The sequence below is a fragment of the Mesorhizobium huakuii genome, assembly GCF_030160235.1.
GTDB lineage: Bacteria > Pseudomonadota > Alphaproteobacteria > Rhizobiales > Rhizobiaceae > Mesorhizobium > Mesorhizobium huakuii.
Window position 1 is genome coordinate 54,603 of the sequence record NZ_BSNY01000021.1, and the last position, 113,372, is coordinate 167,974.

Sequence of the window (113,372 nt, forward strand, 5' to 3'; positions counted from 1 at the left end):
GCGCTTGCGCGGCCATGGGCAACCCGGTGCACCGCTCCTGCCCTGCGCACAGCTTTCTCCTGCCTGCCCCGCCTGTCAAGCTGCCCACACGCCAAGGTGGCAATCCATCTTGCCTGCATCAGGGTTTTCCCGCAGTCTCCACGGATCATCTTTTCCGTGGAGCAAGCAAAATGCCGTCACTCGTTCCGCCACTGACGCGTATGGCGCTTGTGCTCTGCTGCCTCGTCCCGCTCATTGCTGGCACCGTGGCCGCGCCGGCGCAGACAATCAGCGAGATCAACAAGGCGAACGGCTTTCATGAGATGCTGATGGGCATTGGCCCGGGGTTCACCGCCGCGGTGAAATCGGCGCCGGGAACGCCGCCGCAAAAGGTCAAGGACGCCCTTGCCTCCGCCATGGAGGGTGCTTTTGACCCGGAGAAGATGGAAACGGCCATCGAAGCCCGGATGGCGGACAAGCTCAGCGCCAAGGACCTGGCCGACCTGGCCTCGTTTTATGCTTCGCCCCTGGGCAAACAGGTCACCGCGCTGGAGATCCAGGCTTCGTCGCCGCAAGCAAGGGAGGCCAAGAAGATCGGGGGCGCCAAAATCCTCGGCGAGCTTCCATCCAGGGATCCGGCGAGGCTCGCTCTGTACAGGAAGATGATGGACGATATCAGCGCCGTCGACACCGGAGAAGCCGTCGGCTTGAACATGGGCTATGCGATGCTTTCCGAAATGCTGGGCGCGGCCGGAAAGCCCCTGCCCGACGACCAGGTAATGGCTCTGCTGCGCAAGCAAACCGAAGGGCTTCGCCGTGACATCGACAACGATGCCATGGAATCTGCAGCCTATATCTACCGGGATATGTCCATGGCCGACCTGAAGCTCTATGAGGCCTTCCTGGCCTCGCCCGCCGGCAGCCGCTATTACGACCAGTTGCAGGTCGCCCTGGGCGCGGTGATGACGGACGAGGCGCGCTCGTTCGGCAATCGATTTTTCGTGGCGCTCGGCGACCGCAAGGCTTGAACGACGGTATCTCAGGCGAGCGAGAGCTAAATGGCGGGCGAAAATCGATACTCTCCCATCCTAGTGGGCATCTTCCTGTTACAGATGCTCATCGGCACGCTGGTCGTGGCCGTTTTCCTTTGGATGGGCAAAGCCATCATCCCGAGACATGGCGGCGGTCTGTATGTGCTTGATCGAGTGCAAGACCCTTATCTCTATTGGGGTCTGCTGGCCGGAATTTTGTTCAGCCTCGTGTTCTTGCCCATCAGGTATCTCTACCAAGGTCCACCAAAGCGTTAAGCCCTGCCGCATCGCGGAGCCGCATCCGAAGCGCATTCTTGCCGCGCCAGCACTTTTACCCAGAACAAAACGTAGACAGTTCTGGTCTTTCCCTGCCGAATCACTACATTCGGGGGGAAGATGTCCGGCTTTTCCGAAGACATGCCCTTTTTCGACGAACCCAATGCGCGGCCGACGGCCCCGTCGGGCATTGCCGCGCGCGCCATGGCCGCCCGCAGCGGCCAGAACAGCGCGCCCGACTATCTCAAGGGGCTGAATCCGGAACAAAGGCTGGCGGTGGAGACCACCGAAGGCCCGGTTCTGGTGCTGGCCGGCGCCGGCACCGGCAAGACGCGGGTGCTCACCACCCGCATCGCCCACATCCTTGCCACCGGCAAGGCCTTCCCCTCGCAGATCCTCGCCGTCACCTTCACCAACAAGGCCGCGCGCGAGATGAAGCAGCGCATCGGCATCCTGATCGGCGAAGGCAATGTCGAAGGCATGCCCTGGCTCGGCACCTTCCATTCGATCGGCGTGAAGCTGCTGCGCCGTCATGCAGAGCTTGCCGGCTTGCGTTCCGACTTCACCATCCTCGACACCGACGACGTCGTGCGGCTGATCAAACAGCTGATCCAGGCCGAGGGCCTCGACGACAAGCGCTGGCCGGCCAAGCAGTTCGCCCAGATGATCGACGGCTGGAAGAACAAGGGCCAAGGTCCGGCCGATATCGCCGAGGGCGACGCGCGCAGCTTCGCCAACGGCAAGGGCCGCGAACTCTACAAGGCCTATCAGGAGCGGCTGCAGACACTGAACGCCTGCGACTTCGGCGACCTGCTCTGCCACCCCATCCGCATCTTCCGCGCCAATCCTGATGTGCTGAAGGACTATCACCGGCGCTTCAAATACATCCTCGTCGACGAATACCAGGACACCAACACCGCCCAATACATGTGGCTGCGGCTCCTGGCGCAGCGGCCGGACGCCGGGCGTGCGGCAACGTCGACGGATCTGCGATCGGCCGAAGGCCGCAAGCCCGACCGGGTGTCCGAGCCGTTGCGAGGCCCGCGCGGAGGGCCCGCGCCAGCAGGCGCGGAACAGCCCGTAAGCGACAACAAAGTAAACATTTGCTGCGTCGGCGACGACGACCAGTCGATCTATGGCTGGCGCGGCGCCGAGGTCGACAACATCCTGCGCTTCGACAAGGATTTTCCCGGCGCCACCATCATCAGGCTGGAGCGCAACTACCGCTCGACCGCGCACATCCTTGGCGCGGCCTCCCACCTCATCGCCCACAATGAGGGCCGTTTCGGCAAGACGCTGTTCACCGACCGCAACGACCCCGAGGACGGCAAGGTCAATGTCCACGCCGCCTGGGATTCCGAGGAGGAAGCCCGCGCCATCGGCGAGACCATCGAGGCCTATCAGCGCCAGAAGCATAATCTCAACGACATGGCGATCTTGGTGCGCGCGTCCTTCCAGATGCGCGCCTTCGAGGACCGCTTCATCACGCTCGGCCTCAACTACCGCGTCATCGGCGGCCCACGCTTCTACGAGCGCATGGAAATCCGCGACGCGCTGGCCTTCTTCCGCGTCGTTGCCAACAGCGGCGACGACCTTGCCTTCGAGCGCATCGTCAATGTGCCGAAGCGCGGCCTTGGCGAAGCCACCATCCGCCAGATCCACGACACGGCGCGCGCGCTGCGCATCCCGATGCTGGAGGCCGCCGGCAATCTCGCGGAAAGCGACGAGCTGAAGCCGAAACCGCGCGCCGCGTTGCGCGAAGTCGCCGCCAATTTCGAGCGCTGGCAGAAGGCGCTGGAAACCAAGCCGCACACCGAGCTCGCCGAGACCATTCTCGAGGAGAGCGGCTACACCGACATGTGGAAGAACGACCGCTCGGCCGAAGCGCCGGGCCGGCTGGAGAACCTCAAGGAACTGATCCGCTCGATGGAGGAGTACGAGTCGCTGCGCTCCTTCCTCGAACATGTGGCGCTGGTCATGGATGCCGAGCAGAATGCCGGGCAGGATGCCGTCTCCATCATGACGCTGCATTCGGCCAAGGGCCTCGAATTCGAGACGGTTTTTCTCCCCGGCTGGGAGGAAGGCCTCTTTCCCCACCAGCGCGCCCTCGATGAAGGCGGCCGCTCCGGTCTGGAGGAAGAGCGCCGGCTGGCCTATGTCGGCCTCACCCGGGCCAAGAAGAACCTGCATCTGTGGTTCGTCTCCAACCGCCTCATCCATGGGCTCTGGCAATCGACCATCCCGTCGCGCTTCCTCGAGGAACTGCCGGAATCCCATGTCGAGATCGCCGAAAGCGGCAATTCCTATGGCGGCTACGGCAATCCCTATGGCGGCGGCTCCTTCGCCTCCGGCCGTGGCGGCCGGCAGAACCCGTATGGCGCGTCGCGCTTCGACAATGTCGGCGCCAACGCGGAAAAATCCGGCGCCTTCTCCAACACCTATTCGACGCCCGGCTGGCAGCGCGCGCAGGCCAACCGCACGGAAGCGACCGACCGGAACTGGGGCACGCGCTCCGGCCATCAGGTCGAGCGCATCGGCTATGGCGAGACCGACTCGGGCTACGGCGCCGGCCGCACGAGCGTGAAGGGCCGCACCATCGACGGCGAACTGGTCGCCAAATCCGTTGCCGACAAGCCCTCACCCTTCAGCGTCGGCGACCGCGTCTTCCACCAGAAATTCGGCAACGGCAACATCTCGGCCATCGAAGGCAACAAGCTGACCATCGACTTCGACAAGGCCGGCCAAAAACGCGTGCTGGACGGGTTCGTCGCGGCGGTGTGAGCTGCCCGGTGCCGAGCAGCTCTCAGCGCAGTTCCGGTAGTGCCTTCCTCACCGATACCTTGCCTGGTTCCACTTGTGGCCCAGCAGCGACAGGATGATGATCAGGCCGTTGAAGAACTGCACGTAGAAGCCACTCAGGCCAGCCGCCACCACGCCGGTCTGGATGAACGATACGGTGACCGCGCCGATGGCGCCGCCAACGACCGTGCCGATGCCGCCCCAGGTTGGCGTGCCGCCGACGAATACCGAGGCCAGCACCGGCAGGAGATAGCCGTCGCCGGCCGTCGGCCACCAGGTGAAGTTGATCATCACCGAAAACGTGCCGGCGATCGCCGCCCCGATGCCGACGAAGACGAACACCTTCACCCGCACGCGCTTGACGTCGATGCCCATCTGCTGGGCGCTGTCAGGATTGTCGCCGACCACCCTCACCTGCGCGCCGAAGCGGTGCCTGTTGTAGAGCATCGCCGACAGCACGACGAAGGCGACGGCCCAGAATATCTGCACCGGAATGCCGTAGATCTGGCTGGACAAGATCTTGTAGGCCCAGCTGCCGCTGAGGCTGGTCAGTGCCATCGACTTGCCTTCGTTGACGATCTGGATGAGCCCGCGCAGCAGGAAATTCATGCCGAGCGTGGCGATCAGCGACGACAGCCCGCCATAGACGACCAGCGATCCGACGAGGAAGCCGAGCAGCATGCCGGTGACGAGTGCGGCGGCAATGCCGATGAACGGATCATAGCCGGCCTGCACCACCAGCGCGAAGACCCAGGAGGCAAACCCCATCGTCGCCGGAAACGACAGGTCGATCTCGCCGCAGGTGACGACGAAGACCAGGGGCACCACCACGAACAGCGCCACGGGGAGCGTCGTCAGCACGGAGCTGTAGAGATACCAGGTGGTGAACACGGTCGGGTTGGCGACCATGAACACCGCCATCATGACGATGAACACGGCGAGCGTGCCGAGCGAGGCGCGGTTGTCCAGGACGAAGCCGCGCAGCCAGTGGTCGGATGGATGTTTCCACTCCTGGCGGGCGGACCCGGCATGAGCGCGCAGAGGGCTTTCTAGATCGGGTTCCATGGTCTTGCTCATCGCGCTTGATGCTCCGCTTCGCCGGCCTCGCGCAGTCCAGGCAATCCGCCGGGATGCGCGACGTCCTCCATGAAATTGATCAACTCTTCCGCCGACTTCACCGTGCTGCGGTCGGCGGTCAGCGCCACCTTGCCGCGATCGAGCACCACGAAGCGGTCGGCGATGTCGAAGACGTGATGGATGTTGTGACCGATGAACAGGATCGAGCGTCCGCTCGCCCGCACCTGGCGCACGAAATGGAACACCTTGGCGGTCTCGGTCAACGACAGCGCCGTCGTCGGCTCGTCGAGGATGATCAGCTCGGCCTGCTTGTAGATGGCGCGCGCAATCGCCACGCCTTGGCGTTCGCCGCCCGACAGCTGGCCGACGATCGAGTGCGGCGTGAACACCTTTGAGGTGAAGCCGATCTCGCGCATCAACCGGCTCGCCTCCTCGATCTCCTTGTTGACCTTCAGCCAGCCCATGAAGCCGGTCAGTTCGCGGCCCATGAAGATGTTGCGCACGATGGTTTGCTGCACGGCCAGCGCCCGGTCCTGGAACACCGTCTCGATGCCTGCGTCACGCGAGCGCGCCGCGCTCCAGCCGCTCACCGGCTTGTCGCGCACGAGGATGTCGCCGCTGGTCGGCCTAACGACGCCGGACAGGATCTTGATCAGCGTCGACTTACCGGCGCCATTGTCGCCGATGAGGCCGACAACCTCGCCGCGGTCGACGCTGAGATTGACGCCGCCCAGCGCATAGACCTGACCGTAGGATTTCGTGATATCGCGCAGTTCGATGATGCGTTCGGCCATCGGATCCTCGCTTTCATTGTCGCATGCCGGCCCTTTGCCGGCGGGTCCTGCCGGCCGGGTCCAACCCGGCCGGCAGCCTTGGGAGGTCAGCGCAGCGCCTGCTTGGCGAGCTCTGAGACGATCTCATAGTTCTGCGGCGTGACGAAGCCGGCACCGGTGTCGACATTCATCGGCGCCAGACCCAGCACCACTTGCTGGCAGAGGCTGAGGATCGGCAGATAGCCCTGCATGAATGGCTGCTGGTCGGCTGTCAGTTGCACCCAGCCACCCTTGAAGCCCTCGACGATCTGCGGGCTGGTGTCGAAGCCGAAATTGAAGATATCGCCGGGCTTCCTGCCCGCGGCCTGCATGTAGGTCGGCACATTGCCGAGCAGCTGGCCACCGGGATAGCCGACCGCCTTGACGTTGGGATTGTTGAGCAACGCCGCGGTGATCACCGGGATGGCGAGATTCGGATCGGCTGCCCACTCGGGCACGGAATTGATCTGAACGACATCGACGCCGGCCTCTTTCAATGCGGCGACCGTCCCACGCTCGCGTGCGCCCCGGCTCTCATTGTCGAAGGGGCCGATCATGATCGCCTTGTCACCGGATTTCAGCCCGCCAAGCTTGAACGCCTCGGCGCCGAGCGCACGGCCCTGCTGCTCCTGCTGCGCACCGACATAACCGCCGCCGAACGCCGCCGTCACCTTCGGCACCGGCACGTTCTGGTACATCATCTTGATGCCGTCCTTATGCGCCTGCTCGGCCAGCGGCATGATCGCGTCTTCGCCTGGATGGCCCATCATGGCGATGCCGTTGGGCTTGACCGCGACCGCCTCGCGCAATTGCTGCACCATCTTTTCGACGTCCCAGCCGGAGAAGATGTAGTCGACCTTGGGGCCGAGATCGGCCGCCGCCTGCTTGGCGCCATTATAGACGATGGTGCCGAAGGCGTCGCCCTCGGCGCCGCCGACGAAGAAGCGGATATGGACATCCTTGCACCATTGGGCGTCGAGCGCCCGTGCCGGCAAGGTCGAGATGGCGGCGCAAAGCGCCGTGGCGGCGGCCACGACGGTCGTGCGCAGAAGTGTCGTTCTGATCGCGATGCTCATGCACTTGTCCTCCCATTGTTTCCCTCGTCAGCCGAGGGGGCTGTTGACGATTGCTTCGCCACTTACGAACCGGCTCCTCCCGCCGGCCGGGTCCTCACGTCGGATTTTGCAGGTAGCTGGCGCCTCCCCGGCATTGCTTGAGATACTCCAGCGCCCGGACCTGGCCGGTGATCTCGAGATCGCCGCGATAGACCGGGTCGTGCCAGCCCTCGATGTCGATGGCGCCCTTGTAGCCAGCCAGCCGCAATTCGCTGATCACCCGCGTCCAGTCGCTGTCGCCGAAGCCGGGCGTGCGCATCTGTACGAAGGGCAGCCGGCCGAACACGCCATGCTCGCGGATGACGTCCCAGCGCACGGTGGCGTCCTTGCCATGGACATGGAAGATGCGCGGCGCCCATTTGCGGATCTGCGGGATCGGGTCGATCAGATAGACGAGCTGATGGCAGGGCTCCCATTCGAGACCCAGATTATCGTCAGGCAGTTCGTTGAACATCAGCTCCCAGGCGTCCGGATTGTGGGCGATGTTCCAGTCGCCGGCCGCCCAATTGCCGTCCATGGCGCAGTTCTCGAAGGCGATGCGCACGCCCTTGTCGGCGGCGCGCTTGGCCAGCGGTCCCCACACCTCGCGAAAGCGCGGCAGACTGTCGGTCAGCTTCTTGCCGCGCAGGCGCCCGGTGAAGCCACTGACCATCGAAGTGCCGAACAGATGCGCATTGTCGATGACCGTTTCCCAGGCCGCGAGCACGCCGCGATCGACCTCGCCGCTCTCCAGGGGATTACCGAACACGCCGAGGGAAGACACGACGACATCGGCATCGCCGATCGCCTCGCGGATCTCGCCGGCGAGCCGTGGAAGGTCCTTGCCGCCCAGCGTCTGCCAGAAGAACGGCTGGATGCTTTCGAACCCGAGCGGCAGGATCTGCTTGATGTACGCCGCCGGATCTTCGAGGTTGGCCCGCACCATGGTGCCGATCCGGATGTCGAGAAGCGGGTTTGGCATCATAGTGTTTCCTGTGTAATCGCCACGCGGCGTCCGGTTTCGGCGCTCTCGATGGCGCCGAAAACCATGGCCAGGCTTTTGATGTTGTCGGCGCCATGCGTCTCCGGCTCGGTGCCGGTCTCGATGGCGTGCATGAAATCCCTGATGATGCCGAGATGGCCGCCCACACGGTCGGCTGGATCGAGCGGCGGCACGTCGATCGGCTGGGTCTTGGCGAACAGCCCGTCGCGGCCCGTCGCCACCACCTCCGCCTTCAGGAGGTCATGGCCGTCCCAGATGAGGCTGCCGCGCTCGGCGACGATGCGCCAGCTGCCTTCCCAGCTGGTGCGGAAGCCGTCGGCGCACCAGGAGCCGGCATAGGTGAAGACCTTGCCGCCGCCGAGATCGAAGACCGCACTTGCCGACGAACCCTGCCGGTACCAGGAACTGGCCGGCTCCCATTCCTGGCAGTAGACGCCGGCCGGCTCGCCACCGGCCATATAGCGGGCGGCGTCGAAGGTGTGGATCGCCATGTCGAGCAGCAGCACATGCGCCATCTCCTCGCGAAAGCCGCCGAAATGCGGCGCGACGAAGAAATCGGCATGGATGCTGGTCGCCGCGCCAATGGCGCCGGAGTCCAGGAAGCGGCGGATGCGCCTGACATTGGCGACGTAGCGGCGGTTCTGCACGACGGCGTGGATGCGCCGGGCCTGGCGGGCCGCCTCGACGATGGCGCGGGCATTCTCCGGGCTGTCGGCCAGCGGCTTTTCGGTCAGGAGATGGCAATTGTGGGCAAAGGCCGAAAGCGCGACTTCGCGCCGGGCGGCGGGAACCACGACATCGAACACCGCGTCGGGCCTTGTCTGGTCGAGCACCGCGTCAAGGCTGGTGCCGATGACAATGCCGGTGAGGTCGTATTCGTGCGCCCTCGCCTTCGCCCGCTCGGCGTCGAGATCGACAAGGCCGGCAATGGCAAGCCCGTCGATCTGCCTCGCGGCATCGAGCCATTGCCTGCTCATCGCGCCACAGCCGACGAGGACGACATTCATCATCCGGCGATCCTCCTCCGCTCGGTCCCTCCAGACCGATCGTCACGGCATTCACGGCATCACCGTAAACGTTTTTCCGTAAACGTTTACGAGAACACACCCGATAGCGTAGAATGTCAATTGGCCGCTCGCGAAAATCGTCTTTCGCCTTGGCGTCGGCACCGGCCAATGCTAGCGAAGCACGCGGGAGAAAGTCTTTGGCGTCCAGCATCCACGACCTAGCGCGTCACCTGAACATTTCGATCGGCACCGTGTCGCGGGCGCTGAACGGCCGTGCCGACGTCAATGCCGACACGCGCCAGCGCGTGCTCGACGCCGCCAAGAAGCTGAACTATTCACCCAACCAGTCCGGCCGCAGTCTCAGGCAAGGTGCGACCCATTCGATCGCCTTCATGCTGCAGCCGCATCCCGGCGACCAGCAATATGGCGAACCGTTCTTCATTCCCTTCCTGATCGGGCTGCAGGGCCGCCTTGCCGAAAGCGGGCTCGACCTGACCGTGGTGATGGGCGCGCCGGGCGACTATCAGCAGGAGCGCCTGCGCCGCGTCGTCGAGACCCGACGCGCCGATGCCGTTCTGCTGGCCTGGACGCGGCGCGAGGACGAGCGCATCGATTATCTCACACAGGTCGGCTTCCCCTTCGCCACGCTCGGCCGCAGCCGCAGCGGCGGCAAGGCCTATCCCTCGCTCGATCTCGATTTCGAGAAGGCGGGCGGCGACGCCGTCGACCGCCTGGTGGCGCGCGGCCACCGCCGCATCGCCGCCATCCGACCTTCCCTCAATCTCAATTTCAGCTATCTGTTCCTGGACGGCTACCGCAAAGCCCTGAAGCGGCACGGCATCGAAGTCGACCCCGCGCTGATCGCCGACGGCTTCATCAACGAGGCCGGCGGCTACCAGGTGACGCCGCGCGTGATGCAGGCAAAGGACCGGCCGACAGCCATCATCTTCAACAACGACGCGATGGCGCTAGGCGGCTGCAAGGCGCTGGCCGAGATGGGCATCCGGCCGGGCCACGACATCGCGGTGACCGTCATCGTCGACACGCCGCTCTGCCGCTATTTCTCGCCGGCGCTGACCGCCTTCCGCCCGCCGTTGGAGCCGATGGGAAGGCGGCTGGCCGAAATGCTGCTGGCCTCGCTTCCCGCTTTCGCCGGTCCAGGGGGCCCGCGCATCATCCACGAAGTCTGGCCGCTGGAGCTGATCGCGCGCGACAGCGATTGATGGCGCAGGCTATCAATCCACCTTCTTCTCGCCCCGCTCGCCGGCCTTCACGATATCGCCCGTCGTGAACAGGATTTCCTTCAATTCCGCGCGCCAGTCCTTCTTCTGGCGCAGCAGGAATTCCAAATCCATGCCGAAATGCTTGAACTCCTCGCCTTGCGCGTTCTGCATGATGGCCCGCGCCTGCGGATCCTTCTCCACCGAGATGCGCTGTTCGTACCAGCCGATCGCTTCCGCCTCCTCGATCAGCGAGGTGATCATCCGGGCAAAGGTCCGCACCTTCTGCGACAGTTCTTCAGGCGGTTCGTGATACTGGTCGAAACCCATGTCGTCCTCCGTGGTTCATTCCCATGAATGCCCGGGAATGCCGCCGGTTCCGCATCACCTCTGCAATTCCGCCAATGCCCGCTCCAGCGGCGCCGGCGAAATCTGGATAGGTCCGGAGAACGGCACATCCATGTCGAGGATCAGGTAGATCGCCCCGGCGATCAGCGCGGCCGACACGACGTAGGTCGCGAGCGTGATCGCATTCCTCGGCGCCCTGAAGCCGAAACTGGCGAAGATCAGCGCCAGCCACGCAACCAGCATGGCGATCAGCGGCCAGGGGATGGCGCCTTCCGACTGTTCGATCAGCACCCAGCGCATTTCAAGCACTTTCTGCAGGCGCTGACGCGCGTCCTGCAAAAGCGGGCCATGCGTCGCATCGGACAGCGTCAGCGCGTTCAGCCGCGTGCCGATCTCCGTCAAGAGATGTTCGGACAGCTGGTTGGCGACGAGAGTGGTTTCATTGTCTTGTGACGAGGTGGCCATCACCCGCTGCACATAGGCGACCAGCGGCTGGCGCACCGCGTCGGCTTCGGGGCCGTACTGGCGCAATGTCCTGTCGAGCAGGATCAGTTCCGTCGCATAGGCGTGCACATTGTGATCGATCGATTCGAAGGTGTTCTTGGCCGAATTGATCATCAGGCCGAGCACCAGCGAGGTCATGACGCCGAACAGGTTGGCGGCGAGCCGCACCACATTGTTCGTATCGTCGTCGCGATGTCTGGCCGGTAGCCTCGGCCAGATCACCATGCTGGCCAGCGGCGCCCCCGCCAGGCACAGGAAAATCACCAATGCGATCAGGGCTTCGCGCATGAAGCGCATTTCTGCACGGCGTGCACCGCTTGCCAATGGCAAGGCGGCCTGCAGAGAGCGAAAGTTCGGGCGCATTTGCGGCCGCGATGCGATATGGCAGCGCCTTGCCGGGCTGAAAGGCCACGCGGTAATGTCCCCATGGGGCAGTGTGATCGTCAGGAGGCCGGCATGTCTGGAAGATCGTCCTTGCCGCTCCTTGGGCCGCTGCTCGGGCGCCGGCCGCTGCTGCCGATCCTGCTTGCGCTGCTGGCCGCGGCGATCTTCCTGGCGGACACGGTCACTAATCTCGAGATCGCGGTCGCGGTCTTCTATGTCGTCATTGTCCTGATCGCGGTCCGCTACCTCGACCGCCGCGGCGTGGCGATGGTGGCGGCGGCCTGCATGACGCTCACCGTGTTGAGTTTTTTCCTGACGCGGGCAGGTGCCGTGCCGGCGGGCGTGGTCAACTGCGCCATCAGCCTGGTGGCGATCGCCGTCACCGCCTATCTAGCGCTGCGCGCCGCCGCCGCCGAGGCCCAGGCGCGCGAGGCGCAGGCGCAGCTCGCGCACATCACGCGCGTGACGATGCTCGGCGAACTGACGGCCTCGATCGCCCATGAGCTCAACCAGCCGCTGGCGGCGATCATGCTGAATGGCAACGCCGCCCAGCGCTGGCTGGCGGGCGGCAATCCGGATGAAGCCGGCAAGGCGGCCGAGCGTATCGTCAGGGATGCAGAACGCGCGAGCGAATTGATCAAACGGCTGCGCGGCCTCACCCGCAAGGCCGCCGGCAAGGCCATCTGGCTGGACGTCAATCAGCTGATATCGGATACGTTGACCCTGGTGGAAACCGAAGCCGGCAGAGCGCATGTCGCCTTGCGAGCCGAGCTGGCCGGCCAACTGCCTCGAGCCCAGGCCGACCCGGTGCAGATCCAGCAGGTCATCCTCAACCTCATCCTCAACGCGCTTGAGGCGGTGAGCGGCGAAGAAGAGCGTGACGTCACGATCGTGACCAGCCCCGGCAGGTCAGGCGAGATCGTCATTGAGGTTCGCGATTCCGGCTGTGGGCTGAACGGCGTCGAACTCGACCATGTCTTCGACGCCTTCTACACCACCAAGCCCGAAGGCCTGGGCATGGGGCTTGCCATCAGCCGCTCCATCGTCGAAAGCCATGGCGGCCGCATCTGGGCGCAGCCTGCGGTGCCGCGCGGCGCCGCCTTCTTCTTTTCGCTCCAGGCCGGCAGAACGGGATCGCGCGGATCAGACCAATGAAGCCAGCAAGCGGATCGGAAACGAGCGAACCGGAACAGGTCGTTTTCGTCATCGACGACGACCCCGCCATGCGCGAAGCGCTCGACAGCCTGTTGCGCTCGGTTGGTCTGGACGTGCGCTGCTTTGGTTCGGTTGCCGAATTCCTGGGCGCGCCGAGGCCTGATATCCCCTCCTGCCTGGTGCTGGACGTGCGCCTGCCCGGCAAGAGCGGCATGGACTTCCAGAAAGAGCTCGCTCATTCCGGGACGCCGCTCCCGGTCATCATCATGACCGGCCACGGCGACATCGCCATGTCGGTGCAGGCGATGAAGACCGGCGCCGTCGACTTCCTGCCGAAACCGTTCCGCGAACAGGATTTGCTCGATGCCATCGCCGCTGCCCTGGACATGGACCGGCTGAACAGGACGCAGTCGGCCGAGATCGACACCTTGCGCGAACGCCTGGCGACGCTGAGTGAAGGCGAACGCAGCGTCGTGGCGCTGGTTGTGCAGGGACGGCTCAACAAGCAGGTCGCCGGCGACCTCGGCGTCAGCGAGATCACCGTCAAGGTCCGCCGCGCGCGAGCCATGCGCAAGATGCAGGCCGGCTCGTTGGCCGAGCTCATCAAAATGGCCGGCAAGCTCGGGATCTGACCGTTCCAAGGCGGCAGATAAACCGTTATTTTTCAATGTATTGACAGCACGTTACGTGACCGTCGTCCGGTCGCCATATGCCTTGGTATCGGGCCATATACTTAAGATTCCAGCGCCCGCGTTGACACCTTGTGAGCGGCGGGCGTAAGGCGGCGTGGCTTCGGCCGACCGAAGCATCAACTCGAGATCGAACAGGTTATGGACAGCTATACCAGTCGCTGTCCGGATCAAGCCCCAGGCACGGTCCGGACACCGGCCCCGTCAACAGATTTGATTTCCGGCATGTGGCGCCTGTCGGGCCTGGGCAGGGCATAACCCGCCCTCGGCTCGCCTTGCCGTCCCGCTGGGCCGCAAGAGGTGAGCCATGAACACCAACATCATCCCCTTCCGCACACGCTCTGTCTCGCGCTCCGCTTCAACCGCGCGGCCGTCCGTTGCAACAACGCGCGGCCTGGCGGGCAAGGCCGGCTTCACCATGCCGCTGACCCGGCTCGTCTGCGTCTGGTGCCGCGGCTCGACGAGCGGCCGGCTGGAATGCGGCTGGACGCGGGAACGGCAGCCCGTCTCCGAAGAGGCCGTCAGTCGTAGAACGGCCCTCTTGCAACGCGCTGCCTAGGCCCCTCTTCGACGCAGCCCAAACGCCCGCACTGACGGCGGGGGCCTGGCACCCAGCGCGACCACCTCCCGGTCGCAGCCTTCCGCATGCCTGCAATCACCCTCCCCCCAAGCCACACTGCAATCGGCCCATCATCCGGATGGCCCGCCATGATCTTCCTGTCGCACAACCGCAATTCGCTGGGCGAGGCCGCGGCGCTCGCGCGCGGACGCATCGCTCCCAACATCTACGACACCATCGCCTTTGCCATGCTGGTGGCATTGCTGGTGCTCCTGGCGCATGGTGCCGCAGGCATGCGCGCGCCGAGCACGCTGCTCACCACCTCGCCGGTCACGCTCGGTCTCGCCAATTTGCCGGACTATGCGCTGCGCACGACGCTGCGCATGTTCGCGGCCATCATCGTGTCGCTGATCTTCACCTTCACGGTGGCGACGCTGGCCGCCAAGAGCCGGCGCGCCGAAATGGTGATCATTCCGGTGCTCGACATCCTGCAATCCGTGCCGGTGCTGGGCTTCCTGACCTTTACCGTGACCTTCTTCATGGGCCTGTTTCCCGGCAGCCAGCTCGGCGCCGAATGCGCCGCGATCTTCGCCATCTTCACCAGCCAAGCCTGGAACATGGCGTTCTCGTTCTACCAGTCGCTGCGCACCGTGCCGGGCGATCTCGACGAGGTCAGCCGCGGCTTCGGCCTCTCGGCGTGGCAAAGGTTCTGGCGGCTCGAGGCGCCGTTCGCGGCGCCCGGCCTGGTGTGGAACACCATGATGTCGATGTCCGGCGGCTGGTTCTTCGTCGTCGCCTCCGAGGCCATCACCGTCGGCAACACCACCGTGCAACTGCCCGGCATCGGCTCTTGGCTGGCGCTGGCCATCGACAAGCAGGATTTCAAGGCCGTCGCCTGGGCGGTGCTGGCGATGGGCGTGCTCATCCTGCTCTACGACCAGCTGCTGTTCCGGCCCGTCGTCGCCTGGGCCGACAAGTTTCGTTTCGAGCAGACGGCCGGGCAGGAAAAGCCCCGCTCCTGGGTCTACGACATACTGCGCCGGGCCCGGCTGCTACGGACCGTGGGGCTGCCGATCGCCTGGCTGTGGCAGCGCGCCATGCTGCTTCGCCTGGGCCGGCGGACCCCGCCGGCAACCACCGTCGCATCACGCCGGTTTTCTCGATTGCTCGACTTCGCCTGGCTCGGCCTGGTGTTGCTTGTCGCGCTGTGGGGCGGCATCGAAACGGTGTTGTATCTCGGGCAGACCCTTGGCTGGAATGATGTCATTGAAGCCTTCAGCGGCGGCCTTCTCACCTTGCTGCGCGTGATCGTGCTGATCGCGGTCGCCAGCGTCATCTGGGTGCCGATCGGCGTCTGGATCGGACTGCGGCCGGCGGTCGCCGAGCGGGTGCAGCCGCTGGCGCAGTTCCTCGCCGCCTTCCCCGCCAATGTGCTGTTTCCGTTCGCGGTGATCGCCATCGTCGCCACCGGCGCCAGCCCCGGCATCTGGCTGTCGCCGCTGATGGTGCTTGGCACGCAATGGTACATCCTGTTCAACGTCATCGCCGGCGCCAGCGCCTTCCCTTCCGATCTCAAGGAGGCGGCCAGGGTCTTCAAGATACGGTCCTGGTCGTGGTGGAAGAATGTCATGCTGCCGGGGATCTTCCCCTACTACATCACCGGCGCGCTGACCGCCTCGGGCGGCTCGTGGAACGCCTCGATCGTCGCCGAACTGGCAAGCTGGGGCAACACCAGGCTCGAGGCCTTCGGGCTCGGCTCCTACATCGCCAAGGCCACCGAAGCCGGCGATTTCCCGCGTGTCATCCTCGGCATCGCCGTGATGTCGCTCTTCGTCACCCTCTTCAACCGCACGCTCTGGCGCCCGCTCTACGTCTTTGCCGAACGCCGCATGCGGCTCGACTGACCCCTTCTTTCAGGAGACTGATTATGAACCAAGCAGTCATCACCAAGGCCCTTCCGCTCGTCGAAGTCCACGGCGTCTGCCAGACCTATGACAAGGGCAGCGCGGGCAAGCTCGTCGTCCTCGACCAGGTCGGGCTAACTCTCGTCTCCGGCGAGATCGTCGGCCTGCTCGGCCGCTCCGGATCCGGCAAGTCCACCTTGCTGCGCTCGATCGCCGGCCTGATCCGGCCGAGCGAGGGCGCCATCGCTTTCGAAGGCAAGGCTGTTTCCGGCACGCCGGACGGCATCGCCATGGTCTTCCAGAGTTTTGCGCTGTTTCCCTGGCTGACCGTGCTGCAGAATGTCGAACTCGGACTCGAGGCGCAGGGCGTCTCGCCGGCCGAGCGCCGCAAGCGCGCCCTTTCGGCCATCGACCTGATCGGCCTCGACGGCTTCGAGAACGCCTATCCGAAGGAACTGTCGGGCGGCATGCGCCAGCGCGTCGGGCTCGCCCGCGCCCTAGTGGTGCATCCAAAAGTGCTTCTGATGGATGAGCCGTTCTCGGCGCTCGACGTGCTGACGGCCGAGACCCTGCGAACCGACCTGCTCGACCTCTGGTCGGAAGGCCGCATGCCGATCGAGTCGATCCTGATGGTGACGCACAACATCGAGGAGGCGGTGCTGATGTGCGACCGCGTGCTGATCTTCTCGTCCAATCCCGGCCGTGTCGTCGCAGAACTGCGGATCGACCTGCCGCAGCCCCGCAACCGGCTGGACCCGGCCTTCCGCGCCCTGGTCGAGGACATCTACGCCCGCATGACCGCCAGGAAGGAGCCGGGCAGCCCTCCCCGCGACGGCGTTTTCCCGGGTACGGGCATCGCCATGGTGCTGCCGCGCGTCTCGACCAACCTGCTTGCCGGCCTGATCGAGGCGGTCGCTGCGCCGCCTTACAACGGCCATGCCGACCTGCCGCCGTTGGCCGCCAGCCTGCAGCTCGAAATCGACGATCTGTTCCCGATCGCCGAAACGCTGCAGCTGCTGCGCTTTGCCGAATTCGCCGAGGGCGATATCCGGCTCACTCCGGCCGGCAAACGCTTCGCCGAAAGCGAGGTCGACGCGCGCAAGCAATTGTTCGCGCAACAGCTCGCGACCTATGTGCCGCTGGCCGGCCACATCCGCCGCGTGCTCGACGAGCGCGCCAACCACAAGGCCCCGGCCCGGCGCTTCCGCGACGAGCTGGAGGACCACATGTCGGAAGGCTATGCCGACCAGACGGTGCGGGCAGTCATCAGTTGGGCCCGTTACGCCGAGTATTTCGCCTATGACGAGGAGAGCGACCTGTTCACGCTCGACAACCCGACATAAGCGATCCGCGCGCCGCGCCTGGTCACGACACCGGCGCCGCGCCGCCCTCTTCCGTTCGCCGCGCGATGAATTCGTCGAGCACGCCGGCTGTGACGGCGGCCGAAGCGGGCGGCTCGAAATCGGCAAGGATGCGTTTCCAGATACCGGTGGCGCGCTCGCTGGCGGTCTTTGATCCGCTTTGCGTCCAGTTGCCGAAATTCGACCAGTCGGCCACCAGTGGCTCATAGAATGCGGTGCGGTAGCGGCTCATCGTGTGGCCGGCCGAGAAGAAATGCCCGCCCGGCTGCACTTCGGCGATGGCCTCGAAACCGATCGCGTCGTCGTCGCCAGGAGTTGCCGCGCAAAGCTCGGCAATCGACTGCACCGCCTCGATGTCGGTGATCAGCTTCTCGAAAGAGACACTCAGGCCACCCTCCAGCCAGCCCGCGGCGTGGATGCAGACGGTGGCGCCGGCAAGCACCGATCCCCAAAGGGCGAACTGCGACTCATGGGCTGCCTGCGCATCGGAAATGTTGGCGGCACTGCCGGCGCCCGAACGCCAGGGAAGGCCGATGAAGCGCGCCAATTGGCCGGCCCCCAGCGTCGCCTTGACGTGCTCGGGCGTGCCGAACGCCGGAGCGCCCGACTTCATGTCGACATTGGAGGAGAAGGAACCGTAAAGCACGGGTGCGCCCGGGCGCACGATCTGCGCCAATGCCAGACCGGCCAGCGCCTCGGCATGCTGAAGCGTCAGCGCGCCGGCGACCGTGATCGGCGCCATGGCCCCGGCCAGGCAGAACGGCGTGATGACCAGCACCTGCCCGGCGCGGGCGAAATCGATGATGCCTTGCGCCATCGGAATGTCGAGCTGGCGCGGTGAATTGGTGTTGATGATGGTGTAGCAATAGGCGCCGGCGCGGAATTCATCCTCCGACAGCCCGCGCGCCAGCCGGATCATCTCAAACCCATCCTCGACCTGCGGCGTTCCACGAGCGAAGACAAAGGGGAACTTGTCGGACAGCGTCAGCTGCGCGCGGTTGACCGCATAATGGCGAAAGCGGTTGTCGACATCCTGCGGCTCGATGCAGGGGCAAAGCATGTGCAGTACGTCGAAGTGCTGGATGAGCTTGGTCAATTCCTCGAAGGCGCCGAGCGTTCCCGGCCGGCGGCCGCGTTCAAGATCGGTGACGTTGGGCGCGCCGGCGCCGGCGAGGAACGTCATCGAGCCGAGTTCGAGCAAAAGATCGCGGCTGCGGTCGCCCGCCAGCGCCGGAATTGATTTTGGCGCCGAGGCCAGTGCCGCCGCCACTATGTCGCGGCCGATGCGCACCATATCGGTGTCCGGGTCCACGAGCGCACCGGCGCGGGCGAAAATCTCCCGTGCCTGCGGCAAGAGCACCTTGATGCCGAGCTCCTCCAGCACGCGCAGCGCTGTGTCGTGGATGGAAGCCACCTGGTCATCCGAAAAGATCGGCTGCGGCAGAAACGGGTTCTTCAGCGATCGGTAGTTGGGCCGGCGGCTGCTTTCGCTGCCGGCTTCGCCGGTGCGTCCACGCCGGCGCTCGCGCCTGCTGTCTCGTGCCGCGTCGTCGATCATTGAAAAATCCTCCTCATTGCCGCATCGCCTTGCCCGGGGGATCGTAGGGCGACGCCGCGATGACACGAGCCGGCCGTTCGACGCCGACAATGTGCACCGAAAGCGCCGTACCCTCCTCGGCAAAATCGCCGTCCACCAACGCCAGCGCGACGCTCTTGCCGATCGTGTAGCCAAAACCGCCAGAGGTAACGAAGCCGACGCGTCGGCCCTCATGCCAGACCGGTTCGAAGCCGCTGGCGTCGGCATCGAGCGCGTCGACCTCCAGCGTCACGATCCGTTGCGAGATGCCTGCCTTGCGTTCCCTCAGCGCCGCCTCGCGGCCGACGAAATCGCCCTTGTCGAAGGCGATGAAACGGTCGAGCCCGGTCTGGCCCGGCGTGTAGCCCTGCGTGAATTCGCGCGACCAGATGCCGAAGCTTTTTTCCAATCGCAGCGCATTCAGCGCGTAGTAGCCGATCTCGGCCAGGCCGAGATCCTCGCCGGCGGCAAGCAGCGTCCCGCGCAGCGTGGCATGCATGGTCCCCGGGCAGTTGATCTCGAAGCCCAGCTCGCCCGCTATGGACAGGCGGGCAACCCGCGCCGGCACCATGCCGATGTCGAACGCGCCGCAGGCCATGAACGGCAGTGCCGCGCCGGAGACATCCTGATGCGTCGTGCGTTCCAGGATTTTGCGCGCATTCGGCCCAGTCAGCAGGAAGCCGCTTGTCGCGTCGGAAATGTCGGTGACCGTGACGCCCTCTCCTGCCTGGCTCTCGAACCAGCGCATGTGGAATTCCCTGAGGTAGTAGGAGCCCATCAGCCAGTAGTCGCCGCCCCAATTGATCACGGTGAGGTCGCCCTTCAGCCGCCCGTCCGGTCCGAGCATCGGCGCCAGCCGCGCCTGCCCGGCCTTCGGCAGCCGGCAGGCCAGCAACCGGTCGAGCCATGCCTCCGCACCCGCGCCGGACACGCAATACCGCGCATAGGCCGAGATATCGACGAGCCCGGCGGCACGCCGGACCTGCAGAGCTTCGTCGCCGACGATGTCGAAGGCGTTGGAGCGCTTGAGCGTGGTGTTCTCGCGAAAGCCCATCGGCGCGAAATAGGCCGGGATTTCCAGCCCCCACGACGCCGTCCATTCGCAGCCGGCGGCGCTCATGCCGTCATAGGCGCCGGGGCGTTTCAACGGCCGGCCCGCCGGCAGCCGCTCATTGGGGAAAGTCATGACGAAACGGCGCGCATAGAATTGCCGCGTCGTCTGTCTCAGATATTCACGGTTGGCGGCAAAGGCGCCGTAGCGGGCAATGTCCATGCCGAAAATGTCGGCCTGCGGCTCGCCATGGATCATCCATTCGGCCAGCGATTTGCCGACGCCGCCGCCCTGGCTGAAACCGGCCATGACGCCGCAGGCGACCCAGTAGTTTTTCAGGCCGCGCACCGGTCCGACGATCGGATTGCCGTCGGGGGTAAAGGTGAAAGCGCCGTTGACCCATTTGCGGATGCCGGCGCTCGCCAGGCAGGGAAAGCGCTCATGCGCCTTGGCGAGTTCCGGGCTGATGCGGTCTATGTCTTCCGGGATCAGCTCGATGCCGTAGTCCCATGGCGCGCCGTCCATGTTCCAATGCTTCGGGTTCTGCTCGTAGACGCCGAGCAGCACGCCCTTGCGCTCCTGGCGCAGGTAGGAAAAGCCGTCGAGATCGACGGCGATGCCGATCTCCCGGTCGAGCGCGGCGATCTCGGGAATGTCCTCGGTGATGAAATAATGGTGTTCCATCGGCGTCACCGGCAGGTTGACGCCGGCCATGCGGCCGAGCTGCTTTGCCCACAGACCGCCGGCGTTGACGACATGCTCGGCGATGACGGTGCCCTGCTCGGTGACGACGTCCCAGTGGCCGTCCGCGCGAGACTTCAACTCGACGACACGGTTGCGCAGGATCACGTCGGCGCCACGCTTTTTCGCGGCGCCGGCATAGGCGTGCGTCGTTCCATAGGGGTCGAGATGGCCTTCGTTGGAATCATGCAGACCACCGAGCACGCCAGTGACGTCGACGATCGGACAGATTTCCTTGATCTCGTCGGGAGTCACCAGCCGGGCGGTTTCGATGCCGACCGACTGGAACACCGCCCAGGCCGATTTCAGCCATTCCCAGCGCTGGGGATCGCTGGCCATGTTGACACCGCCGGTCATGTGCAGGCCGATATCCCAGCCGGACTCGGCCTCGATCTCGCGGTACAGCTTGATGGTGTAGTCCTGCAGCGCCGCGACGTTGGGATCGGCATTGAGCGCATGAAACCCGGCTGCCGCGTGCCAGGTCGAACCGGCGGTCAGTTCCGCGCGCTCGATCAGCGCCACGTCAGACCAGCCGAACCGCGTCAGATGGTAAAGCACCGAGGCGCCGACCACCCCGCCCCCGATCACGACTGCACGGTAGTGCGACTTCAAGGCTTCCCTCCCGGTCTGTCAGAAGCGCAACATACAGCACTAGACATAAGTGTCCAGTACTGCGCTTGCATGCCCGGACGGGCGTGTGGGGATGGTCCATTCTTCCCCGCGAGCGCGTGTTTTTCCCGGCCAGTGCACATGCCGGCGGACAGGCATGCCGCACTGTCACGCAAGCATCATGTTCGCGCCTTAGACCGCTTTTCGGGGGGCGGCGCGCGGCATCATCGATGTACCGCCTCGTTCAGCTTTTTCGCTCTTCGACCGCTCCGGCACATCTGTCACAACGAGGATCATCCATGAAACACCCGCACCGAACCGCCTCGCTCGGCGTCGCGCTGGCCTTGTTCACCGCCTTGACGCCGGCGCTCGCCAACAGCACCGCGACCGCCGGCGGCCTCGTCAACAAGGGTCTGGTCGGCGTCGGCCGCATCCCGGCCGCACAGCGCGACAAATTCGGCGAGACGTTCGGCTCGGGTTCCGGCATGGCGATCGACACATCGAGCTGGAAGCATGATGTGGGCACTTACAAGGGTTCGCTCTGGCTGCTGCCGGACCGCGGCTACAATGTCGCCGGCACCACCGACTACCGGCCGCGCCTCAACACGATCGGCATCGAGTTCACGCCGGCGGCAGCAGGCGCCGCTGGCCAGGAGCAGACCGAAGTCAAGGCGACGCTCACCGACACCATGCTTCTGACCGACGACAAGGGCGCTGATGCCACCGGCCTCGATCCGCTGTCGGATGTGCGCGCCGCTGTCGGCGACATGCCGATGCTGCCCGCCGCCACCAACGGCAAGCTCGCCCTCGACAACGAGGCGATCGTGCGGCTGCCCGACGGCTCGATGTTCATCTCCGACGAATACGGCCCCAACATCTACCGCTTCTCGGCGCAAGGCCGCCTGCTGTCGGCGACGCAGCCGCCGGCCGCCCTGGTGCCGATGCGCAAGGGCGCGCCGAACTTCTCCTCGGACAATCCCGGCCCGGGTGCCGCCGAGCCCGATCCGAAGGATCCCGAGACCGGCCGCCAGAACAACCAGGGCTTGGAAGGCATGGCGATGACGCCGGACGGCAAGTTCCTGATCGCCGTGCTGCAGTCGGCGACCAGGCAGGATGGCGGCGATTCAGGCTCGACCCGGCAGAACACCAGGGCTCTGGTCTATGACGCCTCCGACCTCGCCCATCTCAAGCTGGCGCATGAATATGTCGTGCCGCTGCCGGTGTTCAAGGACGCCAAGGGCAAGACCAAGGTCGCCGCGCAAAGCGAGATCGTGGCGCTGTCGGACACGTCCTTCCTGATGCTGGCGCGTGACAGCGGCAACGGCCAGGGCGTCAAGGGCGACACCTCGCTTCTGCGTCAGATTTTCGTCGTCGACGTTTCGGCCGCGACCGACATCGCCGGCGGCCCTTTCGACGCCGCTGACAAGCCCGTCGCGCCCAAGGGCGTGCTCGATCCGTCGGTGACGCCGGCCAAGCTGACGCCGTTCATCGACATCAACGACAATGCGCAGCTCAATCGCTTCGGCCTGCACAATGGCGCGCCGAACGACCACAACAATCTCTCGGAAAAGTGGGAAGCAATGTCGCTGGCCAGCGTGCTCGATCCGAAGCTGCCCGACGACTATTTCCTGTTCGTCGCCAATGACAACGACTTCCTCGCCCAGGACGGCTTCCAGGTCGGCGCGCCCTACAAGGCCGATGACGGCGCCAATGTCGACACCATGTTCCTGGTCTATCAGGTCACGCTTCCCGGCCTGGCCAAGAAGTAATCACCACCATCCAGGCGGACGCGCTCGACGCGTCCGCCTGAGTGTGAAGGCTTATTTCAAGAACTCCGCGTCCTTCGGCACGCCCGCATCGATCGGCTCGGCCGTCCTGCTCGACACCGCCATGATCTTGCCGGCAGCCGACAGGTTCGGCCGCACGAAGACCGGCGCGGGACCGTTGACGCGGCTGTAGAGGTCGATGATGTCCTGGTTCATGAAGCGCACGCAGCCCGACGAAGCGTTCTTGCCGATGGAATCCCACTCCGGCGTGCCGTGCAGCCGGTACATCGTGTCCTTGCCGTCGCGGAAGAGGTAGAGCGCACGGGCGCCGAGCGGGCTCTGCGGCCCCGGCGGCATGCCGTCCTTGAATTTCGCCAGTTCCGGCCGGCGCTGGATCATTTCCGGCGGCGGCGTCCACACCGGCCATTTCTTCCGTGCCTGGACCACGGCGCTGCCGGTCCAGCCGAAACCGGCCTTCCCTAGGCTGACGCCATAGCGGATGGCCTTGCCGCCGTCGCGCACCAGATAGAGGAAGTGCTCGGAGACATCGACGACGATGGTGCCGGGCTTTTCTCCGGTCGGGTCGGCCACGATCTGGCGCACGAACTTCGGATCGAGCTTGGCCACCGGGATTGCCGGCAGTTGATAGCCTTCGTCGGTACGCGCCGCGTACATGGTTGCGGTATCGCCGAACGCCGTGTCGGGTGGCGGCGCGGCCACCGGCGGCGGCGTCACCACTTCCGTCGTGGTACACGCCGAAAGAGCCATCGAGGCTGCGCCCAGAGCGGACGCACCAAGAAACGCGCGCCGGTTCAGGCGCTCGGAAAACAGCGGATTATCGGACATGACCCCCCCGGCTATTCGCAAGATCTGATAGGAATGCGGGCCCCACGCCCCAGGGGATCAATAGCCCATTCCGGGACCTTTGAGAACATGATTAGATCAAGGTGCGCCGGCAGACCTCCGGCGAACCTTTTCCGACACCGCATCGACCTGCCCCGTTGAATCGGCAATGATGGTGGAACGGATCCAGATCACTTTGCCGAGTTGCCTGCCATGGACGAAAAAATGCCCGCGCGCCGGCGCACCGGCGACCTCACCAGCGGCCCGATCCCACGCACGCTGTTGCTGTTTGCCTTGCCGGTTCTGGGCTCCAACGTGCTGCAGTCGCTCAACGGGTCGATCAATGCAGTCTGGGTCGGCCGCTTTCTCGGTGAATCGGCGCTGACCGCCACCTCCAACGCCAACCTCGTCCTGTTCCTGATCCTGGGCACCGTGTTCGGCATCGGCATGGCGGCGACCATCCTGGTGGCGCAGTCGGTCGGCGCCCGCGACCTACCCGAGGCGCGCCGCATCGTCGGCACCAGCGCCACCTTCTTCTTCTTCGTTTCGGTGGTCTTCGCCGTCTACGGCTGGATCTGGGTCGATGCCATCCTCAACACGCTCGGCACACCGGCGGACGCCTTGCCGCTGGCGCGTTCCTATCTGCGCATCATCTTCGTCGCCGTGCCGATGATGAACCTTCTATCCTTCGTCATGACCGTGCTGCGCGGTGCGGGCGATTCACGCACCCCCTTCATCTTCATGGCGCTGGCGGTCGTCCTCGATATCGTGCTCAACCCGCTGCTGATCCGCGGCATCGGCCCCTTCCCCGAACTTGGCATCGCCGGTTCCGCCACTGCGACGCTGATCGGCCAGACGGTGAGCGTCATCGCCATCCTTGTCGTGCTCTATGCGCGCAAGCACCCGCTGCGGCTCGCCGGCGCCAATCTCGCGCTGTTGCGGCCCGACCCTGCCTTGCTGCGCATCGTCGTCTTCAAGGGCGTGCCGATGGGCCTGCAGATGATCGTCATTTCGGCGGCGGCCCTAACGGTGATGGGCATCGTCAATTCCTACGGTTCGCAGGTCGCCGCCGCCTACGGCATCGCCGCGCAGCTGTGGACCTATATCCAGATGCCGGCGCTGGCCATCGGTGCCGCGGTCTCCTCGATGGCAGCGCAGAATGTCGGCGCCGGCCGCTGGGACCGGATCGGCCGCGTCGCCGCCTCCGGCGTCGGCTTCAACCTCGTCCTGACCGGCGCCCTGGTCGCGCTGCTGTGGCTCTTCGACCGACCGATCCTCGGCCTGTTCCTGAGCAGCGACAGCGCGGCGATCGACATCGCCGCGCACATCAACACAGCCGCGTCATGGTCGTTCATCCTGTTCGGCATCACCATCGTGCTGTTCGCCACCGTGCGCGCCACGGGCGCGGTGATGCCGCCGCTGATCATCCTGGTGATTTCGGTGCTCATCGTGCGCACCGGCTTTGCCTATTTCATGCGCGGCGTGATCGGTGAAGAAGCTCTGTGGTGGAGTTTCCCGGCCGGCTCGATCACCTCGCTGGTGCTGGCGGCCGCCTATTACCGTTTCGGCGGCTGGCGCAGCTTGCACATGATCGAGAACAGGCCGGCCGCCGGGGAGCCGCCGGACACCGGGCTTGGCGTGCCACGCGGCCGCGCCAACATGGCGCCTGAAACGCCAAACGGTTGAGATCGGCCCGCTTTCTCTCAATGCCTGTGTTTTAGCCCAAAGCCCAGCGCCACCAGCGCAAAGACGATGATCATGCCGGCAAATGCCAGGCTTGCGGCGACAGCGTTGACGTAGGTCGAGATGATGCCGACGCCGATGACGGGCAAGGCATTGCCGGTAAAGCAGCAGACGAAGAAGCTGGACACGAGTTCCGCGCGGCGGTCTTCTGGCGCTATCTCGTTCACCACCTGCAGGCCGCCTCGGTAGCCAAGCGCCGCCACAACACCGCAGCAAGCGGTTGCGGCGACCATCAGCGCCATGGAAGCCAGCATCTGCGCCATCACCACCAGCAGGACGCTTGGGATCATCAAGGCCAGCGCGGCCAGCATTGCCTTGCTGCTCTGCATGCGCATCAACATCACGATGCTGACCGCCGTAACGATCGCCAGTTCGAAGAACAGCGCGCCGGCGACAGTGTGGTTGGCTTCATGGAGTTGCTGTGCCAGGATGCTCGGTGACACGGCCGCGTAGAAGCCGACCAACGCCATCGCCCCAAAACCGGTCACCGCCGGCGCAACGAAGCTCGCACGGATCTCCTCCGGCACGGAAAGTTGCGGCCGCATGGAAACGCGCCTGAGGCTGCCCGGCTTCGCCACCGTTTCGCGGGTGCGCCAGACCAGGATCGTCACCACCACAAGGGCTGCCAGATAGGCAATGAAGATCAGGCGCAACGGCCAGGGCTCATATTGCGCCAGCAGTCCCGAGGCAAGCGCGCCGAAGCCGAGGCCGAGGAAATTGGTGCTGGTGGTGATGACGCTGGCGCGCGACCTCTCGGCGTCGGGGAGAAGCTCGGCGATCCACGCGGTTCCTGTTCCCGCGCCGATGCCGATGCCAAGCCCGCTCAGGATCCGGGCCACGTCGAGTGAGAGCACATTTTCAGCGAACAGGAAAACAAGCGCACTGAGGATCGCGATGATCATGGCCGCGACGGCCGCGGGCCGGCGTCCGATAACATCCGACACGCCGCCGAACATCAGCAAGGCGCCGAGATTGCCCACGACATAGACCGCGTAGACCAGCGTCAGCGTGATCTGCGAAAAGCCGAATTGCTGTTTGTAGATGATATAGAGGGGCGTCAGGACCGTGCTGCCGGCAAACAGCACGGCGATCATCGCCGCGACGGTGCCGATTGCAACAGCGTTGCCGTCAGCCCCTTCTTGCGTATGCGCCAAATCGCGATAGGCCATGGCCATCCTCGTCACTGGCTTTAGGGGATCACGATCTCAACGCGCTTTCATCGGCGACGTTCCCAGCGTCCGGCAGCCTCCTGACATCGCCGGACTCTGCCCGCTGACCGAACAGAAATGGGCCGGGGCTGGCAGCCCCGACCCATCGCGGCATCCCTTGCGGTTCAGCCGACCCTATTTGCAGGGAAATCCGGGCGCGATTTTGCACTTGCCGGGACGCGGCTTGTGCGGCGGGCGATGGTGAGGAGGACGATGGTGCGGCCTGTGGTGCCAATGCGGCGGCCGATGCGGCGGGCGCACGATGATAACAGGCGGGCGAACGATATGGGCCCGCGCGAGATAGCCGGAACTGGCCCAGCCGCTGATGCCGCCGCCATGGATCCTGCACCAGCCCGGCTCGCAGCCGCTGACATTGACCCTGAGGCCGGCCGGCAGCGTTCCGACCTTGGCGTATCCGGCACCGGGGCCGCTGCGCACGTTGAGGTTGGTCGTGGTGTGGGCGCTGTAGGCGAAGGCCGTGCCGGATGTCCCGAAGACGGCGGCCAGCAAGGTCGCGATCACAAGCAGAAATCGAAATCTCATCGCTCCCTCCATTCGATCCCCTGCCGTTTGACAGCTTCGACCAGGGGTTGCATCGAAAAGGGAGAGAAGACAGCAGGAAAAGTCAACAAGTGGCCAACGCCAATCATCATGTTCAATGGCTCCGGTGCGCCGGTTTTCCCAGACATAGTTGAGGAATTTCCCGAGTGCCGTTTATCGGCCCGGGAAGTTGCGCTAACAGTTTACTGTCTTTCGACAATTCGTTGCGGGCACGGGCGGGGATCATGGGCAAAGGCAGGGTCGAGGCATTCACCGACGGCGTGGTGGCCATCATCATCACCATCATGGTGCTGGAGTTGAAAGTGCCGGAGGGTGAGGATTTCTCGGCCCTGGTGCCGCAACTGCCGATCTTCCTGTGCTACGTGCTGTCATTCATCAATGTCGGCATCTACTGGAACAATCTGCACAACATGTTCCACACAGTGCAGCGCGTCGACGGCGGGGTCTTGTGGGCGAACCTGTATCTGTTGTTCTGGCTGTCCCTGATGCCGGTAACGACCGCCTTCATGGGCGAGAACCATTTCGCCACGGTTCCCGTCGCGGTCTACGGCTTCGACCTCGCAATGTGCGCGACCGGCTACGCCATCCTGGTCCTGGCACTGCACCGGCTGCATGGTCAGGGCACCGCCTTCGCCAAGGCAATCGGCACTGACCGCAAGGGAAGGATTTCGCTTGCCGTCTATATCGCGGCCGTTGCGCTTGCCTTCCTCAACCGGTGGATCGGTGTGGGCCTCTATGTTGTCGTCGCCCTGGTGTGGCTTATACCGGACACGCGTTTTTCGCGCGTTCTCGAAAAATAGCTCGAAGAAGCAGCTCTATTTACGCATCGCCTTCAGCTTTTCGGCGACCGACGCCGCGAGATCGGCGTAGCGCTCCTCCAGCCGTTCGGCTGCCTTGATGATCGAGAAATCATGGCCGAATTTCTCCAGCGCCATGCGTAGTTTCTCGACGAACTCGGCCTGTTTTTCCAGCGCGGAAAACAGTGTCTTCACCTGGGCTTCGCTGATATCGGGGTTGGCAAGCATCTGCGGCACCTCCCGCCCCATCTGGTCACCGGTGGCGGTCTGCTCTTTCAGAATTGCGATCCAGTCCGTCAAATAAAAATCTCCATGCTCCCCCGGCAAAAGTCTCCTTTTGCCCCGGCAGCATGCGCAGCCGCGGCCCTGCTGGTCAACCCGAACACGTGCTGACGAAGGCTTGCGCAAGCCCGTTCCGGCGCTAAGTTCGGCGCCATCGAGAAAAGGATGCTGTTGCTCATGATCACCGACGCCGAAATCCAGAACGCCCTGCCCGCGCTTGGCCCGGGCAACACCGCCGTCATCACCGGCGCCGCCAGCGGCATCGGTCTGGCGGCCGCCAGGCGGCTTGCGCTGATGGGCATGAAGATCGTACTCGCCGACATTGGGGGCGCGCGCCTTGACGATGCCTCCCGCGCCGTCTCGGCCATTGCCGGCGACGATGCCGTGCTTGCCGTCGCCGCCGATGTTTCGAAGGCCGATGAGGTCGATCGTCTCGCTGACCGGGCATTCGGCGCCTTCGGCGAGGTCTCGCTGCTGATGAACAATGCTGGCGTCGGCGACAATCCTGGGAAACCCTGGGAAAACCGCGATGGCTGGAAACGGCTGCTCGACATTAATTTCTGGGGTGTCGTGCATGGCGTCGAAGCCTTCGCGCCGCGCATGCTGGCGTCGGCCAAGCCGGGCCTGATCATCAACACCGGTTCCAAGCAAGGCATCACCACGCCGCCCGGCAACCTCGCCTACAATGTCTCCAAGGCCGGCGTGAAGACATTCACCGAAGGCCTGGCGCATGCGCTGCGCAACGAACCGGGCGACCGCCTGTCTGCGCATCTGCTCATCCCCGGCTTCACCTATACCGGCCTCACCGAGGGGGCGACGGAAAAGCCCGCCGGCGCCTGGAGCGGCGAGCAGGTCATTGATTTCATGCTGGAATCCCTGGTCAAAGGCGACTTCTACATCCTGTGCCCGGACAATGAAGTGGCACGGCCGCTGGATGAAAAGCGCATGGCCTGGGCGATCGGCGACATCATCGAGAACCGCCCGGCCTTGTCGCGTTGGCACCCCGATCACAAGGATGCTTTCGCGGCCTTCATGAAAGGCTGATCCGCAAGCCCTCACGCCACGTGCTTTTTCGGAGCTCGCTTTTGCGCCACGGCCTTCCTTGCGGCCATGGCGGCGATCTTTTCGTCATGCCGCCGCGCCGCCCGCTCGCACTTGTCGCGGATTTCCTCGACCTCGGATTCCGTCAGGTGCTCGATGCCGATGAAATTGTTATGGCCCTCACTGACCCGGATCAGCTCATCGAGCTTGGCCTGGATCGCCGCGCCATCGCGGTTCTGCGTGTTCTGGATCAGGAACACCATCAGGAAAGTGATGATGGTCGTGCCGGTGTTGATCACCAATTGCCAGGTGTCCGAGAAGCCGAAGAATGGTCCGCTCACCGCCCAGACGACGACGATCAGACAGCAAACGGCAAAGGTCAGCGGCAGGCCGGTTACATGGGCGACCCAGTTGGCGATCTTGGTAAAAACCTTTTCCATCTGTCGAAATCCCTGAACAACTGCCGCGATGAGAAACAACCGGCGACCGTCTCGGGTTCCCGCCGGCAACAAATACATCAGGTGCAATTGGGCACACGCAAAGCGCGAATGCAGCGGAAAACACACCTTATCGGTTCGGTGTCATCGTAACTGTGCAGGCAAAAGTGCCTGTTCGCTCCGCTTCACAGCGGTTTACCTCCAGCCCCTTCCGCTGCGCCACCCCCGCATGGCGGAAGGGGTTTCAGTCCAGAAAGCGCGGATGATGGCCTGCGCGGCGGTGACGGCCAGGGCCAAACCGTTGTCAGCGAAAGCCTAGACGGCGTCGTTTTCCCAACGATCAAGGAAGGCCTCGATCGACATGGACTGGATGTCGGGAACCGCCCTGGCGAATTTCTCGACCGGCCAGTCCCACCAGGCGAGCGCTTCGATCCGCGCCGCTATGTCGGGAGCAAAGCGCGGCCGCAGCGGCTTTGCCGGCACGCCGGCGACGATCATGTAGGACGGCACGTCCTGCGTCACCACCGCATTGGCGCCGATGACCGCGCCATTGCCGATCGTGATGCCGGGCATGATCACCGCGCCATGGCCGATCCAGACGTCATGGCCGATGGTCACGGCCTTCGCCCGCCGTCGCTCGCGGAACGCCGCATCGACGCCCAGCCAGCGAAAATATTCGTTCGGCCGATAGCTGACCTTGTGCTGGGTCAGCCGCTCGATCGGATGTTCGAGCGCGTTGATGCGGCTGTTGGCGGCGATCGAGCAGAATTTGCCAATGGCTGTGTAGATGGCTTCCGAATGACGCTCGAAATAGGAGAAGTCGCCGACGCTCACCTCGCGCAGCACCACCCGCTCGCCGATCGAAGCATAGCGGCCGAGCTTGCACGCCTTCAGCTCCGCGGTCGGGTGGATGCGCGGCTCGGGATCTTTCAGGACGAGGTTTTCGGTGCGGTCCATGCGCGCGGCTTTACGCCCGAGCAATTACTCCCGCAAGGCAGGAGCAATTGTCCGTGGGTCAATCCGCACAAAAAGCTCATCCGCCTATTTAGGCTTGCCCTTGCTCCACACCACGTTCTGGCCGTAGAGCGGCACCGTGGTGACCGACATCTTGGCCGAGCCGTTCTGCACCTGGCGCGAATGCGAGAGATAGATCAGCGTCTCGTTGGTCTTGTCGTAAATGCGGTTCACCACCTGCTTCTTCCAGATCAGGCTGATGCCTTGCTTGAAAACCTCCTCGCCGCCCTCGCTCATGTCGATGTCGCCGATGGTGATCGGGCCGGTCTGACGACAGGAGATCGAGGAATCGGAGGGATCCTCGAACCAGTTGCCCTTGTGCAGGCGGTCGATGAGGCTGCGGTCGAAATAGGAGACATGGCAGGTCACGCCATCCACCTTCGGGTCCTTGATCGCTTCGACGATGATGTCATTGCCGACCCAGTCGACGCCGACCTTGCCGACTTCCTCGGCGACGGCGCTGCCGGCGCCAAGCACGACGCACGCGGCCAAGGCGCCGCCGATCAGTTTTCGCCCAATCCGTTCGCGCCCAACCAGTTCGAGCAAAGGAGCCTCCTGCGGTTCGAGTTGCCGGTATCAGGTGGGACGCGTCGTGCGGCTTTGCAAGCACAAGCGTCAATACCACCGCGGTTGCGGCATCGCGGCACTTTGCCTGCGCAAGGCCAAACCGCTAAGACTGTCGCACCGGCGCGGCATTGAGCCGGCGCGATGATTTCTGCGGACGGACTTTTGTGATGATGCGTTCTATCCTGGTCGGCATTCTCGTCCTGATGGCAGCCGGCATCGGCTGGCTGACCTTCGACTGGTATCGCGGCCATTATGGCGGCGAACCATTCGGCGCGCCCTTCACTCTCGTCGACCAGAAAGGCGCACCGATCACCGAAGCCGCCTTCCGGGGGCAGCCCAGCGTCGTCTTCTTCGGCTTCACCCACTGCCCCGAAGTCTGCCCGACCACGCTGTTCGAGCTCTCCGGCTGGCTGAAGACGCTCGGCGACGACGGCAAGAGCCTGCATGCCTATTTCGTCTCGGTCGACCCGGAGCGTGACACGCCGGCGGTGATGAACGCCTATGTCAGCAATTTCTCCGACCGCATCACCGGCATCACCGGCGACCCGGACAAGGTCCACGCGATGGCCAAGTCCTTCGGCATCTACTGGAAGAAGGTCGACACCGGCGACGGCGACTACACGATGGACCACACCGCCTCGGTGCTGCTGCTCAACGCCAAGGGTGACTTTGCCGGCACGATCGCCTATGGCGAAAGCGCCAGCACCGCCGTGGAGAAGCTGAAGCGCCTCGCGGCCAAGGGTTGATAAGAATCCCTATGACCCAGACGCGGCTTCATTTCACCACCGGCAAGATCGAGGCCGAGCGCATCTTCGCGGCGCTTGAGCTGGCCTTCGAGGATGAGGGCCTGCCGATCGCCGTGCTCGAGCTCGACGAGGACCATGACATCCACGAGGTCTCGCTCTACGCCGATGGCGATGTCGACGCGGTCGAGGCGCGGGTGAAGGACATTCTTGCCGGCCTTGCCCTGTCGAAGCCGGTCGAGCGCGAAGTGCTGCCCGACATCGACTGGGTGGCGCGTTCGCTGGAAGGCCTGAAACCGGTACGCGCCGGCCGTTTCTTCGTCCACGGCGCGCATGACCGCAGGAAGCGCCACAGCGGCGAACTCGCCATCGAGATCGAGGCCGGCCTTGCCTTCGGCACCGGCCATCACGGCACCACATCAGGCTGCCTGGAAATGCTGGAGAAAGTGGTGCGGCGCGAGCACCCGCGCAATGCGCTCGACCTCGGCACCGGCAGTGCCGTGCTGGCCATCGCCGTCGCCAAGCTCGCGCATATTCCGGTGCTCGCCACCGACATCGACCCGGTGGCGGTGAAGGTCGCCGCCGCCAATGCGAGGCTCAATCACGTCAAGGCGCTTATCGAAACGGTCACCGCACCGGGCTTCCACCATCCGATCTTCGGCAAGCGTGCGCCCTTCGATCTGATCGTCGCCAACATATTGGCGCGGCCGCTGATGCGGCTGGCGCCGCAAATGGCCGGCCACATCGCTCTTGGCGGCTCGATCGTCCTGTCAGGCATCCTCGAGCGCCAGCGCGACGCCGTCATCTCGGCCTATGTCGGCCAGAATTTCCGGCACGTGCGCACCTTGCACCGCGAAGGCTGGGTGACGATCCACCTCAAGCACTAAGAACGGCAAGGCGATTGCCGATCCTCGACGGTCCCAACGCTTAGAATTTGATGCCCAGATTGGCCTTGAGGCCATTGTCGAAGGCATCCGGCCCGAACTGTCCGGCATAGGACAGGCCAAGGGTGGCGTTGCGCGCCAGTTGCACGTCGAAGCCGGCTTCGACCAGCATCGCATCCCTGGCGATCGGCACGCCGGCGATGGTGAAGTCGTTACCGCCGGCAAAGGCGACGGTCGACAGCGGCGTCACGTCGCCGAAGGCATGACGCCAGCCGAACATGCCGCGCGCGGTGGCCGCCACGCCACCAATGGCGATGTCGGTGGAGGCCCTGACACCGAGCGTGGTGAAGGTCGCATCCGACGTCGAGCTGCTGCTGGTCAGCGCCGCGGCGCCGCCGTTCTCCGCGAAGCCGTCCGTGTGCAGGTTCACATAAGCGAGATTGGCGAAGGGCTCGAAGGCAAAGGGTCCCGCATCGGTCTTGTAGGCCAGTTCACCGAAGGCCTGCGCGGTCGCGGCGTCATAGTCGGCCGAAAGACTGTCGGCAAAACCCTGGAAAGTGACGGATCGCGATGTCGAGATCCGGTGCCAGGTGTAGGCGGCGCCGGTGCGGAAGGCGATGGCGCCCCAATTGGTCCCGCCATAAAGGCCCAGATGGTAGTTGTCGCTGTCGCCGGAAGAATGCCTGTCGTCGGCATCGAAGCTGGTGCGGCTGTAGCCGCCGACCACGCCGACGCGCCAGTCGCCGGCCAGGCCGTCGGCGCCGACCAGCAGGCCGCCCGTCGAACGGTCGAAGGCGGCCGCATTGCCGTCGCTGTCGGCACCGCCCCAGGAGCCAAAACCCTGCGACCAGACGGCGAAGCGATCCGTGTCGGCGGCAACGGGCTGAACGCCCTCCTCGCCATAGGCCATGACCGGCAGCGCGGCGGTCTTGCCGCTGTCGCCGAAGGCGGCACTCAGGCGCGCCGTCACCGCGTCCTGCAGCAAGTGGCTGTCCTGGAGAAGCATGCCCTTGGCCGAGGCATGGATTTCGCCCGAAAGCTGGTCGAAAGCGGCCTGCGCCGCCGCATCGCTCGGCAAGGCAAGCACCGCGCTGACCAAGGCACCGCCGGCTGCGCTGCCCAGCCCGTTACCGGTGGCGATCTGGTTCGGTGTCACACCCGCGGAGCTGAAGGTCTTCGTCTGGGTGACGTCGACATAGGCACGCGTCGCATCCGACGTGGTGCTCAGCCTGACGAAGGCCGAGACCTGCGGATCGCCCACCAGGGTAAAGGTACCGCCGACGCTGGCGGCTTCGAGCACCGTGTAGCGGGCTCCCGCCACAAGGTCACTCGGCCCTATGTTGGTCACGGTCAAGCCGGCGCCGCTGACGATAGTGGCCGCGCCGGACACGTGGATCAGATCCGAAAGACCAGCTGAATTGAGTTCCACCGCGTAGGTCGAGCCGGCCTCGAACTTGGCGGTGTTATTGACGGTCAGCGTGCCGATCGCGTTTTTGCCGGGCGCGACCGTGCCGGCAGCATCGAGCGCGCCAACCGTGCCGCCGCCGCCGAGTGTGGCGCCGCTGTCGACTGTAACCCCCGCATTACCAACCGAGCCGGAGACCAGCAAGGCGCCTGCTTTCACCTCAACCCCACCCGACAACGGGCTCGAACCTGACAGCTCGAAAGTTCCCGTCCCGTCCTTGATCAGTCCGTTGCTGCCGGTGATGACGCCCGAAAACACCGTCGAGCCGTTGTTGCCTCCGGTCGTCAGCTTGCCCGTCCCGGCAATGACCGTTCCCGCGCCGGCAAGCGAGCCGATCGCCTGGTCGAAATTGTTGAGATCGAGCGTGGCGCCGCTTTCGATCGTATAGGCGCTGTTTGCGCTGAAAACGTTGGCGCTCAGGCCCGCCTTCAGCGTGCCCTGGGCGACGTCGGTGGCCGTGGCATAGGTGTTATTGCCGGCAAAGCCGTCCACCGTCAGCGTTCCGGCTCCTGTCTTGGTGAACGTCCCGCTCGGCGTGCTGTCGTCTCCCATGCTGGCGGAGGTGCTGACGTCGAAGCCGTTTGTGTCGATGGTGCCGCCAGCGGCGCCGAACAGGATCGAACCATTGGCGAGGGTGAGGTTCGCACCGGCCTGCAGCGTGCCGCCGTCGAGCGTGATCGGACCCAGGCCCAGAGCATGATCGGCGGTGACCTGGACCGTTCCCTGCTCGATCCGGGCGCCCAAACCGAAACTGTTGCCGTTGTTGGTCAGCACAAGCGTGCCGACGCCGGTCTTTACGATTGCCGAGGCCTCGTCATAGTCCGAAATCAGGCCGGTATAGGTGGCCGTTCCCGAACCGACGTGAATGGTCGGGCTGGCGTTGACGAGCAGATCGTTGGCGATCGAAATACCGGACTGGATATCGATCACCGTTCCACCGAAGGCGGAGAGCCGACCTGTTCCCAGCGCGATATTGTTGCCGAGGCTGAGCGTGCCGCCATAGAGGTTGGTGCCGCCGGTGTAGGTGTTTGCCCCATTCAAGGTCAGCAAGCCATCACCGCTCTTGGTGAGGCCCGCGCCCGAGATCACTCCATCCGCCGTGAAATGAGCACCGGCGTCGACCTTGAAAACGGTGTCGGAGGCCAGATTGAAACTGGCGCTGGCGTCCAGATCGGGAAGGACATTGTTCGTCTGCACATTGATCGCGGCCTGCCCGGAGGCCGCGAAATTCAGGCCACCGTTTGTAAACCGGTAGCCGCCGGAGCTGCTCGTGGCATTCAAGTTCAGCGTGCCGACCGTGTAGGGCCCGCCTGACAGGTCGACGCTGTAGCCGAGCCCCTGGTCCGGCGCATCGTGGTTGAAGTTCGCGACCGCATCGACGCCGTTGGGAACCGTTGCGGGAGTCCAGTTCGCGGCGGTACCCCAATTGCCGCTGCCGTGAACGAAATCCTCGGCCGAGGCTGCGCCAGACATGATCGGCGTCATGGCGGCCGCAACAAGCCCGGCTAGCAGCAAGGCCGGAAGGGACGTGGACGACAGAAGCGGGCCCGCAAGCCGCGCGTCGCTTTCGCCTTTGGCACGCGCTGCGGAACCAGAATGTCTCATGTAAATCCCCTCGACCGACCATCCATTGGCTGAATCGACCCTAGAAGCCCGTGGCGACGCTACGAAAACCGTCGCCGAGAGACAAGTGAATGCAAGCCGTAAAGATTACCTGAACCAAGCAATACAGGGCCTGGACAAGCAAACAGAGCAAATCCGTTGCGAATTTGCATCAATCAACAATTGGCCACGCCAGATGCCGGACTGCAAGCAAGCCCGGCTTTTGCCGACTGACTGGTTCAGGACATAGCCTCACCGAATGGTCCGCATCATGGCTTTCAACAGCGTGCCGAAACTTCCCCGACACCAATCTTGACCAGAAGACCAACCCTTGCGGCCAAGACAAGAAAACCCGAAACAGACAGCTTGCCGTGCGAATTGGCGCACGTTCAAAAAGCGGCCGTTGCCGACTTCTTCTGATCGCAATCCCGGGTGTCGACGAACAGGGCAGCAGTGCCGGGTCGTGTCCGGGAGGCAATGACAACCCAACCTTCGTGCCGCGGCTGGACCAGCCCCATTTGGTTGTCAGCCAGCCAGCGCTGTAGCAGGTTGCGCCAACCGGAAATCGATTCCGATTTCCGGACCCATAGGCTACGGTCGCACAGACATCAGGAGGCCCATCATGTTCCAGACCTTCGATTCCGCCGGCGACCCCTCGGTTGGCAAGCCGCGCGTGGCGCTGCTGCGCCAGTGGCTGGCCGCCAATGGCCTCGACGGTTTCATCGTCCCGCGCGCGGACGAGCATCAGGGCGAATATGTCGCCGATCGTTCTGCGCGGCTGAAATGGCTGACCGGCTTCAGCGGCTCGGCCGGCGTCGCCATCGTGCTGCGCGACCGCGCCTTCATCTTCGTCGACGGGCGCTATACGTTGCAGGTGCGCAGCGAGGTCGATCTCGACATCTTTTCGGTCGAAAGCCTGGTCGACAACCCGCCCGCCGTCTGGCTCAAGGACAATATCGGCAAGGGCGCGCGGCTGGGCTTCGATCCATGGCTGCACACGATCGGTGAGGTCAAGGCGCTGCAGGCCTCGGCCGAAAAGACCGGCGCCGTGCTGGTGCCGCTCGAGAAAAACCCGGTCGACATCATCTGGAAGGACCAGCCCGCGGCGCCGGTGACGCCGGTCGAGCTGCACCCGATCGGCTTTGCCGGCGAACTCGCCAAGGACAAGCTGGCGCGGCTGGCGACGGCGATCGGCAAGGATAGCGCCACCCATGTGGTGCTGACCGACCCCTCCTCCATCGCCTGGGCCTTCAACATCCGGGGCGGCGACGTGCCGCACACGCCGCTGGCGCTCGGCTTCGCCATCCTCGCCGCCGACGGATCGCATCAGTTGTTCATGGACAAGCGCAAATTCTCGCGTCAGGTCGCGGCCTATCTCACGCAGCTTGCCGATCCGCACGAGCCCGGCGAATTCGAGGCGGCGATCGCAGCGCTTGCCAAGGACGGCGCCAAGATCGCGCTCGACCCGGTGCTGGCCGCCGACCGGCTGCGCATGCTGGTCGAGGACAATGGCGGCACGGTGGTTGCCGCACCCGATCCTGCCCGCATCCCGCGTGCCACCAAGAACCAGGCCGAGATCAACGGCTCGCGCGCCGCGCATCGCCGAGACGGTGCGGCGGTGGCCAAGCTTCTGTGCTGGCTGGAGCGGCAGAAACCCGGCTCGCTTGACGAGATTGCGGTCGTCACCAGGCTGGAGGAGAGCCGCCGGCAGACCGGCGAGGAAACGCAAATGCCGCTGCGCGACGTGTCCTTCGACACCATTTCCGGCGCCGGCCCGAACGGCGCCATCATGCATTACCGCGTGTCGCGCGCCACCAGCCGCAAGCTGCAGGCGGGCGAGTTGTTCCTGCTCGATTCCGGCGCGCAGTATCAGGACGGCACCACCGATATCACCCGCACAGTGCCGATCGGCCAGCCGACCGAGGAGATGCGCGAACGCTTCACGCTGGTGTTGAAAGGCATGATCGGCATTTCAACGCTGCGCTTCCCAGCCGGCACGCGCGGCTCGGAGATCGACGCCATCGCCCGCATGGCGCTGTGGAAGCATGGTTGCGATTTCGCCCATGGCACCGGCCATGGCGTCGGCTCATATCTCGCGGTGCATGAAGGTCCGCAGCGCATTGCCCGCACCGGCACCGAAAAGCTGCTCGAAGGCATGATGCTGTCCAACGAGCCCGGCTACTACAAGGAAGGCGCCTACGGCATCCGCATCGAGAACCTCATCCTGGTGACGCCGGCCGAGCAGATCGAGGGCGGCGACATCGCCATGCACGGCTTCGAGACGCTGACGCTCGCCCCGATCGACATCAGGCTGGTGCGATCAGACCTTTTGACGCGCGAGGAGCTGCATTGGCTCGACACCTATCACGCCCGGGTTCTGGCCGAGATCGGACCGATGCTCGACGGCGAAACCCTGGCCTGGCTGGAAAAGGCGACGGCACCGCTGCCGCACGACGCGAAGATTTGATGCCGTAGATATTCAGCTTGGAAGGCTGACGCTGCCCTTATCCGACGAACTGCCGCGCCAGGATCAGCACCGCAGCCCCGGCCAAGAACATCGACATCAGCCCGCCGCGCAGCGACACCGCTGCGGTGACGACCAATGCCGCCCATTCCGCCGGTCCGGCATTCAGCAGCTCCGGCGCCACCAGCGTCGTCAGCACCGCCGCAGGCACGGCGTTGAGGCCGGCCTCCACGCGCGGGTGGATGTTCTCGAAGCGGGAGATGACCAGATGCCCGCCGATGCGCGTGAGATAGGTGGCGACCGCGCCGGCGATGATGATCCAGAAAGTCGTGCTCATGGCCTCGTCTCCACGCCGCTATGGTGCGGTGGCAGGATGACGGCGAGCAGCACGCCGGCAATGGCGCCGATCGAGACATGCCAGGGCGAGCCGACCGTCTTGTAGGCGACGATCGAGGCGCACGCACTGGCGATAACCACCGGCAGCCACAGAGGCCGCTTGCGGAAGCCCATGACGAGGCCGAGGAAATAGATCGGCAACAGGAAATCGATGCCCAGCGCATGCGTGTCGGGGATGAGCTTGCCGAACACCGCACCCAGCCCGCTTTCGATCACCCAGAACACATAGACCGGCAGGCCAAGCCCCAGATACCAGGCGAAGCCGACCGTCCGGCCGGACGCCGCCCTCGCCTCCGCCACTGCGAACTGCGGATCGGTGAGGATGAAATAGCCGAGCGCCTGTTGGATGACAGGCCAGTGCGCGATGCGCCGGCCGATGCCGGCGGAGTAGAGCACGTGGCGGAAGTTGACGGCGAAGATCGACAGCACGATCAGCCACGGCGCGACATGCTGGCCGAACAGCTGGATACCGACCATCTGGCTGGCGCCGCCATAGACCAGCGCACTCATCAGGAAGGCTTCGAGGACCGAGAACCCGTTGTCGACGGCGAGCGCCCCGAACAGCACGGCGAACGGCGCCGACGCCACCACGACAGGCATGGAGAGCCGCACGCCTTGCCAGAAGTCGCTTCTGCCGCCGCTCTCGGAAATTACGTCCGTCGCCATCGATCGCTCCAGGGTCGAAACCGTCGATGTAGGTAGTGCAGCCCGCCTTGTCACACGAATTCGCTTGAGCCAAACGATCAGCGGAAATGATCGTTGCGGGGCTCGAGATGGAACTTAGTCCTTCGCGATTTTGCCCTCGATCGCCCTGCCCCAGTCGAGCAGCGGCTTGGCGCGCATGGTGAAATCGACGAGTTCCTCGACCAGCTCCGGCCCGTGGATGCCGGCCGGATCGATGGAGTGGCGGACGGCAAAATGCCGGTTGCGGATGGCGGCCACGAGGTCCTTGTCCGTGACATGCTCGAAGCCGCGCGGCGTGCGTTTCATGGCGTCTTCGGCGCTCAGCTCGAGGCCGTTCTTCTTCAACGCCTTCACCATGGCGCGAAACCTGTCTGGCCATGTCTCGATGGCGCGCCGCATCGCCAGCAACAGCGCGGCCTCCGGCTGCCACCAGGCGACGCCTGCAAAGCAGCCCTCAAGCCCGATATGGATGTAGAACACGCCCTGCACCGCCTTGCTGCCATCGGGCGACAGGATCGCCGAGACATGCCGGTTGTAGGGCCGTTTGTCCTTGGCGAAGCGCACGTCGCGATTGATGCGAAACAGTGACTTCTTGCGGTCGCCGCGCAAACCGAGCCCCGCTTCTGAAAAGCGCTGTGTCAGCGTGTCGACGAGATCGCCAAGGGGATCGCGCAGTTCCTGTTCGAACAGCTCGCGGTTCTCCAGAAACCACTCCCGGCTCTGGTGGAAATCCAGCGCCTTGAGGAATGGAATGGCCTTTGGACCGAAGCCTTTGAACGCGGTCACGCCTTGCCGACCCGTTGCAGCCAGGTGTCCTCGTCGATGACTTCGACGCCGAGTTCGCCGGCAAGCTTGAGCTTGGAGCCGGCGCCGGGTCCGGCCACCAGCAGATCGGTCTTGGCTGAAACCGACCCGGCCACCTTGGCGCCGAGCCGTTCGGCCATCGCCTTGGCTTCCGAGCGCGTCATCTTCTCCAGCGTGCCGGTGAAGACGATGGTCTTGCCGGCGACCTCGCTGTCGGCCGAGACGGTGACGACATAGGGCTTCGGCTTGACCTGTTCGAGCAGTTTGTCGAGCACATCGTCATTGCGCTCATTGCCGAAGAAATCGCGCAGCGCATCGATCACCGTGTCACCGATGCCGTTGACCGAGGGGAAGACGGTGTGCGGATCCTCCGCCGCCGCCGTTTCCTTGCCGACGCGGATCAGCTCCTCGATGGTGGAGAATGTCTTGGCGAGCACAGCCGCCGTCGTCTCGCCGATATGGCGGATGCCGAGCGCGAAGATGAAGCGGTCGAGTTCCGGCTCGCGGCGCGAATCGATGGCCGCGAACAGCTTGTCGAGGCCCTCATAGTTGCGATCCTCGACACTGCGCACATTCTTGCGCGTCTTGCCGGACGCCGCCTCGCGCTGCCTGGCCTGCTCCTCGCGCCGCTCGGCCAGCGCCTTTGTGACGGCGGGGCGGCGGTCCCTCAGCGTAAAAATATCGGCGGCCGTCTTGATCAGCCCGGCATTGAAGAAGGTGTCGATATTTTCGGCGCCCAGCCCCTCGATATCGAGGGCGCCGCGCGACACGAAATGGCGAAGCCCCTCCACAGCTTGGGCTGGGCAGATCAGTTCGCCGGTGCAGCGCCGGCGGGAATCTTCCTTGCCGGTCTTCTCGTTGATCTCGCGCGTCGCCGGCGAGCCGCAGACCGGACAGGTATGCGGGAATTCGTAAGGCACGGCATCGGCCGGACGCTTGTCGATGACGACACTGACGATCTGCGGAATGACGTCGCCTGCCCGCTGGATCACCACCGTGTCGCCGATGCGCACGTCGATGCCGTCACGGATCGGCAGGCCGTTGCTATCGAACCCCTTGATGTAATCCTCATTGTGCAGCGTGACGTTCTCGACCACGACGCCGCCGACAGTTACGGGCGCAAGCCTTGCAACCGGCGCCAGCGTGCCGGTGCGGCCGACCTGGATGTCGATCTTCTGCACGGTCGTCATTGCCTGCTCGGCCGGGAATTTGTGGGCAATCGCCCAGCGCGGCTCACCGGTGACGAAACCCCAGCGGCGCTGCAGTTCCAGCTGGTCGACCTTGTAGACCACCCCATCGATGTCATAGCCGAGCGAGGAGCGCTGCTCCTCGATCAGATGGTAGTGCGCGACCAGTTCCTCGACCGACTTCGCACGCACCATCAAAGGGCTGATCTTGAATCCCCAGGCGGCGAATTTTTGCACCGATTCGTACTGGGTCGGCGCCGGATCCGCAGTCGTGAAGCCCCAGGCATAGGCGAAGAATTTGAGATTGCGGCTGGCGGTGACGGAGGCGTCCTTCTGGCGCAGCGAGCCTGCCGCCGTGTTGCGCGGATTGACGTAATCCTGGCCGCCGGCCGCCGCCGAGCGCGCCTTCAGCGCCTCGAACTCCGCATAGGTCATGTAGACCTCGCCGCGTATCTCGATGACATCCGGCCAGCCCGAGCCTTTCAGCTTCGCGGGAATATCGGCGATGGTCCTGAGATTGGCGGTGATGTCCTCGCCGACGGCGCCGTCGCCGCGCGTCGCACCCTGCACGAACACGCCCTTCTCATAGCGCAGCGAGGCCGACAGCCCGTCGATCTTCGGTTCGGCGGTGAAGGCGATATCGAGGTCCTTGTCGCGATCGAAGAAGCGGCGGCCGCGCTCGATGAAATCAGCAACGTCCTCGTCCGTATAGGCCTTGGCGAGGCTGAGCATCGGCACGGCATGGCGCACTTTGGCGAAACCTTCCGCCGGCGGCGCGCCGACCCTGCGCGACGGCGAATCCTCGCGCACCAGGCCGGGAAAACGCTCCTCGATGGCAAGGTTGCGCCGCGTCAGCGCATCATAGGCGGCGTCCGAGATTGTCGGCGCGTCCTCGGTATGGTAGCGCCGATCGTGCTCGGCGATCTCCTGCGCCAAGCGTTTCAGCTCGGCTTCAGCCTCGCTTTCGCTGAGCGAATCGACAGGTTTTTCAGCCATGCTTTTCTCCCCCGAACGGTGGCGCGCCACAATAGAGCATGATCCCGAAATGTGGGAACCGGTTTTCGGAAAAGATCATTCCTGAACAGCAGGATGGAGCCATATCCTGACTCGCTGCCATATCCTGCCCACTGGATAGTCTTATGCCGCGTTTGTATTCTCGCGCAGCAGCCTTTCGGCGGCGGCGCGTGCCTCGTCGGTGATCGTGGCGCCGGCCAGCATGCGGGCGATCTCTTCCTGCCGAGCGGTCCTGTCCATCTCGGCAATGCCGGTCGCAACACGGTCGGTGCTGCCCGATTTTGAGATCAGGAAATGCGTTGCCGCGCGCGCCGCGACCTGCGGCGCATGGGTGACCGACAGCACCTGCACGCGCTTCGACAGCCGCGCCAGCCTTTGGCCGATGGCGTCCGCCACGGCGCCGCCCACGCCGGTGTCGATTTCGTCGAAGACCAGCGTCGGCGCCGAGCCACGGTCGGCCAGCGCCACCTTCAGCGCCAAAAGGAAGCGTGACAGCTCGCCGCCGGAGGCCACCTTCATCATCGGGCCGGGCCGCGTTCCGGGATTGGTGCGCACCCAGAACTCGATCTGGTCGATGCCCTCTTCCATGCGGGTCTCGGCCTCGCTCTTCATCTCGACGATGAAGGCGGCGCGTTCGAGCTTCAGCGCCGGCAATTCGGCCATCACGGCCTTGGTCAGGCCAACGGCCGCCGCGTGGCGAAGCGAGGAAAGCTGCGCGGCGGCGATGTCATAGGCCTCGCGTGCCGCCGCGGCCTGCTTTTCCAGCCCGTGCAGGCGTTCCTCGCCGGCGTCGAGATCGGCGAGATCGGCAACCATCGTGTCGCGCAGCTGCGCCAGATCGTCGACGGCGACGCTATGCTTGCGCGAGGCGGCGCGCAGCGAAAACAGCCGCTCCTCTGCTTTCTCCAGCCGCTGCGGGTCATACTCCGTGGCACGAAGTGCCGCCTCGACACCGGATTGCGCCGCGTCGAGCGACAGCATGGCTTCGTCCAGCGACTTGACCACGTCCTCGAGCAGGCCGGGCGCCTCCGTCGCCTTGCGCTGCAGCCGCCTCAGCAGGCTGGCGAGCTGCGGCAAGGGCGAGGACGGGCCGGACAGCACGTCCTGGGAATCATGGATTTCGGAAGCGATCTTCTCCGCGCGCATCATATGGGCGCGCAATTCGGCAAGTTCCGTTTCCTCGCCGGGCTGCGGATCGAGCTTGGTCAGTTCCGCCACCGCGGCACGCAGATAGTCGGCCTCGCGCGCCGCCGCCGCCACCTTGGCGCGGTGGCGCGTAAGCTCCTGCTCGCAGGCGCGCCAGTGGCGCCACGCCTCGCCGGTCGAGCGAACCGCGCCGAGATGGCCGCCGAAAGCGTCGAGCACGTCGCGGTGGGCGCCCGGGTCGACCAAGGCGCGCTCGTCATGCTGGCCGTGGATCTCGACCAAAGCGCGCCCGACATCGCGCATCAGGGTCACGCTGGATGGCTGGTCGTTGACGAACACGCGGGTACGACCGTCCGCCGTCTGCACGCGGCGCAGGATGATGTCGCCGTCATCCTCGATGGCGTTTTCGACGAGCAGCGCGCGCACCGGGTGGTTGCGCGGCACATCGAACACGGCAATGACCTGGCCCTGTGCCGCGCCATGGCGCACCAGAGAGGCGTCGCCGCGCGCGCCGAGCGCCAGCGACAAGGCATCGAGCAGGATGGATTTGCCGGCACCGGTTTCACCCGTCAGCACGGAAAGGCCCGGCTGGAAGTCGATATCCAGCTTCTCGATCAGGACGATATCGCGGATCGACAGTCTGGAAAGCATCAGAACCCGGACCTCAGGCAATTCCAGGAAAAGTGCGTAGCGTTTTTCCCATCGGAATTGCGTAGAACAAAAAGTTGGGACGGCTCAGCGCTTCAATCAAACCACTGAACCGCCGTGGAGCGGTGCGCGACCGATTGGAGTCGCAGCGCCGCACTATCTTTTTGTTTCAGCATCGGATCAATCCGAAAAGCGGCCACGCACGCTTGCGCCTGACAAGATCAGGCGCCGGTGATCAGCTTCCCGGCCTTGGAAATCCACGATCCGGCATTCTCGCGCGGCGAAAGCCCGTTGCTCTGCAGGAGCTTGTAGGAATCCTTGTACCACGGGCTGTCGGGATAGTTGGTGCCGAGCACCGCGGCGGCCGTCTGGGCTTCCGAGGTCAGCCCCATGGCGTAATAAGTTTCGGTGAGGCGTGCCAACGCTTCCTCGACATGACGCGTGTTGGAATAGTTCTCCACCACGGTGCGGAAGCGCTTGACGGCGGCGATGTACTCGCGGCGCTCCAGATAGTAGCGGCCGATCTGCATTTCCTTGCCGGCGAGCTGGTCGTTGGCGAAGCGGATCTTCTCCTTGGCGTCGTCGACATATTCCGACGTCGGCCAGCGCGTGACCAGATCCTGCATCGTCTGCAGCGTCTGGCGTGCTTCCTTCTGATCCTGCGTCACGTCCTTGATCTGGCGATAGTAGCTCAGGCCGATAATGTACTGCGCGTAAGGCGCGTCGTCGGTGGACGGATAAAGCGCCAGATAGCGCTTGGCCGACGAGATCGCCTCGTCGTAGCTGCCCTTTCGATAGTCGGCGAAAGCGCCCATCACCATCGATTTGCGGGCCCATTCCGAATAGGGATGCTGGCGGTCGACGGCGTCGAACTTCTTGCTCGCCTCATCGAGGCGGCCGGCATTCATATTGGCGAGACCCTGGTTGTAGAGGACGTCGGCCGGCTCGGTCTGGTCGACATATTTCGACAGGTCGATATCTTTCTCCGACGACATGCAGGCCGACAGAAAGAGCGATGGAACAACCAGCGACAGCGCCAGGAGAACAGACCGCTTGGGCGCTTTCGATTGACCGACTCGCATGAACAACATGATTGGATTGCGCCCTTTCGGCGTTATTTTAGTGCCTCTTGCATGCTGTTGTCCCAAAACTGGTCCCCACTTTTGAGCGACATGCACTAATCGACGGCAGAAGCCATAAACCATAACCGCCTTGCCCGGCAACGCTATCTCCGGGCAATGGCGCATTTTTGTGGCGGCAAGGCGGCGCTAGGGTATCCCCATGATTTCGCCGACCGATGATGCATTCCTGCAACAGTTAGCACCCCGCCACAGGGCGCCAAAACGTTGCGGAGTTCAGATCATCCAGGGTGCGTAGAGCGGCGCATTGACGGCGCTCATCTCTGCCGCGCGGCCGCGCTCGCGGCGTGTCGTCTCGACGATCTCGAAGGCCGTGCGGTCCGACAGCAGGCGCCGCAGCGCCGCTGCGTTCAGCCTGTGGCCGCCGCGATAGGAGCGGAAACAGCCGATGAAGCGAGCTCCGGCCAGAGCCAGATCGCCCATGGCGTCGAGCGTCTTGTGGCGCACGAATTCGTTGGGGTAACGCAGGCCGCCCATGTTGATGACGCGGTTGTCGTCACCGATCACCAGCGAATTTTCCAGCGAGGATCCCAGCGCATAGCCGGCCGCCCACAGCCGCTCGACATCCTTCATGAAGCCGAAGGTGCGGGCACGCGCAATGTCGCGGCGGAAGATGTCGGCATTGATGTCCGACGCAAAGAGCTGGCGGCCGATGGCCGGGCTTTCGAAATCGATCTCGACCTCGAAGCGGGTGCCGTCATAGGGCCTGAACTCCGCCCAGGAAGCGCCGTTCTCGATGCGAACCGGCTTGACGACCCTGATATAGCGCCGCTTGACCGGCAGCGTCTCGATGCCCGCCTGGTCGATGGCCTCCACGAAGGCCATGGCGCTGCCATCGAGGATGGGAACCTCGTGGCCGTCGATCTCGATGAGAACATTGTCGATGCCGAGTCCGAACAGCGCGGCCATGATGTGCTCGACCGTGGCGATATGCTCGCCCGAGGGATCGCCAAGCATGGTGCACAGATCGGTGGCGCCGATCTCCGAAAACAGCGCGCGGAACTCGCGGCCCTGCCCTTCGCCATTGATGAGCTGGAACACGATGCCGGTGTCGGCATCCGCCGGCAGGAAACTGACAGAAACTTCTTTGCCGCTGTGAACGCCGGTGCCTGTAAGCGACGCGCGCGTCTTCACTGTCGTCTGGTAGTCGTGCAAGACAATCCCCATAAGCCCGATATGCCTAAGTCCGCTTCTCCAGCCCGAGGGCGCGGCTCTTGTTAAATCGGCAGGCAGGGCCACTTCCCCGAAATCCCGGCAGACCGACTATGGTAGGCAGCGAAGATAATGTCCCGCCAGGGAGACTCCAAATCACGGTTTCTTACCCTCTGTAACCGCGGACCGGAGCAAGCTTCACATCGTAACTAGTTGATTCCAAAGCACTTAAAACGTTAACAGGCAAGCAATTCCTTGCTTGCCTGTTAACAATTGTTACAGTCCGTTAACCGCTCAGTTGGCCTGGCGGCGCAGGAACGCCGGAATCTCCAGCTGATCGTCGTCCTGAGTCGCCCGGGTCTGCGGCGTCAGGCGGCCCTGGTCGTCCAGCTGGCCGCGGCGCGGCGCGTAGAGCTGGGCGTCCTGGCTGGCGAGACGGCGCACTTCGGGGGCGGCCTGGCGCAGCTTGGGCTCGCGCGGTTGCGCCGGCTGCAGCCTTGCAGGCTCCTCCTCGCGGCGGGTCAGGCCATTGGTCAGGCGCTTCAACAGGCCCATCGGGCCGCTGTTGTTCTCGTGGTCCACCGGACGGCTCTTGGCATCGACCTCGGCCTTCACCACCGGCGGAAAGTCCTCGACGCGCGGCATGCGCTGCGGCGCCATCGCCACCGGCTGCTGGACCTCACGCAGCATTTCGCGCGGCTGCGGGGCCGGCTGCATCTGCTGGACGACCGGCTGCGGCATCGGCTGCTGCGGCGGCGCCTGGAAGATCTTGCTCTGCGGGCGGAAATCGTCCGCATGGGCGACAGGAGCCGGACGGGCCTGCGCCATGGCGGCGGCGTTCGCCTCGGCGAGCTGGATGGCCTCGGCGACCGGGTCCGCGGCGCGCGGTTCATAGACGGGCTGCTGGACCGGTGCCGGGCGGCTCTCCACGGCGGCCACGGCCGGACGGGCGGCCGGCTTCGGCGGTGCCGTACGGATGGAGATCGGCGCCGCGGCGATTTCAGCGGCCGATTTGTCGATGCCGGTAGCGACCACCGAGACGCGGATGACGCCTTCGAGTTCCTCGTCGAAGGTGGCGCCGAGGATGATGTTGGCGTCCTGATCGACTTCCTCGCGGATACGGGTCGCCGCTTCGTCGACCTCGAACAGGGTCAGGTCGCGGCCGCCGGTGATCGAGATCAGCAGGCCCTTGGCCCCCTTCATCGAGGTCTCGTCGAGCAGCGGGTTGGCGATCGCCGCTTCGGCGGCGGCCATTGCGCGGCCCTCGCCCGAAGCCTCGCCTGTGCCCATCATCGCCTTGCCCATCTCGCGCATGACCGAACGCACGTCAGCGAAGTCGAGGTTGATCAGGCCTTCCTTGACCATCAGGTCGGTGATGCAGGCGACACCGGAATAGAGCACCTGGTCGGCCATGGCGAAGGCGTCGGCGAAGGTGGTCTTGTCATTGGCCAGCCGGAACAGGTTCTGGTTGGGGATGACGATGAGGGTGTCGACGCACTTCTGCAGTTCCTCGATGCCCAAATCGGCCGTCTTCATGCGGCGCTGGCCTTCGAAGTGGAACGGCTTGGTGACGACGCCGACGGTGAGGATGCCCTTCTCGCGCGCGGCGCGGGCAACGACCGGAGCAGCACCCGTGCCGGTGCCGCCGCCCATGCCGGCGGTGACGAAGCACATATGGGTGTTGGACAGGTGATCGATGATCTCGTCGATGCACTCTTCCGCCGCCGCGCGGCCGACTTCAGGCTGCGAGCCGGCGCCGAGGCCCTCGGTGACATGCGCGCCGAGCTGGATCAGCCGGTCGGCCTTCGACATGGTCAGCGCCTGCGCGTCGGTGTTGGCCACGACGAACTCGACACCGCGCAGACCCGCGGTGATCATGTTGTTCACGGCATTGCCGCCGCCGCCGCCGACACCGAACACGGTGATGCGCGGCTTAAGCTCGGTGATGTCCGGCTTTTGCAGATTGATGGTCATTGTCTCCGTCCTTTGCCTTTCACGCCGCTTCGCCGCCGCGGCCGCCTATGGGGCTGTCCCCGTCAATTAGAAACTGTCTCTCAACCACTGACTCATGCGATGCAGTTTTCCACCCGTTCCGGTCATCCTGAGACCGGAAATGCCTTTTGCAGGATGGCTCTCGAAACTCGCCATCTGCGGATAGATCAGAAGCCCGACGGCGGCCGAGAAGGCCGGCCCCTTTGCCGCTTCGGGCAGGCCCGCCACGCCGAGCGGGCGGCCGATGCGCACGTTGCGCCCCAGGATGCGGCGCGCCGCCTCCGGCAGGCCGGCCAGCTGGCTGGCGCCGCCGGTGAGCACGACGCGCTTGCCGACCGCGTTGCCGTAGCCGGACTTGTTCAGCCGGTCGCGCAGCAATTCGAGTGTCTCGTCGATGCGGGCGCGCACGATGCGCGTCATCACCGAACGCGGGATCTGCAGCGGCACGTCGCCATCGTCGCCGATCGGCTGGATCGAGACCAGGTCGCGGTCGTCCGCGCTGCCCGGCAGCGCCGAACCATGCATCACCTTCAGCCGCTCGGCGGCGTCGAGCGAGGTCGAGAGCCCCTTGGCCATGTCGAGCGTGACGTGGTTGCCGCCGATCGCGATCGCATCGCCATGGACGAACTTGCCTTCCGAAAACACCGAGATCGTCGTCGTGCCACCGCCCATGTCGATGCAGGCGGCGCCCAGCTCCAGCTCGTCGTCGACCAGAGCCGCCAGTCCGCTGGCATAGGGCGTCGCCACCATGCGCTCGACCGACAAATGCGAACGGTTGATGGAGAGTTCGAGGTTGCGCATGGGTGCTGCGTCACCCGTCAGCACATGCATGTCGACGCCAAGCGCATCGCCGACCATGCCGCGCGGATCGCGCACGCCGCGCTCGGCATCGAGCGAGAAGCCGACCGGCAGCGAATGGATCACCTCGCGCTCGGCCTTGAGCGCCTGCTTGGCGCCGGCGCCGAGCACGCGCTTGATGTCGGCCTCGTCTGCCTCGTGGCCGCCAAGGTTGATGGTCGCCGAGAAGCTCTCGCTCTTTAGCCGGCCGGCGGTCATGTTGACGATGAGCGAATCGACCGTCAGCCCCGCCATGCGCTCGGCGGCGTCGACGGACAGGCGGATGGCATGCTCGGCCCGGTCGAGATCGACGACCACGCCCGACTTCACGCCCTGCGACTTCTGATGGCCGATGCCGATCACCTGGATCCGGTGCGAGCGGCCGCGCAACAGCTTGCCGTCATCATTCGGCTTGAGCTTGGCCACCATGCAGCAGACCTTGTTCGAGCCGACATCCAGCACTGTCAGAGTGCCGGACCGGCGCGACGAGGCATCGCCTGAACCGCCAAGCCAGCTCATATTTTCTTCTCCGAGGTGCGCTTGAGGGTCTTCGGCTTCTCGTTGAGCGCGGCCTCGCGCTGCGTCGCCGCTTCGGGCGCCAGTTCCACGACCAGCCGGTCGGTCAGGCGCATGTCGACAGCAGCGATGTCGCGCGACAAAAGCCCCTTGTCCTTATCCATCTTGACCAGTTCGGCGAGCGCCTGGTCTTCCTCGTCCTCGGGCAGCTTGACGGTGATGCCGTTGTCCAGCTTCAGGTCCCAGCGCCGGTCGCCAACGCGGATATAGCCTTTCACGCGGGTCGCCAGGTCGGGGTATTTTTCGACCTTGGCCAGGAAGTCAGGCGCCTTGGCCGGCGCGCCCTCGCCGATCAGCAGCGGCAGCAGCACCTGCTTGCCGCCGGAGAACGGCGCTATGACCGCGCCATCCTTCTCGATGACCGAGAGATCATTGCCCTGCTGCCAGAGCGCGAAAGCCTCGCGCTCCTCGACGCGCACTTCCAGCGTATGCGGATAGACCTTGCGCACCGCCGCCATTTCGATCCACGGCAGGCCGGAGATGCGCTCGCGCGCGGCCTCGGCGTCGAAGCCGATCAGCGAGGTCCAGCCGTCGAGTTCGAGCCTGTCGAGAATGTCGATCTCGGAGGTCTGGCGGTTGCCGACCACCTTGACCTGATCGACGGCAAAGCCGGTGCGGGCGGTGATGCTCTGGATGATGCCGTCGGCATGGCCACCGAGATAGGCACCATAGGCGCCGCTTGAAGCGAGCAGCACCGCCGACATCATCGCGGCGGAGAAGCGCGGCGCCTCGAATTCACCATCGCCCAGGCGCGCCAGGATGCGCACCGGGCGGCGAAGCACGCGCGGCAGCACGAAATGGCCTGATGACAACGACAAGCCGAACAGCGACGGCCCGGCCGCGCCCTTCCCCTTGCCTTGCCCCCATTTCAACGCAGACACGAAGCGTCCTCCACCATCCAACTCAACAACTCACCAAACGAATGCCCGGCATGGGCCGCGATTTCAGGCACCAGAGACGTCGGCGTCATGCCCGGCTGAGTGTTGACCTCGAGCCATACAACTTCGCCATTTTCGGAGTGACGATCGTCATAACGGAAGTCCGACCGGGAAACGCCCCGACAGCCGACAGCTTGGTGAGCCTTGAGCGCCAGTGTCTGTATTTTTTGGTAAATATTCGGTGAAACTTTTGCGGGGCATTCGTGTTTTGATCCGCCCGCGACATATTTTGAATCGTAATCGTAGAAGGAATGGCCGGTCGGGATGATCTCGCAGACGCCGAGCGCCACATCGCCCATGACGGCGCAGGTCAGCTCGCGCCCGTGGATGTAGCGCTCGACCATGACGGTATCGCCATATTTCCATTCGGACGACCCGACGACCTGTGGCGGATGCGACTGTCCTTCCGACACAATGACGACGCCGAAGCTCGACCCCTCGTTGACCGGCTTGATCACATAGGGCGGCTTCATCGGGTGCTTGTTCTGGATGGCGAAGCGATTGGCGACCTTCGATTCGGCGACGGGAACGCCGACCGTTTTGACGATCTTCTTCGCCTGCTCCTTGTTCATGGCGAGCGCCGAGGCGAGCACGCCGGAATGGGTATAGGGAATGCCGAGATATTCGAGGATGCCCTGAATGGTGCCATCCTCGCCGAACGGGCCGTGCAGCGCATTGAAGGCGACGTCAGGCTTGAGCTCGGCAAGCACCGAACCGACATCGCGCCCGACATCGACGCGGGTGACCTGATAACCCTCACTCTCCAGCGCATCGGCACAGGCCTTTCCGGAGGACAGGGACACGGGCCGCTCGGACGAAAAACCTCCCAGCAGGACGGCCACATGCTTGCTTTTCATTCCCCGTCATCCCCTCTCACGGCGGACCAAAAACCAAGATTTCCGCAACATTGAGTCCGAGTCTCCCGGCAGGTTGCCCCCCAGACGGAAAACGCGGGTAACGCGTCGAACGACTCAAATCAGGAAACGCTTTTGAGCAGAGAATCAGAGAGTTGATTCACTGGCAAGTGCTTATGATTCCGAGAGATTCACTTTCTGAGAAAATGGCTGCGAAAACCGTGCCGGTGAGTCCCTGGAGCAACGGTTTTGCGCGTTCCGGGATCGCGTGGAAGTTCATGCATCACATGAACTTCATGAACAGCGAAGGTGCGTTGAGATTCAGGTCAGGCCGAGTCGAAAACGATGGCCTTCGAGAACCGGAGCGGACATTCGGGTCCGTGAGCACCGGAAGCGGAGAAGGCCGTCGTTTACAGGCCGGCATCACCTGAATATCAGCGTAGCTAGAGGAGCTGGCCGAGAAACTCCTGCACGGCGTGGCCGGGTCGGAAATTGCCGATGCGCTTGATCTCCCACTGCAGCCGGATGCCCGAATGCTCGAGCACCCGCGCGCGCACCGTCTCGCCGAGATATTCGAGGTCGTAGCCGGTCGCGGTGCCGGTGTTGATCATGAAATTGCAGTGCATCGGCGACATCTGCGCGCCGCCGATCATCAGGCCGCGGCAACCCGCCTTGTCGATCTCTTTCCAGGCTGACGTGCCTTCGGGATTCTTGAAGGTCGAGCCGCCGGTCTTCTCGCGGATCGGCTGCACGGTCTCGCGGTGATTCTGCACCGCGTCCATCGCCGCCTTGATCGTGGCCTTGTCCTCGGCAAAGCCTTCGAACACAGCCGAGGTGAAGATCAGCCCGGCAGGGGCGGACGAATGGCGATAGGCATAGCCCATCTCGGCATTGCTCAATGTCTGGACATTGCCCTTGCGGTCGAGCGCGCGTACCTCGACGACGCGCTCGCGCGTCTCGACGCCATTGGCGCCGGCATTCATCCTCAGCGCCCCACCGATGGCGCCCGGAATGCCGTGGTAGAAATGGAAGCCGCCAATGCCGCCTTCCAGAGCCAGGGCCGCGATGCGCTTGTCGGGCGTGGCGGCGCCCGCCTTGATCCTGATCGGCGAAACGATTTCGGCCTCGCCAAAGCCCTTGGCCGAAAGCCGGATGACGAAGCCTGGAATGCCGCCGTCCCTGACCAGAAGGTTCGAGCCGACGCCGACAATGGTCAGGGGTATTTCTTCGGGGACCGCGCGCAGGAACGCGGCAAGGTCTTCTTCGTCGGCCGGCTGGAACAGCACCTCGGCCAGGCCGCCGGCGCGGAACCAGGTGATCTTGTCCATCTCGGCGTTCGGCGTGAGACGGCCGCGCAGGCCGGCGAGCCGGTCGCCGAGTTTGTCGATCAGGGCCTGGCCGTGCATCATGAGGCGGCAAGCTCCTTTGGCAGAGCATAGGCCCATTGGGTGATGTTGCCGGCGCCGAGAAAGACGACGAAGTCGCCGGGCTTGGCCAGGTCGCGAATGATCGGCGCGATCGCTGTTGGCCCTTCTATGTAGCGCGCGTCGCGATGCCCGCCGGCGCGGATGCGCGACACCAGCTCATCGGAGGTGACGCCGTCGATCGGGTCTTCGCCGGCAGCATAGACCGGCGCCACCATCACCGTGTCGGCGTCGTTGAAGCAGGCGGAGAACTCGTTGAACAGATCGTGCAGCCGGGTGAAGCGGTGCGGCTGGGCAATGGCGATGACGCGCCCCTTGGTGGCGCTGCGCGCCGCCTTCAGCACCGCCGAGATCTCGACCGGATGGTGACCGTAATCGTCGAACACATCGACGCCGTTCCAGGACCCGGTATGGGTGAAGCGGCGCTTGACGCCGGCGAAGGACGACAGGCCCTTCTTGATCGCCTCGGCGGACAGGCCGAGCTCATGCGCGACGGCGATGGCCGCGGTCGCGTTCGAGACATTGTGGCGGCCGGGCATCGGCAGGCGCAGGCCTGAAATCGTGCTCTGGCTGCCGGTCTTGCGGTCGCGGATCACCACGTCGAACTCGGATGTGGCGCCCGCCATGCGGTGGTTGGTGAAGCGCACATCGGCCTGCGCGTTCTCGCCATAGGTGATGACGCGGCGGTCCTCGATGCGGCCGACCAGCGCCTGCACTTCCGGATGGTCGGTGCACATCACGCCGAATCCGTAGAACGGCACATTCTCGACGAACTGGCGGAAGGCCTCGCGCACCTTGTCGAAGCTGCCATAGTGGTCGAGATGCTCGGGATCGATGTTGGTGACGACAGCGATTTCCGCCGGCAGCTTGAGGAACGTGCCGTCGCTCTCGTCGGCCTCGACCACCATCCACTCGCCGTCCCCCATGCGGGCATTGGTGCCATAGGCGTTGATGATGCCACCATTGATGACGGTCGGATCGAGCCCGCCGGCCTCCAGCAAGGTCGCCACCATCGAGGTCGTCGTCGTCTTGCCATGCGTGCCGCCGATCGCCACCGCCTGGCGAAAGCGCATCAGCTCGGCCAGCATCTCGGCGCGGCGCACGATCGGCAGCAGCTTTTCGCGCGCGGCCTTCAGCTCCGGATTGGTCTTCTTGATCGCCGTCGAGACGACCACCACCTCGGCATCGCCGAGATTCTCGGCCTTGTGGCCGACGAAGCATTCGATGCCCTTGTCGCGCAGCCGCTGCACATTGGCGCTTTCGGCCTGGTCGGACCCTTGCACCTTGTAGCCGAGATTGTGCAGCACCTCGGCGATGCCGCTCATGCCGATGCCGCCAATACCGATGAAATGCACGAGGCCGATGGTCTGCGGCATCTTCATGCTTGCGTCCCCTTCCTGAAATCCGAAACGGCTTTTTGGGACGCAATAGCCTCTGTGAGATCGGCGAGCAACCGTGCCGCGTCCGGCCTGCCGGCCGATTTCGCGCCCGCGGCCATCGCCGCCAGCCGCTCAGGCATGTCCATCAGTCCGCCAATGAGGGCCGCGATGCGCTCGGGCGACAGCGTCGATTGCGGGTGCACCTCGCCGCCGCCGGCAGCGGCGAGGGCTGCCGCGTTCGCCGCCTGGTCGTGGTCAAGCGCATAGGGATAGGGCACCAGCAGCGCCGGCCGGCCGATGACGGCAATCTCCGAGACGGTCGAGGCGCCGGAGCGCGAGATCACCAGATGCGCCGCCGCCATGCGCGCCGCCATGTCGGTGAAGAAGGGCGAGACCTCGACGGCGACGCCAAGCGCGGCATAGGCCGCCTTAACCCGCGCCACGTCATCCGCGCGTGCCTGCTGCGTGATCACCAGCCGCTTGCGCTGTGCATGCGAAAGCAGCGCGATGGCCCCCGGCATGGCATCGGAAAAGAACTGCGCACCCTGGCTGCCGCCGAACACCAGCAGGCGGAACGGCTCCTCCCCGGCCGACGCCACGTAAGGCGTCCTGGCCGCTTCCAGCACCGCCGGCCTGACCGGATTGCCTGTCGTCACCGTCTTTTCACCGATGGCGCTCGTATCCTGCGGCAGGAAGCCGCCGGCGATGGCATCGACGCGGCCGGCCAGCGCCCGGTTGGCGCGCCCCATCACCGCGTTCTGCTCATGGATCAGCGTCGGCACCTTGCGCCGCGTCGCCGCATAAAGCGGCGGCAGGGTCGGATAGCCGCCAAAACCGACCACCGCATCCGGCTTGATCCGGCCGATAATGGCCGAGGCCTGACGCACGCCGCGCCAGATCTTCCAGAAGGCGCCAAGCACGGCAATCGGATTTTTCGAGCCCATCGTCGCCGACTGGATCGGATGGATGGCGGCAGCCGGGAAATGGCCGGCAAATCGCTCGGCGCGATCGTCGGTCGCCAGATGCACCGTCCAGCCGCGCTCGATGAGTTCATGCGCCAGCGCCTCGGCCGGAAACAGATGTCCGCCGGTTCCGCCCGCCGCGAGAAGGATGACACCCCTCGCCATGTCACTCCGCCGGCAAAGCGCGCTGCGGCAGCGCAAAACCCATCTGCTTGCGCTTCTCCGGCCGCTTGCGTGTCAGCGCCAGCACCATGCCCATCGAAATGGCGATGGCGATCTGCGAGGAGCCGCCATAAGAGATGAAGGGCAGCGTCATGCCCTTGGCGGGCACCAGCTGCAGGTTGACGCACATGTTGATGACGGCCTGCAGCCCGAACACGGTGACGAGGCCGCCGACCGCATAACGGGTGAAGTCGTCATGCTCCTTGAGTGCCGTGTTGAGGCCGCGCAGCACGATGAAGGCGAAGATCGACATGATGAAGAAACACATGATCAGCCCGAATTCCTCGCCCGCGACCGAGAAGACGAAGTCGGCATGGCTGTCGGGGATGACCCGCTTGACCGTGCCCTCGCCCGGCCCGACGCCGAACCAGCCACCATTGATCAGCGCGTCCCGCCCCATATCGACCTGGAACGTGTCGCCCTCGCCGGTGAGGAACTTGTCGATGCGCAAGGCAACGTGCGGAAACACCGTATAGGCGGCGAAGACGCCGCCGACGCCGGCCGCGCCCAACACGATGATCCACAGCCAGGGCAGCCCCGCCATGAAGAACATGATGCCCCAGGTGCCCGTCGTCAGCATGGTCTGGCCGAGGTCCGGCTGCGCCACCAGCAGCGACACGACCAGCACCAGGAGCAGCATGGCGAACAAATTGCCCGGAATATCGGGCTGGCGCTTGTGCTCGGCGAACAGCCAGGCGCACATGATGACGAAGGCCGGCTTCAGGAATTCCGAGGGCTGGATCGACAGGCCGGCGAGCGAGACCCAGCGCCGCGCGCCCTTCACCTCGACGCCGATATAGAGCACCGCCACCATCAGCACCAGCATCAGGCACAGCATGATCAGCGACATGCGCCGGATCTGCCTGGAATCGAGGAAGGAGACGGCCAGCATCACGCCGAGCGCCGGCACGGTGAAGACGATCTGCCTGGTGGCGAAATGGAAACTGTCGAGGCCGATGCGCTCGGCCACCGCCGGGCTGGCGGCGAAGGACAAGACGATGCCCAGTCCCATCAGCGACAGGAACGCCGCCAGGAACCAGCGATCGATCGTCCACCACCAGGTTGCGACAGGACTTTTATCGAGACGGCTCTGCATTATCGTGCCCCTCCGATGGGTTTGACGCCATCTATAGCGCTCGCAGCTTGCCTGAAGGCTTCGCCGCGAACTTCGAAATTCTTGAACTGGTCGAAACTGGCGCATGCCGGCGACAGCAGCACCACCACTTCGCCGCTGTCGTCCTTTGCCGCATCGTGCGCGGCGTGCTCGACCGCCGCGGCCAGCGTGCCCGAGATCTCGTAGGGCACCGCCTCGCCCAGCGTCGCCGAAAAAGCAGGGGCGGCCTCGCCGATCAGATAGGCCTTGGCGATGCGCGGGAAGAAACCGCGCAGCGGCTCGATGCCGCCCTCCTTGGGCAGGCCGCCGGCGATCCAGTAGATGCGCGGGAAGCTCGACAGCGCGGGTGCTGCCGCGTCGGCATTGGTCGCCTTGGAATCGTTGATGAACAGCACGTGGTCCTTGCGGCCGACCTGCTCCATGCGGTGCGCGAGGCCCGGAAAGCTTTCGAGCCCGGACTGGATCTCGCCGAGGTCGAGCCCGACCTTCAGGCAAGCGGCGACCGCGGCAAGCGCGTTCTGCGCATTGTGCTGGCCGCGCAGCGAACCGATGCCTTCGAGGAAGGCGACCTTGCTGTAGCGGCCGTGCACGGCCTCCATCAGATTGGTGCCGTCGGCGAAATAGCCGTCGGTCAGTGGCAGCCGCTTGGAAATGCGGATGACCTGCCGCCCTGCCCGCTCCAGCCGCTCGGCGATCTGCGCGCACCAGGAATCGTCGATGCCGATGATCGCCGTCTCGCTGCCCGCCACCAGCCGCTCCTTGATCGAGGCGTAGTGCTGCATGGTGCCATGGCGGTCGAGATGGTCGGGCGTCAGGTTGAGCAGGATGCCGGCGGTCGGATTGATCGAGGGCGCGAGGTCGATCTGGTAGGACGAGCACTCGACGACATAGTGGCGATCGGGCTTCGGCGGATCGAGCGTCATCACCGCGCGGCCGATATTGCCGCCCATCTGAGTGTCGCGGCCTGCCGATTTGAGGATATGCGCCGTCAGCGCCGTGGTCGTCGACTTGCCGTTGGTGCCGGTGATGGCGATGAAAGGCGACGTCGGCGCGCTCAGCGTCCGCTCCCGGCAGAAAAGCTCGATGTCGCCGATGATCTCGACGCCGGCGCCCTTCGCCAGTTCGACCGTCCAATGCGGCTTGGGATGCGTCAGCGGCACGCCCGGCGACAGCACCAAGGCGGAGAATTTCGCCCAGTCGGCGCCACGCAGATCGGCGGTTGCGATGCCGGTGGCGGCTGCCTTGGCGACGCTGTCGGGATTGTCGTCCCAGGCAAGCACCTGCGCGCCACCCTCGATCAATGCCCGCGCGGTCGCGATCCCCGAGCCACCGAGCCCGAAGAGCGAAACGTGTTTGCCTGCGAAGGATGCGGCGGGGATCAAGGGAGGGCTTCCTATCTGAGCTTCAGGGTGGAGAGGCCGACCAGCGCCAGGATGACGGCGATGATCCAGAAGCGGATCACCACCTGGCTCTCGGTCCAGCCGAGCTTTTCGAAATGATGGTGGATCGGCGCCATCAGGAACACGCGCTTGCCGGTCATCTTGAAGTAGCCGACCTGGATGATCACCGACAGGATCTCGACCACGAACAGGCCGCCGACGATGACCAGCACGATCTCATGCTTGGTGGCGACCGCCACCGTGCCGATCAGGCCGCCCATGGCCAGCGAACCGGTGTCGCCCATGAAGATCGCCGCCGGCGGCGCGTTGAACCAGAGGAAGCCGAGGCCGGCGCCGATGACGGCGCCCAGCACGACCGCCAGTTCTCCGGTGCCGGGGACGAAATGGATCTGCAGATATTCGGCGAACACCGCGTTGCCCGAGAGATAGGCGATGACGCCGAAGGAGGCCGCCGCGATCATGATCGGCACGATCGCCAGTCCATCTAGGCCGTCGGTCAGGTTCACCGCATTGCCGGCGCCGACGATGACGAAGCAGGAGAACGGGATGAAGAACCAGCCGAGGTTGATGATGAATTCCTTGGCGAAGGGGAATGTCAGCGACGAGGAGAACGGCGCCTGGCCATTGTGCATGATCACCCAGGCGGCGATGCCGGCGATGACAAATTCGAGCCCCAGCCGCGCCTTGCCGGAGAAGCCGAGATGCGACTGCTTGGTCACCTTCAGATAGTCGTCGTAGAAGCCGATCGAGCCGAAGCCCAGCGTCACCAGCAGCACCACCCAGACATAGATGCTCGACAGGTTCGCCCACAGGAGCGACGAGCCTATGATGCCGGACAGGATCATCAGCCCGCCCATGGTCGGTGTACCGGCCTTCTTGAAATGCGTCTGCGGTCCGTCGGCGCGGATCGGCTGGCCCTTGCCTTGCCTGAGCCGCAGCGAATTGATGATGGTCGGCCCAAAGATGAAGACGATCAGCGCAGAGGTGATCAGCGCCCCGCCGGTGCGGAACGTGATGTAGCGGAAGACATTGAAGACCGAGATCTTGTCCGCGAAATCGACCAGCAGTGTAAACATGCGCTTTCGTCCCCCGACTTGACCTAGGTCAGTTTGCTGGTTGTGGTTTCAGCCGGGTATTTGCCCAGCAGCGCATCGACCAGTTTTGCAAAACCGATGCCCTTCGACGATTTGATCATCACCACGTCGCCCGGCTTCAGCGCGGCAAGCAGCACCGGCTTCAGTTCCTCGACGCCGGCGCGGTATTCCGTCTTGATGTCTTCAGGCAGCGCTTGCGCCAATGCCCGCATTTCAGGACCGCCGAGAAACACGGTCTGGGTGCCGGTGCCTACGATGAGATCGGCAAGGGCGGCATGCAGCTTGGCCGAATGCTCGCCGAGTTCCAGCATATCGCCGAGCACGGCGATACGGCGCCCCTCACCCGCCACCGGCGTCGCGTTGAGCAGCGCCATGGCCGCCGCCATCGAAGCCGGATTGGCGTTGTAGCTCTCGTCGATCAGCGTGATCGGTCCTTGTGGGTGCCGCAGCACATGGCGTTTGCCACGGCCGCGCTCCGCCGAGAGATCGGCCAGTGCGATTGCCACCTTGTCGAGATCGGCGCCGACCAGTTGCGCCGCGCCCAGCACCGCGAGCACGTTCTGCACCATGTGCCGGCCGGGCGCACCGATGCGGGCGATCATGTCACGACCGCCTATCCGGGCGGCGATGTCGGAATGGTCGGCATGCAATTCGCATTTGGTGAGCTTGAAGGTCGAGCGCGCATTCTCGCCGAAGCCGTAGACATGCTCGACGCCGGCGGCATGCGCCATCTTGTCGAGCAGCTTGAAGCGCGCATCGTCGCGGTTGAGGACGGCGGCGCCCTCGGGCTCCAGCCCTTCGAAAATCTCGGCCTTGGCCTTGGCGATCTCGTCGAGATTGCGGAAGAAGCCGAGATGCGCCGCCGCGATGATGGTGACGATGGCGACATGCGGCCGCACCATCTTCACCAGCGGCCGGATCTCGTCGGGATGGTTCATGCCGATCTCGAAGACGGCATAGTCGCAATCGTCCGGCATGCGCGCGAGCGTCAGCGGCACGCCCCAATGGTTGTTGAAGGACTGCGCCGAGGCATGCACCTTGCCGACCGCCGACAGCACATGGCGCAACGCTTCCTTGGTCGTGGTCTTGCCGGCCGAACCGGTCACCGCGATGATCTTGGCCCGGGAGCGGGCGCGAGCCGCGACGCCGAGCTTTTCCAATGCGACCAGCACATCCTCGACGACGATGATCGGCGCCGTCAGCCGGCCGAGCGACGGCAGCTTGCCTTCCGCCACCACCAGCACGCCGGCGCCGGCCTTGATGGCCGCGGTGGCGAAGTCGTGGCCATCCATCGCCTCGCCCTTGATGGCGAAGAAGGCGTCACCCGGCTGCAGGCTGCGGCTGTCGATCGAAATGCCCGATATGCCTTCGGGCATAGGCCCGAGCGGCCGCCCGTCCATGGCGGCAACCAGCGCCTCGGAGGTCCACAGCAAACTCATGCGACACGCTCCCGCAGCGCCGCGCGGACTTCCTCATGGTCTGAAAAATGCAAGGTTTCGGAGCCGATCGTCTGGCCTTCCTCGTGCCCTTTGCCGGCCACGATCAGCGTGTCGCCGGCATGAAGCATGCCGACAGCCTCGTGGATCGCCTTGCGGCGGTCGCCGATCTCGATGGCGCCGGGCGCGGCGGCCAGAATGGCGGCGCGGATCGTTTCGGGCACTTCGGAGCGCGGATTGTCGTCGGTAACGATGACGACGTCGGCAAGCCGGGTCGCGATCTCGCCCATGATCGGCCTCTTGCCCCGGTCGCGGTCGCCGCCGCAGCCGAACACGACCATCACGCGACCGGTGGTGAACGGGCGTACCGAAGCCAGCACATTTTCCAGCGCATCCGGCTTGTGGGCATAGTCGACATAAACCGGCGCACCGCTGGCGGTGGTGCCGACGAGGTCGAGCCGGCCCGGTGCGCCCCTCAATTTCTCCAATGCGGCCAATGCCTTGGCGACAGGCGTTCCGGTGGAAATCGCAAGCCCAGCCGAAACCAGCGCGTTCGAAATCTGGAAATCGCCGGCCAGCGGCAGGTCGATTTCGTAGAGCACGCCCTCGGCCTCGACCTCGGCGCGCTGGCGATGGCGTTCGTGTTCGACTCGCTTCAGCGTCAGGAAATCGCCATGGCGGCCAACCGTCAGCACCTTGAGCCCGGCAGCCTGTGCCGCCTGGATGGTCGGCGCCGACCAGGGATCGTCGGCGAAGATCACCGCCGGCGCGCCTTTCGGCAGCAGCGTGTCGAACAGGCGCAGTTTGGCGCGGTGATAATCCTCGACCGTCGGATGGTAATCCATGTGGTCGCGGCCAAGATTGGTGAAGCCGCCGGCGGCGAGCTTGACCCCGTCGAGACGGCGCTGGTCGAGCCCATGGCTGGAAGCTTCCATCGAAGCGTGGGTGACGCCGGCATCGGCCAATTCCCGCAGCAGCTGATGCAGGGCGACCGGATCGGGCGTCGTCAGCGAGCCATACTCGTTGCGGCCGGGCGCCACCACGCCGGTGGTGCCGATCGAAGCCGCGGCATAGCCCGCCTGCTCCCAGATCTGCCTGGTGAAGGCGGCGACCGAGGTCTTGCCGCTGGTGCCGGTCACCGCGACCATGGTCCGCGGCTGCTTGCCGAAATAGCGGGCAGCACTCAGCGCCAGCGCCAGGCGTGGATCGTCGACCGCCAGCACCGGAACCGGCAGTCCGTCGACGGAACTGCCCTTGCTTGTCACGACCGCCAGCGCGCCCCGCTTGGCCGCGTCGGCAGCGTAGGCCGCGCCGTCCGCCTTGGTGCCGGCGAGCGCAAAAAAGACCACGCCCGGTTTTACCTGGCGGGAATCGGAGGAAATCCCGGTAACCTCCAGATCGGCGGAAGCTGTTCCTTCGACTGGCAGGACACCGGCTAGATCTCTGAGCTTCATCGAGTTCCGTTCACCGCAATAAAATAGCGCGCAGTCGCCGGCGCGCCCTAAGAATCACTCATAGGAAACCAACGTTGCACCATTTTCATGGCTGAAATCTGGTTTCACGCCAAGCATGGCCGCCGACCGCCTGATGATATTACCCGCCATGACGCCCGCATTCGCGGCCGCGACGTCGGTCATGCCGGGCTTTTCGGGGTGCGGAGCATCGGCGATCGTAAACACCAGATATTGCGGATCGTCTATCGGGAAGGCGGCGACGAAGGTGTTGAAATTCAATTCCTTAGAGTAGCGACCGTTGATGACCTTCTCGGCCGTTCCGGTCTTGCCGCCAACGCGGTAGCCGGGGACTCTGGCGTTTCTGGCCGAACCCTTCTCGGCGTTGAGCGAATAGAGATAGCGCATGCCCTCGACCGTCTTTTCGCTGACGACTTTTTTGGCAATCGCCATCGCCTCCTGCTGCGTGCGCACCAGGAAGGTCGGATTCATCAAATAGCCGCCATTCATCAGCGCCGCGCAGCCGACAGCCGCTTGCAGCGGCGTCGTCGATACGCCGTGGCCGAAGGCAATGGTGAACGAATTGACCTGTTTCCAGACCTTCGGTTCGGTCGGGCGGGCGACTTCGGGCAGTTCGGTCTGCATCCTTTCCAGGATGCCAAGGCGATGCAGGAATTCCCGGTGCCCCTCGATGCCCACCAGTTCGGCCTCCCTGGCCGAACCGATGTTGGACGAATAGAGGAACACCTCGGGCAAGGACAGCACACGGTTCTTGCCGTGGAAATCGTGAATGGCCTGATGGCCGACCCGGATCGGATGCGACGCATCGAAACGACTGTTCATCGTCGCCTTGCCGGAATCGAGCGCCATCGCCGAGGTGAAGCTCTTGAAGGTCGAGCCCATCTCATAGAGGCCCGCCGACATACGGTTCAGCCGGTCCTTCTCCTGTGCATTGTAGGGATTGTTCGGATCGAAATCCGGCACCGAGGCCATGGCCACCACTTCGCCGGTCTTGACGTTGAGCACGACGGCGCCGGCGCCGAGCGCGCGATAGCGCTCCAGGCCGGCGGCGATCTCGTCGCGCACCACATGCTGGACGCGCAGATCGATCGACAGCTTGACCGGCTTGAGATCCTTGGCCACCGCCAGGCCCGACGCCTGCAGGTCGCTCAGGCCCTGCTCGTCGATATATTTCTCCATGCCGGAGATGCCCTGGTTGTCGATGTTGGTCAGGCCGACAATGTAGGACGAGGTTTCGCCGCTCGGATAGAAACGGCGCTTCTCCGTGCGGAAGCCGAAACCGGGAATGCCGAGCTGCATGATGTCGGCCTGCTGCTTGGGCGTCAGCTGCCGCTGCAGCCAGACGAAGCCGGCGCCGCTCTTGAGCTTGTGGTAGGTCTGCTCGTAATCGATCTCGGGCAGCACGGTCGACAGCTTCTCGATCGCCTCGTCGGCATCGACGATGCGGCGCGGCTCTGCGAACAGCGACGCCGTCTTGATGTCGGTCGCCAGCACTTCGCCATTGCGGTCGACAATATCGGGCCGCGAGGCGGTGATCCGGCTCTGTGGGCCGCCCGACAGGTCAGGTGTCTGGAAGCCTAGATAGACCAGCCGCCCAGAAATGGTCGAGAAGATGCCGAAGAACACCGCCATCGTCATCACGATGCGCGCCTTGCCCTTGCCGCCGGTCGCCTTGCGGGCGCCCTCGACGACGATCGATCCGTCTTCACCCGTCCTGGCGCGACGCTTCAGCAGTTCGCCGATCATTGGGCGATGCCTCCGGTCACGACGGGGTCCTTGCCGTCCGCGGGCGCCTTGTCGGAATTGTCGGCCATGCCGCCCTGGCGTCCGTTCAGAATGTCCTGGATGTCCAGGGCCTTGGCCGGCAGGTCGCTCAAGCCGACGATCTGGCGGGCGCTGACCGGCTCAAGCGCGAGCTGCGACTTGTAGAGTTCGGCGAGCTTCTGCAGCCGCGACGGCTGGGTGAGCAGGCTCCAGTCGGCCTTGAGTAGGTCGATCGTCTCCTCCTCATAGCGTATCTGGTTGTGGATCTTCTGCACCGCCGCCAACTGGTCCTCGGCCTCGCGCTTGGTCTTGTAGGTCAGGGCCGCCGCCGAAACCATGACGGCGATCAGGACAATGTCGCTGGTACGGAACACGTGCTTACCTCTCCCCCGGCCGATCGATGCCGGGAAGCTTTGGAAGGCCGAAAATCGAAAAATCACCGGCGCGCGCCGGCGCCTCGGTGCGGATCGCCGCGCGCAGCCTGGCCGAGCGTGCGCGCGGATTGGCAGCGACCTCGGCGTCATCAGCCGTCACGCCGCCGCCAGCCTTGCGGAAAGTCGCGGTGCGGGCATGCGCCTCGGGCAGGTGGCGTGAGCCGGTGGCGACGTCGGCGCGGTCGGCGATGAAGCGCTTGACGATGCGGTCTTCCAGCGAATGGAACGTCACCACTACCAGGCGCCCGCCGGGCTTCAGCGCGCGTTCGGCCGCGAACAGGGCCTTGGCCAGTTCGCCGAGTTCGTCATTGACGAAGATGCGCAGCGCCTGGAAGACGCGGGTCGCCGGATGGATCTTGTCCTTCGGCGCGCGGCCGATATGCGTCTCGATGGCGTCGGCCAGTTCCAGCGTGCGCTCGAACGGTTTCTTTTCGCGGCGCGCTTCGATCATGCGGGCGATGCGGCCGGCGTGGCGCTCCTCGCCGAGGAAGCCGAAGATGCGGGCAAGATCGCCCGGCTTGAAACTGTTGACGATATCGGCGGCGCTCAAGCCAGCCTGCGCCATGCGCATGTCGAGCGGCCCGTCGAAACGGAAGGAAAAGCCACGCTCGGCCTGGTCGAGCTGCATGGAGGACACGCCGATGTCGAGCACGACGCCATCGGCGCTTTCGACATGCTCGTCCAGCGTCGAGAACGGCGCCTGCACCAGCCTCAGCCGACCGCCCGATTGCGCCTCGAGATCGCGCCCGGCGGCGATGGCATCGGGATCGCGGTCGATCGCCACGACCGAAGCGCCAGTCGCCAGAATGGCTTTGGTGTAGCCGCCGGCGCCGAACGTGCCGTCGATGATGATGTCGCCCTGTGCCGGCGCCAGTGCCTCGAGCACTTCGCCAAGGAGGACCGGAATGTGGCGGACCGATCCGCCAACGGCGTGGATGTCATCGCCGTGGCCCACCGTCATTCCGGTCGCTCCCCAGGCTTCGTCCCCTGCCGAAGCTGCAAAAGCCTGGCCCGCGCCTGCGCCCCATAGGCCGCAAGCCGTCCCGGCTCCCAGATCTGAAAGAAATTGCCGCGCCCGACAAAGGCCACCTCCGCCGAGATGCCGGTATGCTCGCGAATGAAATCGCTCATCGTGATGCGGCCATCCTGGTCGAGTTTCAGGAAGGTTCCGTCGCCATGGCAGAAGAACGACATGTCGTCCGCCGTCTGCAGGAAGGGATCTTCCAGCGCGATGCGCTGCTCGTAGCGGTCGAGCAGGTCCAGCCCGCCGACATCCATCGCCGGCAGGTCCAGGCAGCGCAGTGCGTAGAGTTCCGAATAGCCGCGCTTCTGCACGACGGCGCGGAAATGCGCCGGAACGGACACCCGTCCCTTCGCGTCGATCCTGCTCACCGTGTTCGACAGAAACCGGTCCATTAAACGCTACAGCCGCTTGCGCCGCCGCACCCCTCTTCATCGTCTCGTACGCGCCGCCGCAGCGCGTTCCCTGCCCCGTACCAACCTCGCCCGCATGGGCAAAAACCGGCAAACGCGCAGCCGCCGCGGCTGCCCGATTGGCGTACGCTTTACCCTGACGCGGAACGAAGGCTTTGATGTCTCGATGGGATATCATGGGGCACTATGGGCGTCAACGGGAATAGGCTTCACAAACACGCGCGCCGCAACCAATCCGAGCAGCCGTAACGGCACGTCCCGTCTTTATGGATCATTAAGCCTAACGAAGCGTTTAGAGCCCTCTGGCCCAAAAGACCTGGCTTGCCGCCAATCACCCGCGCGCATAGCGTCGAGCGACGCCTTCCGCCCAGAAAACAAGGATCGAGATCATGTCCGAGACGGCAAAGCCACGCGCCGCCGAACTGTCCCATTTGCGCAGCCGCGATTTCGTCAGTGGCGATCCGATCCCGTTGCCGCTGACCATGGCTTCGATCTTTCACACGCCGGGCGTCGAGACCGGGGTCGATCAATATGGCCGCTACGACAACCCAACCTGGCGCGCCGTGGAACATGTGCTCGGCCATTTGGAAGACGCGCAATGCGTGAGTTTTCCCTCTGGAATGGGCGCGATTTCCTCGGTGTTTTTCGCGCTCCTGAAATCGGGCGATCGCGTGCTCCTGCCGGCGGACGGCTATCACGCCACGCGTGCGATGGCCGAACGCTTCCTGAGGCCGCTCGGCATCACCTGCGATACCAGGCCGACGCCGACCTTCCTTGACGGCGGCTTCGCAGGCTATTCACTGGTCTTCGTGGAAACCCCGTCCAATCCGCGGCTGGACATCTGCGACATCTCGGCGATCGCCAGGGCTGTCCACGAACAGAGCGGGATCCTTGTCGTCGACAACACGACGATGACACCATTCGGCCAACGTCCCCTCGACTTCGGCGCCGATATCGTCGTCTCCGCCGACACCAAGGCGGTCAACGGCCATTCGGACGTGCTTTTCGGCCATGTCGCCAGCCGGAACGCCGACATAATCGCCAAGGTGACGGACTGGCGCGCAATGGCCGGCGGCATTCCCGGGCCGTTCGAAGCCTGGCTGGTGCATCGCGGCCTCGAAACACTGGAGGTGCGCTTTGACCGCATGTGCTCATCGGCCGAAACGATCGCGCAACGGCTGAAGGAACATCGCGCGGTGCGTGGCCTGCGTTTTCCCGGCCTCGATGGCGATCCGTCGCACAACCTTGCGCGCGCCCAGATGGAGCGCTTCGGCTTCCTCATTTCCTTCGAACTCGTCTCGGAGGACAAGGCCGAGGATTTCATCAACAATTGCCACCTGATAGAGGCTGCGACCTCCTTCGGCGGCGTCCACACTTCGGCCGAGCGACGCTCGAAGCGAGGCGATGCGGTGCCATCAGGCTTTGTCCGCCTCTCTATCGGCTGTGAACCGGTCGAAGAACTCTGGAAAGCCGTCGAGGCATCGCTGGACAGGATCAGCGGCTGATCGCACCAGATTCAAGCGTTGGCCGGTTTGCGGCCTGCCTGGCGAATAGCCGAAAAGACGTGAATCAACAGGCGCGCCCGGGGGGCGCAACCTGCTGATCTCAAAGGATTTCTCTTCGAGGGCGAAACTGCCAGCTGGCCTGTAAGCCGGGTTCTGTATGGCCCTCGCCCCTTGCGGGACGAGAACGTGGCGGCCATTCATCTTGGGCGCATGTTGCCATGCGCCTCACGCAACCTACCCGGACGGTGAGCCGGAAACAGCCCTCGAGGGTTTCCCCTCGCACCGCCCCTATTCGGTTTTGCTCCCGGTGGGGTTTACCGTGCCGCTCCTGTTGCCAGTCGCGCGGTGGGCTCTTACCCCACCCTTTCACCCTTACCCCGACAAAGTCGTGGCGGTTTGCTTTCTGTGGCACTTTCCCTGGGGTCGCCCCCGCCGGCCATTAACCGGCACCGTGTCTCCATGGAGCCCGGACTTTCCTCACTCGCGGCCTTTCGGCGTTTGCGAGTGCGGCCGCCCAGCCAGCTGGCAAGGCGTATAAAGGGGTTCAGCCGGGAAAACGCAAATGAAAAAGCCGGCTTGTCCGCCGGCTCTCGCAACTTGCCGTCAAAGCGCGGCCATCTGAACCTTGACCTTGCTGCAATAAGCCGCCGAGACCGGGTTCATCCGCGTCGCGGCGTGGCCGGCATTGTATTTCAGGATCGTGCCGCAGGTCGTGCCGCCGCCGAGGTTCTGCGCCAAAGCGAGATACTTCATGCCGTATTTGATGTTGGTGTCGGGATCGAAGAGCCCCTTGGCCGAACCGTTGTAGCCCATCATCCGCGCCGTCGCCGGCTTGATCTGCATCAGGCCGATCTCGCCGGCACTGCCGACCATGTTCGGCCGATAGTTGCTCTCGATCGTGATGACGGCGTTGGCCAGCGACACCGGAACACCGTAGCTTGCCGCATAGCGGGCAACGATCGCGGAATACTGGCCGCTGCTGGCTACCGCTGCCGTCGACGCCGCGACATTCCTGAGACCGATCGATGCCGTCGTCGTCATGTCGACGGTCTTGCGGCCACGCTTCGTCTGCCTTTTGGCGGAGGATTTCTTCGCCTTGGTCCAGCTGGCCTTTTCCACCCTGGCGGAAGCGTGCTTCGCCGTTGCCTTCGGGCTCCTGCTGCTTTTGGCTGAAATGGCCTTGCCCTTGGTGGTCACCGCGACGAGCCCCTGATCGGCCCGTGGGCTCCATGTCGCGGCATCAGCCGCGCTGAAGGCAAAAGTCACTACGCCGGCAGCAAGAGCTGCCGTTACAACGGTCAATTTCTGCATGTGATCCTGTTCTGTCTGGACCACGCGAAGATCTTCGCGTGGCGCTGCTTGATTAATAGCGGAACATCCGGGGGGCTAGAGATCCGACAAACTGTACGAATTGCCCTTTGAGGCCCGAATTGGCGTCAATGAAGGCGAGGCAAGTCACTTTGAGTGACAGTTTGTAACCTGACACGGGAAAAAGATTACTTGGGCGACGCCCTGCCCGTGGGTTAGCCGCTCACGGAGGCGAGCAACTTCTGCAGCGTACGCATGGTCGAGCCGTCGGCCAGCCCGTCGACCAGGCGAGGCCGGAAATGCCGTTGGAAGGCCTCGACGACAATTTGCGTCTGATGGTCGAAAACACCTGATATCTCGACACCGTAACCATAGAGCGTCAGCATCGACTGCAACGCCTCGACATCGGCACCGCTGTCGCCGGGCTTCAGCGCGGTCCCGCGCCTGATGGGTGCAGCCGGCACGAGATGGCCGACACCGGCCTTGAACAGGGCGGCCCACGGGAACTTCTCGCCCGGATCGATCTTGCGGCCCGGTGCCACGTCGGAATGCGCCAGCACCCGCATGGCGGGGATCGCATGCCGCGCGGCAATTCCCTTGCACAGGCCGATCACCGCCTCGATCTGGCGCTGGGGAAACCCGGGATAGCCCAGCGAATGGCCAGGATTGACGATCTCGATGCCCACCGAGCAGGAATTGATATCGGTGTGTCCGAACCAGGAACTTTTGCCGGCGTGCCAGGCGCGGTCGCTTTCCCGGACCATCTGCACGATGTGACCATTCTCATGAACGAGATAGTGCGACGAGACTTCGCTCGCCGGATCACACAGCCAGGCTTCCGCTCCGGCTCCTGTCGGCATGCCGGTATAGTGCAGCACGATCATGTCGGGTTTCGGCGTGTCGCGCCTTGGCCCGAAATTCGGCGACACCCTGACCTCGGCACTCGGCTCGTCGGGCAGGAAGCCGCTCATACGTGCCGCAGGCCCCGCTCGATCATCTCATAGGCGGCGTTGATCGCCGCGACCCTTGTCGTGGCGATCTTGATGAATTCCTGCGGCAGGCCGCGCGCGATCAGCCGGTCGGGATGGTTGTCGGAGACCAGCTTGCGGTACCGCTTCCTGACCTCCTCGAACGGCTTGCCGCGCTCGATGCCGAGCACGACATAGGGGTCGCCGGCACCAAGATTGACGTGCCGGGCCAGGATCGACTCGTAATGCGCCTCGTCGATGCGGAAGATCTCGGCGATACGGTGCAGGAAGATGCCTTCGCGTTCATGCACCAGCCCATCGGCCTTTGCGATGTGGAACAGGCCGTCGAGTATATCTTCCAGCATCACGCAATTGGAATGCCCCGAACCGCACAATTGTGCCATGCGCTCGGCATAGGTTTCGAAACCGGCAACGTCCCGCTGGGCGAGATCGAACAGCCGCGCAACGTTGCGCGTCTCCTTCGGCGGCACTTCGAATATTTCCTGGAAGGCACGCACCTCATCCTGGGTGACGATGCCGTCCGCCTTGGCCATCTTGGCCGAGAGCGCGATCATCGCCACGGAAAAGGCGACGCGGCGGCGCAGGTCCGCATCGCCGGAGAACACCGTGCGCACGGCCTCCACGACATCGGCGACGCCCGACGAGGCTGAAGACGATACCCGCGTGATGAAGTCGCCGAGGCGGTCCCAAATCGACATGGCCGCTTCTTAGAGCGAACCGGTCCATGCTATCAAGCCAATAACGGGGTTGTGAACGACACGCACCCCGACAGATCGATGGGGCGGCCTGCAAAGAAAAGGCCGGCGAGACGCCGGCCCTTCCTCCCAAGACACTCTTAACTGCTTTACAAACTACTGCGCGGGCGCAGGAGCAGGCGTTGCCGGAGCCGGCTCGGCAGGCTTGGTCGAATTATCGGCCGGAGCCGCAGGCTTCATCGGCTGCTCCGCGGCCGGCGGATTGGTGCTCTGCGTGGTGGTGGTGTCGGTGCCCTTGCCGCTGTCGCTGCAGGCCGCGACGCCCAGCAGGGCAAGAGCGGACACGGAAGCCAGAATGAGCTTTTTCATAATATCTCTCCTTCAACACACGCTCACGTTGCGGTGAACGGTCGAAGAGGAAATGCGCGACACGGCCATGAGTTTCGTAACGTTGCGTTTCCGCGTGTAACATCAACGGGATGCGTTGCTGCCGGCGCGTTGGCGCATTAACAACGAAAGCTCGAAACGAAAAATGCCGGAGACAGCCGCATGGCCGCTAAATGGGATTTCTGGATCGACCGGGGCGGCACCTTCACCGATGTCATCGGCCGTGACCCGCAAGGGGGGCTGCATCCGCGCAAGCTTCTGTCGGAGAATCCCGAAGCCTATGCCGATGCCGCTATCCAGGGCATCCGCGATTTGCTCGGCCTGGAACCCGGTGCAGCGGTCCCGTCCGGCCTGATCGGCGACATCAAGATGGGTACCACGGTCGCCACCAACGCGCTCCTGGAGCGCAAGGGCGACCGCGTGCTCCTGCTCATCACCAAGGGCTTTCGCGATGCGCTGAGGATCGCCTACCAGGCGCGGCCCGACATCTTCGCCAAGGAGATCATCCTTCCCGAGCAGCTATATGAGCGCGTCATCGAGATCGACGAGCGCGTGCTCGCCGATGGCTGCGTCGAACAGTTGCTCGACATCGCCGCTTGCCGCCCCGCGATCGAGCAGGCGAAGGCTGACGGCATCGACGCCGTCGCCATCGTCTTCATGCATGCCTGGAAATACCCCGATCACGAGAAGGCGGTGGCAAAGGTCTGCCGCAAGATCGGTTTCGCCCAGGTCTCGGTCAGCCATGAGGTCTCGCCGCTGATCAAGCTGATCGGCCGCGGCGACACCGCCGTGGTCGACGCCTATCTCTCGCCCATCCTGTCGCGCTATGTGCAAAGGGTGGCGGGAGAGCTGGGCGCGGCGAAAGGGAGCGACCAGTCCCCTCGCCTGATGTTCATGATGTCGTCGGGCGGCCTCACCGCCGCCGACATGTTCCAGGGCAAGGACGCGCTGCTGTCAGGCCCGGCCGGCGGCGTCGTCGGTATGGTCGAGACGGCCAAGCTCGCCGGTTTCGGCAAGGTCATCGGCTTCGACATGGGCGGCACCTCCACCGACGTTGCCCATTACGATGGCGAGTATGAGCGCGCCTTCGATACCGAAGTCGCCGGCGTGCGCGTCCGCGCGCCGATGATGCGCATCCACACCGTCGCCGCCGGCGGTGGCTCGGTCCTGCACTACGAGGCTGGCCGTTTTCGCGCCGGACCGGATTCAGCGGGAGCCAATCCCGGCCCCGCCGCCTACCGGCGCGGCGGCCCGCTGGCCGTCACCGACGCCAATGTCATGCTCGGCAAATTGCAGCCCGATTTCTTTCCGGCGATCTTCGGCCCCGGCCAGGACCAGCCGCTCGACGTCGAGACCGTGCGCGCAAAATTCGCGGCCCTGGCCGACCAGATCGGCGACGGCCGCTCGCCGGAAGCGGTGGCCGAGGGCTTCGTCACCATCGCCGTCGAGAACATGGCCAACGCCATCAAGAAGATTTCCGTTCAGCGCGGCTACGACGTTACCGAATATCTGCTCAACTGCTTCGGCGGCGCCGGCGGCCAGCACGCATGCCTGGTCGCCGATGCGCTCGGCATGGAAGCGGTGCTGATCCACCCCTTCTCCGGCCTGCTTTCGGCCTATGGCATCGGCCTGGCGTCGGTCTTTGCCTCGCGCCAGCAGGCATTGCTCAAGCCGCTTGCCGAGGAGTCGCGAACCGAGATCGCCAATCTCATCGCCACCTTGAAAAAAGCCGTGATCGCCGAATTGGCCGCGCAAGGCATCACCGAGGACGCGGTTGCCGCCAAGCCGGTGCTGCACATCCGCTATGACGGCACCGACACGACGCTGCCGGTGAATTTCGAAAGCGACTCGATTTTCCAGGCAAAGCGCGACTTCGAAATCGCCCACAAGGCGCAATTCGGCTTCGTCTATGACGACAAGCCGATGATCGTCGAGACGGTCGGCGTCGAGGGCAGCGAAATCGGCGAAAGCAGCGCCGAGGCCCATGCGCCCACCGGAGTTGCAAGGGGTGAAGCCGGCGCTTCTGGAACGCGGCGCATCTATACCGAAGGCCGGTGGCATGAAGCCGGCATCTATCGTCGCGAGAACCTGCGCCCATCCAATCTGGTCGCTGGCCCGGCTCTCATCATCGAACCGAACCAGACCATTGTCGTCGAACCGGGCTGGCAGGCCGAAATCACCAACCTCAACCATGTCGTGATCCGCCGCACGGCAAGGAAAGCGCGCGCCGCCGCCCTTGGCACATCAGCCGACCCGGTGATGCTCGAAGTCTTCAACAACCTGTTCATGTCGATCGCCGAACAGATGGGCGTCACGCTGCAGAACACCGCCTATTCCGTCAACATCAAGGAAAGGCTGGATTTCTCCTGCGCCGTGTTCGACCATACCGGGGCGCTGGTCGCCAACGCGCCGCACATGCCGGTGCACCTCGGCTCGATGGACCGCTCGGTCGAAACCATCATCCGGCTGAACTCCGGCGACATCCACCCGGGCGACGTCTTTGCCTTGAACGCACCCTACAATGGCGGCACGCATCTACCCGATATCACCGTGGTGACACCTGTCTTCGACGACGCCCGGAAAGAGATCCTGTTCTGGGCGGCCTCGCGCGGCCACCACGCCGACATAGGCGGCACCGCCCCCGGCTCGATGACGCCGCTCGCCACCACGGTCGACGAGGAAGGCGTGCTGTTCGACAATTTCCGCATCGTCGACCGCGGCAAATTCCGCGAAAAAGAGCTGCATGCGCTGCTCACCGACCATCGTTACCCGGCCCGCAACCCGCACCAGAATATCGCCGACCTCAAGGCGCAGATCGCCGCCAACGAGAAAGGCGTTGCCGAACTGCGCAAGATGGTCGCGCATTTCGGCCTCGATGTCGTCGAGGCCTATATGGGCCACGTCCAGGACAACGCCGCCGAAAGCGTGCGGCGGGTGATCGAGCGGCTGCCGGATACGTCGGCCTATGAATATCCCACCGACACCGGCCAGGTGATCAAGGTGAAGATATCGGTCGACCGGCAAAAGCGCGAAGCGACGGTCGACTTCACCGGCACCTCGCCTGTTATGAAGAACAATTTCAACGCACCTGAGCCCGTTGCCCGCGCCGCGGTCCTCTACGCCTTCCGCGTCATGGTCGAGGACATGATCCCGATGAATGCCGGGTGCCTCAGGCCCATCAACATCGTCATTCCCGACGGCTGCATGCTGAAGCCCGCCTACCCCGCGGCCGTCGTCGCCGGCAATGTCGAGACCTCGCAGCACGTCACCAACGCGCTGTTCGGCGCCATGGGCGCGATGGCCAATGCGCAGGGAACGATGAACAACCTCACCTTCGGCAACAAGAAATACCAGTATTACGAGACGATCTGCTCCGGCTCGCCGGCCGGCCATATGAACTCCGGCCGCGGCTTTGCCGGCACGTCTGGCGTGCACACCCACATGACCAATTCGCGCCTCACCGATCCCGAAGTGCTGGAACTGCGCTTCCCCGTTGTGCTGGAGGATTTCCACATCCGCGAGGGATCCGGCGGCAAGGGCAAATGGAGCGCCGGCGACGGCACCAAACGCACCATCCGCTTCCTCGAGAAGATGGAATGCGCGATCCTGTCCTCGCACCGCAACCGCCCGCCCCAAGGGCTGGATGGAGGCGGCGACGGCGAGGTCGGCTCGACCAAGATCCGTCGCAAGGACGGCTCGATCGACGTGTTGAAAGCCTGTGACCAGACCGTGCTTGAGGCCGGTGATGCGGTTGTTCTGATCACGCCGACGCCGGGCGGGTTTGGTAAACTGTAGGAGGCAACTGAAATATTGACAGGCCACACATCCGCCTATCATAGTTATAGCGGGGGGAGGCGATGTCGCAGTCCAAAGAAGACGTTCAGAAAACGCGCGCGCGCCGCAGAACGCTTCTCGCATCTTTCTGTTTTTTGGTTGCGGCGTCAGCAACAACATGGCTTGTCACACCATACTTGCCTACAGCCTATACATGTGCATTTCGCGACATGCCGGCTCTGCGCTGGTTATGGCCGGGAAACGAGGAGACGTACAATCAGATTAGTCAATGGAACGGCACCAGCAATGATCAGTGCAATCTGTTTTCATCACGATCTATGCTGTCTGTATTTTTCGCGATCTTCAGCATCGTTTTTTATGTAAATTTGCTTTCAAACGCCGCCATAACCATGAAGACGCGACCCGTGAGCACAACACTGGTAATGGCGTTCATGATCTTCGGACTTTTCGCGGGCGGCTTTGACGATCACGCGACGGGCCGTGGCGCTTGGGCAGCGTACCATACGACCGATTCTACCAACGTCCTTCTGTGGAAGACTTTGATTCGCACGTTCGCCATCTATATTTTTGGTCCGGTCTGGATCGCTCATTTGAGGGTTGCGTGGCTTCAGCAGTCTTCCATGTAAGCTGCGGACGCACGGCTGGAAGGGTCACTCTTTTATTGAGTCGTCCTCGATGCGATCGCCCAATATGAGCTTGTCAGGCGCTATTTCGACGTTTAACGAGCATTGAAAGCGCTTTGACCGCCCACAACTACTGCAAAATGAAGCTGCGCAGAGATGCCAAATGATTTGAGCGCTACAGCAAGCCGGCTGCTGTCATCCATCTGTCATCGGTGAGCGCTACCCGCTTGCGGCAAAGCAAATGGGGAATCACTTTGTCATGACGGACGTCTCCTCGGATCTGGTTTTTCGCCGCGGCAAGGAAGTTGGAAAGGCCGTCTACCAGAACCGCGCGCTTTCCAAAGCCGGCATCTCCGAGCGGCTGTTCGCCTTCCTGTTTTCCGGCCTGGTCTACCCGCAGATCTGGGAAGATCCCGATGTCGACATGGAGGCCATGCAGCTCGGCCAGGGCCACCGTGTCGTCACCATCGCTTCCGGTGGCTGCAACATCCTGGCCTACCTCACACGTTCGCCGGCACGGGTCGACGCCGTCGACCTCAACACCGCTCACGTCGCGCTGAACCGCATGAAGCTTGAGGCGATGCGCCACCTGCCCTCGCAGGGCGACCTGTTCCGTTTCTTCGGCGCCGCCGACACCTGCCACAATTCGCAAGCCTATGATCGTTTCATCGCACCGCATCTCGATCCGGTCAGCCGCCAGTACTGGGAGCGCCGCAACTGGCGCGGCCGCCGGCGCATCGCCGTCTTCGACCGCAATTTCTACCAGACCGGCCTGCTCGGCCTGTTCATCGCCATGGGCCATCGCACGGCAAAGTTCTTCGGCGTCAACCCGGCCCGCATGATGGAAGCCAAAAACATTGGCGAACAGCGCCGCTTCTTCAACGAGGAGCTGGCGCCGGTCTTCGACAAGAAGCTTTTGAAATGGGCGACCTCGCGCAAGGCCTCCCTGTTCGGCCTCGGCATTCCGCCGGCGCAGTACGATTCGCTGATCACGTCAGGCGACGGCACGATGGCCAGCGTGCTGAAGGCCCGGCTGGAAAAGCTCGCCTGCGATTTTCCCCTGGAAAACAATTATTTCGCCTGGCAGGCCTTTGCCCGACGCTACCCAAATCCCGGTGAGGCCGCCCTGCCCGCCTATCTGGAAAAGCAGAACTACGAAACCATCCGCGGCAATGTCGACCGCGTCGCCATCCACCATGCCAATCTGATCGAGTTCCTGGCCGGCAAGGATGCGGGCACCGTCGATCGCTTCATCCTGCTCGACGCGCAGGACTGGATGACCGATGACCAGCTCAACGCGCTGTGGTCGGAAATCAGCCGCACCGCCTCCGCTGGCGCCCGCGTCATCTTCCGCACCGCCGCCGAGCCGAGCCTGCTGCCGGGCCGCGTCTCGACCTCGCTGCTCGACCAGTGGGACTATCAGGACGAAGCCTCGCGCGAATTCTCGGCCCGCGACCGCTCCGCCATCTATGGCGGCTTCCACCTCTACGTGAAGCGCGCCGCATGAGCACGACCGAGCTGCCGGCCAGCCCCGAATTCAAGGCCAATCATGCCGAGCTGATGGACGGCGTCTATCGCTGGCAGCGCCACATCTACGACCTGACCCGCAAATACTATCTGCTCGGCCGCGACCGGCTGATTGATGGGCTGGAGGTGCCGGCTGGTGGCACCGTGCTGGAACTCGGCTGCGGCACCGGCCGCAACATCATCCTCGCGGCCCGCCGGTATCCCGATGCCCGCTTCTTCGGCCTGGACATCTCGGCCGAGATGCTGGAAACGGCCGGCAAGGCGATCGACCGCGAAGGCCTGTCCGGACGCGTCACGCTGGCGCGAGGCGACGCCACCGATTTCGACGCGGGCTCCCTCTACGGCATCGAGCGCTTCGATCGCATCTTCGTCTCCTATTCGCTGTCGATGATCCCCGGTTGGGAAAAGACGGTGTCTGCGGCACTGGCGGCGCTCGCCCCCAACGGCTCGCTGCATGTCGTCGATTTCGGCCAGCAGGAAGGCCTGCCGGGCTGGTTCCGGAGCTTGCTGCGCGGCTGGCTCAGAAAATTCCACGTCACGCCGCGTGAGTCGCTGCGCGAGGTTCTGGAATCGGAATCTCGGCGAACCGGCGCAACCTTCCGTTTCCGCACGCTTTATCGCGGTTATGCCTGGCTGGGCGTGATTGGGCCGCGCAACTAGCTAATGCAGCGCCTTCATCAGCGCGCCCACCATCGTCTGCGGGCGATAGCCGACCTTGGCCGGCGTCAGCCCCAGCCGCACGATCACCAACTGCTCCGAGGGAATGATGGCGACAGTCTGGCCGTCATGCCCTTCCATCCAGTAAGTGTCCTTGGGCAGGCCGGCGGCGACGCCGGCGCCGGGGTTGTCCTCATCGCCCGGCGCCTCGATCCACAACTGGCCCTTGCCGTAGACTTTCGAGGCAGGCGCCGGTTCGCGCATCCAGTCGACGAAGCCGGCCGGCAGCACCTGGTTGCCGTTCCACACGCCGCCCTGCAGCAGGAACTGGCCGAAGCGCGCCCAGTCATGCGCGGTGGCGTAGAGATAGGACGAGCCGACGAACGTGCCCTGCTCGTCGGTTTCGAGCACGGCGCTGTGCATGCCGAGCGGCTCAAACAATGCGCTGCGTGGCCATGTCAGCGCCTTGGCCTTGTCGCCGATCGCATCCTGCCAGAGCCGCGACAGCATCACCGCCGTGCCGCTCGAATAGGAAAAGACCTTGCCGACCTCGCCCGCCAGAGGCTTTGATTCGGCAAAGCCCGCCATGTCGGGTTCGAGATAGAGCATGCGCGTAACGTCGGCCACGTCGCCATAATCCTCGTTGAACTCCAACCCGCTCGACATCGCCATCATGTCGGCGAGGCTGATGGCGGCACGGCCGTCCGCCTTCCAAGGGGCGAACAGGCCCTTGTTGTCGACGGCCATCTTGCCGTCCTTGACCAGCGTGCCGATGATGGCGGCGTTGACCGTCTTGGTCATCGACCAGCCGAGCAGCGGCGTCTTGGCGGAAAAGCCCTGGCCATAGCGTTCGGCGACGACGCGGCCGTTCTTGACCACGACCACCGCGCGCATGCCTGCACCGGTCAGCGCCGCATCGTCGAGCAGCTTGGCAATCACCGGATCCTGCGACGCCTCGACCCGCTCGCCTTCGGGCCACAGCGTATCCTGGCTGGTCGCCGCGGGTTCGACATGAACCGCCGTGCGCCGCGCCTTGCCGACATCGCCGTCGGGGATCGAGGCGCAGCCCAGTCCATCGCGCGAAACCGCCTCGCTCTTGCCGAGGAAGCCTAGCAGGCCCGCCGAAACCGTCCCCCGGTTCTTGTCGACCGAGACCCGCATCAGCCGCAACAGCGGGTGGCCCGGCGCCTGCACGTCGACGGCAAGCACCTCGTTGGCATCGCGCCCGGCAATGAAGACGTTGGAGCAGACGATCTTGGCCGAATAGCCGGAACCGACGCGGATCAGTTCGGGCGGCGCGATGTAGAGCCAGGCAAACAGCCCGGCGACCGCCAGAACGATCAGGCCAAGCAGCCATTTGACGATCTTGACGACAAACCGCATCCGCTTCCTCCCGGGCTTTCGCCCGCCCTTATGTCATCGAATTGCCGCCATTGCTTCCGCAAAATCAGGGCTCTTGTCGAGCGCCGTCAACGGATTATCAACCATGATCGGCGATCACAGGATGCATGCCGCCCGAAAAGCGCGCTGCGGTTTTGGGACGACATGCACGAAAACAGATAGACTGGGCGATGCTGTGGGGCGATCGCCTGGAGGGGGCTCGACCAATCGTCGGCCATCGGTTCACAGACCCATCAGCGACCGGCTGTTTCCGGCTTGGAAGTTGTGATGCGCCGTCTTGCGGCCCTTTTCATGCTGACGCTGCTTGGCGCCTGCTCGACGGTGGACGATCTGTCGCCCCTGTCGCCATCCGCTTCCAGCAGCCCGACAGTCGCCGTGCGTGCGCCGCGCTTCGAGGATTCCAAGCCGCATGAGTGGGACAGCGGCGCGCCGTGGAACTATGCCGTTCACGGCACCGACGTCTCCAAGTACCAGACCTCGGTCGACTGGCCGACGGCCAAGGCAAGCGGCATTTCCTTCGCCTTCATCAAGGCCACCGAGGGTGGCGACCGCTTCGACGAGTATTTCAACGAGCACTGGGCGCGCACGAAAGCCGCCGGCGTCCCGCGCGCGGCCTATCATTTCTTCTATTTCTGCACCCCGGCCGCCCAGCAGGCGCGCTGGTTCATCCAGAACGTTCCCCTCGACCGCTCGGCCATGCCGCCGGTCCTCGACATGGAATGGAACCCGAAATCGCCGACCTGCAGGCTGCGCCCCGACGCCGCCACCGTGCGCGCGGAGATGACCACCTTCCTCCAGATCGTCGAGCGGCATTACGGCAAGAAGCCGATCATCTATACATCCGTCGACTTCTTCGACGACAACCAGCTGTCGACCTTCCGCGGCTATCCCTACTGGCTGCGCTCGGTCGCCGGCCACCCGCGCGAAAAATATGGCAGCCACCCCTTCACCTTCTGGCAATACACCGGGACAGGCATCGTCCCCGGCATGACCGGCAAATCAGACATCAACGTCTTCAACGGCAGCGAAGCCGCATGGAATAAGTGGCTGCGGCAGAACACCCGTTGACACCGGGGCTGCCGCCTGCTTTTCGACACAGCCAGCGGTAAAGACTGCAACCGCCGGTTATTCAGGGGCGTTGGGCTTCCAGCCAGGCACGACAATGCCCTCTTCGTTTCGAAAGGAAGCTGATGCGACTGCGTTCCCAAGCCCTCGCGGCGCTATTCCTGTGCGCCACGGCCTTGCCGGCGATGGCGCAGGAATGCGGCGGCGACTTCGAAACCTGGAAACAGGGCGTGGCGGAGGAAGCCAAGGCCGCCGGTGTCGGCGCCGTCGGCCTCGACGCGCTGGAAGATGCCTCCTTGGACGAGAGGGCGCTGGCGCGCGACCGCGCCCAAGGCGTTTTCACCCAGACCTTCATCGAGTTCTCCAACCGCATGATCTCGGCCTACCGGCTGAAGCAAGGCGCGGCGAACATGAAGAAATACGCCGATGTCTTCGCCCGCGCCGACCAGCAGTTCGGCGTACAGGCGCCGGTCATCACCGCCTTCTGGGCGCTGGAGACGGATTTCGGCGCCGTACAGGGCGATTTCCACACGCTGAGCGCGCTGGTGACGCTTTCGCATGATTGCCGCCGCCCGCAGCTGTTCCGCCAGCAGCTGGTGCCGCTTCTGGAGCTGATCGATCGCGGCGTGCTGCCGGCCGACGTCAAGGGCGCCTGGGCCGGCGAGATCGGCCAGACGCAGATCCTGCCTTCGGACTATCTGGCCCGGGGCGTCGACGGCGACGGCGACGGCAAGATCGATCTGCGCAACAGCGTGCCCGACGTGATCATGACCACCGCCAACAAGGTGCTGTCGCGCGGCTGGAAGCGCGACGAGCCCTGGATCCAGGAAGTGCGCGTGCCCGACGAGATGCCGTGGGACCAGACGGGGCGCACCAACAAATTGCCGCTGACGCAATGGGCGCAGTGGGGCGTCACCAATCCCGACGGCTCGCCGCTCGTCGACAAGGGCCTCAAGGCCGGCCTGGCGCTACCCATGGGCCGCAAGGGCCCGGCCTTCCTCACCTACGACAATTTCGACGTCTATCTCGAATGGAACCAGTCCTTCACCTACGCGCTGACCGCCGCCAATCTCGCCGCTCGGCTCGCCGGTGCGCCGCCGCTTGATCCACGCACCCCCGAACCGGGCCTCAACAACGACCAGATGAAGGCGCTGCAGACCAAGCTCGAAGGCCGGGGCTACGACGTCGGCACGGTCGACGGCATTCTGGGCACCAACACCCGCGAAGCGATCCGCAAGGAGCAGATGCGGCTTGGCCTGCCGGTGGACGGCTGGCCGACACCGGAGCTTTTGGCCAAGCTGTGACGGGGTGAATAGTCAGTAGGGAATTTTTCACTACTCACTACTCACTACTCACTACTCTCCTTGCCCGCACGAAATCGATGAACGCGCGCAAGGCTGGCGGCACGTGCCGCGAACTTGGGTGATATAGATAAAAGCCGGGAAAACTGGGCGACCAGGCTTCCAGGAAACGGACCAGCCGGCCTTGCTCGATCCAGGGCCGAACCTGGTATTCGAGCATATAGGCAACGCCCACGCCATCCAGCACGGCAGTGAGCATCAGTTCGGTATCATTGACGGTCAGGCTGCCTTCGACGGCGATTTCCAGGGCCCGCTTGCCGCGCGCGAACTCCCATCGATAGAGGTTGCCGCCGCCCGGCCACTCAAATTTGATGCATTGGTGCTGGTGCAGTTCCTGCGGATGACGCGGTATGACCCGGTTCTCGAGATAGGCGGGAGCGGCCACCGCGGCCATCTGCAGATCCTCGCTCAGTTTCACTGCCACCATGTCCTTCTGCAGCCGTTCGCCGAGCCGGATTCCTGCATCGAACCGCCCTTCGACAATGTCGGCCAGCCTGTCGTCGACGATGACGGTCAGCGCGATATCGGGATAGCAGCGCTGGAAGTCCCCGAGGATCGGCGCGATGAACCGCATGGCGGCGACACGCGGCACATTGATGCGCAGCAAACCCGCCGGCCGATCGCGGGCCGCATGAACATCGGCAATGGCGCTTTCCAGTTCGCCAAACGCGACGGCAAGGCGCGAAAAAAGCGCGTCGCCGGCGGCGGTCGCGGAGACACTGCGCGTCGTGCGGTTGAGGAGCCTGACGCCGACGCGCGCCTCCAACTGCCGGATGGATTGGCTGAGCGCCGGCGGCGACACGCGCAGCCTCGCGGCGGCACGGACGAAACTGCCCTCTTCGACGATGGCGGAAAATGCCTTGAGCTCGGTGAATTCGGATCCGCGCATTATGTATCCATGGATTAACAAGCCAGTCAGATAATAGGTCATTATCTGATCAATTGCATGCCGCTATTTCTCAGCCATCGGCCACATCGCGGGCAAAGCCGCGGGCCAGGATGGTTGAAGGAAATTGATCATGTCCCAGTCTCTGCACGGCAAAACCGCAATCGTCACCGGCAGTTCGCGCGGCATCGGCCGGGCCATCGCCGAAGGACTCGCGGCCCAGGGCGCTGCCGTCGTCGTCAACTATGTCGGCAACCGGAAAGCCGCAGAAGAGGTCGTCGCCGGCATCGCCGGCAAGGGTGGAAAGGCGCTCGCTATCCAGGCCGACATATCAAGCGTTTCCGATGTCAGCCGCCTGTTTGACGAGACCGAGAGCAAGCTGGGCGCAATCGACATCGTCGTCGCCAATGTCGGCGTCGCCGTCATCAAACCGCTGACCGAGGTGACCGAAGCCGATTTCGATCAGGTCTTCGGCACCAATGCCAAGGGCACCTTCTTCACGCTTCAGGAAGCCGCGCGCCGGGTGCGCGACGGCGGCCGTATCATCGCTGTCTCCACCGGCGGCACGAAGATGTTCTTCACGCAGACGGCGCTCTACCTCGGCAGCAAGGGCGCCGTCGAACAGTTCGTCCGTGTGCTTTCGCGTGAACTCGGATCGCGCGGCGTCACCGTCAATGCGCTGTCGCCGGGCTTCACCGACACGGACCTGCTTCCCGAGCGCGATCGCGCCGTGGCGGCTGGCATGTCGCCCTTCGGCAGGATCGGCGCGCCGCGCGACGTTGCCGATGTCGCGGTCTTCCTGGCCAGCGACGAGGCCCGCTGGCTGACCGGCGAGAACATCCAGGCCGGCGGTGGCGTGGCGTAAGGACGGGAAGTAGGCAGTAGGCAGTAGGCAAATACCGAAGGTGACATTCAAAGCGAGGGAATAATCAACGATCCCTACTGCCTACTGCCTACTGCCTACTGCCCACTCCCTACCCCTAATCCGCCATCGTCTCCAGGCTGGCGAAGCCTTGCGGCGCGTCGCCCTCGTCGAACGGCGTCGTCACCTCGACGAATGTGTCGGGATAGAAGCCGTTGAAGCGTGTGCGAAGCGACAGCGAATAGGCGCCAATATGGCCGATTTCGATCCAGTCGCCTGTGTCGACGGTTTCCGGCAGCCAGAACGGCCTGGACAGGATGTCGACGGAATCGCAGGTCGCGCCGCAGACCTTGAACGGCACGATGTTCTTTTCGTCGCCATTGCGGGTCCTGATTGCCGGATCGGGGATGAAACGCGCCGGCAGCGTGATCTTGCCGGTCCATGAATCCGACAGCGATGCCCAGATGCCGTCATTGATGTAAAGCCGCTTGCCCTTGCGCAACAGCACCCGCACGATCAGCGACAGGCAGCGCGCCACAATCACCCTGCCCGGCTCCGCCACCAGCGGCATCTGGTCGAACTGGTATTCCTTCAGGTCGCCGGAAAGCCGCGACATGATCTGGCCGAGCGACGGCATCTCGATCTGCTTGCGGTTGGGATCGTGGCCGTATTCGGCCGGAAAGCCGCCGCCGACATCGAGCCCGGCGACGTCGAAGGTCAGCCGGTTGCGCACCCAGTCGGCCGAAGCCAGCGCCCGCTCATAGGTGTCGGGATCCTCGATCTGGCTGCCGACATGGAAACACAGGCCGACCTTGTAGCCGGTGCGGTTCAGTCGCTCGGCGAGCTCGACCGCATAGGCCGGCCCGGCGCCAAACTTCTTCGACAGTTCGTAAGCCGCCGACCCTTTCGTCTGGATGCGCACGAACACGCTGATCGAGCCCGGGTCGATGTCGAGTGCCCGCACCACCCGCGTCAGCTTGGTGATTTCGTCCTCATGGTCGAGCGAAATGACGCGGATGCCGTATTTCTCCAGCGCCAGCTTGATATCCGACTGTGCCTTGACCGGGTGCATGTAGAGCATCTCGGCATCGGAGGAGACGGCGCGCACGGCGGCGAATTCGCCGGGCGAAGCGACGTCGAAGGCGGTGACGCCGGCCTCGACCAAGGTCTTCAGCACGATCTGCTCGCCATTGGTCTTGACCGCATAGGCGGTCTTGCCGGGGAACATGCCCATGAACTGCCTGGCATCGGCCTTGAGCACCTGCGGGCGGAAGCAATAGACCGGATCGTCGGGACGAAGCGCCAGTGCCGCCTCGCGGGCATTCTCGAATCGCTGCATTGACGAATCCTCGATCTCGGCTGCGCACAATTAATCCAAGCTAGCGGCCAATGAAAACAATTCTGTGTCTCGTGCACCTGACGCTGCGGCGGTAGTTTTGGCAGCATCGTTTGCCAGCGATCAGGTTTCGGGTGGCCCTTGTCATAAGACAGACTATGCCATCTTCCTGACCGGCCGGCATGTCGGCCCATCGGGGGGAGGACGATTCCACATGGCAATTGCCGCTGCATCAGCACCACGCGGACCGATGACGCTCGCCGATTGGGGGCAATTGCTGCTGCTTGGCGCCATCTGGGGCGGTTCGTTCTTCTTCGCCCGCATCGCGGTGGCGGAGCTTCACCCGCTGGTGCTGGTGCTGTTTCGCGTCGCCATCGCCGCAATCGCGCTGCAGATCTATCTCGCCCTGCGCGGCCCGTCCTTCCGCCTTGCCTTTCCCCATGCCAGCCTGTTCTTCCTGCTGGCCTTCACCAACAATGTCGTCCCCTTCTCGCTGATCTTCGCCGGCCAGACCGAGCTTGGCGCCGGCGTCGCCTCGGTGCTCAACGCGACGACGCCGTTCTGGACGCTGATTCTCGCCAACGCGCTGACATCGGACGAGAAGCTCTCCTGGAACAAGCTCGCCGGCATCGGGCTCGGCGTCGCCGGCACCGCCGTCATGATCGGTCCCGGCCTGCTCGCCGGGCTCGGCGGCCCGGTGTGGGCGAAATTCGCGCTGATCGGAGCGTCTCTGTCCTATGGCGTCGCGCTGATGGTCGCCCGCCACTTCAAGGGCGTGCCCTCGCCGGTCATCGCCACCGGGCAGCTGACCGCTTCGACCATCATCATGATACCGGTCGTGATGCTCACGCACGGCCCGGCCGGCCTGTTCTCGGCCTCGCCGCCGGTCTGGGCGGCGGTGCTGGCACTGGCACTGCTCTCCACTGCCTTCGCCTACATCCTCTATTTCAACCTCGTCGCCTCGGCCGGCGCCACCAACGCCTCGCTGGTCACGCTGATCGTGCCGGCCAGCGCCATGCTGCTCGGTTTTCTTTTCCTGGGCGAGCGGCTGGAATTGTTCGAGATCGGCGGCGTGGTGCTGATCGCACTTGGCCTGCTCACCATCGATGGACGAGTATTCGGCCGACGCTAGAGCACAGCGCGTCCAACGCTCAAGGAACGCTCTAACCACTCCGATTGAATCTCTGCATTGGCGCGAAAATCGAAGCCGACCTTCGCGGCGGTAGCGCTGCCATGACACAGCATCGACACGCCGCCGCCACAATTTATTCACAGGTCCGCAGCGGGTTTTTGCCGAGAAGTTTCAACGGCTAACGGCAAAACCGAGGTCGCAAATTTCACAATCACGTCGCAATGCAGCACATTTTCCGCTTGCCTGTGGCACAAATGAACCTAGACTCCAGGGCATAGCTCTTTAAGAGGAGGCTATGTCATGGGACTTACGAGGCCAATCAACGCATTGATGATTTGTGCTGCGTTTGCTTTCATCGGCGCCCTCATTATGGGCGTCCTTCCCTGAACCCGCCAAAACGGGGAAGACCAGCACCAGATAGTCTAAGCAATTCGAAAGGCCGGGTTTTTACCCGGCCTTTTGCTGTTCGGGCTAAAGCGCGTCGCGTCCGAACGGATTCATGCGGCGCGCTTTAGGTCTTTTTTTATGCATGTCGTTCTCCCAAAACGGGGGCCACTTTTGGGCGACATGCATTACACCTCACGCCGCAGCCGAACCTGCCACCTCCGCCTCGTGCGAGCGGATGCCGATCATGTGGCAGATGGCGAAAACGAGGTCGGCGCGGTTCATCGTGTAGAAGTGGAAGTCGCCCACCCCGCGTTCGACCAGGTCCAGCACCTGTTCGGCGGCGACCGCGGATGCCACCAGCGCATGGGTCTGCGGATCGTTCTGCAGGCCCTCGAAGCGCTCGGCCAGCCATGCCGGCACCAGCGCGCCGCAGCGCGCCGAGAAATTGGCGACCTGGGTGAAATTGTGCACCGGCAGGATGCCGGGAACGATCGGGATGTAGATGCCGGCGCGCCGCGCGCGCTCGACGTAGCGCTCGTAGAGATCATTGTCGAAGAAGAACTGGGTGATCGCCCGCGTCGCGCCATTGTCGACCTTGCGCTTGAGCATGTCGATATCGGTGGCGAAATCGGGGCTCTCCGGATGCTTCTCCGGATAGGCCGAAACCGAAATGTCGAAATCGCCGGCGCCCTTCAATGCGCCCACCAGTTCGGCACCGTTGGCGTAGCCGTCCGGATGCGGGCGGTAGGCGGTGCCCACGCCCGCGGCCGGATCGCCGCGTAGGGCGACGAAGCGCTTGACGCCCATATCGGCGAATTCCTGGATCACCGCGTCGACCTGATGACGGGCGGCATCGACGCAGGTCATGTGCGCGGCCGGCGTCAGGCTGGTCTCGTTCAGGATGCGGCCGATGGTGCGCGCCGTGCGCTCACGCGTCGAGCCGCCGGCGCCATAGGTCACCGAGACGAATTTCGGCTTCAGCGGTTCCAGCCTTGTGACCGTGTCCCAGAGGCGCGCCTCCATCTCGTCGTTCTTGGGCGGGAAGAATTCGAAGGAAACCTTGACCTTGTCGCCAATGTCGGGGCGGCGGGAAAAGCGGAACTGGTTCATCAGGCGATTTCCCCTATCGAATTCACTTTGGTCTGCTGGCTGTCATTGGCAGGGTCGGCAATCAGCAGGCGCCGGTCGCGGCCAAGCCAGAGTTTGACGGTGAGCCTGGCCTCATTGCCGCCGCGCGGCTCGAATTCCTGGGCATCCTCGAGATCGACGCCGGCCTCGGCAAACCATTCGCCGATCTGCCGGTCGGAAAAGCCAAGGCGCATATGCGCGTGCTCTTCGCGCAGGAATTCCAGCGTGTGCGGCGCGAAGTCGACGATAACCAGCCGGCCCGACGGCCGCAAAAGCCGCGCCGCCTCGTGGATGGCGCGGGCCGGATCGTCGAGATAGTGCAACACCTGATGGATGGTGACGAGATCGAAAGCATCGCGCTCGACCGGCGGCGAGAAGATGTCGCCCTGCCGCACCTGCGCGTTCGAAACGCCAGCCTTGTCGAGATTGGCGCGCGCCACGGTCAGCATCTCGCGCGACATGTCGATGCCGACACCGCGCCGGTAGAGCGGCGAGAAGATTTCGAGGAGCCGGCCGGTGCCGGTGCCGAGATCCAGCATAGACTGGAACGGCCGCTTGCCGACCAGCTTCAGCATCGCCGCCTCGACCGCACGGTCCGGCACATGCAGCGAGCGGATATGATCCCAGCTTGCGGCATTCACCGAGAAATACTCCGCCGCTCGGTCCTGCCGCTTGCGCTTGACCGAGGCCAGGCGTTCGAGATCGCGCTCGACCTGCGGGTCGGCGCCGCGAATGCTGGAAACCAGCCCCATGACGAAGTCACGCGCGGAATCGGTATCCGACAGGCGGAAGAACGCCCACGATCCTTCCTGGTAACGGCCGATCAGCCCGGCCTCGAGCAGCAGCTTCAAATGCCGCGAGACGCGCGGCTGCGACTGGCCGAGAATTTCCGTAAGATCGGAAACGGTGAGGTCGCCACGCGACAACAGTGCCAATATGCGCAGACGGCTGGATTCGGCCGCCGCCTTCAGCGTATCCACCATGGTGTCGAGCGAAACATGCATCAGCGTATTCTCTTTTCAGCGCATTCACTTTGAAAAAGATATAAACATATGTTTATGTCGATTTTCAAAACCTTGCAAGCGCTATGTCGCTTCCGGACAAGAAAATGCCGCATGCGTGATTTTCGGGTGCGCACCGCCCGAAAATGTGGTGCGGTCTTCGGACAATGACAGACGCCAAAACAGAGATGAGCAGAATGAGCGGGCCACGCGAAATGTTCGAGGCACGCGAAGGCGAGCAGAGGCTGGACCAGGATCCGGCAAAGATGCCGGCGGATGGCGGCGTCGTCTTCATAGGCCGCATCGCCTCGCCCTGGACGACACGGGAAAGCTGCCCGAAGAACATGCGCACGGCGCGCGAGGCCGGGCAGCCGGCGGTGCTGACCATCGACGCGCTTTATCGCCCTGGCTTGCAGGGCCTGGAACGCGCCAGCCATGTCATCATCCTGTCCTGGCTGCATCATGCGCCGCGGAATCTGATTGTGCAGAAACCCCGCCATGCGGCTGAAGCAAAAGGCGTATTCGGCCTGCGCTCCCCTGCCCGGCCGAACCCGGTCGGCCTGCATGTGGCAAGGCTCGTCGGATTGGACATCGCCACCGGGCGCATCGATCTCGACGCCATCGACGTGCTCGACGGCACGCCGGTCATCGACATCAAGCCGTACTTCGCCTCGACCGACGCCATACCGGAGGCGACCATCGAAGGGCGCGATGAGCGATGACGGCACCAACCGGCCGCCGCCGCGCCATTGCCAAGGCGCTGACAGCCCTTCTGCCGCTGGCGCCCTATGCCGACATGGAAAAGATCCGCGCGGATGCCGGCGCCGTGCATATGAAAACCTTGCCGCCAGGCATTGCCGTGTGGCTGGCAACCATTGCCCACATCCGCCACATGCATACCGACTACGAAAAGCTGCTGGCCGAGGGGTATGACCGCGACTCCGCCCGCTTCTTCGTCATCGAGCAGACCAACATCGTGCTCACCCGTTGGCGCGCGACACGCCTGCTCGACGCCGACGACGAGGAGGAATGAGGCGGCTATTGCTGCGTCAGCACGGCGATCGCGTTGTAGGGCTGGCCGTCGGCCTGGCCGACCCAGGTCCAGGAAAGGTTTCCCTTGAAGAACCGGACGGTGATGTCGCCGCCATCGATGCACTTGTCCTGGCCGTAGGTGATGCTCTCGTGGAATTCCGCCGACGCCGCGTCCCTCGACGTCTGCGACAGTGATCCGCCGCAGCCGAGTGACGGATAGTCGATCGACGCGCCGTCATCCCTGATGGTCATGGCGATCGACCAGTCGGCGCCGGCATCACCCGCCGGGCTCTGGTGGCCGCTGCCGATCCAGGTGCCCGTCAGCGTCTGCGCCGGCGCATTCACCGCGCAAGGCAGGTTCTGGAAGATCGGCGTCAACTCGCTGCCGGTCTTCTCGCAGCGATAGGTCTGGCCGTTCTGGCAGAGTTCGTCGCCCTGTTTCACGCACTGCGCGCCGGCCTTGCCCGCGGTGGCGAAAATCATCATGGTCGCGATGATGGTCCCAAGCCTGCCCATATCCCCCTCCATTCCAAGCCATCGGATCATAAGGCAATTCCAATCCGGTGTATCGACCGGATTCGGAGGACGAACAGCGCCGGACGGCTGACACTATGCCTTCTGTCCCAGGCCGGTAGGCTGATCGCCTACCCTGCCCGCGAGGAGGCCCCGATGGACCAGACGACGGCAACACAGGCTGCAAAACCGCTGCCCACGGTCGGCGACCGCCATGTCGACCCGCACGCCTATCCCGACGGCATCGCCCACCTCGACGACCAGTACCTGCCGATGTCGCAGGCCAAGGTGTCGGTGCTGGATTGGGGGTTCCTGCATTCCGATGCCACCTATGACACGGTACATGTCTGGAACGGCCGCTTCTTCCGCCTCGACCTGCATCTCGACCGCTTCTTCGGCGGCCTCGAAAAACTGCGCATGACCATCCCCTTCGAGAGGGATGGCGTGGCCGAAATCCTGCACAATTGCGTCGCCCTGTCGGGTCATCGCGCCGCCTATGTCGAAATGCTGTGCACGCGCGGCGCCTCGCCGACCTTCAGCCGCGATCCGCGCCAGGCGATCAACCGCTTCATGGCCTTTGCGGTGCCGTTCGGCTCGGTCGCCAATGCCGAGCAGCTGCGGCGCGGCCTGCGCGTCGCCATCAGCGACAAGGTGCGCATCCCGCCGGCTTCGGTCGATCCGTCGATCAAGAATTACCATTGGCTCGACCTGGTGCGCGGCCTCTACGACGCCTATGACCGCGGCGCGGAGACGGCGCTCATCCTCGACTTCAACGGCAATGTCGCCGAAGGCCCGGGCTTCAACGTCTTCTGCGTCAAGGATGGCAAACTGTCGACGCCGGCCATCGGCGTGCTGCCTGGCATCACCCGCCGCACCGTCTTCGATCTCTGCGTCGAAGAAGGTCTTGTCGCCGCTGCCGCCGATGTCAGCGTCGCCGCGCTCAAGGCGGCCGACGAGGTCTTCATCACCTCGACCGCCGGCGGCATCATGCCGGTGGCCGAGATCGATGGCGCGGCGATCGCCGACGGCAAGGTCGGGCCTGTTACCGGCCGGCTGATGGCGCTTTACTGGCAAAAACACGACGATCCGGCCTGGTCGTCTCAGGTGACGTATCCCTGATCAAAGGGCGTCCGTTCAAAAAGATTCCCCTCGCCTCTGGAAAATCACGGCATAGACCGTATATGCGCGAAATCGGAGGAGCCTCCGCTTTCATCCAGAATTGCGCCCGCAGGGGCAAGGATTCCACATCATGACAAACAAGGTTTGGTTCATCACCGGATCGTCGAAGGGTTTTGGCCGCGTCTGGGCCGAGGCCGCATTGGCGCGCGGCGACCGCGTTGCCGCGACCGCCCGTGATGCCGGCACGCTCGCCGATCTGGTCGAGAAATATGGCGACAACATCGCCGCGATCAAGCTCGACGTCACCGACAAGAAAGCCGTCGATGCGGCTGTCGCCGAGGCGCACAAGCGTTTTGGCCGGCTCGACGTCGTCATCAACAATGCCGGCTACGGCCATTTCGGCGCCATCGAGGAAGTCAGCGAGCAGGAAGCCCGCGACCAGATCGAAACCAATGTATTCGGCGCGCTCTGGGTCACGCAGGCGGTGCTGCCGATCATGCGGGCACAGCGCTCCGGCCACATCATCCAGATCTCGTCGATCGGCGGCGTCAACGCCTTTGCCTCGCTCGGCCTCTACCACGCCTCGAAATGGGCGCTGGAAGCCTTCAGCCAGTCGCTCAGCATCGAGGTTGGGGAATTCGGCATCCATGTCACGCTGGTCGAGCCAGGCGGCTTCTCCACCGACTGGTCCGGCGCCTCGGCCAAGATCTCCAAGCCGATGGAGGCCTATGCGCCCGCCCGCGCCAAGATGGCCGAGCGCCGCGCCAATTCGGTCGCCGGCGATCCCGAAGCGACCGGTCCGGCGATGCTGGCCATTGTCGACGCCGCCGAGCCCCCGCTCAGGGTGTTCTTCGGCGATGGCGGCCTGCCGATGATCCGCCAGGAATACGCCAACCGCCTCGCCACCTGGGACAAGTGGGACCACGTGTCCGTCATGGCGCAAGGCGCCAGGAAGAACCGCAAGGGCTGAGGCGCACCAGCTGCATCGCCCTCAAGGCGATGCAGCTGGCCCGGGCTGGTTGCGATCGGTCAGGTGCCGGTCAGGCTGGGAAGAAATACGTTGTACAATATGGCCGCCGGCGCTCGCCACTGATCGGGAGAATCGTAGTTTCCGGTCGTTATGGCGAGTACGAAATCGAGGCCGGGGAAGACAAACAACCTTTGTCCGCCATTTCCAAAGGCGGCGACAAACCGCTCCCCATACGTCCCGGCTCTATCCGTTATGGCCTCTTCGCCCAGATACCAGAGATAGCCGTAGCGCATTCCCGGCCAGCCGATGTCGACCAATGCGGCGGGCTGGAAACTCTGATCGAGCCAGGATTTTGACACGATCGGACGGCCTTCCCACTGACCGTCCTGCAGTATCATCTGCCCAATGCGAGCCAGCGAGCGCGGCGCCAGCCGCAGCCCCGATGCCGCCGACGCTTCGCCGTCCTGTCCGCGAATCCAGTCCATGGCGTTGATCCCCAGGGGATCAAACAGCGCTCCCCGCGCGAAGTCAGGCAAGCTCTGGCCAGCGCCTCTCTCGATGATCCTCCCAAGCAGCGCTACGGCTCCGCCGCTGTAGGTCCATCTCTTTCCCGGTTCGATGAGTATCGGGCGATCGAGGATGAAGCGATACCGATCCGGCGCCTGTTCCATGGCGATTTCGCTGTTGGCCGGGTCGGTGTATGGAATATTTTCATTCCACTCTGTGCCAAGCGTCATGGTCAAGGCATGGCGAATGGTCAGGCGCTTGCGCTGCGGATCGCCGGCAAGATCAATGTACTCTGGAAACTGCGCGATAACGGGTTCGTCAAGCCCCGGCACCTTGCCGCCGGCGAGCGCGATGCCATAGAGGAGACCGACGATGCTTTTGGTGACGGACCTGACATCGTGCAGCGTTTCGGGTCCAAATGCCACGTTCCCGAGCGACTGCCCCCATCTCATGTCGTTCCCGTCCATGTAGCGCTCGAACACGATACGACCGCCCCGAAGGGCAACGACCCCATGGACCCCTGCCAGTTTGCCCGTCTTCGCCAGCTCGTCGAAGCTCGTTGCGGGGTCGGATTTGAATCCCATCGTGTTTGGCGCGGCAGTCTGCCAGTCGCCGTCCGCCATGGCTGGTGTCGCGCTAACCACTATCGTCGCTCCCATATATTTGAGGATCTCTCTGCGGCTAGTTCGGACAATCATTTGCAACCTGTCAAACTGCTATTCCGGCAGTCCGCCTGCGCCCTGTGAGCTCAAGCGTGGCCCTGCCCTTCTCCCGCCGATCGAGCCCGGAAGGAACTATGCCTGATAAATCCACTGCTCCGGCACCCGCGCCGAAATCTCTTCGCCGACGCTGATCGTTCCGGGCTTCTCGACCCAGGCGACCACGCCACGCAGCCGTTTGGCCACTTTGGGAAAGAGCAGCGCGCCGGCCTCGATGTCGGCCATATCAGCATTTTCGGCGATCGATCGCCCGGCGATGCGACATGGTCCGTTCTGGGCGTCGACCTTGAGGGTGACGCCATCCTTGAAGAACAGCAGCGTGCCGGCCGGCAGCATCGACAGATGCGGCACGCCTTCGATCACCAGATTGGCGCCGATCCATTCCGGCTTGATCACGGGAAGGCCCATCCGCTCGGCGACGATGGCCAGTTCATCCGCAGCCACGATCGACAGCTGCCGCTCGTTGCGCATTTCGGTGCCGCGCGGATACCAGGGTTCGCGCCCGCCCGAACGCCGCGTCGATCCGGCGTGGAAATCGCCCAAAATGCCGTCGAAGCCGAGCCGCAATTCCTCTACCGGACTTGTCTGGAAATGATCGGCCGGCGCGACAAAAAGCGCCGCAGCGCGAGCGGCGAGCTTCTTGGCCGGGATGATTTCGACCGGCTTCTCGGCTTCGGGGAAAAGATCCATGATGGCGTTCCGTCCTTGAATCATGCTCCCCGTTTTTGCTCTTCGGGCGGCAAGGCCGCAAGTGCGGTCTGGGCCATAATGCGCAACTCGTCGGACGATGCGCCGTCCCGCGCCTGGATCGACATGCCGTTCATGACGCCGGCGATGTATTTGGCGAAGCTCTCGACGGAGAAGCCTGCTGGCAGATCGCCCACCGCCTGGCCTTTGGCCAGACGGTCCGCAATCGCCGCCTCGCTCGCCTTGCGATAGGCCTTGAGTTCATCCGCGATGGCGTGTGCCTGCGGCGAGGCTGCCAGGGCGCCGCTGACAAAAAGGCATCCACCCGGCTTGCCGGGCCTGGAATAGGCCTCCGCCGCGCCCTGCAGCAGCCGCCGGATCGCCTCGCGAGTCGGTACCGGCGCGCTCAGCGCGTCCAGCGCAAAGCCGATCTCCGTCTCGTGGTAGCGCGTCAGTGCCTTGCGGAACAAAGTCTCCTTGTCGGTGAAGGCGTTGTAGATCTGCGGCGGCGTCAGCCCCATCGCCTCGCGCAACATGGCCAGCGACGTCGCCTCGTAGCCATGTTCCCAGAACAGATGCATCGCCGCATCCAGCGCCTGGTCGGGGTCGAACGCGCGGGGACGACCACCCCGGGCCTTTTCCAAATTTTCCATAGTGATCGATACGAAACCTGTTGACTTGCCCGTTTCGCATAACGTAACAATTGATACGAAACATGGCAAGCCGAAAGACAATGCTTCCGGCAAGACCATGCAGCCCGAGGACAAGGAGAGACCAAATGCCCATCACCGTGACCGCGCCGGAAGGCGTACTGACAGGGGCCGGAGAGCACGAAATCCTGCCGCGCCTCAGCGCCGCCCTCATCGAAGCTTCGGGCGCCACCGGCAATTCCTTCTTCAGCGCCATCGTCGGCGGCACGGTCCATATCCTGCCGTCCCGCCACATCTATGCCGGCGGCACCAACAGGCCCGTCGTGATGGTTGAGTTGAAATTGCCCAATATCGGACTTGGCTCGATCGAGGCCCGCCAGGCATTCATCACCACGGCCGCCGGCATTGTCGCCGAACTCTGCGCGCCCGGGCACAAGCCAGAAAACACCTGGATCAACATCGTCAACGCGCCCGACGGCGGCTGGGGCATCGGCGACAGGCAATTTACCGGCGACGCGCTCATTGCCGCCGCCACTGCCGCCGCGCACTGATCCGGCAGGGAAAGACAGGATGCGGCTCTCCCCTTCGCTGTTCTTCACCACCAATTGCGAGCCGGCACTGGCTTTCTACGAACAGTGCGGCCTTGGCCGGGGAACAATCCTGCTGCGCTGGGGTGGCAACGGCATGCCGGTGCGAACCGAAGCCATGCGCGGAAAGATCCTGCATGCGCGCTTCGAAGGTCCAGGCGTGCTGTTCCATGCCTCCGACAATGACGATGCCGAGCCGATGAAAGGCTCCGCCATGATGCTGGAGTTCGACGAGTTGGTGGCCATGCGCGCGCTTTTTGCCCGCATGGCTGCCGGCGGCCGCATCACCGTTCCCCTGGTGCGGCAATATTGGGGAACCAGCTTCGGCATGCTGGTCGACGCCTATGGCGTGCAGTGGATGTTCAGTTGTCCCATTGGATGAAGCATCACGCTGCCTTTTCTCGGCTATTTCTCGCGAGACCAGATCGCGCAATAGAACTTTTCGCCTGTGCTCGGATTTCGGAAGGTCTTGATTTGCGTTCTGGGCATATCAACAGAGCGAGCGAACTTCTCTGCCTTGGCAATCCGCGCAGCGTCGCCAGCCTCAAACTGCCAAAACGGCTTGGGAAGCCCTGACTTCACATACTCCAGCCTGACGACAATGAGCAGTCCCCGGCCGAGTTTACAATCTATCGACGTTGGCCGCATGCCGGCCTTGTCCATCCGTCCTGCTTCGCGAACAGCAGTATCAACGCTTTGCCATCTATCGCCGGATTTGGCCTGCGTAGCCGTTATCCCAATGAACGGCAGTGCCAACGAACAGGCAGCGACCAATACTAAAGGCCTGGTGCCGATAACCCATGCTCGGCAAGCTTTCATCCCCAACCCCCTCTCCGATGGAGCTTCCATCCTTGCATTGATGTTGCCCCGAAGGCCAGCGCATCACTGCAGCTAGATCGTGAAATCTGCCATCACAACAGCGGCCTGCAACGTACAAAGTTTTTGCCCAGCAAGTATTCGATCACGATCTTCTTACCGGAAATGGAATTGGTGCCGCATTGCCGCCGCGTCGGATCGCTTTCATTGTGGCGAGACGCTGCGGAGGTTCTCATGCGACCGGCGACGGCAATCGCCCTACTTTGGCTCGTCTGGGTGGTCACCTGGATTGCGGCCGCCGTGTGGGCTGATCCGGCTCAAAAACGCGCCACCATCGGCGCGGAGGTCCGCTATCGTATCTTCTGGCTGGCAGGCACCGTCCTGCTGTTCGTCCCGGCGCACGGCTACGAAGGCAGGTTGAGGTTGTGGACTCCGACCCTGGCCGAGGCCTGGGCCTGCATTGCCCTGATCGCCGTCGGCCTCATCTTCTCGTGGTGGGCGCGTATCCATCTGGGCAGGCTGTGGTCTGCCTCGATCACCGCCAAGGCGGACCACCGCGTAGTCGATACCGGCCCTTACGGGCTGGTCCGGCATCCGATCTACACAGGATTGCTGCTGGCGCTCCTTGCCACGATGGTGGCGAAAGGCACTGTCTGGGGCGTTGCTGGTCTCGCGCTGCTCATCATCGGCATCGTCATGAAGGCAAAGCTCGAGGAGCGCTTCCTGCGCGGCGAACTTGGCCCCGCCTATGACGACTATGCGAGGCGGGTGCCGATGCTGGTTCCCTTTACGCCGGCCTGATACGCCAAGGTGCGTTGGAACGTCAGCTCAGCCCGATTCTTTCGCTCCGCTGCCTTGCCGAAAATGGTCGACGGCACCGTCGATTTGAACCCAATCATGTTTCGACTGCTCAAAGATCGACCGAACGGGTGGCGGGTATTTCGGGTCGGCCAGCGCCCCGACGGCGACGCCGACAAATGACGGCAGCCTGTCGGCTTTCCAATAGACCGTCGAGCCGCAGGCGGGACAGAAGTAGTTGTGCACCTTGCCGCCGCTCGCCGCATCGCGGGTGAATTCTTTCGCAGTTCCGGAGATGGCGACAGCGTCGGCCGGATAAAAGGCGCCGACGCCGAAGGGTGCGCCGGTTCGGCGCTGGCAATCGAGACAGTGGCAGGCGACAACCAGTTTTGACGGTCCTGTCAGCGTCAGCCTGAGGGCACCGCAACTGCATCGGGCATCGACCATTGGAACTCTCCTTTCTGGAAACGGAATCACGTTGATTCAAGCTGAGATACCCCCGACGCAGGCTGTGCGAGGGTCAGGTCAGGCTGAACGGGAGTGGAAGACGGCGCGAAGCGGCCGGACTGAGGACGAAAGTCCGAATGGCCCTTTCAGGCCAGAGTGCCCTAACGTGTGTTGAGATTCAGGTCAGGCCGAGCCGAAAACGACGGTTTTCGAGAACCGGAGCGGAGCGTACTTAAGTACGTGAGCACAGTTCTACTGCGACGCAGTAGAACGGGGAAGCGCAGAAAGCCTTCATTTGCAGGCCGGCATCACCTGAATATCAGCGCACGTTAAAGCATTCGGATAAGCGCGCCGCCTATCGAATACCCCGCGCCAAAGGCACAGATCAAGCCGAAATCGCCGGGTTTCATGTCGGCATGGTTCTCCGACAGCGCGACGATGGCGCCGGCGCCCGCCGTGTTGCCCAGCCGCTCCAGCACCATCGGCGCGCGGTCGTGATCGACATCGTGGCCGAACGACAGTTTCAGGATCATCGCATTCATGCGCGCATTGGCCTGATGCAGCCAGAAGCGCCTGATCGCCTGCGGCGTCAGCCCATGCTCGGCCAGGAATTCGACGATGAATTTCTGGCCGGCGACGGTGACTTCCTTGAACACCTTGTTGCCGACCTGTTTGATCAGATTGCCTTCCAGATTGATCATGTAGGGATCATCCTGGGCGGTGCGGGTGTGATAGCCGAGATTGGTGCGGATGTTGTTCGACATCTGCGTCCACAGCCGCGTGTCCAGCACCTCGAAACGCCCCGGCCGTTTGTCGCCCTGGGCAAGCCCTTCCACCACCATCGACACCGAGGCGTCCCCGAAGATGAAATGCGTCTGCCGGTCGCGGAAATTGAGATGGCCGGTGATGATTTCCGGCGTGGTCACCAGGATGCGCTTGTGCGCGCCCGAGCGCACCAGATTGACAGCCATGTGCAGGGCAGCCGCCGCGGACGAACAGCCGAGCCCCATGTCGAAGCCGGCGCCGGTCGTGCCAAGCGCCTCCTGCATTTCGATGGCGATCGCCGGATAGGGCCGCTGGTGGTGCGAGGCCGAGCAGATGATCAGGTCGATCTGGGACGGTTCAAGCCCGGCATGATCGAGCGCCTTCCTGGCCGACGCGATGCCGAACTCGGCCTCTAGCGACAGCGCATCGTCCGGTCGCGCCGGAATGCGCGGCGTCATGCGGGTCGGGTCGAGAATGCCTTCGCGCTCGATGACATGACGCGATTTCACACCCGAGGCATGGACGATGAAGTCGCTGTCGGATTTCTGCAGCAGCGCCTCGCCGGTGCCCAGACGGCGCGCATTCTCCGTGTCGACCCAGCTGTTGAAGCTCTCGACCAGTTCTTCATTCGTGATGACAGCTTCAGGAATTTCAGCGCCGATGCCGCTGATGATGACGCGATGCATGTTTCAGTCCGTCCCATCCGCAGGCGTTGCGGCTTCATGTGGGCGCCGAAACGCTTCGGCGCAACACTTTTCTCATCCGGCCGGTTTACACCGGCTTAAACCTACGATTCAGTCCGGCTTGAACCAGGACTTCACCAGGCACACAGCTTGGTGTTGGTCTGCGGGTTGTTCCAGCATGCGCCGTCGTCGCGGCTGCGGACGAACTGCCCCGGCAGCGGCACGTTGCGGCGACCGAGATTGACATAGCCATAGGCAAAGCCCGGCCCATCGATCTCCAGCACATAGGTCGGGTAACCCGGCGCCGAGATGCGGAAGCTGCCGGCATCATCGATCGCGCGATAGCTGCACGGAAAATACCCATCATCCGAGGTGAAACAGCGCGCCCGCTTGGCTTGCGCCGAAACCGAGAACGCCAGAAGTGCCGCCGCGCACACGCCGCCACCGTAGAGCAATCTTCTCAAACTCATCATTCCCCCTGCCACGCGGCCATCATGGCCCCACGCGAGGAATTGGGCATGACGGCGAAACCGGGTCAAGCCACGGCAATCGACTGCAGGCAAAGTGGATAATTCTTTCCTAGCCGGCCCGCTTGGCGACAATGAAGATGCGCGGGAAGCGCAGCAGCACCTTGCCGTTCGCCATTCTGGGATAGGCCTGTTTGACCTTGGCCGTGTAATTATCCAGGAACATCTTGCGCTCGTCGGCGTCCAGCAGTTCGAGGAACGGCTTCAGCCCCGTCGATTTCACCCATTCGACGATCGCCTCGGCGTCGGCCAGGGGATGGTTGTAGGCCGTATGCCAGATATCCAGCCGGTCGGAGAGCGGCGACAACAGGTCGTAATAGAACGACACCGGCGGCAACGGCCCGCGCGCCGCGCCCTTGAGCTTGTCGGCGAAGGGCATTTCGGCCGCGGTTTCCCGCATGACTTGATGCGAGGGCTCAAGCAGGTTGTCGGGCATCTGGACGGCCAGCGCACCCCCGGGCGCCAGAAAGCCCATCAGCCGCTGGAACACCGCCGGATGCGTGGGCAGCCACTGGAACACCGCGTTGGCGAAGATCACATTGACCGGTTCGGCCGGCTGCCAAGTCGCCGCGTCCGCTAGGTCGAAGCTGACATTGGGCAGGCGCGCCCTCGCCTTCTCGATCATGTCGGAAGAGGTGTCGAAACCGCTCACCGCGGCATCCGGCCATCGCTCGACCAGAAGCTCGGTCGAATTGCCCGGCCCGCAGCCTATGTCGACGACCCGGCGCGGGAAGTCGACCGGCACTTGGGCTGCGAGATCCCGCGCCGGCCGCGTGCGCTCATCCTCGAATTTCAGATATTGGGCGGCGGACCAGTCAGCCATTTGAGCTCCTCATATCGTCTTGAGAATTCGCCGCCCCAATGCTCTACCGCTTCAGCGTGCTCCCTTACCGCGTCAGCCTTTTGTAGGTCATGCGGTGCGGGTTGACGGCTTCAGGCCCGAGCCGGCGGATCTTGTCCTGCTCGTAGTCCTCGAAATTGCCCTCGAACCATTCGACGTGGCTGTCGCCCTCGAAGGCGAGGATGTGCGTCGCCAGGCGGTCGAGGAACATGCGATCGTGCGAGATGATCACGGCGCAGCCGGCGAAATTTTCCAGCGCGTCTTCGAGTGCCGCCAGCGTTTCCGTATCCAGATCGTTGGTCGGTTCGTCGAGCAGCAGCACATTGCCGCCGGTCTTCAGCATCTTGGCCAGATGCACGCGGTTGCGCTGACCGCCGGAGAGATTGCCGACCTTTTGCTGCTGGTCGCCGCCACGGAAGTTGAACGAGGCGCAATAGGCACGGGTGTTGGCCTCGAACTTGCCGAGCTTGACCACTTCGGCGCCGCCCGAGATTTCTTCCCAGACGGTCTTCGACGGATCGAGCTGGTCGCGGCTCTGGTCGACATAGCCGAGCTTGACCGTCTCGCCGACGCGGATCGTGCCGGCATCCGGCTTTTCCTGGCCGGTGATCATGCGGAACAGCGTCGTCTTGCCGGCGCCGTTCGGGCCGATGACGCCGACAATGCCGCCCGGCGGCAGCTTGAACGACAGATTGTCGATCAGCAGCGTGTCGCCAAAGCCCTTCGACAGGCCGTCGACCTCGATCACCACATTGCCGAGCCGCTCGCCATGCGGAATGACGATCTGCGTGTCGGTCGGGCGGCGGCTGTCGGCTGCGTCCAGCAGATCCTGGAAGGCCTGGATACGCGCCTTCGACTTGGTCTGGCGGGCCTTCGGGCTCGACTGGATCCACTCGCGTTCGCGGCCGATTGCGCGCTGGCGGGCGTCGTCCTCGCGGCCTTCCTGCTTGAGGCGCTTGGCCTTGGCTTCGAGATATTTGGTGTAGTTGCCCTCATAGGGAATGCCGCGGCCACGATCGAGCTCGAGGATCCAGCCGGTGACATTGTCGAGGAAGTAGCGGTCGTGGGTGATGATCATCACGGCACCGGGATAGGCGCGCAGATGCTTTTCCAGCCACGCCGTGGTTTCGGCATCGAGATGGTTGGTCGGTTCGTCGAGCAGCAGAAGGTCGGGCTGGCGCAGCAGAAGCTGGCAAAGCGCCACACGGCGGCGCTCACCGCCCGAAAGCTTGGTGACATCGGCATCCTTGGGCGGGCAGCCCAGGGCTTCCATCGCCATCTCGACCTGCTGTTCGAGGTCCCACAGGTTCAGCCGATCCATCTCGTCCTGGAGCTTGGCCGACTCGTCGGCCGTCTCGTCGGAATAGTTCATCATCAGTTCGTTGTAGCGCTCGATGATCGCGGTCTTGGCGGCGACGCCTTCCATGATGTTCTCGAACACCGTCTTGTTCGGGTCGAGCGCCGGCTCCTGCGCCAGGTAGCCCACGGTCGCGCCTTCGGCGAGCCACGCCTCGCCGCTCCACTCCTTGTCGATGCCGGCCATGATCTTGAGGATCGTCGACTTGCCGGCGCCGTTGGGGCCGAGAATGCCGATCTTGGCATCGGGGTAGAAGGACAGATGGATGTTTTCGAGCACCTTCTTGGTGCCATAGGCCTTGTTGAGGCCGGCCATGTGATAGATGAACTGGCGTGCCACGCGCGCTTTCCCTGAAAAACTGACTTGATTGTCGATTTGAATGGAGGTTGGCCGCTATGTAGGCGATGCAGCGGCGTACGGCAATCGCTTTTGCCAGATCAGGCCGAACACACGGACAAGTGTGCGCTGACCGCCGAAGTTTTCCACCGGCCACCAGGCGCGTTGAAATCTCCGGTTAACCCTTCCGCGTCAAAACAGGATCGGGGTGGAATCGCTGGCTGGCCGCGATTCCGGTAGAGAAAGCGGATCGACGGCAGTGCTGAACAGTTTCCTGCTCCTTGCCGAAGCGGTCGTCTACTTCAGCGTCATGGTGACGCTTTTCCGCTTCCGCAAGCGCATTGGTCTCGGCGTCTTCGTCTGCGCGCTCGGCGTCATGCATTTCCTGGAAACCTATCTCGCCAGCGTCTTCTATGTCGCGCTGCCGTTCGGCCTGGTCTCGCCGGGTTCGGCGGTGCTGTTTTCGGGCAAGCTGGTGATGCTGCTCCTGCTCTACATCAAGGAGGACGCCGCCACCGTGCGCCAGCCCATCTATGGCCTGCTGCTCGGCAATGCGCTGATGATCGGGCTGGTGCTGCTCTTGCGCCTGCACGCCATAGCGCCGCTCCCCGACGGCAAGCTGCCCGATATCGGCTTCATCGACGAGATGGGCTGGCTGATGGTGTGGGGCACGACGCTCCTGTTCATCGACGCCATCCTGATCATCCTGCTCTATGAAAGACTCGGGCGCACCCTGCGCAAGGCGCAATTCGCGCGCATCCTGATCTGCGTCGCCTGCGTGCTGACCTTCGACCAGGCGGGCTTCTTCACCGCGCTGCATTTCGTCGCCGGCGCGCCGATCGCGGTCTTCTTCGGCGGCTGGTTCGCCAAGATGGCGGCGGCGCTGGCCTTCAGCGGCATGCTCGTGGCCTACCTCAGATGGTTCGAGGCACGCGACATCGCGCTGCCGCGCGGCCTGACCGACATTTTCGAAACGCTGACCTATCGCGAGCGCTACGAAGCGCTGGTCGAGCATGTCGGCCGCGACGGCCTGACCGGCCTGCTTCATCGTGGCCGCTTCGACGCCGACGGCGAAGCCGCCGTCGAGGTCAGCCTGCGCACGGCGAGGCCCCTCAGCCTGCTGATCATCGATGTCGACCATTTCAAGTCGATCAACGACCGTTTCGGCCATGCCGAAGGCGACAAGGTGCTGAAAGCGGTCGCGGCGCTGCTGCGCGAAGTGGCGAGCGCCGAAGACCAGGTGTTCCGCATCGGCGGCGAGGAATTCGCCATCCTCAGTTCGCGCCCGCATCCGGTCGCCAGGCTGTTTGGCGAAAGCATCCGCCACGCCGTCAAGGCATCGGCCGCGACCAGCCGTTTCGAGCTGACCGTCAGCGCCGGCGTTTCGACCGTCGGCGAAACGACGCGCTGCCTTGCCGATCTGTTCGCTCTCGCCGACCAGCGGCTCTACAAGGCGAAGTCGACCGGGCGCGACCGCGTCATCGGCGAGCCGGGCGGCCATGAGCCTGACGCCGCCATCGCCTGGACCAAGTCGGCGCAGTTCTGATCTGGAGCAATTCCAGGAAAAGTGTGAACGGTTTTCCGTCCGGAATTGCGTCCAAACAAAGGATTAGAGCGGTTCGCCGTTTCCATGAAACGATGAAACGCTCTACGATTTTCTCTGTCGCGCAATGCCGGTCAGCGTCGAGACCGCCATCAGGGCGATCGCCAGCCATTTCAACGCCGTGCTGATCGGTCCGGCCTGGATGTCATAGGCGATGAACAAAAGAATGCCCGGCACCAGCAGGCCGCACAGGATCAGCATGATGCGGTTGATCTGCCAGGACACTTTTGCGGCCAGTGCCTCATCGCTCGATGCGGGGATCAGCGCCGCGCGCACCGTCTTGCCGCCTACCAGAATGGCCGAGAGACGCATCGAGATCGGCAGGCCGAGCCCGATGATGAGAAAGGCGCAGGCGGCGAGCAGCAGCGAGAACTTCAGCGCGCTGGTTTGTGCCGGCACCGGAAACAGCAGTGTCGCCAGCGGCAGGAATACGCCGAACATGCCGAGCGCCGCGATGGCGATGAAGATGGCCGCATTGACGATCGTGAACAGCTGGTAGGTGCCGGTGCCGATCGGCTCGGACAGTGTGCGCATGCGCGCCCACTCGGCGTCGCTATAGGAAAAGCCCGGCCATTCCATCCGGGCATCGTTGATCGACACCATGCCCTTGGCCCAGAAGGCCAGCCGCGCCAGCGCACTGCCTGTCATGCCATTCATTGCCGCCCCCGTTCAATGATGCCCGGACAGCATAGCATCACTTCACTGGCCGGCGACAGCCGCCGAGGGCGTGCCGGAAGCCTGCGGCGTCCTTACTGGAACCCGATCGCGTCGACGGTGCCTATCGGGCAACCGGCCTTGTTGGTCGGCACGGAGGCCAGCAGCAGGTCCTTGAGCGAAGCGTTCGGGCCGATCGGGCCGGCAAGGCCAAGCGTCAGTTCGCCGATCAGCCTGCGGCCGTTCGACGGATCGATGACGCAGGACACCCGCACGCGGTCCCCTGCCCCGGCGCCGAAGGCCTGGTCGAAGGCGCTGCGGATCTGGTCCGCCGTCAGCTTGCCGCCAATTGTCTTGGCGAAGAGATCGCGCACCGGCGAGGCGTTCACCTGTCGCATCAGGCCGAGCGCGTCGGAGAAGTATTCCTGCTGGCCCTTGCCGTAGCAGGTGCCGTGCTTGATCCATTCATGCCGTTCCAGCTGGGAGGCCGTGCCCGGCATCACCTGATCGAGCTCCTTGCGGGTGCCGGCGTCCAGATTGACCGGCGGCAGGTCCTTCCAGTGGGCCGGATTGTCGTTGGCCTTGTCGCTTGCCGGCACCTGGCAATAGAAATTGCCGTTCGGCTGCGGCCACAGCCCGTGCAAGGTGAAGTTGGTGGCGTCGAATTCGCTCGGGTTCTGCGCCCTGCATTCGGTCTTGCTCGACTTGGTCTCGCAAAACGCCGGCTGCCAGCTCAGCGCGAAGACATATTCGGGTTTTCCCGAGGCGGCGGGCTTGCCTTGTCCCCCAGGTGCCGCCGGCACCGTCGCGGCACTGCTGCCCGAGATATGGCCGCAAGTGACCTTCACCCAGCGGCGCTCCGGATCGGCGCCCGGCACCTGGATCAGATAATGCGTCGGCGCGTCCTTGTTGCCGGCAAGCAGCTGATAGCTCTGTCCGGCTTCGGTCGAGACATTGCCGGGGTTCTTGCCGTTCTTGATGGCTTGCGTTGCCGGACAGGCAGCGTCGGCCACGAAGGTGCCGCTCATCTTGACCTCGGCCTGCGCAGCACTGGCCAGCGATACCGCCAGCATGGCCAATCCGAAAACGACACCAATGCGCATGAGAAATCCCCGGCTGAAGAAGTGGGCGACAGACTGAAGCTGTCTCCATGTCAGAATTGCGATATTTTACGGGTCGAACGCAAGAAACATCGTCGCGCAAAAGCGTTTGCTGTGGATTGACGCAAAACCAGCTCCGGCGCAAACAAAGCCAACAACGACAAAATTAGGGGGAGAGCAGGCGGCCATGCCTTTCAATCAGCAACGCATGGTCCGATCACCCACCGGCGCCGATCTCAATCTCCTCGTGAGAAATGCCGAAGTCCGGCCACGGGCCGTCATCCAGATCAACCACGGCCTGGCCGAGCATGCCGCGCGCTATGCCCGCTTTGCCGATCTCCTCTCCGCGCGCGGCTTCCACGTCTATGTCCATGACCATCGGGGGCACGGCGCGACCAAGGCCTCCGATGCTCCGCTTGGCAAATTCGCCGACAGGGATGGCCCGGCCAAGGTGATCGCCGATGTCGACGCCATCCATGATCTCATCGCCAGCGAATGCCCGGGCCTGCCGGTCATTCTGTTCGGCCACTCGATGGGCGCGTCCGTTGCACTGAACTACCTTCTGAACCACTCGCCCCGCCTCCATGCCGCCGCGATCTGGAACTGCGATTTTTCGCAAGGGATGCTTGGGCAGGTGGCGCTGGGCATCCTTGCCTGGGAGCGGATGCGGCTGGGCTCCGATGTCCCGTCCCGCCTTCTGCCGAAACTCACCTTTCAGGCCTGGGGCAAGGCGGTGCCCAATCACCGCACGCTGTTCGACTGGCTGTCGCGCGACGAGGCCGAGGTGGCGAAATACATCGCCGATCCGCTATGCGGCTGGGATGCCACCGTGTCGATGTGGCGCGACGTGGTCTCGATGGCGCTCAACGGCGGCAAGGATGCCGGCTTTGCCGGAGTCCGGCGCGACCTTCCCGTCGCCATCGTCGGCGGCGACAAAGACCCCGCCTCGAACTACGGCAAGGGCATCACCCATCTTGCCAACCGCATGCGCAGGATGGGCTTTTCGAATCTCGTTTCAAAGGTTTACGCCGACACCCGCCACGAAAGCCTGAACGAGCTGAACCGCGATATCATCATGAACGATTTCGCCACCTGGGCCGACGGCGTGCTGAAATAGCGACCCGCATCCTTTTCGAACCGGCCCGTTGGCCTATTGCAAGGGCCGTGACAGCCGATGCCGGGCTTGATAGAGGCTCTGCTTTCGCCGCAATCATGGTGATTGCGGCAATCACGGTGATTTATGGCCGAACCACCCCTGAAAGGCGTCCGCGTCGTCGAACTCGCCCGCATCCTTGCCGGGCCATGGGCCGGGCAAATGCTTGCCGATCTCGGCGCCGACGTCATCAAGGTCGAAAGTCCCGATGGCGGCGACGACACCCGCAAATGGGGTCCACCCTTCGTCATGAGCCATGACGGCGAGAACCTGTCGGCCGCCTATTACCACTCCTGCAATCGCGGCAAGCGCTCCATCGCCATCGATTTCTCGACGCCGGAGGGCGCCGAGACCGTGCGCCGGCTGGTCGCCACGTCGGACGTGCTGATCGAGAACTTCAAGCTCGGCGGCCTGAAGAAATACGGGCTCGACTATGACAGCCTGCGCAAGGTCAACCCGCGCCTCGTCTACTGCTCGATCACCGGCTTCGGCCAGGATGGGCCGTACGCGCCACGCGCCGGCTACGACTTCATCATCCAGGCCATGGCCGGCATGATGTCGATCACCGGCGAGGTCGAGCGCGAGCCGCAAAAGGCCGGCGTCGCCATCTCCGACATTTTCACCGGGCTTTACTCCGTCATTGCCATCCAGGCCGCGTTGCGCCATGCCGACCGGACCGGCGAAGGCCAGCATATCGACATGGCGCTGTTCGACACGCAGATCTCGGCGCTCGGCAACCAGAACCTCAACTATCTCGTCTCCGGCAAGTCGCCGGTGCAGATGGGCAATGCGCATATGAACATCGCGCCTTACGAGGTGGTGCCGGTCCGCGACGGCCACATCATCCTGGCGGTCGGCAATGACGGCCAGTTCGCCAAATTCTGCGCCGCCGTCGGATTGGATGAACTGTCGACCAATCCGGACTTTGCGACCAATCCGGCCCGGGTCGCCAACCGGGTGAAGCTGCGCGAACGCATCGTCGAGGCGCTGAGCACGCTCGATCGCGACCCGCTACTGGCAAGGCTGGAAGCGGCAAGCGTACCGGCGAGCCCGATCAACACGATCGGCCAGATGTTTGCCGACCCGCAGACGATCGCGCGCGGCATGCGGCTCGACCTGGATGACGGCCATGGCAATCTTCTGCCCTCGGTGCGCGCGCCGATGGTGATGTCGGGCACGCCGCTGGTCTATGAGCGCCCCTCGCCGCGCCTGGGCGAACACACCGACGAAATCCTTGCCGAACTGGAGAGATCAGCGAAATGAAGACCGGTGGACAACTGATCGTCGACGCGCTGGAAGCGAACGGCACCGATCGCATCTTCTGCGTGCCGGGCGAATCCTACCTGGCGGTGCTCGACGCGCTGCACGATTCATCGATCCGCACCATCGTCTGCCGCCAGGAAGGCGGTGCCGCGATGATGGCCGACTGCCAGGGACGGCTGACCGGCAAGCCCGGCATCTGCTTCGTCACCCGCGGCCCCGGCGCCACCAACGCATCCGCCGGCATCCACATCGCCATGCAGGATTCGGTGCCGCTCATCCTGTTCATCGGCCAGGTCGCCAGCCACGCCAAGGAACGTGAGGCGTTCCAGGAGGTGGACTACAAGAGGTTCTTCGGCGACATCGCCAAATGGGTGGTCGAGATCGACGATGCCTCGCGCATCCCCGAATTCGTCACCCGCGCCTTCGCCGTGGCGACATCGGGCCGGCCTGGCCCGGTTGTCATCTCGCTGCCTGAAGACATGCTGACCAGCGAGGTCGAGGCGCCTGAAGCACTGCCCCACACGCCGGTCGAGACCTATCCCGGCGGGACCGAACTCGATGCGCTGGAAATGCTGCTCAACGGCGCCAGCCGACCATTCGTCATCCTCGGCGGCACACGCTGGAATGAGGAAGCCGTGGCGCAGATGCGCGCCATATCGGAGGCATGGTCGCTTCCCGTCGGCTGCTCTTTCCGCCGCCAGATGCTGTTCGACCATCTTCACGCGAACTACGCCGGCGACGTCGGCATCGGCATCAACCCCAAGCTGGCGGCGCAGATCAAGGCGGCCGACGTCGTGCTGTTGATCGGCGGGCGCATGGGCGAGATGCCCTCTTCCGACTACACACTGCTGAAAAGCCCATACCCCGACCAGGCGCTGGTGCATGTCCACGCCGACGCCGGCGAGCTCGGCCGCGTCTACCGGCCGACGCTGGCGATCAACGCCTCGCCCGCCGCCTTCGTCGAGGCCTTTGCCAAGCGCAAGCCGGCCGGCACGCCACCCTGGGCAGGCGAGACGGCGAAAGCGCATGGCGCCTATCTCGAATGGTCGACGCCGCCGCAGACTGGCCCGGGCGCGGTCCAGATGGGCCCGATCATGAACTATCTGGAAAAGGAGTTGCCGCACGACACCATCTTCGCCAACGGCGCCGGCAACTACGCAACCTGGGTGCATCGTTTCCACCGCTTCCGCCGCTTCGGCACGCAGGCGGCGCCGACCTCCGGGTCGATGGGCTACGGCACCCCGGCGGCGGTCGCCGCCAAGGCGCTTTATCCGGATCGCACCGTGATTGCCTTTGCCGGCGACGGCTGCTTCCTGATGAACGGCCAGGAGTTCGCCACCGCCGTGCAATATGACCTGCCGATCATCGTGATCGTCGTGAACAACGGCATTTACGGCACCATCCGCATGCACCAGGAACGTGAATATCCCGGCCGCGTCGTCGCCACCGATCTCAGGAATCCCGACTTCGCATCGCTGGCCCGCGCCTATGGCGGCCATGGCGAGACCGTCGAGAAGACGGCGGACTTCGCCCCGGCCTTCGAGCGGGCTCGCGCCAGCGGCAAGCCGGCCATCGTCGAAATCAGGCTCGATCCCGAAGCGATCACGCCGACCCGCACGATGACGCAGATCCGCGACAAGGCGTGATCAAAGCAAAAAAGGGGCGGTCACCCGCCCCTTTTCTAGGCGGTGTTCCCTATTTCACCGCCTCGATCTGGCCGCGGATCTCGCCATCCTTGTTGGCGGCGGTATGGACGTTGACATAATAGTTGCCGGCCGCCAGGTCGGCCGCTTGCGCGTCCGTCAGCGTTGCCGACCCCTTGATCGGGCTCTTCAGCTTGCCTTTGAACGGAATGACCGGAGCGGCGTTCGCCCCCATCGCCGCCGGGCCGTGAATATGCGCAGCCGTCGCCGGTCCGCTGAGGCCGGAATATTTGACGTCCCAGCTGAGCTTCTTCTTTGTGGTGTCGAAGGTGAGCGTGGCGGTGCCTTTGCCCTTGGTGGTGACGGGCGGGTTCTGCTGGCCGCCATCGAGCGTTGCCTTGTACTTCACCACCTCGGCCATTGCTGGCGAGGCGAGCAGGAAGGCGGTCGAAACGGCCAGGGCCGAAAGCACCGGCAGGAAAGAATATGTGCGCATGAAAAACCTCCGATTGGCTGTCGCATGGGTCACGGTCCCCCGACGCGCGCATGCTCCAACGCAACGGCTGGACCGCGCAATGTTTCCCCGCACACGTTTTTGTTACCAGGAAAGCAAAGGGCGATCGCTCGCCCCTTCCCAGTTTCCAAAGAGCCGGCGTCAGACCGACGCCAGCGCCTGCGTCAGATCGGCGATCAGATCGTCCGGATGCTCGACACCGATCGACAGCCTGACCGTGGTCTCCAGCACACCGATGCGCTGGCGCACGTCGAAGGGAATGCCGGAATGGGTCATGGCCGCCGGATGGCTGGCGAGCGATTCCGTACCGCCGAGGCTTACCGCCAGTTTGAATATCTGAAGGGCGTTGAGAAACGCGAAAGCCGCCTTCTCTCCGCCTTTGATGTCGAAGGAGAAGGTCGAGCCGGCGCCGCTGCATTGCCTCGCATAGGCTCGCCCCGCCGGCGTGTCCTCGCCCAGGAACGGCAGATAATGCACCTTCTGGACCTTGGCATGATCGCGCAGGAATTCGGCGACCAAGCGCGCATTGTCGTTGGCCCGCTCCATGCGGATCGATAGCGTCTCCAGCGAACGGCCGAGCATCCAGCAGGAATGCGGGTCGAGCTGCGTGCCGATCGCGCCGCGCAGCGCCTTGATCGGCTTGGTGACGGCCTTGCTGCCCATGGCCGCGCCCGCGATGAGGTCGGAATGGCCGCCGACATATTTGGTCAGCGAATAGACGGAGACATCGGCGCCATGTTCGATCGGCCGCTGGAACACCGGGCCGAGCAGCGTGTTGTCGCAGACGATGATCGGCGTCGAACCCTGGCTCGCGCCAATCTCGTCGGCGATCGTTCGCATCAGCGCGATATCGACCAGGCTGTTGGTCGGATTGGACGGCGTCTCGATCAGGATGACCGAGACACGCCCCTTCGCCACCGCGGCATCGGCGGCCGCCCGCACCGCCTTCTCGTCGACACCATCGGCAAAGCCGACAGCGCCGATGCCGAAGCCCGACAGCGTGCGGGTCAGCAGCGTCTCGGTGCCGCCATAGAGCGGCTGCGAATGCAGGATGACGTCGCCCGGACGGGCATAGGCGAGCAGTGTCGTGGCGATCGCCGACATGCCTGAGGAAAACAGGATGCAGGCATCCGTCCCCTCATAGATCGCCAGGCGGTCCTCGACGATCTCGCTGTTGGGATGGTTGAACCGCGAATAGACGAGGCCCGATGCCGTCCCGCTCGGCGGTTCCTTGCGGCCGGACGTGTAGTCGAAGAAGTCGCGTCCCTCTTCCGCCGATTTGAACACGAAGGTAGAGGTCAGGAACACCGGCGGCTTGACCGCGCCCTCCGAAAGCTGCGGATCGAAGCCATAGCTCAGCATCAGCGTCTCCGGATGGAGCTTGTGGTTGCCGATATGGGTTTTCGACGGGCGTGGCGCGGTCATGGCTTTTCCTGATTTCGAGGGATGTTGCGCCGCAATTTATGCGATCCCGATCAGCCAGTCCTTGCTATTTTTGGGCTCCCATGGCTGCTTGGCGGCAAGAAATTGCCCAAGGGAATAAAAGATGCAGCAGAAGATAGCCGACGATTTCGACCTCCGGATTTTGCGCGAACTGCGAGCGGACGCCCGCATCACCAACAACGAGCTTGCCGAGCGGATCGGCCTGTCGCCGTCGCCCTGTCTGAGGCGCGTGCGGCGGCTGGAGGAGACCGGCGTCATCAGGGGCTACACCACACTGGTCAACCCCGCCGCCTTCGGCTGGAGCATGGTCGCCATCGCCACCATCCGCCTCAGCCGGCAGAACGAGGACGAGATCGTCATGTTCGAGGAGGCGATCCGCGGCTGGGAAGAGGTGCTGGAATGCCACCTCGTCACCGGTTCGCGTGACTATGTGCTGAAGGTTGTGACCGGCAGCCTCGAACAATACGAGCGCTTCATCAAGGAGAAAATCGCGCGGCTGAAATGCGTCGCCTCGATCGAAACCAGTTTCGTCATGAACACCATAAAGGAACGGCGCCTCTGACATTTTGCCAGAGGCGCCGTTTTCGAGACGTTGATCGCTGACTGGGCTTACTTCATAGCCCAGGCTTAAGGTTTACTTGATCGCCTTGTCGGTGATGGCGGTCGTGTAGGCCCCTTTCGGCTCCTTGGTGATGATCTTCTGGTCGAGCAGCGCCTTGGCGGTGCGCTCGTAGGTCGCCGGATCGAGCTTGCCGTCGGCATTGTCGATCAGCTTGGCGACTTCGCTCATCATGCGCTTCTGGTGGTTCTCGTCCTGGCCGCCGCCGTCCATGACGATGCCTGCCGCCTCGTCATTGTTGTCGACGGCGTATTTCCAGCCCTTCATCGAGGCGCGCACGAAACGAACCATCTTGTCGGCGAAGGCCGGATCCTTGAGCTTGTCTTCCGACGCATAGAGCCCGTCCTCGAGCAGGTCGTTGCCCATAGCCGAGTAGTTGAACACGGTCAGCTGTTCCGGCTTGTAGCCGGCGTCGATCAGCTGCCAGTACTCGTTGTAGGTCATGACCGAGATGCAATCGGCCTGCTTCTGGATCAGCGGCTGCACGTCAAAGCTCTGCTTGAGCACGGTGACGCCGTCCTTGCCGCCATCGGTCTTGAGGCCGAGCTTGTTCATCCAGGCATAGAACGGATATTCATTGCCGAAGAACCAGACGCCGAGCGTATGGCCCTTGAAGTCGGCCTCGGTCTTGATCGGCCCGTCCTTCGGGCAGACCAGCTCCATGCCGGCCTTCTTGAAGGGCTGGGCGATGTTGACCAGCGGCACGCCCTTTTCCCGCGCGGCAAGCGCGCCGCCCATCCAGTCGACGATGACGTCGGCGCCACCGCCGGCGATCACCTGTTCGGGGGCGATATCGGGACCACCCGGCTTGATGTCGACGTCGAGGCCTTCGGCCTCATAGAAACCCTTGGCCTTGGCGACATAGTAGCCGGCAAACTGGGCCTGCGTGACCCATTTCAGCTGCAACGTCACCTTGTCGGCGGCCATTGCCTGGAAGGCGGCGAGCGACATCGCGCCGGCCAGAACTGGAATGACAAGTCTTTTCATGTTTTTACCCTCTGAAGTTAGCACCCTTAAACCCACCGCCCCTATCCACCACGGACAGAGGGATGCCAAAACGTGACGGCTCTTTCGACAAGAGCGACCACGCCATAAAAGACCGAACCCGCAAGTGCTGCAACTGCGATTTCGGCCCAGACCATGTCGATGTTCATCCGCCCGACCTCGGTCGAGATGCGGAAGCCCATGCCGACGACGGGCGTGCCGAAGAACTCGGCGACGATGGCGCCGATCAGCGCCAGCGTCGAGTTGATCTTCAGCGCGTTGAAGATGAAGGGCGCCGCTGCCGGCAGCCTGAGCTTGATCAGCGTCGGCCAGTAACCCGACGCATAGGTGCGCATCAGGTCGCGCTCCATATGGCCTGATGCGGCGAGCCCGGCGACCGTGTTCACCAGCATCGGGAAGAAGGTCATGATGATGACGACCGCCGCCTTGGACTGCCAGTCGAAGCCGAACCACATGACCATGATCGGTGCCACGCCGATGATCGGCAGCGCCGAGACCATGTTGCCGATCGGCAAGAGCCCGCGTCGCAGGAACGGCACGCGGTCGGCGAGGATGGCGGTGATGAAGCCGGCGCCGCTGCCGACGACATAGCCGAAGATCACGGCCTTGAAGATAGTCTGCCGCACATCGGCGCCGAGCACCGGCAGCGAGCCGGCGATGCGCGCGCCGATGGCGCTTGGCGGCGGCAACAGGATGAAGGGGATACCGGCGCCGCGCGTCACCGCTTCCCAGATGATCAGGATCCAGGCACCGAAGATGGCGGGGATGATCAAGCGCAGCGCGTTGCGGGCCGTGCTCGCCATCGGGCGAAGCCCCGACAGTACCGCGACGCAGCGCCAGCCGAGCAGCCAGGCAGCCGTGAGCAGCAGGAAGTACGG

103 protein-coding genes and 1 other RNA gene (3 of these 104 running past the window's edge) are annotated in these 113,372 nt (G+C 64.0%); 37 read left to right on the forward strand and 67 right to left on the reverse strand.

The window, feature by feature from the left end; genetic code table 11:
* Positions 1–16, reverse strand: partial view of a glucose/quinate/shikimate family membrane-bound PQQ-dependent dehydrogenase gene (locus tag QQK95_RS10510; RefSeq protein WP_409371676.1) — the 5' portion only. It extends 2,342 nt beyond the left edge of the window; the window shows 16 of its 2,358 coding nt (coding positions 1–16); the start codon lies at positions 14–16; the stop codon falls past the left edge of the window.
* Here QQK95_RS10510 and QQK95_RS10515 point away from each other — a divergent pair.
* The 3 genes from QQK95_RS10515 to QQK95_RS10525 form a co-directional block, all read left to right on the forward strand.
* Positions 1–1,007, forward strand: the 3' portion of a protein-coding gene (locus tag QQK95_RS10515; protein ID WP_284271971.1) for a DUF2059 domain-containing protein. 37 nt of this gene lie to the left of the window's left edge; the window shows 1,007 of its 1,044 coding nt (coding positions 38–1,044); its start codon lies beyond the left edge, outside the window; its stop codon occupies positions 1,005–1,007. The genes QQK95_RS10510 and QQK95_RS10515 overlap by 53 nt on opposite strands.
* A 30-nt stretch (positions 1,008–1,037) precedes the next feature.
* Positions 1,038–1,286, forward strand: a complete 249-nt coding sequence (locus tag QQK95_RS10520) for a hypothetical protein (RefSeq protein ID WP_284271974.1) — start codon at positions 1,038–1,040, stop codon at positions 1,284–1,286.
* Between the two features lie 120 nt (positions 1,287–1,406).
* On the forward strand, positions 1,407–4,067 hold the full coding sequence (locus QQK95_RS10525) for an ATP-dependent helicase (protein ID WP_284271976.1): 2,661 nt from the start codon (positions 1,407–1,409) through the stop codon (positions 4,065–4,067).
* A 48-nt stretch (positions 4,068–4,115) separates the two neighbouring features.
* Here the strand turns inward: QQK95_RS10525 and QQK95_RS10530 are convergent, their stop codons facing one another.
* The 5 genes from QQK95_RS10530 to QQK95_RS10550 all read right to left on the reverse strand — a co-directional run bounded on the left by QQK95_RS10530 (position 4,116) and on the right by QQK95_RS10550 (position 9,081).
* Entirely contained in the window at positions 4,116–5,162 is a 1,047-nt protein-coding gene (locus QQK95_RS10530) for an ABC transporter permease (RefSeq protein WP_284271978.1), read from the reverse strand.
* Positions 5,159–5,956 (reverse strand): ATP-binding cassette domain-containing protein, encoded by a 798-nt coding sequence (locus QQK95_RS10535; RefSeq protein WP_284271979.1) that lies wholly within the window; start codon positions 5,954–5,956, stop codon positions 5,159–5,161. Before QQK95_RS10535 ends, QQK95_RS10530 begins: the two co-directional genes overlap by 4 nt.
* A gap of 86 nt (positions 5,957–6,042) precedes the next feature.
* The gene (locus QQK95_RS10540; protein ID WP_284271981.1) at positions 6,043–7,050 is read right to left on the reverse strand and encodes a substrate-binding domain-containing protein; all 1,008 of its coding nucleotides are present in this window, start codon (positions 7,048–7,050) and stop codon (positions 6,043–6,045) included.
* A 94-nt stretch (positions 7,051–7,144) separates the two neighbouring features.
* On the reverse strand, positions 7,145–8,053 hold the full coding sequence (locus tag QQK95_RS10545) for a sugar phosphate isomerase/epimerase family protein (protein WP_284271983.1): 909 nt from the start codon (positions 8,051–8,053) through the stop codon (positions 7,145–7,147).
* On the reverse strand, positions 8,050–9,081 hold the full coding sequence (locus QQK95_RS10550) for a Gfo/Idh/MocA family protein (RefSeq protein WP_284271984.1): 1,032 nt from the start codon (positions 9,079–9,081) through the stop codon (positions 8,050–8,052). Before QQK95_RS10550 ends, QQK95_RS10545 begins: the two co-directional genes overlap by 4 nt.
* A 194-nt stretch (positions 9,082–9,275) precedes the next feature.
* Between QQK95_RS10550 and QQK95_RS10555 the strand changes: the two genes are divergently transcribed.
* The gene (locus tag QQK95_RS10555) at positions 9,276–10,301 is read left to right on the forward strand and encodes a LacI family DNA-binding transcriptional regulator (RefSeq protein WP_284271986.1); all 1,026 of its coding nucleotides are present in this window, start codon (positions 9,276–9,278) and stop codon (positions 10,299–10,301) included.
* Positions 10,302–10,313: 12 nt separating this feature from the next.
* Here the strand turns inward: QQK95_RS10555 and QQK95_RS10560 are convergent, their stop codons facing one another.
* On the reverse strand, positions 10,314–10,628 hold the full coding sequence (locus QQK95_RS10560; protein WP_044548017.1) for a ferritin family protein: 315 nt from the start codon (positions 10,626–10,628) through the stop codon (positions 10,314–10,316).
* A 54-nt stretch (positions 10,629–10,682) separates the two neighbouring features.
* Entirely contained in the window at positions 10,683–11,438 is a 756-nt protein-coding gene (locus tag QQK95_RS10565; protein ID WP_284271992.1) for a bestrophin-like domain, read from the reverse strand.
* 168 nt (positions 11,439–11,606) lie between these two features.
* Here QQK95_RS10565 and QQK95_RS10570 point away from each other — a divergent pair, with 168 nt between their 5' ends.
* From QQK95_RS10570 to QQK95_RS10590, 5 genes are all read left to right on the forward strand, one after another.
* Positions 11,607–12,689 (forward strand): sensor histidine kinase, encoded by a 1,083-nt coding sequence (locus QQK95_RS10570; protein ID WP_284271994.1) that lies wholly within the window; start codon positions 11,607–11,609, stop codon positions 12,687–12,689.
* Positions 12,686–13,321, forward strand: coding sequence for a response regulator transcription factor (locus QQK95_RS10575; protein WP_284271996.1), 636 nt, complete (start codon positions 12,686–12,688; stop codon positions 13,319–13,321). Before QQK95_RS10570 ends, QQK95_RS10575 begins: the two co-directional genes overlap by 4 nt.
* 364 nt (positions 13,322–13,685) lie before the next feature.
* Entirely contained in the window at positions 13,686–13,937 is a 252-nt protein-coding gene (locus QQK95_RS10580) for a hypothetical protein (protein ID WP_284271998.1), read from the forward strand.
* Between the two features lie 149 nt (positions 13,938–14,086).
* Positions 14,087–15,841, forward strand: coding sequence for an ABC transporter permease (locus tag QQK95_RS10585; protein ID WP_284272000.1), 1,755 nt, complete (start codon positions 14,087–14,089; stop codon positions 15,839–15,841).
* A gap of 23 nt (positions 15,842–15,864) precedes the next feature.
* Entirely contained in the window at positions 15,865–17,184 is a 1,320-nt protein-coding gene (locus QQK95_RS10590) for an ABC transporter ATP-binding protein (RefSeq protein ID WP_284272003.1), read from the forward strand.
* A 22-nt stretch (positions 17,185–17,206) separates the two neighbouring features.
* Here QQK95_RS10590 and QQK95_RS10595 read toward each other — a convergent pair whose 3' ends face one another.
* Together QQK95_RS10595 and QQK95_RS10600 are read right to left on the reverse strand one after the other, a co-directional pair.
* Positions 17,207–18,760: a trimethylamine methyltransferase family protein gene (locus tag QQK95_RS10595; protein ID WP_284272006.1), complete on the reverse strand. Its 1,554-nt coding sequence runs from the start codon at positions 18,758–18,760 to the stop codon at positions 17,207–17,209.
* Between the two features lie 13 nt (positions 18,761–18,773).
* Positions 18,774–21,182 (reverse strand): GcvT family protein, encoded by a 2,409-nt coding sequence (locus QQK95_RS10600; protein WP_284272008.1) that lies wholly within the window; start codon positions 21,180–21,182, stop codon positions 18,774–18,776.
* A gap of 296 nt (positions 21,183–21,478) precedes the next feature.
* Here QQK95_RS10600 and QQK95_RS10605 point away from each other — a divergent pair, with 296 nt between their 5' ends.
* Positions 21,479–22,948, forward strand: a complete 1,470-nt coding sequence (locus QQK95_RS10605; protein ID WP_284272010.1) for an esterase-like activity of phytase family protein — start codon at positions 21,479–21,481, stop codon at positions 22,946–22,948.
* A gap of 51 nt (positions 22,949–22,999) precedes the next feature.
* Here QQK95_RS10605 and QQK95_RS10610 read toward each other — a convergent pair whose 3' ends face one another.
* Positions 23,000–23,791: a L,D-transpeptidase gene (locus QQK95_RS10610; RefSeq protein WP_284272012.1), complete on the reverse strand. Its 792-nt coding sequence runs from the start codon at positions 23,789–23,791 to the stop codon at positions 23,000–23,002.
* Between the two features lie 210 nt (positions 23,792–24,001).
* Here QQK95_RS10610 and QQK95_RS10615 point away from each other — a divergent pair, with 210 nt between their 5' ends.
* Positions 24,002–25,474, forward strand: a complete 1,473-nt coding sequence (locus QQK95_RS10615) for an MATE family efflux transporter (protein ID WP_409371677.1) — start codon at positions 24,002–24,004, stop codon at positions 25,472–25,474.
* Between the two features lie 17 nt (positions 25,475–25,491).
* Here QQK95_RS10615 and QQK95_RS10620 read toward each other — a convergent pair whose 3' ends face one another.
* Both QQK95_RS10620 and QQK95_RS10625 read right to left on the reverse strand, forming a co-directional pair.
* Positions 25,492–26,700, reverse strand: a complete 1,209-nt coding sequence (locus QQK95_RS10620; protein WP_284272018.1) for an MFS transporter — start codon at positions 26,698–26,700, stop codon at positions 25,492–25,494.
* A 174-nt stretch (positions 26,701–26,874) separates the two neighbouring features.
* Positions 26,875–27,282, reverse strand: coding sequence for an SH3 domain-containing protein (locus QQK95_RS10625; RefSeq protein WP_284272020.1), 408 nt, complete (start codon positions 27,280–27,282; stop codon positions 26,875–26,877).
* A gap of 242 nt (positions 27,283–27,524) precedes the next feature.
* On the opposite strand from QQK95_RS10625, the gene QQK95_RS10630 reads away from it, so the two are divergent.
* Positions 27,525–28,100, forward strand: coding sequence for a TMEM175 family protein (locus tag QQK95_RS10630; RefSeq protein WP_284272023.1), 576 nt, complete (start codon positions 27,525–27,527; stop codon positions 28,098–28,100).
* 15 nt (positions 28,101–28,115) lie between these two features.
* Here QQK95_RS10630 and QQK95_RS10635 read toward each other — a convergent pair whose 3' ends face one another.
* Entirely contained in the window at positions 28,116–28,397 is a 282-nt protein-coding gene (locus QQK95_RS10635; protein ID WP_095773965.1) for a hypothetical protein, read from the reverse strand.
* A gap of 159 nt (positions 28,398–28,556) precedes the next feature.
* On the opposite strand from QQK95_RS10635, the gene QQK95_RS10640 reads away from it, so the two are divergent.
* Positions 28,557–29,423: an SDR family NAD(P)-dependent oxidoreductase gene (locus tag QQK95_RS10640; protein ID WP_284272559.1), complete on the forward strand. Its 867-nt coding sequence runs from the start codon at positions 28,557–28,559 to the stop codon at positions 29,421–29,423.
* 11 nt (positions 29,424–29,434) lie between these two features.
* Here QQK95_RS10640 and QQK95_RS10645 read toward each other — a convergent pair whose 3' ends face one another.
* The 3 genes from QQK95_RS10645 to QQK95_RS10655 form a co-directional block, all read right to left on the reverse strand.
* Positions 29,435–29,860, reverse strand: a complete 426-nt coding sequence (locus tag QQK95_RS10645; protein WP_284272027.1) for a low affinity iron permease family protein — start codon at positions 29,858–29,860, stop codon at positions 29,435–29,437.
* 312 nt (positions 29,861–30,172) lie between these two features.
* Positions 30,173–30,814 carry a transferase hexapeptide repeat family protein gene (locus QQK95_RS10650; RefSeq protein ID WP_284272029.1) on the reverse strand — a complete coding sequence of 214 codons (642 nt, stop codon included), beginning with the start codon at positions 30,812–30,814 and terminating at the stop codon, positions 30,173–30,175.
* An 84-nt stretch (positions 30,815–30,898) separates the two neighbouring features.
* The gene (locus QQK95_RS10655) at positions 30,899–31,417 is read right to left on the reverse strand and encodes a CreA family protein (RefSeq protein WP_284272033.1); all 519 of its coding nucleotides are present in this window, start codon (positions 31,415–31,417) and stop codon (positions 30,899–30,901) included.
* Between the two features lie 188 nt (positions 31,418–31,605).
* Here QQK95_RS10655 and QQK95_RS10660 point away from each other — a divergent pair, with 188 nt between their 5' ends.
* Together QQK95_RS10660 and QQK95_RS10665 are read left to right on the forward strand one after the other, a co-directional pair.
* The gene (locus tag QQK95_RS10660; RefSeq protein ID WP_284272036.1) at positions 31,606–32,184 is read left to right on the forward strand and encodes an SCO family protein; all 579 of its coding nucleotides are present in this window, start codon (positions 31,606–31,608) and stop codon (positions 32,182–32,184) included.
* Between the two features lie 11 nt (positions 32,185–32,195).
* A complete protein-coding gene (locus QQK95_RS10665; protein WP_284272038.1) occupies positions 32,196–33,068 on the forward strand; it encodes a 50S ribosomal protein L11 methyltransferase in 873 nt (290 codons plus the stop codon).
* 40 nt (positions 33,069–33,108) lie between these two features.
* On the opposite strand, the gene QQK95_RS10670 is transcribed toward QQK95_RS10665, so the two are convergent.
* The gene (locus QQK95_RS10670; RefSeq protein WP_284272040.1) at positions 33,109–36,003 is read right to left on the reverse strand and encodes an autotransporter outer membrane beta-barrel domain-containing protein; all 2,895 of its coding nucleotides are present in this window, start codon (positions 36,001–36,003) and stop codon (positions 33,109–33,111) included.
* Positions 36,004–36,754: 751 nt separating this feature from the next.
* Between QQK95_RS10670 and QQK95_RS10675 the strand changes: the two genes are divergently transcribed.
* A complete protein-coding gene (locus tag QQK95_RS10675) occupies positions 36,755–38,599 on the forward strand; it encodes an aminopeptidase P family protein (RefSeq protein ID WP_284272042.1) in 1,845 nt (614 codons plus the stop codon).
* A 37-nt stretch (positions 38,600–38,636) separates the two neighbouring features.
* On the opposite strand, the gene QQK95_RS10680 is transcribed toward QQK95_RS10675, so the two are convergent.
* The 23 genes from QQK95_RS10680 to mraZ all read right to left on the reverse strand — a co-directional run bounded on the left by QQK95_RS10680 (position 38,637) and on the right by mraZ (position 66,080).
* Positions 38,637–38,933 carry an AzlD family protein gene (locus tag QQK95_RS10680; RefSeq protein WP_284272044.1) on the reverse strand — a complete coding sequence of 99 codons (297 nt, stop codon included), beginning with the start codon at positions 38,931–38,933 and terminating at the stop codon, positions 38,637–38,639.
* Positions 38,930–39,658, reverse strand: a complete 729-nt coding sequence (locus QQK95_RS10685) for an AzlC family ABC transporter permease (RefSeq protein WP_284272045.1) — start codon at positions 39,656–39,658, stop codon at positions 38,930–38,932. Before QQK95_RS10685 ends, QQK95_RS10680 begins: the two co-directional genes overlap by 4 nt.
* Positions 39,659–39,772: 114 nt before the next feature.
* Positions 39,773–40,462 carry a DUF2461 domain-containing protein gene (locus QQK95_RS10690; RefSeq protein WP_284272047.1) on the reverse strand — a complete coding sequence of 230 codons (690 nt, stop codon included), beginning with the start codon at positions 40,460–40,462 and terminating at the stop codon, positions 39,773–39,775.
* On the reverse strand, positions 40,459–42,663 hold the full coding sequence (gene ligA, locus QQK95_RS10695; protein ID WP_284272049.1) for an NAD-dependent DNA ligase LigA: 2,205 nt from the start codon (positions 42,661–42,663) through the stop codon (positions 40,459–40,461). Before ligA ends, QQK95_RS10690 begins: the two co-directional genes overlap by 4 nt.
* Positions 42,664–42,804: 141 nt before the next feature.
* Complete coding sequence (gene recN, locus QQK95_RS10700) at positions 42,805–44,478, reverse strand: DNA repair protein RecN (RefSeq protein ID WP_284272050.1); 1,674 nt, start codon at positions 44,476–44,478, stop codon at positions 42,805–42,807.
* Positions 44,479–44,696: 218 nt separating this feature from the next.
* Positions 44,697–45,566 (reverse strand): outer membrane protein assembly factor BamD, encoded by an 870-nt coding sequence (locus QQK95_RS10705; protein WP_284272052.1) that lies wholly within the window; start codon positions 45,564–45,566, stop codon positions 44,697–44,699.
* A gap of 264 nt (positions 45,567–45,830) precedes the next feature.
* Positions 45,831–46,781: a UDP-3-O-acyl-N-acetylglucosamine deacetylase gene (gene lpxC, locus QQK95_RS10710; protein ID WP_284272055.1), complete on the reverse strand. Its 951-nt coding sequence runs from the start codon at positions 46,779–46,781 to the stop codon at positions 45,831–45,833.
* Between the two features lie 279 nt (positions 46,782–47,060).
* Complete coding sequence (gene ftsZ / locus QQK95_RS10715) at positions 47,061–48,740, reverse strand: cell division protein FtsZ (RefSeq protein ID WP_284272057.1); 1,680 nt, start codon at positions 48,738–48,740, stop codon at positions 47,061–47,063.
* Between the two features lie 66 nt (positions 48,741–48,806).
* On the reverse strand, positions 48,807–50,114 hold the full coding sequence (ftsA, locus tag QQK95_RS10720; protein ID WP_064988167.1) for a cell division protein FtsA: 1,308 nt from the start codon (positions 50,112–50,114) through the stop codon (positions 48,807–48,809).
* Entirely contained in the window at positions 50,111–51,052 is a 942-nt protein-coding gene (locus QQK95_RS10725) for a cell division protein FtsQ/DivIB (RefSeq protein ID WP_284272062.1), read from the reverse strand. Before QQK95_RS10725 ends, ftsA begins: the two co-directional genes overlap by 4 nt.
* The gene (locus QQK95_RS10730; protein WP_284272064.1) at positions 51,040–51,966 is read right to left on the reverse strand and encodes a D-alanine--D-alanine ligase; all 927 of its coding nucleotides are present in this window, start codon (positions 51,964–51,966) and stop codon (positions 51,040–51,042) included. The genes QQK95_RS10725 and QQK95_RS10730 overlap by 13 nt, the downstream gene beginning before the upstream one ends.
* Positions 51,967–52,406: 440 nt before the next feature.
* Positions 52,407–53,372 (reverse strand): UDP-N-acetylmuramate dehydrogenase, encoded by a 966-nt coding sequence (gene murB, locus QQK95_RS10735; RefSeq protein ID WP_284272066.1) that lies wholly within the window; start codon positions 53,370–53,372, stop codon positions 52,407–52,409.
* Positions 53,369–54,769 (reverse strand): UDP-N-acetylmuramate--L-alanine ligase, encoded by a 1,401-nt coding sequence (gene murC / locus QQK95_RS10740; protein ID WP_284272068.1) that lies wholly within the window; start codon positions 54,767–54,769, stop codon positions 53,369–53,371. The genes murB and murC overlap by 4 nt, the downstream gene beginning before the upstream one ends.
* Complete coding sequence (gene murG / locus QQK95_RS10745; RefSeq protein ID WP_284272070.1) at positions 54,766–55,893, reverse strand: undecaprenyldiphospho-muramoylpentapeptide beta-N-acetylglucosaminyltransferase; 1,128 nt, start codon at positions 55,891–55,893, stop codon at positions 54,766–54,768. Before murG ends, murC begins: the two co-directional genes overlap by 4 nt.
* Before the next feature lies 1 nt (position 55,894).
* Entirely contained in the window at positions 55,895–57,046 is a 1,152-nt protein-coding gene (gene ftsW / locus QQK95_RS10750) for a putative lipid II flippase FtsW (RefSeq protein ID WP_284272072.1), read from the reverse strand.
* On the reverse strand, positions 57,046–58,446 hold the full coding sequence (murD, locus tag QQK95_RS10755; protein WP_284272074.1) for a UDP-N-acetylmuramoyl-L-alanine--D-glutamate ligase: 1,401 nt from the start codon (positions 58,444–58,446) through the stop codon (positions 57,046–57,048). Before murD ends, ftsW begins: the two co-directional genes overlap by 1 nt.
* An 11-nt stretch (positions 58,447–58,457) precedes the next feature.
* Positions 58,458–59,540 (reverse strand): phospho-N-acetylmuramoyl-pentapeptide-transferase, encoded by a 1,083-nt coding sequence (mraY, locus tag QQK95_RS10760; protein ID WP_199648420.1) that lies wholly within the window; start codon positions 59,538–59,540, stop codon positions 58,458–58,460.
* Positions 59,541–59,563: 23 nt separating this feature from the next.
* Positions 59,564–60,997 carry a UDP-N-acetylmuramoylalanyl-D-glutamyl-2,6-diaminopimelate--D-alanyl-D-alanine ligase gene (locus tag QQK95_RS10765; protein WP_284272078.1) on the reverse strand — a complete coding sequence of 478 codons (1,434 nt, stop codon included), beginning with the start codon at positions 60,995–60,997 and terminating at the stop codon, positions 59,564–59,566.
* Positions 60,994–62,448 carry a UDP-N-acetylmuramoyl-L-alanyl-D-glutamate--2,6-diaminopimelate ligase gene (locus tag QQK95_RS10770; protein ID WP_284272080.1) on the reverse strand — a complete coding sequence of 485 codons (1,455 nt, stop codon included), beginning with the start codon at positions 62,446–62,448 and terminating at the stop codon, positions 60,994–60,996. Before QQK95_RS10770 ends, QQK95_RS10765 begins: the two co-directional genes overlap by 4 nt.
* Before the next feature lie 54 nt (positions 62,449–62,502).
* On the reverse strand, positions 62,503–64,212 hold the full coding sequence (locus QQK95_RS10775) for a peptidoglycan D,D-transpeptidase FtsI family protein (protein WP_284272082.1): 1,710 nt from the start codon (positions 64,210–64,212) through the stop codon (positions 62,503–62,505).
* A complete protein-coding gene (gene ftsL / locus QQK95_RS10780) occupies positions 64,209–64,604 on the reverse strand; it encodes a cell division protein FtsL (RefSeq protein WP_010910261.1) in 396 nt (131 codons plus the stop codon). Before ftsL ends, QQK95_RS10775 begins: the two co-directional genes overlap by 4 nt.
* 4 nt (positions 64,605–64,608) lie before the next feature.
* Positions 64,609–65,625 (reverse strand): 16S rRNA (cytosine(1402)-N(4))-methyltransferase RsmH, encoded by a 1,017-nt coding sequence (rsmH, locus tag QQK95_RS10785; RefSeq protein WP_284272091.1) that lies wholly within the window; start codon positions 65,623–65,625, stop codon positions 64,609–64,611.
* Positions 65,622–66,080 carry a division/cell wall cluster transcriptional repressor MraZ gene (mraZ, locus tag QQK95_RS10790; RefSeq protein WP_056582893.1) on the reverse strand — a complete coding sequence of 153 codons (459 nt, stop codon included), beginning with the start codon at positions 66,078–66,080 and terminating at the stop codon, positions 65,622–65,624. The genes rsmH and mraZ overlap by 4 nt, the downstream gene beginning before the upstream one ends.
* A gap of 407 nt (positions 66,081–66,487) precedes the next feature.
* Between mraZ and QQK95_RS10795 the strand changes: the two genes are divergently transcribed.
* Complete coding sequence (locus QQK95_RS10795) at positions 66,488–67,603, forward strand: cystathionine gamma-lyase (RefSeq protein WP_284272098.1); 1,116 nt, start codon at positions 66,488–66,490, stop codon at positions 67,601–67,603.
* 126 nt (positions 67,604–67,729) lie between these two features.
* Here the strand turns inward: QQK95_RS10795 and rnpB are convergent.
* The 5 genes from rnpB to QQK95_RS10820 all read right to left on the reverse strand — a co-directional run bounded on the left by rnpB (position 67,730) and on the right by QQK95_RS10820 (position 70,964).
* Positions 67,730–68,129: RNase P RNA component class A (rnpB, locus tag QQK95_RS10800), an RNA gene on the reverse strand.
* A gap of 77 nt (positions 68,130–68,206) precedes the next feature.
* Complete coding sequence (locus QQK95_RS10805) at positions 68,207–68,914, reverse strand: lytic transglycosylase domain-containing protein (protein WP_284272099.1); 708 nt, start codon at positions 68,912–68,914, stop codon at positions 68,207–68,209.
* Between the two features lie 212 nt (positions 68,915–69,126).
* Complete coding sequence (locus tag QQK95_RS10810; protein WP_284272101.1) at positions 69,127–69,882, reverse strand: peptidoglycan recognition protein family protein; 756 nt, start codon at positions 69,880–69,882, stop codon at positions 69,127–69,129.
* Positions 69,879–70,598 (reverse strand): J domain-containing protein, encoded by a 720-nt coding sequence (locus QQK95_RS10815; protein WP_284272103.1) that lies wholly within the window; start codon positions 70,596–70,598, stop codon positions 69,879–69,881. Before QQK95_RS10815 ends, QQK95_RS10810 begins: the two co-directional genes overlap by 4 nt.
* Positions 70,599–70,751: 153 nt before the next feature.
* Positions 70,752–70,964, reverse strand: coding sequence for a hypothetical protein (locus QQK95_RS10820; RefSeq protein WP_019859105.1), 213 nt, complete (start codon positions 70,962–70,964; stop codon positions 70,752–70,754).
* Positions 70,965–71,144: 180 nt separating this feature from the next.
* On the opposite strand from QQK95_RS10820, the gene QQK95_RS10825 reads away from it, so the two are divergent.
* From QQK95_RS10825 to QQK95_RS10840, 4 genes are all read left to right on the forward strand, one after another.
* Positions 71,145–74,777 carry a hydantoinase B/oxoprolinase family protein gene (locus tag QQK95_RS10825; protein WP_284272112.1) on the forward strand — a complete coding sequence of 1,211 codons (3,633 nt, stop codon included), beginning with the start codon at positions 71,145–71,147 and terminating at the stop codon, positions 74,775–74,777.
* A 62-nt stretch (positions 74,778–74,839) separates the two neighbouring features.
* Positions 74,840–75,403, forward strand: coding sequence for a hypothetical protein (locus tag QQK95_RS10830; RefSeq protein ID WP_284272114.1), 564 nt, complete (start codon positions 74,840–74,842; stop codon positions 75,401–75,403).
* Between the two features lie 256 nt (positions 75,404–75,659).
* Positions 75,660–76,907, forward strand: coding sequence for a BtaA family protein (locus tag QQK95_RS10835; protein WP_284272115.1), 1,248 nt, complete (start codon positions 75,660–75,662; stop codon positions 76,905–76,907).
* Positions 76,904–77,587 (forward strand): class I SAM-dependent methyltransferase, encoded by a 684-nt coding sequence (locus QQK95_RS10840; protein WP_284272117.1) that lies wholly within the window; start codon positions 76,904–76,906, stop codon positions 77,585–77,587. Before QQK95_RS10835 ends, QQK95_RS10840 begins: the two co-directional genes overlap by 4 nt.
* Here the strand turns inward: QQK95_RS10840 and QQK95_RS10845 are convergent, their stop codons facing one another.
* Positions 77,588–78,967 (reverse strand): serine hydrolase domain-containing protein, encoded by a 1,380-nt coding sequence (locus QQK95_RS10845; protein WP_284272119.1) that lies wholly within the window; start codon positions 78,965–78,967, stop codon positions 77,588–77,590.
* 285 nt (positions 78,968–79,252) lie between these two features.
* Between QQK95_RS10845 and QQK95_RS10850 the strand changes: the two genes are divergently transcribed.
* Together QQK95_RS10850 and QQK95_RS10855 are read left to right on the forward strand one after the other, a co-directional pair.
* Positions 79,253–80,053, forward strand: coding sequence for a glycoside hydrolase family 25 protein (locus tag QQK95_RS10850; protein ID WP_284272122.1), 801 nt, complete (start codon positions 79,253–79,255; stop codon positions 80,051–80,053).
* Positions 80,054–80,175: 122 nt separating this feature from the next.
* Positions 80,176–81,354, forward strand: a complete 1,179-nt coding sequence (locus tag QQK95_RS10855; RefSeq protein ID WP_284272123.1) for a lytic murein transglycosylase — start codon at positions 80,176–80,178, stop codon at positions 81,352–81,354.
* Positions 81,355–81,391: 37 nt separating this feature from the next.
* Here the strand turns inward: QQK95_RS10855 and QQK95_RS10860 are convergent, their stop codons facing one another.
* The gene (locus tag QQK95_RS10860; protein WP_284272125.1) at positions 81,392–82,300 is read right to left on the reverse strand and encodes a LysR family transcriptional regulator; all 909 of its coding nucleotides are present in this window, start codon (positions 82,298–82,300) and stop codon (positions 81,392–81,394) included.
* A 130-nt stretch (positions 82,301–82,430) separates the two neighbouring features.
* Between QQK95_RS10860 and QQK95_RS10865 the strand changes: the two genes are divergently transcribed.
* Entirely contained in the window at positions 82,431–83,162 is a 732-nt protein-coding gene (locus tag QQK95_RS10865) for an SDR family oxidoreductase (protein WP_284272127.1), read from the forward strand.
* Positions 83,163–83,277: 115 nt separating this feature from the next.
* On the opposite strand, the gene QQK95_RS10870 is transcribed toward QQK95_RS10865, so the two are convergent.
* A complete protein-coding gene (locus QQK95_RS10870; protein WP_284272128.1) occupies positions 83,278–84,498 on the reverse strand; it encodes an alanine racemase in 1,221 nt (406 codons plus the stop codon).
* A gap of 211 nt (positions 84,499–84,709) precedes the next feature.
* Here QQK95_RS10870 and QQK95_RS10875 point away from each other — a divergent pair, with 211 nt between their 5' ends.
* Positions 84,710–85,627: a DMT family transporter gene (locus tag QQK95_RS10875; RefSeq protein ID WP_284272130.1), complete on the forward strand. Its 918-nt coding sequence runs from the start codon at positions 84,710–84,712 to the stop codon at positions 85,625–85,627.
* Positions 85,628–86,206: 579 nt separating this feature from the next.
* Here QQK95_RS10875 and metF read toward each other — a convergent pair.
* Together metF and QQK95_RS10885 are read right to left on the reverse strand one after the other, a co-directional pair.
* Positions 86,207–87,124: a methylenetetrahydrofolate reductase [NAD(P)H] gene (metF, locus tag QQK95_RS10880; RefSeq protein ID WP_284272132.1), complete on the reverse strand. Its 918-nt coding sequence runs from the start codon at positions 87,122–87,124 to the stop codon at positions 86,207–86,209.
* The gene (locus tag QQK95_RS10885; RefSeq protein WP_284272134.1) at positions 87,124–88,146 is read right to left on the reverse strand and encodes an ArsR/SmtB family transcription factor; all 1,023 of its coding nucleotides are present in this window, start codon (positions 88,144–88,146) and stop codon (positions 87,124–87,126) included. The genes metF and QQK95_RS10885 overlap by 1 nt, the downstream gene beginning before the upstream one ends.
* A 194-nt stretch (positions 88,147–88,340) precedes the next feature.
* Between QQK95_RS10885 and tsaA the strand changes: the two genes are divergently transcribed.
* Entirely contained in the window at positions 88,341–88,865 is a 525-nt protein-coding gene (tsaA, locus tag QQK95_RS10890; RefSeq protein WP_284272136.1) for a tRNA (N6-threonylcarbamoyladenosine(37)-N6)-methyltransferase TrmO, read from the forward strand.
* Positions 88,862–89,176, forward strand: coding sequence for a DUF2293 domain-containing protein (locus QQK95_RS10895; protein ID WP_115144289.1), 315 nt, complete (start codon positions 88,862–88,864; stop codon positions 89,174–89,176). The genes tsaA and QQK95_RS10895 overlap by 4 nt, the downstream gene beginning before the upstream one ends.
* 5 nt (positions 89,177–89,181) lie before the next feature.
* Here the strand turns inward: QQK95_RS10895 and QQK95_RS10900 are convergent, their stop codons facing one another.
* Positions 89,182–89,691 carry a hypothetical protein gene (locus tag QQK95_RS10900; protein ID WP_284272141.1) on the reverse strand — a complete coding sequence of 170 codons (510 nt, stop codon included), beginning with the start codon at positions 89,689–89,691 and terminating at the stop codon, positions 89,182–89,184.
* 153 nt (positions 89,692–89,844) lie between these two features.
* Between QQK95_RS10900 and QQK95_RS10905 the strand changes: the two genes are divergently transcribed.
* Complete coding sequence (locus tag QQK95_RS10905; protein WP_284272143.1) at positions 89,845–90,807, forward strand: D-amino acid aminotransferase; 963 nt, start codon at positions 89,845–89,847, stop codon at positions 90,805–90,807.
* 130 nt (positions 90,808–90,937) lie between these two features.
* Positions 90,938–91,777, forward strand: coding sequence for an SDR family oxidoreductase (locus tag QQK95_RS10910; RefSeq protein ID WP_284272145.1), 840 nt, complete (start codon positions 90,938–90,940; stop codon positions 91,775–91,777).
* Between the two features lie 59 nt (positions 91,778–91,836).
* Here the strand turns inward: QQK95_RS10910 and QQK95_RS10915 are convergent, their stop codons facing one another.
* The 3 genes from QQK95_RS10915 to QQK95_RS10925 all read right to left on the reverse strand — a co-directional run bounded on the left by QQK95_RS10915 (position 91,837) and on the right by QQK95_RS10925 (position 94,436).
* Complete coding sequence (locus tag QQK95_RS10915) at positions 91,837–92,907, reverse strand: serine hydrolase domain-containing protein (protein ID WP_284272147.1); 1,071 nt, start codon at positions 92,905–92,907, stop codon at positions 91,837–91,839.
* A 171-nt stretch (positions 92,908–93,078) separates the two neighbouring features.
* Positions 93,079–93,717 carry an MOSC domain-containing protein gene (locus QQK95_RS10920; protein WP_284272149.1) on the reverse strand — a complete coding sequence of 213 codons (639 nt, stop codon included), beginning with the start codon at positions 93,715–93,717 and terminating at the stop codon, positions 93,079–93,081.
* On the reverse strand, positions 93,714–94,436 hold the full coding sequence (locus tag QQK95_RS10925) for a TetR/AcrR family transcriptional regulator (RefSeq protein ID WP_284272151.1): 723 nt from the start codon (positions 94,434–94,436) through the stop codon (positions 93,714–93,716). Before QQK95_RS10925 ends, QQK95_RS10920 begins: the two co-directional genes overlap by 4 nt.
* Positions 94,437–94,468: 32 nt before the next feature.
* Between QQK95_RS10925 and QQK95_RS10930 the strand changes: the two genes are divergently transcribed.
* Both QQK95_RS10930 and QQK95_RS10935 read left to right on the forward strand, forming a co-directional pair.
* Positions 94,469–94,891, forward strand: a complete 423-nt coding sequence (locus QQK95_RS10930) for a tautomerase family protein (protein ID WP_284272153.1) — start codon at positions 94,469–94,471, stop codon at positions 94,889–94,891.
* A 19-nt stretch (positions 94,892–94,910) separates the two neighbouring features.
* On the forward strand, positions 94,911–95,309 hold the full coding sequence (locus QQK95_RS10935; protein ID WP_284272155.1) for a VOC family protein: 399 nt from the start codon (positions 94,911–94,913) through the stop codon (positions 95,307–95,309).
* Positions 95,310–95,332: 23 nt separating this feature from the next.
* On the opposite strand, the gene QQK95_RS10940 is transcribed toward QQK95_RS10935, so the two are convergent.
* Positions 95,333–95,590 (reverse strand): hypothetical protein, encoded by a 258-nt coding sequence (locus tag QQK95_RS10940; RefSeq protein WP_284272157.1) that lies wholly within the window; start codon positions 95,588–95,590, stop codon positions 95,333–95,335.
* 387 nt (positions 95,591–95,977) lie between these two features.
* Between QQK95_RS10940 and QQK95_RS10945 the strand changes: the two genes are divergently transcribed.
* On the forward strand, positions 95,978–96,544 hold the full coding sequence (locus QQK95_RS10945; RefSeq protein WP_284272159.1) for a methyltransferase family protein: 567 nt from the start codon (positions 95,978–95,980) through the stop codon (positions 96,542–96,544).
* 27 nt (positions 96,545–96,571) lie between these two features.
* Here QQK95_RS10945 and QQK95_RS10950 read toward each other — a convergent pair whose 3' ends face one another.
* From QQK95_RS10950 to ettA, 5 genes are all read right to left on the reverse strand, one after another.
* Entirely contained in the window at positions 96,572–96,988 is a 417-nt protein-coding gene (locus QQK95_RS10950; RefSeq protein WP_284272161.1) for a GFA family protein, read from the reverse strand.
* A gap of 329 nt (positions 96,989–97,317) precedes the next feature.
* Positions 97,318–98,439 (reverse strand): beta-ketoacyl-ACP synthase III, encoded by a 1,122-nt coding sequence (locus tag QQK95_RS10955; protein WP_284272163.1) that lies wholly within the window; start codon positions 98,437–98,439, stop codon positions 97,318–97,320.
* Positions 98,440–98,570: 131 nt separating this feature from the next.
* Positions 98,571–98,906 (reverse strand): hypothetical protein, encoded by a 336-nt coding sequence (locus tag QQK95_RS10960; RefSeq protein WP_284272165.1) that lies wholly within the window; start codon positions 98,904–98,906, stop codon positions 98,571–98,573.
* A gap of 109 nt (positions 98,907–99,015) precedes the next feature.
* A complete protein-coding gene (gene tam / locus QQK95_RS10965; protein ID WP_284272167.1) occupies positions 99,016–99,786 on the reverse strand; it encodes a trans-aconitate 2-methyltransferase in 771 nt (256 codons plus the stop codon).
* Positions 99,787–99,850: 64 nt separating this feature from the next.
* The gene (gene ettA, locus QQK95_RS10970; RefSeq protein WP_284272168.1) at positions 99,851–101,500 is read right to left on the reverse strand and encodes an energy-dependent translational throttle protein EttA; all 1,650 of its coding nucleotides are present in this window, start codon (positions 101,498–101,500) and stop codon (positions 99,851–99,853) included.
* A 256-nt stretch (positions 101,501–101,756) separates the two neighbouring features.
* On the opposite strand from ettA, the gene QQK95_RS10975 reads away from it, so the two are divergent.
* Positions 101,757–103,043, forward strand: a complete 1,287-nt coding sequence (locus tag QQK95_RS10975; RefSeq protein WP_284272170.1) for a GGDEF domain-containing protein — start codon at positions 101,757–101,759, stop codon at positions 103,041–103,043.
* Positions 103,044–103,145: 102 nt separating this feature from the next.
* On the opposite strand, the gene QQK95_RS10980 is transcribed toward QQK95_RS10975, so the two are convergent.
* Positions 103,146–103,757 carry a hypothetical protein gene (locus QQK95_RS10980; RefSeq protein ID WP_284272172.1) on the reverse strand — a complete coding sequence of 204 codons (612 nt, stop codon included), beginning with the start codon at positions 103,755–103,757 and terminating at the stop codon, positions 103,146–103,148.
* Between the two features lie 92 nt (positions 103,758–103,849).
* Positions 103,850–104,857 (reverse strand): ribonuclease T2 family protein, encoded by a 1,008-nt coding sequence (locus QQK95_RS10985; protein WP_284272175.1) that lies wholly within the window; start codon positions 104,855–104,857, stop codon positions 103,850–103,852.
* 184 nt (positions 104,858–105,041) lie between these two features.
* On the opposite strand from QQK95_RS10985, the gene QQK95_RS10990 reads away from it, so the two are divergent.
* The 3 genes from QQK95_RS10990 to QQK95_RS11000 all read left to right on the forward strand — a co-directional run bounded on the left by QQK95_RS10990 (position 105,042) and on the right by QQK95_RS11000 (position 108,916).
* Positions 105,042–105,971: an alpha/beta fold hydrolase gene (locus QQK95_RS10990; protein ID WP_284272177.1), complete on the forward strand. Its 930-nt coding sequence runs from the start codon at positions 105,042–105,044 to the stop codon at positions 105,969–105,971.
* Positions 105,972–106,094: 123 nt separating this feature from the next.
* Positions 106,095–107,270 (forward strand): CaiB/BaiF CoA transferase family protein, encoded by a 1,176-nt coding sequence (locus QQK95_RS10995; RefSeq protein WP_284272179.1) that lies wholly within the window; start codon positions 106,095–106,097, stop codon positions 107,268–107,270.
* On the forward strand, positions 107,267–108,916 hold the full coding sequence (locus tag QQK95_RS11000; protein ID WP_284272181.1) for a thiamine pyrophosphate-binding protein: 1,650 nt from the start codon (positions 107,267–107,269) through the stop codon (positions 108,914–108,916). Before QQK95_RS10995 ends, QQK95_RS11000 begins: the two co-directional genes overlap by 4 nt.
* A 49-nt stretch (positions 108,917–108,965) precedes the next feature.
* On the opposite strand, the gene QQK95_RS11005 is transcribed toward QQK95_RS11000, so the two are convergent.
* The gene (locus QQK95_RS11005) at positions 108,966–109,409 is read right to left on the reverse strand and encodes a CHRD domain-containing protein (RefSeq protein ID WP_284272183.1); all 444 of its coding nucleotides are present in this window, start codon (positions 109,407–109,409) and stop codon (positions 108,966–108,968) included.
* 159 nt (positions 109,410–109,568) lie between these two features.
* Positions 109,569–110,852 (reverse strand): cystathionine gamma-synthase family protein, encoded by a 1,284-nt coding sequence (locus QQK95_RS11010; protein WP_284272185.1) that lies wholly within the window; start codon positions 110,850–110,852, stop codon positions 109,569–109,571.
* Between the two features lie 121 nt (positions 110,853–110,973).
* Between QQK95_RS11010 and QQK95_RS11015 the strand changes: the two genes are divergently transcribed.
* Positions 110,974–111,432 carry an Lrp/AsnC family transcriptional regulator gene (locus tag QQK95_RS11015; protein ID WP_284272187.1) on the forward strand — a complete coding sequence of 153 codons (459 nt, stop codon included), beginning with the start codon at positions 110,974–110,976 and terminating at the stop codon, positions 111,430–111,432.
* Between the two features lie 72 nt (positions 111,433–111,504).
* On the opposite strand, the gene QQK95_RS11020 is transcribed toward QQK95_RS11015, so the two are convergent.
* Both QQK95_RS11020 and QQK95_RS11025 read right to left on the reverse strand, forming a co-directional pair.
* Positions 111,505–112,476, reverse strand: coding sequence for an ABC transporter substrate-binding protein (locus QQK95_RS11020; protein WP_019859152.1), 972 nt, complete (start codon positions 112,474–112,476; stop codon positions 111,505–111,507).
* Positions 112,477–112,517: 41 nt separating this feature from the next.
* Positions 112,518–113,372, reverse strand: partial view of an ABC transporter permease gene (locus tag QQK95_RS11025; RefSeq protein WP_284272191.1) — the 3' portion only. It continues 300 nt past the right edge of the window; the window shows 855 of its 1,155 coding nt (coding positions 301–1,155); its start codon lies beyond the right edge, outside the window; it ends in the stop codon at positions 112,518–112,520.

Excerpts from the sequence above, each read along its gene's own strand:
- QQK95_RS10860 (WP_284272125.1), bottom strand. The coding sequence starts at position 82,300 with ATGCGCGGATCCGAATTCACCGAGCTCAAGGCATTTTCCGCCATCGTC.
- QQK95_RS10640 (WP_284272559.1), top strand. The coding sequence starts at position 28,557 with ATGATCACCGACGCCGAAATCCAGAACGCCCTGCCCGCGCTTGGCCCG.
- QQK95_RS10835 (WP_284272115.1), top strand. The coding sequence starts at position 75,660 with ATGACGGACGTCTCCTCGGATCTGGTTTTTCGCCGCGGCAAGGAAGTT.
- murG (WP_284272070.1), bottom strand. The coding sequence starts at position 55,893 with ATGGCGAGGGGTGTCATCCTTCTCGCGGCGGGCGGAACCGGCGGACAT.
- QQK95_RS10775 (WP_284272082.1), bottom strand. The coding sequence starts at position 64,212 with ATGATCGGCGAACTGCTGAAGCGTCGCGCCAGGACGGGTGAAGACGGA.
- QQK95_RS10770 (WP_284272080.1), bottom strand. The coding sequence starts at position 62,448 with ATGAAGCTCAGAGATCTAGCCGGTGTCCTGCCAGTCGAAGGAACAGCT.
- QQK95_RS10990 (WP_284272177.1), top strand. The coding sequence starts at position 105,042 with ATGCCTTTCAATCAGCAACGCATGGTCCGATCACCCACCGGCGCCGAT.
- ftsZ (WP_284272057.1), bottom strand. The coding sequence starts at position 48,740 with ATGACCATCAATCTGCAAAAGCCGGACATCACCGAGCTTAAGCCGCGC.
- QQK95_RS10675 (WP_284272042.1), top strand. The coding sequence starts at position 36,755 with ATGTTCCAGACCTTCGATTCCGCCGGCGACCCCTCGGTTGGCAAGCCG.
- QQK95_RS10535 (WP_284271979.1), bottom strand. The coding sequence starts at position 5,956 with ATGGCCGAACGCATCATCGAACTGCGCGATATCACGAAATCCTACGGT.
- QQK95_RS11005 (WP_284272183.1), bottom strand. The coding sequence starts at position 109,409 with ATGCGCACATATTCTTTCCTGCCGGTGCTTTCGGCCCTGGCCGTTTCG.
- QQK95_RS10625 (WP_284272020.1), bottom strand. The coding sequence starts at position 27,282 with ATGAGATTTCGATTTCTGCTTGTGATCGCGACCTTGCTGGCCGCCGTC.
- QQK95_RS10825 (WP_284272112.1), top strand. The coding sequence starts at position 71,145 with ATGGCCGCTAAATGGGATTTCTGGATCGACCGGGGCGGCACCTTCACC.
- QQK95_RS10645 (WP_284272027.1), bottom strand. The coding sequence starts at position 29,860 with ATGGAAAAGGTTTTTACCAAGATCGCCAACTGGGTCGCCCATGTAACC.
- QQK95_RS10820 (WP_019859105.1), bottom strand. The coding sequence starts at position 70,964 with ATGAAAAAGCTCATTCTGGCTTCCGTGTCCGCTCTTGCCCTGCTGGGC.
- QQK95_RS10845 (WP_284272119.1), bottom strand. The coding sequence starts at position 78,967 with ATGCGGTTTGTCGTCAAGATCGTCAAATGGCTGCTTGGCCTGATCGTT.
- QQK95_RS10560 (WP_044548017.1), bottom strand. The coding sequence starts at position 10,628 with ATGGGTTTCGACCAGTATCACGAACCGCCTGAAGAACTGTCGCAGAAG.
- murB (WP_284272066.1), bottom strand. The coding sequence starts at position 53,372 with ATGATGCACGGCCAGGCCCTGATCGACAAACTCGGCGACCGGCTCGCC.
- QQK95_RS10585 (WP_284272000.1), top strand. The coding sequence starts at position 14,087 with ATGATCTTCCTGTCGCACAACCGCAATTCGCTGGGCGAGGCCGCGGCG.
- tsaA (WP_284272136.1), top strand. The coding sequence starts at position 88,341 with ATGAGCGGGCCACGCGAAATGTTCGAGGCACGCGAAGGCGAGCAGAGG.
- QQK95_RS10685 (WP_284272045.1), bottom strand. The coding sequence starts at position 39,658 with ATGGCGACGGACGTAATTTCCGAGAGCGGCGGCAGAAGCGACTTCTGG.
- QQK95_RS10930 (WP_284272153.1), top strand. The coding sequence starts at position 94,469 with ATGCCCATCACCGTGACCGCGCCGGAAGGCGTACTGACAGGGGCCGGA.
- QQK95_RS10610 (WP_284272012.1), bottom strand. The coding sequence starts at position 23,791 with ATGTCCGATAATCCGCTGTTTTCCGAGCGCCTGAACCGGCGCGCGTTT.
- QQK95_RS10660 (WP_284272036.1), top strand. The coding sequence starts at position 31,606 with ATGATGCGTTCTATCCTGGTCGGCATTCTCGTCCTGATGGCAGCCGGC.
- QQK95_RS10730 (WP_284272064.1), bottom strand. The coding sequence starts at position 51,966 with ATGAAAAGCAAGCATGTGGCCGTCCTGCTGGGAGGTTTTTCGTCCGAG.
- QQK95_RS10885 (WP_284272134.1), bottom strand. The coding sequence starts at position 88,146 with ATGCATGTTTCGCTCGACACCATGGTGGATACGCTGAAGGCGGCGGCC.
- ftsA (WP_064988167.1), bottom strand. The coding sequence starts at position 50,114 with ATGAGCTGGCTTGGCGGTTCAGGCGATGCCTCGTCGCGCCGGTCCGGC.
- QQK95_RS10615 (WP_409371677.1), top strand. The coding sequence starts at position 24,002 with ATGGACGAAAAAATGCCCGCGCGCCGGCGCACCGGCGACCTCACCAGC.
- QQK95_RS10910 (WP_284272145.1), top strand. The coding sequence starts at position 90,938 with ATGACAAACAAGGTTTGGTTCATCACCGGATCGTCGAAGGGTTTTGGC.
- QQK95_RS10900 (WP_284272141.1), bottom strand. The coding sequence starts at position 89,691 with ATGGGCAGGCTTGGGACCATCATCGCGACCATGATGATTTTCGCCACC.
- mraY (WP_199648420.1), bottom strand. The coding sequence starts at position 59,540 with ATGTTTACACTGCTGGTCGATTTCGCGGACAAGATCTCGGTCTTCAAT.
- QQK95_RS10810 (WP_284272101.1), bottom strand. The coding sequence starts at position 69,882 with ATGAGCGGCTTCCTGCCCGACGAGCCGAGTGCCGAGGTCAGGGTGTCG.
- QQK95_RS10595 (WP_284272006.1), bottom strand. The coding sequence starts at position 18,760 with ATGATCGACGACGCGGCACGAGACAGCAGGCGCGAGCGCCGGCGTGGA.
- QQK95_RS10545 (WP_284271983.1), bottom strand. The coding sequence starts at position 8,053 with ATGATGCCAAACCCGCTTCTCGACATCCGGATCGGCACCATGGTGCGG.
- QQK95_RS10920 (WP_284272149.1), bottom strand. The coding sequence starts at position 93,717 with ATGATTCAAGGACGGAACGCCATCATGGATCTTTTCCCCGAAGCCGAG.
- QQK95_RS10940 (WP_284272157.1), bottom strand. The coding sequence starts at position 95,590 with ATGGACAAGGCCGGCATGCGGCCAACGTCGATAGATTGTAAACTCGGC.
- QQK95_RS10995 (WP_284272179.1), top strand. The coding sequence starts at position 106,095 with ATGGCCGAACCACCCCTGAAAGGCGTCCGCGTCGTCGAACTCGCCCGC.
- QQK95_RS10570 (WP_284271994.1), top strand. The coding sequence starts at position 11,607 with ATGTCTGGAAGATCGTCCTTGCCGCTCCTTGGGCCGCTGCTCGGGCGC.
- QQK95_RS10620 (WP_284272018.1), bottom strand. The coding sequence starts at position 26,700 with ATGGCCTATCGCGATTTGGCGCATACGCAAGAAGGGGCTGACGGCAAC.
- QQK95_RS10630 (WP_284272023.1), top strand. The coding sequence starts at position 27,525 with ATGGGCAAAGGCAGGGTCGAGGCATTCACCGACGGCGTGGTGGCCATC.
- ftsW (WP_284272072.1), bottom strand. The coding sequence starts at position 57,046 with ATGCAGAGCCGTCTCGATAAAAGTCCTGTCGCAACCTGGTGGTGGACG.
- QQK95_RS11000 (WP_284272181.1), top strand. The coding sequence starts at position 107,267 with ATGAAGACCGGTGGACAACTGATCGTCGACGCGCTGGAAGCGAACGGC.
- QQK95_RS10915 (WP_284272147.1), bottom strand. The coding sequence starts at position 92,907 with ATGGCGGACGGCGACTGGCAGACTGCCGCGCCAAACACGATGGGATTC.
- QQK95_RS10960 (WP_284272165.1), bottom strand. The coding sequence starts at position 98,906 with ATGAGTTTGAGAAGATTGCTCTACGGTGGCGGCGTGTGCGCGGCGGCA.
- QQK95_RS10985 (WP_284272175.1), bottom strand. The coding sequence starts at position 104,857 with ATGCGCATTGGTGTCGTTTTCGGATTGGCCATGCTGGCGGTATCGCTG.
- QQK95_RS10670 (WP_284272040.1), bottom strand. The coding sequence starts at position 36,003 with ATGTCTGGCGCAGCCTCGGCCGAGGATTTCGTTCACGGCAGCGGCAAT.
- QQK95_RS10680 (WP_284272044.1), bottom strand. The coding sequence starts at position 38,933 with ATGAGCACGACTTTCTGGATCATCATCGCCGGCGCGGTCGCCACCTAT.
- tam (WP_284272167.1), bottom strand. The coding sequence starts at position 99,786 with ATGGCTGACTGGTCCGCCGCCCAATATCTGAAATTCGAGGATGAGCGC.
- QQK95_RS10855 (WP_284272123.1), top strand. The coding sequence starts at position 80,176 with ATGCGACTGCGTTCCCAAGCCCTCGCGGCGCTATTCCTGTGCGCCACG.
- QQK95_RS10830 (WP_284272114.1), top strand. The coding sequence starts at position 74,840 with ATGTCGCAGTCCAAAGAAGACGTTCAGAAAACGCGCGCGCGCCGCAGA.
- ligA (WP_284272049.1), bottom strand. The coding sequence starts at position 42,663 with ATGGCTGAAAAACCTGTCGATTCGCTCAGCGAAAGCGAGGCTGAAGCC.
- murC (WP_284272068.1), bottom strand. The coding sequence starts at position 54,769 with ATGAAGATGCCGCAGACCATCGGCCTCGTGCATTTCATCGGTATTGGC.
- QQK95_RS10955 (WP_284272163.1), bottom strand. The coding sequence starts at position 98,439 with ATGCATCGCGTCATCATCAGCGGCATCGGCGCTGAAATTCCTGAAGCT.
- QQK95_RS10550 (WP_284271984.1), bottom strand. The coding sequence starts at position 9,081 with ATGATGAATGTCGTCCTCGTCGGCTGTGGCGCGATGAGCAGGCAATGG.
- QQK95_RS10905 (WP_284272143.1), top strand. The coding sequence starts at position 89,845 with ATGGACCAGACGACGGCAACACAGGCTGCAAAACCGCTGCCCACGGTC.
- rsmH (WP_284272091.1), bottom strand. The coding sequence starts at position 65,625 with ATGACGGTGGGCCACGGCGATGACATCCACGCCGTTGGCGGATCGGTC.
- QQK95_RS10765 (WP_284272078.1), bottom strand. The coding sequence starts at position 60,997 with ATGAGTTTGCTGTGGACCTCCGAGGCGCTGGTTGCCGCCATGGACGGG.
- QQK95_RS10870 (WP_284272128.1), bottom strand. The coding sequence starts at position 84,498 with ATGCAGCGATTCGAGAATGCCCGCGAGGCGGCACTGGCGCTTCGTCCC.
- QQK95_RS10945 (WP_284272159.1), top strand. The coding sequence starts at position 95,978 with ATGCGACCGGCGACGGCAATCGCCCTACTTTGGCTCGTCTGGGTGGTC.
- QQK95_RS11020 (WP_019859152.1), bottom strand. The coding sequence starts at position 112,476 with ATGAAAAGACTTGTCATTCCAGTTCTGGCCGGCGCGATGTCGCTCGCC.
- QQK95_RS10665 (WP_284272038.1), top strand. The coding sequence starts at position 32,196 with ATGACCCAGACGCGGCTTCATTTCACCACCGGCAAGATCGAGGCCGAG.
- QQK95_RS10840 (WP_284272117.1), top strand. The coding sequence starts at position 76,904 with ATGAGCACGACCGAGCTGCCGGCCAGCCCCGAATTCAAGGCCAATCAT.
- QQK95_RS10650 (WP_284272029.1), bottom strand. The coding sequence starts at position 30,814 with ATGGACCGCACCGAAAACCTCGTCCTGAAAGATCCCGAGCCGCGCATC.
- QQK95_RS10850 (WP_284272122.1), top strand. The coding sequence starts at position 79,253 with ATGCGCCGTCTTGCGGCCCTTTTCATGCTGACGCTGCTTGGCGCCTGC.
- QQK95_RS10895 (WP_115144289.1), top strand. The coding sequence starts at position 88,862 with ATGACGGCACCAACCGGCCGCCGCCGCGCCATTGCCAAGGCGCTGACA.
- QQK95_RS10815 (WP_284272103.1), bottom strand. The coding sequence starts at position 70,598 with ATGTCGATTTGGGACCGCCTCGGCGACTTCATCACGCGGGTATCGTCT.
- QQK95_RS10575 (WP_284271996.1), top strand. The coding sequence starts at position 12,686 with ATGAAGCCAGCAAGCGGATCGGAAACGAGCGAACCGGAACAGGTCGTT.
- QQK95_RS10525 (WP_284271976.1), top strand. The coding sequence starts at position 1,407 with ATGTCCGGCTTTTCCGAAGACATGCCCTTTTTCGACGAACCCAATGCG.
- QQK95_RS11010 (WP_284272185.1), bottom strand. The coding sequence starts at position 110,852 with ATGACCGCGCCACGCCCGTCGAAAACCCATATCGGCAACCACAAGCTC.
- QQK95_RS10590 (WP_284272003.1), top strand. The coding sequence starts at position 15,865 with ATGAACCAAGCAGTCATCACCAAGGCCCTTCCGCTCGTCGAAGTCCAC.
- QQK95_RS10865 (WP_284272127.1), top strand. The coding sequence starts at position 82,431 with ATGTCCCAGTCTCTGCACGGCAAAACCGCAATCGTCACCGGCAGTTCG.
- QQK95_RS10705 (WP_284272052.1), bottom strand. The coding sequence starts at position 45,566 with ATGTTGTTCATGCGAGTCGGTCAATCGAAAGCGCCCAAGCGGTCTGTT.
- QQK95_RS10805 (WP_284272099.1), bottom strand. The coding sequence starts at position 68,914 with ATGCAGAAATTGACCGTTGTAACGGCAGCTCTTGCTGCCGGCGTAGTG.
- QQK95_RS10980 (WP_284272172.1), bottom strand. The coding sequence starts at position 103,757 with ATGAATGGCATGACAGGCAGTGCGCTGGCGCGGCTGGCCTTCTGGGCC.
- QQK95_RS10520 (WP_284271974.1), top strand. The coding sequence starts at position 1,038 with ATGGCGGGCGAAAATCGATACTCTCCCATCCTAGTGGGCATCTTCCTG.
- QQK95_RS10875 (WP_284272130.1), top strand. The coding sequence starts at position 84,710 with ATGGCAATTGCCGCTGCATCAGCACCACGCGGACCGATGACGCTCGCC.
- recN (WP_284272050.1), bottom strand. The coding sequence starts at position 44,478 with ATGCTTTCCAGACTGTCGATCCGCGATATCGTCCTGATCGAGAAGCTG.
- QQK95_RS10950 (WP_284272161.1), bottom strand. The coding sequence starts at position 96,988 with ATGGTCGATGCCCGATGCAGTTGCGGTGCCCTCAGGCTGACGCTGACA.
- QQK95_RS10605 (WP_284272010.1), top strand. The coding sequence starts at position 21,479 with ATGAAACACCCGCACCGAACCGCCTCGCTCGGCGTCGCGCTGGCCTTG.
- metF (WP_284272132.1), bottom strand. The coding sequence starts at position 87,124 with ATGAACCAGTTCCGCTTTTCCCGCCGCCCCGACATTGGCGACAAGGTC.
- QQK95_RS10565 (WP_284271992.1), bottom strand. The coding sequence starts at position 11,438 with ATGCGCGAAGCCCTGATCGCATTGGTGATTTTCCTGTGCCTGGCGGGG.
- mraZ (WP_056582893.1), bottom strand. The coding sequence starts at position 66,080 with ATGGACCGGTTTCTGTCGAACACGGTGAGCAGGATCGACGCGAAGGGA.
- lpxC (WP_284272055.1), bottom strand. The coding sequence starts at position 46,781 with ATGGGGATTGTCTTGCACGACTACCAGACGACAGTGAAGACGCGCGCG.
- QQK95_RS10935 (WP_284272155.1), top strand. The coding sequence starts at position 94,911 with ATGCGGCTCTCCCCTTCGCTGTTCTTCACCACCAATTGCGAGCCGGCA.
- QQK95_RS10530 (WP_284271978.1), bottom strand. The coding sequence starts at position 5,162 with ATGAGCAAGACCATGGAACCCGATCTAGAAAGCCCTCTGCGCGCTCAT.
- QQK95_RS11015 (WP_284272187.1), top strand. The coding sequence starts at position 110,974 with ATGCAGCAGAAGATAGCCGACGATTTCGACCTCCGGATTTTGCGCGAA.
- QQK95_RS10795 (WP_284272098.1), top strand. The coding sequence starts at position 66,488 with ATGTCCGAGACGGCAAAGCCACGCGCCGCCGAACTGTCCCATTTGCGC.
- QQK95_RS10580 (WP_284271998.1), top strand. The coding sequence starts at position 13,686 with ATGAACACCAACATCATCCCCTTCCGCACACGCTCTGTCTCGCGCTCC.
- QQK95_RS10540 (WP_284271981.1), bottom strand. The coding sequence starts at position 7,050 with ATGAGCATCGCGATCAGAACGACACTTCTGCGCACGACCGTCGTGGCC.